Origin of the sequence: Parasutterella muris (assembly GCF_943193095.1) — a bacterium.
Lineage (GTDB): Bacteria > Pseudomonadota > Gammaproteobacteria > Burkholderiales > Burkholderiaceae_F > Parasutterella > Parasutterella muris.
In genome coordinates, this window is record NZ_CALPCV010000001.1 from 1 (window position 1) to 113,132 (window position 113,132).

Below are 113,132 nucleotides of genomic sequence, written 5' to 3' on the forward strand. Positions count from 1 at the left end.
TGAAACGCCTCCACGCCGATGATAGTGAGTTGTATTTCTTGCGAAAGTAGGTAGTCTCCGGGCTCTCCATTCTTAAAACCTCTTACTGCGAACGCGGTGAGAGGTTTTATTTTGTCCGTGCAGAGGGGTGATAAATTTATTCGCTTTCAGAAGGCATTCTTTGGCGAACGTGAATATGACTAGCCGCCCAAAATCTTCGCAGGTGAGTTATTTCGCCTGCGCCAATGGGTGTTCATCGATCTGCTATGAGCAAGCAAAAGGCCTCTTAACGAGGCCTATAGGATTTATTTGCTTCGCTTAACGTTCCTAATTTTTCTTTTGATGTTTGGGGCAAGCCGCTCAAGGGCGTCTATTGTGTTGAACACCGTCACGCGCCCCTTCAAAGATAGTGTCCTAAATTTTTGAAGCAGCACATCTTCCTCCCTTCCAGGGACATGACGTTCGTTCGTAATAATGTACAAAACGTCAAAACCAATACTGGAAAGTCTCGGCATTCTGAAAATGCCAGGATCGCTGTCGCCTTCCTCAAAACGGATGTAGGCATCGATTGGAATGCCGAGAAGCTGTGAAATTTGCTGCTCTGAATATCCCAGCCTTTCACGTTCCTCGCGCAGCCTCTCCCCAATTTCCTGTCTTTGTCGGGTACTTGTCAGTGCCATCTTTATACGTTGAATAAGAAGTTCATGATGTCGCCATCCTGAACAACATAGTCTTTACCTTCAACTCTCAGCTTACCAGCTTCTTTAGCGCCCTGCTCGCCGTTGTATTGAACATAATCGTCATAGCTGATTGTCTGGGCTCTAATGAAACCGCGCTCAAAGTCTGTGTGAATAACGCCGGCTGCCTGAGGAGCAAGATCTCCCTTATGGATGGTCCATGCGCGTACTTCTTTAACACCGGCAGTGAAGTATGTTTCCAGGCCTAGCAGCTGGTAGGCGGCTCGAATAACGCGATTCAGACCCGGTTCGTGCATGCCGATATCTTCAAGGAATATCTGTTTTTCTTCGTCAGGAAGATCTGAGATTTCAGCTTCGATCTTTGCACATACGGCAACAACAGGCGCTTTTTCAGCTGCAGCATGTTCCTTGACCTTGTCCAGAAGAGGATTATTTTCAAAACCGTCTTCTTCTACGTTTGCAACGTACATAACCGGTTTCAGCGTCAGCAGGAACAGGGGTCTGATAATAGCCAGTTCGTCTTTATTTAAGTCAACCATGCGGGCAGGTTTGCCTTCATTAAGGACCGGCTGAAGTTTCTCCAGCACTTTGACCAGTTTCAACGCTTCCTTATCGCCGCCGGCACGAGCCTGCTTAGAGTACTTGTTCAGCTGTTTTTCAACTGAGGCTAAGTCGGCCAGGGCTAATTCAGTATTGATAACGGAGATATCATCCAGCGGATCAACTTTTCCGGATACATGAACGATATTCTCATCATCAAAACATCTGACGATATGAGCGATCGCATCGCATTCACGAATATTTGCTAAGAATTGATTGCCTAATCCTTCACCCGCACTGGCTCCGGCCACTAGCCCGGCAATATCGACAAACTCAACTGTTGCAGGAACAATGCGCTGAGGAGAGACAATTTCTGCAAGCTTCGCTAAACGCGGATCCGGAACTTCAACAATACCGACGTTCGGCTCAATCGTGCAGAACGGATAGTTTTCTGCCGCAATTCCGGCTTTAGTTAGTGCATTAAATAACGTAGATTTACCAACATTAGGAAGTCCTACGATGCCGCATTTCAAACCCATTTATTTTCCTCTTATCTTTTCAATTGCTTGGCTAACTTCAGATTCATTGAAAATTTTAATTCCGTTTTCGGACAGGAGCCTTGAAGTAATACCTTCACCTTTAGTTAACTGACCGGTGAAGGAGCCGTCATATATAAAACCTTTTCCGCAAGAAGGGCTCTTCGATTTGAGAACTGCTACTCGAATTCCATAATTTTTACAGATATTCAGTGTCTCGTGCGCACCTAATCTGAAAAAAACTGAAATATCTCGGCCGTCTGAAGCAATGACCTTGCCGGTGTGTGACTGCTGCTCGGATGCAAGCCGCGGACAGGGAAGACCGCCAAGCATCTCAGGACAAGCGGAGATCACCTCGGCTGAGTTTTTTAATCGATCAATAAGCTCGTCTGATATTTTCTTATCCGATCCGTCATACCTGATTGGATAGCCGAGAAGACAAGCACTAACGAGTACTCGTTCTTTTTTCATTAAGTTTATTTGCCGCTTCCTTCAGATTTCCGCTGGCGATTAAAGCAGTATTTTCAATTCCTCTTTCGACTGCGTCTTCAATTAATTGACGGTCGTCAGGAGAAGGACGTGTCAGAACATAGTCAGCCACAGGTATGCTGAGCTGCTTGTTTCTCGGATGACCGATCCCGACTCTAAGCCGAACAAAATTAGGAGTACCGAGCTTTTCGGTGATGCTCTTTAATCCATTGTGACCAGCTGTTCCGCCGCCTTCTTTGAGCTTGATACTTCCAGGAGGAAGGTCAAGCTCATCATGGACGACGAGAATTTCCTCAGGCAGAATTTTATAAAAAGAGGCGAGGGCGGCCACTGCAATCCCGGATAAATTCATAAAGGTTGACGGTTTAAGGATGAAAACTTCCCGACCGTCTATCTTTACTCTGCAGACATCTCCTGAAAATTTCTTTTCAGGAGAAAAAAATCCGCCGAACTTCCGAGCTGCTTCATCGGCAAAAAGAAAACCTGCATTGTGCCGGGTGCCTTCATAGGAGGCACCCACATTTCCTAATCCAACAATTAAACGTATTGCCTTGCTCATTTAAACGCTTTCTTCGGAGCTTTGTTTTTCCGTTTCTCTTTCCCGCCTGACTTTTTGTAATGATAGGGAACGCGTTCGCTGTCTCTAGGCGCCCCTTCACGGTCATAGCGGACGATGCACTGACGTCCTTTAATAAAGGCGTCGCGCAATGCGTATATTACATCCTGAGCAACGTTTTCATCGACTTCAACGAGGGAGAATCTGTCAGCGATATCAATGGCTCCGATAAGTTTTGACGGAATTCCGGCTTCATTGGCGATCGCGCCGACAAGGTCCTGAGGACGAATGCCTGCATCTCTTCCGGTACCGATAAACAAACGGACCATTCCGGGAGAGAGGACTCTCTGTTTTGCTCTTCTATCCTCTCTGAAGCTTTCTCGACGATCGACACTGCTGTGTTCCTTTTTCCAAGAAAGATCTTCGGGAAGATCGACGTCAGAAACATCTTTCCAGTTAGCTTCGTTAGCAAGTTTGATGGCGGCAGCGGCAACGTCAATAATGTCGAATTCGTCACCAAGAATTTCAACGATTGAACGATAGCGTCCAAGATCAGAATCTCCAACGAGCAGCTCATGCAGCGAAGCACGGGTGAGGTCAAGACGTTTAGCATGTACGTCGGTCGCGGTCGGTACGGACAGGACGCTGATTTTGCGTTTAGTGATTCGTTCAATATTCTTTAGTAAGCGGCTTTCGCGCGGTTCAAGAATGGTAATGGCTGTGCCTTCTCGTCCTGCACGGCCAGTTCTTCCGATACGGTGAATGTATGTTTCTGCAGAAGACGGGATACCGAAATTGATGACATGACTCAGGTGATCAATATCAATGCCGCGCGCAGCAACGTCTGTTGCCACGATCACGTCAACCTGTTCTGCTCTGGCGCGTTTCATCACTCGGTCGCGCTGCGCTTGATCCAATCCGCCGTGAAGCGGCTCAACGCTGTAGCCTCTGCCTCTTAGAGATTCTGCCAGCTCGTCAACTTCATTGCGGGTTCTTGCAAACACAATAGCGAGTTTCGGACTTTCAATGTCAAGAATGCGTCCAAGCGCCGCGGTTTTATGATTTTTTCCGACGATATAAGCAGTCTGTTTAACTTTGGGCTGCTCTCCTTCGGGAACTTTTTCTTTAGGAATGAGAATGTGGCATGCATCGTGCAGATGATTTTCTGCAATTTTAGAAATTCTCGCAGGCAAGGTGGCTGAAAACAGGGCGGTTTGACGTTTTGCAGGAAGAGCCTCGAAAATCGCATCCAGTTCATCCGCAAAACCCATGTCCAGCATTTCGTCAGCTTCATCAAGTACTACAGCTTGGATGTCTGAGAGGTCAAGCGTTCCTCTCTTTATGTGATCCAAAGCTCTTCCCGGGGTTGCGACAACAATATGGACCCTGCGGTTGAGGGCTCGGATCTGCCGGCTGTACTCCTGACCGCCGTATACAGGCAGAACAACAATATTGGAATCTTTTCCGAAACTGTTGACTGCTTCTGAAACCTGAATACACAGTTCGCGGGTCGGTGTAAGGATAAGAATTTTTGGTTTTCCGGGTTTCTGATCCAGACAGTAGCGCTGAATCAGAGGTAAAGAAAAGGCTGCCGTTTTTCCTGTTCCGGTGGCAGCCTGACCGAGGACATCTCGGCCTTGAATAAGTTCGGGAATAGCCTTTGTTTGAATAGGTGTCGGTTCTTCGAAGCCAAGTTTGGCCAGGGAACTGACCAGTGTGTCACACAGCCCTAAATCGGCAAATGGATTAGATGACATTTAAGCTCCCATCATTAGTTAATCTTTTAATTATGAATAAAAAAAGCCGCGGCTTAGCCGCGGCAAAGCATTTTGAGTACTCAGATGATTACTGAGCCGGTGCTTCCTCAGACTTCTCTGCTGTAGCAGGAACGGCGTCAGCTGGAACTTCCTCAGCAGGAGCTTCGTCAACTTCCTCAGCCATGATGACAGCAGAAGCAACAGTCGGATCCTCGTTCGGTTTGAGGATGGCTGTAACGCCTTCAGGAAGAGTAATGTCGGAAACGTGGATCGGTTTTTCAACTGTAAGACCGGAGAGGTCAACAGTGATGTGTTCAGGCAGCTGATCCGGCAGGCAGGAAACGAGAAGCTCGGAGATAGCGTGGTTGATGTTGGCTTTTTCAGCAACAACGGCCGGGCTGGTTTCTTCGCCGACAAAGTGCAGAGGCACGTTCATGCGGATCGGTTCATCAGCAGCGACTCTCTGGAAGTCGATGTGGAGAACCTGAGGCTTGTAAGGATGCATCTGGAAAGAACGGAGCAGAACACGTTCGCTCTTTCCGTCAAGAACCATCTCAAGAATAGATGCATGGAATTTTTCCTTGCGAAGAGCATGGAAAATTTCGTTGTGATCTAACTCGATGGGAGTCGCAGCGACTTTACCACCATAGACGATTCCGGGAAGCTTATCCGCACGGCGAAGGCGGCGGCTCGCACCCGTACCTTGCGCTTTACGTGTGACAGCAGTGAATTTCATTTAAAAATCTCCAAAAATAATACTGCCGGCCGCGACCAGCCGGCAGAGGGGACATAACTACTCAGCAAACAGACTGCTTACTGAGGACTCGCAAGCAATGCGAGAGATCGTCTCGCCCAGAAGAGAAGAGCAGCTCAGCTGTCTAATCTTCTGACAGGCAAGAGCGTCTTGACGAAGCGGGATTGTATCAGTAACAACGACCTCATCAAGAGCAGAATTTGTAATTTTTTCTACGGCGTTGCCGGAGAAAACCGGATGTGTTGCATAGGCGAGAACTTTCTTGGCGCCGCGCTCTTTCAGAGCATCGGCGGCATGACAAAGAGTTCCGGCGGTATCAACAATGTCATCAACAATGACGCAGGTTCTTCCTTCAATTTCTCCGATGATATTCATTACTTCGGAGACGTTCGCTCTGGGACGACGCTTATCGATAATGGCAAGATCGCATTCCATGCGTTTTGCCACAGCTCTTGCGCGAACCACTCCGCCAACGTCCGGAGAAACGACAACAAGATCGGAATAGTTGTGCTTCCAGAGGTCACCTAAAAGGATCGGGCTGGCGTAAATGTTATCGACAGGAACATCGAAAAAGCCCTGGATCTGGTCAGCGTGAAGATCCATTGTCAGAACGCGGTCGATTCCGGCTGCCTGAAGCATATTGGCAACCACTTTCGCGCTGATGGCAACACGAGTGGAGCGCGGTCTGCGGTCCTGACGTGCATAACCGTAGTAAGGAATAACAGCAGTGATTCGGGCAGCAGAAGCTCTTCTGAGAGCGTCAACCATAATGACAAGTTCCATCAAATTGTCATTGGTGGGAACACAAGTCGGCTGAACGATAAATACGTCTCTGCCGCGGACATTCTCATTCAGTTCTACCTGAACTTCGCCGTCTGAGAAGCGACTTACAGTGGCTCTTCCCAGAGGAATGTTGAGATGCTGAACAACAGCTTGCGCTAATTTCGGATTAGCATTGCCTGAGAAGACCATCAGGCTGTCTGGAACCATTTGGACCATGATGTTTGCTCTATCGGGAAAGATAACAGCGTTAAAAGAACTCACAGACGTCGGTATGGCAGGGGAGGAAGGATTCGAACCTTCGTATGCCGGGATCAAAACCCGGTGCCTTAACCACTTGGCGACTCCCCTGTGTTTCCAACGTACTACGACTCAATCCACCCACTGAGCGGATGAATCTTTAAACTCTTGACTATCCACTGCTTCCAGCCCGAAGGCAGAGGAGCAAGCGGACAGACTTCCGAACCTAATTCTACAGCGGAAAAAACTGCCGATCCTGATCCTGTCATTCGAGGACGGCTTATCGGCTTCATTAGTCTGAAAGCGTCCTCTACGGCAGGACATAAACTGCGCGTTACGGGCTCTAAATCGTTGCGCCCGATGAGCGCAAGCGGAAAGGCGGAGACCAGTCCTGGAAAGTGCAACATTCTGATAGATTTAGTATTTCTTGTCAAATCAGGGCTTCCGAACACCTTGGCAGTAGGCACAGAAACATTCGGGAAAACGACTAGGGCCTTAAAGTCAGGGATCGGACAGGGGGTCAGTACTTCACCGACTCCCTCCGCAAATGCATCTTGGCCAAATATGAAAAAGGGGACATCTGCACCAAGTTCCAATCCCAAACGCATGAGCTCGGTTCTGCTTAAATTCAGTCCCCAAAGGCGATTTAGACCGATCAGACAGGTCGCGGCGTCGGAAGATCCTCCACCCATGCCGGCACCGTGAGGAATTTGTTTACGAACTGTAATTCGACAGCCTTTTTGAGGAGCAAGTCTTTGAAGAAGTTTTGCTGCACGCCAGCAGAGATCTTTCTCCACGTCCCACTCGATATCTCCGACGCGTTCAATTGCGCCCGAGGGAAGCTCCTCAAGGTCGATCTGATCGCGTAAGTCAATTAGAACGAAAATCGATTCCAGCAGATGCATGCCGTCAGACTTTCTTCCGGTGACGTGCAGGAACAGGTTCAGTTTAGCCGGGGCGGGAAGGTTTAAGTAAGTGTTCACTTTTCTTTTTTAGGCAGAAGCGTAATCGTGATATTCATGTCAGAAGCGGGTGCTTTTCCTTTGCCGAAAATTCTTTGAACATCGCCGTTCGGAGCTCGCGAAATTTCAACTTTCCATCCCTGCGCAGCTGCGGAGGCTTTCGAAGAGCCTTCTAACCAGCTCTGAAGCTCTTCAAAATTGACCGGAACGCCTACCGCTTGGTTCAGAAGTTCAGAGGTGCTGCGCGCACGACGGATTCCCTCTCTTGTTTCCATCGTTGAAACGGTGCTGTTTTCTTCTATCTTGGCGACGGATGCTCCAAGCGGTCCGGTGATCAAAAGCGTCTTTTTTTCAGGACTGACCGTAAAACGGAAATTTCCGCTGTGTCGTTCCGCGGATGAGGCAGATTGGCTGAGGACGGAAAATCGCCCTGTCCATACTTCTGTATTTTCAGGGACAGACAGGGTGCTGCATGCACTCAGAAGTGCAGTCAGGAAAAGAAAAAAGATTTTACTTAGCTGCCGCATCTTTTATTTTCAGTCTTGACTTGAGAAGTTTGGTTTCAATGTTGTCCGGCCACTCTTTTTCAGCCTTCTTCAGTAATTCCAAAGCCCGACTCTTTTTCCCGGTTGTCCAATAAAGTTCTGTTAAATGGAGGTACACATCGAGTTCAGGTAATTTATCGAGTGCTTCGTTCAGATATTTTTCAGCTTCGGCATACTTCTTCTGTTTAAAAGCCAGCCAGCCCTTTGAATCAAGAATAAACGGATCCGTCGGGTCTAACTCATAGGCTCGATTGATATAGCGCTCAGCCTCCTTAATTCTTCTCGGAGCAGATTCAAGCAGTGAATAGCCAAGCGAGTTATATGCACCCGAGAAATCAGGGTCGATTTCAATCGCTTTCTTCAGGTGTTTTTCTGCAGTCTTCAGATCGCCGTCCTGCTCGGCAAGCATTGCGGCTTCGTAGTACATGCTTTTTGAGTAAGCGAGCTTTTTCAGTCCTTCATTCAGCGCCGCTTTAGCCTTTGCGCGATTATTCATCTCCAGATAGATTCGTGCCTCCAGGAGATACCTCTCCTCTGAAATTGCGTCATTCTCCGTACCGATTTGAGACAGGCTTTTTAGGGCTGCAGGGAAATCATTTTGGCGAGCATAGATATTTGCCATTTGGAGAAAAGCTGCGGAGGCCAGCTTTCCTGTTACTTTGGAGCAGTATTGGACAGCTTTAGGAAAATCTTTATCCTGAATCGCTGCATCGCTGAGCATTAGATAGGCTCTGGAGAGATTCTCATTCTGATCCGACTTGTTCTGATTTTGCTTCACAAAACCTTCCAGCAGCTCCTTTGCGGACTCAAAGCGTCTTAGTTCAAGCAGACTGGCGCTTGCAGAGAGAACGAATTCCGGGTCATTGGTGTATTGCGAAACCAGTTTGTCAAAGGATTTGTAATCTCCTTTTTTAAGCAGAAGCTGCGTGTAAGCGTTTCTGGCAGCCTTGCTGCCAGGCTTTTTCTGAAGAAAATTAGTGAGAAGCTTCATCGCTTCTTCGGGCTGTACTCCGGCAAGCATTCCCGCAAGGACCGAAACGGTCTCCTCGTTGGCATTGATCGAGTACGCTTTTTTCGCGTATTCGAGGGCAGTATTCATGTTGCCGTTCAGCAGCTCGAGACGCGCAAGTCCCAGCTGGGTTTCATAGAGATCCCGGTATTTGACGGTAGCCGACTGGAAAAACTGCAGGGCTTGTTTGCGGTCTTTCGCCAGGGCGAGCTGAGCCTGAAGTTCGAGGATGTTTTTTCCTCTTTCCGGAGAATTCTCCAGGTAGGCGGACTCAATCGGCAACGCGACAGCGTAGTTGCCGGAGAGAATGTTTGCAGACAAATAATGACGCTGGGCATCCCGGTTGGAAGGTGCGAGCTTGAGCCAAGTTGCTGTTGCCTGTCGGAATTCTTTCAGCGCGTTAGCCGCGACTGCAATTTGAACGGCTCGTTCGGCTAATCTGGGGTCTTTGGTTTCGTCAGCTATCGCGAGATAAGTGCGGAAAGCAGCGCCCGCCTGTCCGCGCTGAAGGGCGACTTCACTGGCTATGATTTGAAAAAGCAGTCGGCTGTTGAGGTGAACTTTTGGTATTTCACTATCACTGCTGAGTTGTTTTTCAGCCTTATTAGCCTCTTTTACTCCGGTTTCCTGAGCATAACCGGTCTGAATCCCGAGGCCGATCAGCGCGAGCATAGCCGCCGCAATCTTTATTTTTATTAACACGCCCTTCATCCGAATGGAATTAAATAGAACTAGACGGAGAAAGTTTAGCCCAATTAGTTCGGCCCAAGCATGAAGGGCGTATTAAGTTACCCGTTTAGATTACTTTCTTTTTGGTAAAAGAGGCAGAGTTTCAGCCTCGAGACCGACAAGAGCAAGTGCGCTCAGGAATGTGAGCTGAGGGCCGAGGTAGGAATCTGTCGGGTCATACCATTCTTTTAGGGAGTGGTTATAGCCCTCTTTTCCACCGCCTCCAAGCGTAGTAGCTGGAATACCAAGGCTCAATGCAACGTTTTGGTCGGTACTTGCACAGCCGTATGTGGTGAGAGCAATTCCGAGATGGTTCATAGAGGCACGAGCCGCAAGGAGGATCGGGCTGTCGTTTTGCTGATCTCCGGCAGGACGGTGTCCGATAGGTTCAATGCTCAGTTTTATTTTCGTCTCTTCTGTCGCGTTCCAGCGCTTGTTTTCGGCTTCGCAAGCTTCTTCGAAGATCGGGAGAATACGTTCAACAAGTTTGTTCAGCTCATCGTTGTTGATTGAGCGGGTATCGAGTTCCAGCTGAGCCTTTGCGGGGATCGCATTGATTGAACTTCCGCCCTGAACAGTACCGACGGAGAAGGTCGTTTTTGGCGACTCGGAAACCTGAAGGTCAGCGATTTTCGCGATTGCGCGGCCGAGCGCATGGTTGGCATTCGGAATACCGAAATTGCTCCAGCTGTGTCCTCCGGGGCCGCTGAATGTGACGCGGAATCGGCGGGAGCCGGTGGAGCCGTGAAGCAGTACGCCGACATCGGCACCGTCAACGGAAATAAAACCGTCGATATGTTCTTCTCCGGCAGCAAAAAGGTGTTTGGAGCCGCGTAAGTCGCCGTTTCCCTCTTCACCGACGGTGGCAATAAAAAGAAGGTCGCCTTCGGTTTTAATGTCAAAAGCGTTAAGTGTTCGCAGAACTTCTAAAAGAACCGCAAGACCTCTGGCATCGTCGGAAATACCGGGGGCATAGAGAATGCCGTTTTCCCGACGGACTTTAACGTTTGTGCCCTTTGGAAAAACGGTGTCAAGGTGCGCACCCAGCACCAGGCGGGGGCCGTTTCCGTTTCCGGGACGAACGCCGATAACATTACCGATGCCGTCAATTCGGACATTCTTAAGGCCAAGTTCCTTCAATTGACGCGCAAAGTATTCAGCGCGAGCTTCTTCATGGAATGGGGGCGCTTCAACTTCAGTCAGACTGATCTGATCCTCAATCGTCAGAGTTTCATCTTTTTTAATTTGTTCCAGAGCGCTTTTAATGATCGGTATCAGGGAGAGCCGATCAAGTGTATCAGTGACAATGGAAGGGACCGGCGCGAGCGCGGCAGCCTGAGGTGATGCAGATGCAGTCATTGGTGGGTAACTCCTCTAAAAGCGCCTATCTTATGAAGATTTGTTCGAATAAGCAAGAAATATGGAGTTACAAAGAAAAAATTGAAATAAATGATATTTAACTTATTGAATATAAATAGAATATATAAGTTGTTATTAAAAGAAACCCCATAATGGCCAGTAAGGGGTTTGATTTGCCGGAAGTTGTCCGATATTGTTGTCGCACTTTTATTAAAGGAGAAATGAATGTCCCTTATCGGAACACAGCTTCAGCCGTTCACAGCTGAGGCTTTTGAAAAATTCGAATTCAAGACCATCACTGACGCCGATCTGAAAGGTAAGTGGTCTGTTGTTTTCTTCTACCCGGCTGACTTCACATTTGTCTGCCCGACAGAGCTTGAAGATCTCGCTGACAACTATGCTGAATTCCAGAAGATCGGCTGCGAAATTTACTCTGTTTCCACAGATACGCATTTTGCTCACAAAGCTTGGCACGACTCTTCTGAAGCCATTAAAAAGGTTCAGTTCCCGATGCTTGGCGATCCGACAGGTCAGCTCTCTCGCAATTTCGGCGTGATGATTGAGTCTGCCGGTCTTGCTCAGCGCGGCACTTTCGTGATCAATCCGAACGGCCGTATCGTTGCCTGCGAAATCCATGACGAAGGCATCGGTCGTGACGCTAAGGAACTTCTGCGCAAGGTTCAGGCTGCTCAGTTCATTGAAGCCAACCCCGGCATGGTCTGCCCGGCCAAATGGAAACCCGGTAAAGACACTCTGAAGCCGTCTATCGACCTCGTCGGTGCGATCTAAGACAGAGTCTCGCTTATACAAAGCGATTTTGTCTGATTCATAGTTTCCAAACCCTCCGTCGGAATCTCCTTCGGAGGGTTTCTTGTTTGCTTCAGACGGTCTGCGCAGGCGGCCTTAGCGCAGTTACTTTACATTCCCTTTCAGTAGCAGTCCGAGTACCCCTGCGGTCAGCTCTTCATCTTTTAATTTCCACGCGTTATGGATGAGCCCCTGTATTTCGCGCGGGTGTTCCAATTTTCTTTCTGCCTTTTCCTTTAAATCTTCTTTATACGTGAAGTGCAGCGCGTACTGACCGTTGTCATTGCGCACGATTCTGATTTCGAGTGTGGATCTCGGATTATGCGCAGCCGAGTCAATTGTCGTAAGAACGCGATCCTCAGGGAAAAATTCGAGCACTTCTTCAATGCAGTGGCCGCTGTGCATCTGCACGCGCAGTTTCTGGGTTATTTTCCCAGGTTCTTCTTTGCGTTCGATCGCCTCGATTTCGGTAAAGAGGTCACTGAATTTATGTCGATTCAGTAAGACGTAAGTCAGCGCCTGCCATACCTGCTCACGCTCGAAGCGGTTTTCTTCACTTCCGATTTTTACTTCATGTTCCAACACGATCTGCATCGTCATTTTTTTGTCCTTCCTGAGCCGCCATTTGTTTCTTTTTTAGAATTCGCTGTTCCAGCCAAACACTGTAGCGGGACATAATAAAGCTGAATACAAAGTAGATTATGGCGATGAACAAATACCCTTCAAGGAAGAAGTTGCGCCAATTGGGATCACCCAAAGCGAGACGAAGGCTTCCGGTGAGGTCATACATGGAGACGATCGTGACAAGGGAAGTGTCCATGAAGGTTGAAAGCAGATTATTGACAAAAGCCGGGATAATCGCGGCGAGCGCCTGCGGCAGGATCGCTGAAACATAAGTCTGAAACTTATTCAGTCCGAGTGCGGCCGCGGCCTCAAACTGCCCCTTCGGTATGGTCTGCAGACCGCCTCGGACGGTTTCAGCCATATAAGCGGCCTGAAACAGCACGATACCGATGACGATTCGCCAGAACGCATCGATTCTCCAGCCCGGCGGGAGAATGAGCGGGAAGATGAAAGAGGCCACGAAGAGAACTGTAATCAGCGGCACGCCGCGGACCAATTCGATATAACCGATGCAGATATTACGGATGACGGTTAGTTTGGAAGTGCGACCGATCGCAAGAAGAATGCCGATCGGAGCTGAAGCCGTCATGCCGAAAAGCGTCAGAATGATTGTCAGAGGCAGGCCGCCCCAATAGTCCGGGTCGATGGAGCTCAGGCCGAAAATACCTCCTCTCATGAAGATGAAAAACGCTGCCAGAGCGGCGAGCCAGAGTGCACCGAGGATCTTTATACCGGTCTTGGTCCAGGTTTGAGGGAATGCGGAGACAAACAGCATAAGAAGGACTGCGCTGGTGCCGACGGCGGACCGCCATTGTTCATCGTAGGGGAAGCGGCCGAAAATGATCAGACGCCACTTTTCCGCGACAAATCCCCAGCAGGCTCCGTCATGATTTTTCAGACAGGCCTGAAAGTCAGCTCTGAAAATAGCGTCGGAAACACCCCATTTCCAAGCGTACCAGCCTGCGGCACCCACGAATAGAAATAGCCCGAGCGTGATTACGGAAGCGATTGGAGAATAAAAGAGCGAAGAGCGCAGAGAGTATGCCAGTCCGCGGTTTTGATGATGTTTCATCGCGCCCCCCTGGTCACCAAAGCATTAACTTTATTCATCAGGACGGAAATAATGAGGTTCAGGACCAGATATACCGACATGATGATGACGATGACTTCCAGTGCCTGTCCGTTTAAGTTGATCGTTGAATTGCCGATCGACACAAGATCCGGATAGCCGACCACCACCGCCAAGGAAGAGTTCTTTGTCAGATTCATATACTGACTGGCAAGCGGAGGTACAGCGAGTTTGAGGGCCTGAGGAAAGATAACGTAGCTGACGGTTTCCATCTGCGTCATGCCGAGTGAAAGAGCCGCGTTCCATTGTCCCTTAGGGACTGCGAGTACGCCGGCACGAATAATCTCTGCAATTGCTGAGGAGGTGAACAGTGTCAGACCGATCCAAAGAGCAAGGAATTCCGGAGAAAGGGAGCTGCCGCCTTCGATCGCAAAACCCTGAAGTTCAGGTTTGGACCAGCCGAAAATAATGCCCGCGGCGAACCAGACCGCGCCGCCCGCCAATAAGGCGCAGCCGAGCGCTAATGTACTGGAGATCAGGCCGGTATAAGTTTTAATAAAAGTTCTTCTGCAGAAAATAAAACACAGGATCGCTGAAACGGCTGAGGCTGCGGCGGCTGCATGAAAATCTGTCGGGACTGCGTACTGCAGTCCGGCTTTGGAAAGCAGGGCCCAAGAGCCGAAATGCAGCGCTTCCGTTGAATCGGGAAGCAGTTCCGTGATCAGCAGATAGATCAGCAGCAACTGAACGATAAGAGGGATGTTTCGATAGAACTCGACATGCGCCGCCCCCAGAAACTTCAGCAGCGGATGTTTGGACAGTCTCATTAAGCCGACGATGATGCCGAGGACTGTGGCGGTAATAATGGAAACTGCCGCAACACGAATGGTATTGAGCAGGCCGGCCAAAAACGCTCGTCCGTACGATTCTGTCGAGCTGAAGCTGATGAGCGATTCTCCCAGTTCAAAACCCGCGCTCTCGCTTAGGAAACCGAAGCCGGAATGAATATTTCTTGCTACGAGGTTGGATGAGATGTTAAATGCGAAGCTTCCGAAAATTACTAAAAGCGCAGCAAGCAGAATGAACTGCCAGATAAACGCTTTCTTTTTTCTTGATTTCTCCCGCCTGTGGAAAGCCTCGTCGCCGTGCCGATTCATAGTTTTAATAATAATGATGAGACAGGTCGGACAGACCTGCCTCAGTGATAGCTGTTATTAGTCGAAACTAGATTTTAGCGGACAGGAGGCGCATACAGGATGCCGCCGTTAGTCCACTGGTTGTTGATACCGCGGGGCAGAGCAAGCGGAGTCTTCGGTCCGAGATTTTTTTCGAAGCTCTCACCGTAATTGCCGACCTGTTTGACGATGCGATAGGACCAATCCTTGTCCAGACCGAGAAGTTTGCCGGTATCGTCGCCTGCACCAGTCAGACGCTTCACATTGGGGTCGGTGCTGGTTTTACGTAGCTCGTCGACATTAGCGGATGTAATGCCTTTTTCTTCGGCCTCAATCATGGCGTTCAGCACCCAGCGGGCGATCTGGAACCATTCATTATCACCGCGGCGAACGGCAGGTCCGAGCGGTTCTTTGGAGATGACTTCAGGAAGAATAATGTAGTCATCAGGGTTGGCGGCCTTTGTTCTGGCGCCGGCGAGGTCGCTCATGTCAGTGGTGTAAACCTGGCAGCGTCCGGAGAGGAAAGCGCCCTGAGTTGCTTCAGTGGTATCAAAGACTACAGCCTTGTATTTCATGTTGTTGGACTTGAAATAGTCGGCGACGCTCGGTTCGCTGCTGGTTCCGGACTGTACGCAGATAGTGGCGCCGTTAAGCTGTTTGGCAGACTTGACGTTCAGTTTCTTCGGAACCAGGAAGCCCTGTCCGTCATAGTAGTTAGTGCCGACGAAGACTGCGCCTAAGGAGGCGTCACGAGTCAGGTTCCAGGTAGTGTTGCGGGCGAGCACGTCGATTTCTCCGGCCTGAAGCGCAGAGAAGCGCTGTGGAGAGTTGAGGGGAACGAACTTAACTTTGGTTGCATCGCCCAGGACCGCGGCGGCCAGAGCGCGGCAGTAATCAACATCCAGACCGGTCCAGTTTCCCTGGCTGTCAGCGTTTGAGAAGCCGGGCGCAGCAGTGTTCACGCCGCAGACGACGACTCCGCTGGATTTAACTTTGTCCAGAACGGTGCCCGCGGAGGCGGCTGCGGCAAAGGCGAACGAAGCCGCGACAAGGCCCGCGGCAGTCAGTGTTTTTTTCATTTTGATTTCTCCAAATGGAATTAACAACGTAATTATTTTTTACCATAAGCAGCACGCCGGAAAATGTTTTTCAGGGACTAAATTCAATGTCCGCATCTGCCCATTTTTAGTCTGGGCTTCAACATATTCGGGACAAACAGTAGAGACTAATCAAATCTCTAAAGAGGACTTGTTATGGAATACAAGGATTACTACAAAATTTTAGGAGTGGAACGCGGAGCTTCTGAGACAGATATCAAGAAAGCCTTCCGAAAGCTTGCGCACAAATACCATCCCGACGTTTCTAAAGAGAAGGACGCGGAGGCGAAATTCAAGGACGTCAATGAGGCCTATCAGACGCTGTCGGATCCTGAAAAACGCGCCGCATATGACCAGCTCGGTCAGCGCCGCGACGGAAGCAATTTTGAGCCGCCTCCGGGATGGGGCGGTTTCGGCGGAGCCGGTGCTTCCGGCTTTGGCGGATTTGATTTCGGCGACAGCGGGTTTGATTTTTCCGATCTGTTCTCGCATATGGGCGCCTCTCGCGCTCGTCAGCCAGAGGCGGGCGAGGATCTGAATGCGGAAGTTCAGATTACGCCGGAACAGGCCTTTAACGGCACCACAGTCAGTCTCTCGCTTCGTGAACCAGAGGCCGGAGCCGACGGCAGGGTGCGTCACGTCACCAAGACTCTGGAGGTCAAGGTTCCCGCAGGAACGATCAGCGGCCAGAGAATGCGTTTGGCAGGCAAGGGCGGCCCGGGCTATAACGGCGGTCCGAACGGCAATCTCTACATTACGATCAACATCAGTGAAGGCGGACGTTTCCGTGTTGACGGGCGCGATGTTTATCTGACCGTTCCGCTTGCACCGTATGAGGCGGTGCTTGGCACAGAAGCTGTGATACCGACGCTTTCAGGCGGCAAGATTTCCGTTAAGGTGCCGGCCGGTGCTAAAGCCGGTCAAAAGATCCGTATCGCGGGAAAGGGGTTCCCGAACAAGAAGGGTGCTGCCGGAGACATGTATCTCGTGATTTCTATTGTTGTTCCTCCCGCTCCCACCGAAGAGGAGAAAGAGCTTTATAAGAGGCTCTCAGAGGTTTCAACGTTTAACCCTAGAGAGAATTTGTAGGAGGAACGGCTATGAGCACTGCGATTGTGACTGAGATTCGTACGACGCTGAGCCCCGAGGAGTTCCGAGAAATGAGCGGTTTTCCGCTGAAGGTTTTTGACGAACTGCAGGAGCTGGGTGCCTTTGATGAATTTTTAAGCAACGGACGATTCCGCTCCGCGACGTTTCGTATAACGCATCGGGCGGAAAACCTGCGCCGGGTGTTTGAGCTGGACGCCAACTCTCTGGCACTGATTCTTCATTTTATGGGCGAAGCCGAAACCTTAAGAGATGATTTAAGGAAGGCTCGTCTGTGCAATATTAACCCCTATCTATAGTCTGGTATCCGCCGCAGGTCCTTTCTATTTGGTAGGCTTGTACCTATGTGTATCAATTTGAGGGGACTTTATGGATTTAACACTGAAAATTTTTGCTATTTTTCTGCTGATTCTTGCGGCGGCGTACTTTGCTATCTCTGAAATTTCACTGGCCGGCTCGCGTCGTGTTCGTTTGACGCAAATGGCGGAAGCCGGAGACAGCCGAGCGCAGGAAGTGCTGAATCTGCAGGAAAAGCCGGGTCCCTTCTTTTCCGTGATTCAAATCGGCATTAATGCGGTCGCCATTCTCGGCGGTATCGTAGGTGAGCCTGCGTTTAAGGGAATTTTCAACACACTTCTTGAGCCGATTCTTCCTCAGCAGTATCTGGACACGACGTCGTTTGTCTGTTCATTTGTTGTAGTGACGATTCTTTTCATTATTTTTGCCGACCTCATCCCAAAACGCATCGGGATGTCAAAGCCTGAGGAGATATCCGTCCGCCTCATCGGTTCCATGCAGGTGCTGATTCGCCTGCTCAAGCCTTTTGTGTGGGTTCTCACAATTATTTCCAATTCCATTATGAAGATGCTCGGGCTGCCGACTCAGAATAAAACCCGTCTGACGAGTGAGGATATTGTTGCGACGGTAGATGCAGGGGCGGCAGCGGGGCTTATCGCTCCGACGGAGCAGGCAGCAATTGAAAACGTGATGGATTTGGAAAGCAGGCTTGTTCCGAGTGCGATGACGGCGCGTGAATATGTGGTTTACTTCACGCTTGACGAGAGCTACGAAAGCATCACAAAGAAGATTGCGGAAAGCCCGCACAATAAATTCCCGGTCTGCGACCGCGACATTGACCATGTTATCGGCTATGTCGACGCAAAAGACCTGCTTCGCCGCGTCATTGAAGGCAAGACCTTCTCTCTTAAAGATCAGAACTGCATTTCTTCAATCCCTGCGGTTCCCGATTCGCTCACTCTTTCAGAGGTTCTGGAATTGTTCAAAAATCAGCGCTCCGACTTTGCGGTGGTGCTGAATGAATATGCGCTGACTGTTGGTGTGATTACGCTCAATGACATCATGAGTACTGTGATGGGCGAATTTGTTCTGACGCCGGATGAGGCGCAGATTGTGCAGCGTGATGACGGCTCTTGGCTGATTGACGGCGCGACTCCGATTGACGATTTAGAGCGTGTGTTCGATTTTGGTCCCCTGCCGGAGGATGAAACCTACGAAACGGTTGCGGGTTTTATGATGTATATGCTGAGAAAAATTCCGAAGCTGACGGACCGATTTGTCTACGAAGGTTATCGTTTTGAAGTGATCGACGTTGAGCGGCACAGAATCGATCAGATACTTGTCACGAAGGTTGATGATAAGAAAGAGCAGACCTCTGCATCGGAGGACTCTGAACAGGAAGAGCAGAAGTAATAAACGGCGGGCTTTAAGCCCGCCGTTTTTACGCATTACTCGGCTGTTTTTTTCGTGGTGCGCCGTCCGGCGATTTTCTTTTGTTCTCCTGCGGGCTTTTCTTCAAATTTGAAGCCGATTTTTCCGCCCTTTTCCAGAACCAGGAAAGCGGAGAATTTCCGTTTGGTTCGGTTGGAGACAAAGTTGGTCAGCAGATCTGTGGAGCCGGTTTTCAGAAGTTTTTCCATTTGTTCACGCGCAATCGGCTGCTGCAGAATAACCTTGGAACTTCTGAAAGCGCATTTCTTCTTAGCCTTCGGGTCGACATGATTTTCGCAGACGTAAGCGTTTTCCGTTTCATACACGTTTGCGCCGCAGACCGGACAGACGCCGACGGGTTCCTGCTTGCGCAGTTCATCGACGCTGACGGTGACTTGTGAAGTGTTTTCTCCGAAGTCAAAATCAATCTTGTAATCGGGCGCAGGACCAAGTTTCAGTTCGGCGGAGAAGGGGCGTCCGAGTTTGCTGATAAATCCGTCGAGCGGTCCGATTTTGCCCTTAGTCAGCAGCTCGTCAACTTCATCGGGAGCGAAGGTGCGTCCTCCCGGATGTTTCGGAATGCTGTAGCCGCATTTTGTGCACGCGAATCTGCGGTAGTTTTCTACGATAGGACCGCCGCATTTCGGACAGGGCGTTTTAAGCATAGCGGGGTTATCTAAGGGGACCGTGTCGGCGCCGTAGCTTTTTGCGGCGTCGACAATCTCCTTAGTGAGGCCGCCGATTTCAGTCATAAAGTCCTTGCGTGAGAGCTTGCCTTTTTCGATTTGCGAGAGCTTGTATTCCCACTCACCGGTCAGTTCGGCCTCCGAGAGTGTTTGAATTTTCAGCCCCTTGAGCAGGGTCAGGAGCTGAGTCGCTTTTGCGGTTGGGACCAATTCTCGGTTTTCCCGGATCATGTAGTTCTGCTGAATGAGTCCTTCGATGATTGCGGCTCGTGTCGCCGGCGTTCCGATGCCTTTTTCAGACATCGCATCCCGCAGTTCAGCTTCTTCGAGTGTTTTGCCCGCGCCTTCCATCGCGCTCAGCAGCGAGGCTTCTGTGTAGCGAGCAGGCGGCTTGGTTGCAAGAGCAGTAGGTTCAGCTTTCAGCGTGAGGGCTGATTCTTTCGGTTTAATCGGCACCAGCTCAGCACCGTCTTCACCGGCGGAGCGGCCGTAAACTTCAAGCCAGCCGGGGCTGACAAGAACTTTGCCTTCGGTAATAAAGCTGTAGTTTTCGACTTCGGTGACGCGTGTCGTGTTATTGAACTGGGCGGGCGGATAAAAGATTGCGATAAAACGCTTGACTACCAGTTCATAGACCTTCTGTTCAGCTTCGGACAAGGTGGTCTTAGGCTCCTGAGTGGTCGGAATAATCGCGAAGTGGTCACTGATTTTGGCGTTGTTAAAGACTTTTTTGCTGAACACAACATAGTCATTTTTGAGCGCCTTAGCCGCGTATTTGCCCAGAGGACTGTGTTCTGCGAGCAGCTGCAGCGTACTCTTCACCGTCGGAAGATAGTCCTCCGGAAGCGCTCGCGCGTCGGTTCTCGGGTAGGTCAGCAGTTTGTGTTTCTCGTAGAGTGCCTGAGCGATTGCCAAGGTGGTCTTCGCTGAGAATCCGAATCTGGAGTTCGCATCCCTCTGCAGTGTTGTCAAATCGTACAGAGCGGGGCAGTTAGAAGTTGACGGTTTAGAGGTATCGACCGCGGTGCCGGTTTTTCCGCGGCAGGCGTCTGCGATTTTAGCGGCCTCTTCGGCGCTGAATAATCGTTCGGCCTTTTTGACCGGATCGCTGCTCTTTTTAAATTTAGGGTCGAAGAATTTTCCGCTGTAGTTTCCCTCGGCCACCTTGAATTCGGCGTGTACCTCCCAATACGGGGTCGGCACAAAGGCGCGAATCTGTTCTTCGCGCTTAACGACCAGTGCAAGTGTAGGCGTCTGCACGCGGCCGACGGTCGTCAGAAAGAAGCCGCCGTCCTTGCTGTTGAAGGCTGTAAGCGCTCTTGTGCCGTTAATTCCGACAAGCCAGTCCGCCTCCGATCTGCTTCGCGCCGCATCGGCAAGAGACTGCATTTCTTCGTCGCTTCTCAGGTGTTTGAACGCTTCAACAATGGCGTGTTTCGTCATTGACTGCAGCCACAGCCGCTCGATCGGTTTTTTGGATTTAACCGCTTCGACGATATAGCGGAAAATCAGCTCGCCCTCTCGTCCCGCATCGCATGCGTTGATGAGTTTGTCTACTTCCCGGCTCTTGATCAGTTTCTTAAGTGAGTTGAGTTTTGCTTCGGATTTTTTAATCGGCGAGAGATCGAAGTGCGAGGGAATGACCGGCAGATGCGCAAAGCTCCATTTGCCTCTTTTGACTTCATATTCCGGCGGCTCTTTCAGCTCGAGCAGGTGGCCGACGGCGGACGCCACGATATAGTGTTCGCCCACATAATGATCGCCTTCTTTTTTAAGCCCGCCGATAGCTCTGGCAATGTCTGCGGCGACTGAAGGTTTTTCAGCAATAACTAACGATTTACCCATGATGAAAACTCAAAACATTCTTTTTTTAAATTAGCACTTTTTGGGATGACTGCAACCAATTGACTTTTGGGAGATTTACAATCTTCTGTAAGCGTTCGAGACGCAGCTCGTTTAAAATGCTGCGGCTCTGAGAGAGCGCTGATGATTAAGATTTAGTTGAGAGGATTACTTTGGCCATTCTTCCTATTTTGAAATATCCGGATCCGCGGTTGAAGACGAAAGCCGCAAAAGTGACAGAGTTTAACGAAGAGCTTGAAAAGCTGGCTTCCGATATGGCTGAGACGATGTATAAAGCGCCTGGCGTGGGACTTGCCGCGACGCAGGTTGATCGTCACATCCGCCTAATTGTGATTGACGTCACGGAAGAAAAGAATGATTTAAAGATTCTCATTAATCCGGAGATTGTTTCTTCAAGCGAAGAGACCAAGCCTTGGGAAGAAGGCTGTCTTTCCGTACCCGGTATTTACGATAAGGTGACGCGTCCGGCCAATGTCCGAGTGCGCGCTCAGGATCTTAAAGGCAACAGTTATGAAATGGACTGTGACGGCTTGCTCGCGGTTTGTGTTCAGCATGAAATGGACCATCTTGACGGAGTTGTTTTTGTTGATCATCTGAGCATGCTGAAAAAGCAGCGTATTCGTCACAAGATTCAAAAGCAGCGTCTTGAAGAGGCGAAAGCGGCCAAGCAGGCCGCCCGCGCCTAACAGTCCGAAGACCAGACAAGGTCGGCGATTGCGTCAGCGATCGTCTCCAAATGTATCGGCGTAAGGTCGTGTCCCATTTTCGGAAGGGACATAAATCTTGCGCCGTTAATTAATTCTGCGACTTCCTTGCCCGCGGAAAGCGGCAGCAGAGGGTCGTCCTCTCCATGGATGACTAAAGTCGGTACGGTAATCCGCGAGAGCTGCTGCGAGCGGTCGCCGCTCGCCAGAATTGCAAGCAGCTGTCTTTCTCCGGCCGCAGGATCGAGCGGGTGAGCTGCGACGTCTGCAAGCTGTCGCTCCAGATCTTCTTCCTGATACTGATAATGCGGACTTTTCAATGTCATGAAGACCTGAGTCAAACGTTTTTTCCTCTCTTGTTCGGAGTCATCTCCCAAGCTTTGGCTCAGGATAGAGTAGATCGCCTTGAGTTTGCCAAAACCCGTACGGGGATTCCCCGAAGCGGACATGATTGACGTCAGAGAGCAGACGCGGGAGGGACGGATGCCTGCAAGTATCTGTGCGATCATTCCGCCCATAGAGGCGCCCACCGCGTGAACGCGCGGCACATTTAAGTAATCCAGAAGAGCTGCCAGGTCAAGCGCCATATCTTCCAAACGATAGGGCGCGGGTACAGGCATTCTCAGCAGAGCGCGGCCGATCGCGATCGGCACCGAGGTTTGAATTTTTCTGTTGCTGAATTTCTCCGACAGACCCGCGTCTCGGTTATCCACGGTAATGACGCGCAGGCCTCTGACAAGCAGCTGCTCAATGAATTTATCCGGCCATGCTGATGCCGGCATGCTCAGTCCCATGATCAGCAGCACGGTAGGAAGCGCAGGATCACCGAGAATTTCGTAGTTCAGCTTGACGGTTTTCAGATCAACGATTGGCATATCTATGCTCGGAAAGTAACTGATTGGATTATGAAACATCCGCACGTGTCATACAATCAGACTTTGTCATATTCGGATATAGCCGGAGAAAGAGAAGATGAGAATTGTTTTTGCCGGAACGCCGGACTTTGCAGCCGAGGCTCTCAGAAAACTGATCGAAAGCGAGCATGAGGTCGTGCTGGTGCTGAGTCAGCCGGATCGGCCCTCAGGGCGAGGCCGAAAGCTCAAGGCAAGCGAAGTCAAGCAGACCGCTCTGAGCGCCGGAATTAAGGTGCTGACGCCGCTGACGCTTCGCCGCTCCAAGGGGCTGGAGGAAACCGCTGAAGCGATTGAAGCAATGAAAGCTGCTGACGCTGATGTTCTTGTGGTTGCGGCTTACGGACTCATTATTCCTCAGGAAGTGCTGGATATACCGAGAGGCGTTTCGCCGGAGCATCCGGAAATCAAGGCCGTTAACATTCACGGCAGTCTCCTGCCGGCATGGAGAGGCGCCGCTCCGATTGCACGCGCGATCGAGAAGGGAGACGCCGAGACCGGCATTACGCTCATGCAGATGGATGCGGGACTGGATACCGGGCCGATGCTGATGGAAGAGTCGGTTCCGATCACTGAGAAAGATACGGCTGAGAATCTGACGCGTGAGCTCTCTGAGCTTGGCGCCGAGATGCTGCTCCGGTATTTAGATGATCCGAACGCATATCCGCCGAGAGCGCAGCCGCAAGGCGCGACATATGCCAATAAATTGTCTAAGGAAGAAGGTCGGATTGACTGGGGACAGTCGGCTCAGGAGATCGCATGCAGAATTCGGGCATTCAATCCGGCGCCCGGCTGTTTCTTTAGTTTAAATGATGAAGTATTGAAGGCCTGGATGGCTGCTGCCGACTCGGGTAAAACGAGCTTGGCGCCGGGAACTGTTATTAGCAGCGACGCAAAAGGAATCTGTGTGGCCTGCGGCGGCGGAACGGTGCTGCGTCTGACACGTCTGCAGAGGCCCGGCGGAAAGAAACTGGACGTGCGGGACTTTCTTTCCGGTCATTCGATTAAAGCGGGAGAGATTTTCAAATGAAAAGCGGCAGTTTGGCTGAGGCGCTGGTTCGATCCGCGGCGCCCTGGATCAGTATCAAAGGCGGAGTTTCTCTTGATAAGGCGCTTAGTGAAATTCCCCGAGACGCTGCTTATCGGGGCGCCTGTCAAAACCTGCTTTACTGCGTCAGTCGGCGCAGGGCTTTTGCTGAAGCCGCTGTCGCAAAATTGGTCAGCAGGGCGCCCGATGCGAAGACCGCGGCGCTGCTGGAGCTTTCGATTAGTCTTCTAAAGGAAGGCAAGGAGCAGGAATTTACCGTCTGCAACCAAGCGGTTATCGCGGCGAAGTCGGATCCGCAGACCATGAGAGCGGCCAACTTCGTTAATGCGATTCTGCGGCGCTATCTTCGTGAAAAACGCCGGCTGACCGATGAGCTTGAGCGCAGTCCGGTGGTCCGCTACAACGCGCCCATGTGGTGGATTCGCCGCTATGAGGCCGTTTTCGGAAAATCCTCGCGAGAGATTTTTTCGCTGCAAAGAAGGCATCCTCCCCTGACGCTGCGCGTCAACAAGAGAAAAGCCGCTCTTGAAGATGTGCTCGCGGACTACCGTGCTAAGGAAATCGTGTGTGTTCCTGAAGGTATGTACGGACTTCGCTTGGAGGAGCCGCGTCCGGTTCGGGATATTCCCGGTTTTGCCGACGGATTGGTGTCGGTCCAGGATGCGGGCAGTCAGCTTGCCGCACCGATTCTCGGCGCAAAAGACGGGATGCGCGTACTGGACGCCTGTGCTGCGCCCGGCGGGAAAACCGCGCATATTTTGGAGCTGGCCGATGTGGACTTAACCGCATTGGAAATTGATCCTCTGCGGGCCGTCCGCATTACTGAAAATTTGGATCGGCTGGGTTTGAAGGCGAACGTCCGAGTTGCGGATGCGTCGGATATTCAGTCCTGGTGGGACGGCAAACCGTTTGACAGAATTCTTTTGGATGCTCCGTGCACGGCTTCCGGAATTGTTCGCAGACACCCGGACATTCCGTGGTCCCGCAAGCCTGAAGATATTGCTCAGCTGGCTCGTACTCAGGCAAAGCTTTTGGAGAATTTATGGCCTCTTCTGGTAAAAGGGGGAAGAATTCTTTATGCTGTATGTTCAGTGTTTTCTGAGGAAGGTCCTGCACAGATAGAGTCGTTTTGTTCCAAGCATCCGGACGCCAAACTGATTCCTATCGGTCCTGACAAGGAGATTCTCCTGAGTCTGCCGCCTGCTGAAGGCGTTCAGGATAAGCCGGAATTCTTCCCGAAGACGCATGATGGATTTTTCTACGCGCTTATAGAGAAGATTTAATGTTATTGAAGAAGGTTGTTCTGGCTGCCGCGCTTGTGCTGAGCGCGGTCGGTCAGGCGTATTCAGCGTCGGTTGAGCCGGTGACGGCGGAGATTTCTGCGCAGCGGACTCCGTCGAGCGGGCTGTTCTTCAATGGCGAGTTTAATTTTGAGCTGACCGACGAGCTTATGGATGTTCTTCTGCGCGGGATTACGCTCAGCTTTGTTCTGGAAGTTGAAGTTGAAAAAAAGCGCTGGTATTGGTTTGATCGTGACATTGCCGGCGCATCTGAGCACATTCGCCTGAGCTTCAATCCGCTCACACGCAAATACAAGCTCAGCATCGGCGGCATGACGCAAAGTTTTGAGTCGCCCGCGGCCGCGCTCGCCATGATGAAAAATGTCTCCAACCTCTATTTAGGATCGTATCGGGAATTAAATCCGGAGGGCTACAGCGCAAAAGCACGATTTTACCTTGACACAAGCAAGCTGCCTAAGCCCTTCCAGGTTACGCTCCGTCGCGAAGACGGCTGGAATGTAGACAGCGGTTGGTTCCCTGTCAAAATAACCCGTTCGGAGGGCTGAGTTGTCAAAGTATCTCAGATTGGCTCTGTTGGCTTTAATAGGGCTTAGCTGTGTGCTTTTATTTCTTCTGGTGAGTGCAAGCCAGAACACGGTATTTTTTGAAAAGTACTATACCGTTCTCCTGTATATCAACACCTTTGTGATGCTCGTGTTCATGGGCATGGTCGGCGCGCTTCTTTACCAGCTTTACCGCAATGCGAAGCGAAAAAAATACGGTGTCAAAATTCTTTCGAAATTTGCGCTTGCGCTCGGGCTGACCGGTGTGCTTCCCGGAATCTTGATTTTTGCTGTTTCTGTTCAGTTTCTTCACCATTCCGTGGATTCCTGGTTCGACGTCAGAGTGGAACGCGCTCTGGATTCAGGTCTTACGCTCGGCCGCGAAGTGCTTGAGAATTTCCAATCCAATGTGCTGGTGAAGGCTCGTAAAATTTCAGCAGAAATCGCAGAAACTCCGCCCTCCGGCTGGCTCGCCGTGCTGGATGCCGCACGGGAGCGCGAGGGGGTGCAGGAAGCAGTGCTGATCACCTCAAGCGGCAATCTCTTAGCCGTTTCCGGCAGCTCCTTTGGCAAACTGGTTCCGACCGTTCCTTCGAATCGAGTGCTGCAGGCGGCGCGTACGCATGGTTTTTGGCAGACGATTGATGACAATAATCCGGGACTTCAGAGAGCTCAGGTCGTGATTCCTATCCCGACGGCTGACGGTTCGATTTCGCTCGCGCTGCGTTCGCAGAAGGATATTTTTATGCTGGATGCTCCTTCTTCCGGCAGAGAGTCTGTTTTTCTCGAACTGATTGACAATGTCCCGCCCTCGCTTGCAAGCAATGCCGAGACGCTGATGAACGGTTATCGGGATTATCAGGAAATGGTTCTCGCCCGCAGCGGCCTTCGCAACATTTACTCCATCTCACTGACGCTGGTGCTTCTGCTTTCCATGTTTGGCGCGATAGCGATTTCGGTGATTATGGCCAACCGCATCAGCAAACCGCTGATGCTGCTTCTGGAAGGCATTCGGCGAGTCGGCGCCGGCCAGTATGAGCAGCTTCCCGAGGTGAGGACAAACGATGAAGTCGGGGAGCTTGCCCGTTCGTTCAACACAATGACCGGGCAGCTTGCACAGGCGCGGGAAGATCTGGAAAGCCGCAGTGAAGAACTGGGTCAGGCCAAAGAATACCTGGAACGAATTCTGGCAAAGATGTCCTCCGGTGTGATTGTGCTCAGCAGCCACAGCCAGCTGATTTCCGCCAACTCAGCGGCTTCCAGAATTCTCGGCATCAATCTCACCGAGTGCTTAGGCGCTCTGCTGAAGGACATCATGCCGGCCTTCGCGTCGGTGGTGAGTGAAAAGCTTGCGCTCTGCACAGAAGAGAACTCTGACATTTCGATTCAGTGTGAATATCAGCGGCCGGACAAACTTCAGGAAAAGCTCAATATTTTTGCGAGAGCGACTCGGCTGACGCTTGGCGAAGACAAAGGATATCTGCTGGTTTTTGACGACGTCACCGCGCTTGCGGCCGCTCAGAGAACGGAGGCATGGGGCGAGGTGGCCCGTCGTCTTGCCCACGAGATTAAGAATCCGCTGACGCCTATCCAGCTTGCCGCCGAGCGACTGGAGATGAAGCTTAAGGATAAGGTTCAGGGACGGGATCAGGAAATTTTGGAAAGGGCGACCAAAACCATTGTCAGCCAGGTCACGGCAATGAAGCAGATGGTTAATGATTTTCGCCTGTATGCAAAGATCGGAGCGCCGCATTATGACCGTCTGGACCTCACTGTTTTTATTGAGGAAGTGGCTCATTTCTATCAGGCGGCCGGGATTCGCGTTCAGCTGGCTCTACAGGAGCCGATGCCCGCGATTGAGGGGGATGCAAATCAGCTTCGTCAGGTATTTCATAATTTGTTCTCCAATGCGATGGAGGCGCTTCCTTCCAAGGAGCAGCTAGTGGTTTCGATCCGCACCTCGGTGATAAGGAACGAGACAAGCGGAGAGGCCGAGGGCGTCAGCCTGGAAGTAAGCGATAATGGTCCGGGGTTCACCAAACAGATTCTGGAACACGCGTTTGAGCCCTATGTGACGACAAAGTCTTCCGGCACAGGTCTGGGCCTTGCCATGATCAAGAAGATCGTTGATGAGCACGGAGCGTCGGTTACCGCGGTGAATTTAACGGATGAAAAGGGAGAGGTTCGCGGAGCCGCTCTGTTTTTTGTTTTTAGAAGGCTTTGGACCGTTTAGGAAGAATTCGGACTTGATAGAATAGAAGTCCATAGAGAAGTAAGAATTATTCAGAAAGTAAAGATTTTATGGCAGTTGTTTTAGTTGTAGACGACGAAATCGGCATTCGCGAACTTTTGTCAGAAATTCTCTCTGATGAGGGTTACGGAGTTCTTCTGGCGGAAAACGCCAGTGCGGCACGAGCTGCGATGAACCAGCATCCGGATTTGGTCCTTTTGGATATCTGGATGCCGGATAACGATGGGATTTCTCTGCTGAAGGAGTGGAGTTCGAGCGGACAGCTGACAGCGCCTGTGATCATGATGAGCGGTCATGCCACTCTGGATACAGCCGTTGAAGCGACCAAATTCGGCGCTGTGGATTTTCTGGAAAAGCCGATTGCGCTTTCTCGTCTGATCAGCGCCGTGAAGGAAGCTCTGCAGAAGAGTTCTAAGGAGCCCAGAATCGGAGACTCTCAGGCCTCCGCGCGTATTGATGCGCTGCGGGATACGACGGTTTATGCGCATCCGTTCCTGGCTTCCGGAAGCTCTTACCGATCTTCCGGTTCTCATTCCGCGGATGCCCGAGTGACGGCAATTTCGGATCAGCCTCCGCGCACCAGCGCAGAGGACACCAAAGCGCTGCTGGGTCAGGTGGACTTTTCCGCTCCGCTCAGAGAAGCCAGAGATCAATTTGAGCGGCTTTACTTCTTGAATCTGCTGAAAAGAGAAAACAATAGTATTTCGCGTGTTGCCGCATTTGCCGGATTAGAGCGCACGCATCTGTATCGAAAGCTTAAGCAGCTGGGAATTGAGATTGGAAAGACGGTGAGAGCCCGCGAGTAGCCTCCCGAAGACCTGATCTCCGGCAATGGAGCAATAAATGAGGATTCTCATAGTTGGAGCGGGGAAAGTCGGTTCTTCCGTTGCAGGGAATTTAGTGTCTGAGTCCAACGACATTACGATTGTTGATACAGACAAGGACCGCATAACAGACATTCAGAATAATTACGACCTTCAGGGCATCGTAGGCGACGCGACGTCTCCCTCTGTTCTTGCCGAGGCCGGAGCGGTGGACGCGGACATGATTATTGCCGTGACCGCTAATGACGAAACCAATCTCGCCGTAACTCTGATTGCCGAGCAGCTTTTTAATGTTCCGTCGCGCATCGCGCGTGTGCGCAATGATGAGCTTCGTGAATATCCGGCGCTTCTGTCGACTGCGGGGTTTCGTGCGACTTCCGTTATATGGCCGGAAGAGGCGATCACGAATTATATTGTTCAGCTGATTACCTATCCGGAAGCGCTGCAGGTCATTGAGTTTTCCGAGGCGGACGTCATTTTGATGTCCGTTAAAGTCGTGAGCGGGGCCAAGATGTGCGGCCAAACGGTTGACACTATTCATAGTCTGCTGCCGCGCGTAAAAGTTCAGATTGTTTCCATCTACCGACAAAAATACCGTCTGGATGATATCCGCGGCAACACTGTGATTGAGGCGGGAGACGAGATTTTCTTCCTCACAACCAAGGACAGCGCGATGGACGTTGTCAAAGTACTTCGTCAGCGGGTACGTCGTTCCGATCGCGTCATGATTGTCGGCGGTGACAGCTTAGGGCTGCAGCTTGCCAAAGCGCTCGACGATGTGGAGACAGCCTCCGGAGATGTCTACAACGTCAAAATCATTGAGCCGGACTTGGAGCGCTGTCAGTTCCTGTCGCAGAACCTTTCAAGTTCCGTTCTGGTGCTTCACGGAGATATGACGGACGAAGGTCTTTTTGTGAATGAAGGCATTGCGAATACCGATTTATTTATTGCCGTCAGCAGTGATGACGAAGACAACATCATGTCGTGTCTGCTTGCGAAGAAATTGGGTGCGCATCGTGCCATTACGCTGATCAACCGTGCTGACTACATTGATTTGGTTGAGGGCACCAGTATTGATATCGCGTTTTCTCCAACGGAAGCGACGCTTTCGGATTTGCTGCGTCACATTCGTCAGGGCGATGTTTTGTCTGCGCACACGCTGCGCAGAGGCGGAGCCGAAGTGATGGAAATCGTCGCACACGGCAATGAGAAGAATTCAAAGATCATAGGACGGCATGCCGCTCAGATTTCCATGCCAGACGGCACTTCGATCGGATGTGTGCTTCGTAAAGTGAACGGCATCTTTGAAGTGTTTATGGCCGATAAGGACCTCGTTATTCAGGACGGGGACCAGGTGATTGTGTTTATGGGCAGCAAGCGGCAGATTTCTGATGTTGAGAAACTATTTGCTCCATCAGTAGGTTTCTTTTAATCATGACGATGCTGCCGCCCGTACTCAGACTCATGCTTCTGCCCGTGCTCAACGTGCTTGGGCCGATTTTGGTGGGATTTTCTCTATCGATGCTGATCCCGCTTGCATTATCTTTATGGAAAAACGACGGAGCTGAGGCCGGTTTTGAGATCGCGTTCTGCATTACTTTCTTTACCGGGCTATTTTTGTGGCTGAGCACGCGCCGGTTTAAGCGTGAGCTGATTCCAAGAGACGGTTTTCTGCTGGTCACGATGGCATGGGTGCTTCTTGCGCTCGCCGCGACGATCCCGCTCTATGTCAATATTGAAAATATTTCCTTCATACATGCGTTTTTTGAAGCGACATCCGGGATTACGACGACTTGCGCGACGATTCTCTCGGGGCTGGATCGTCTTCCGATCAGTGTCAATTTCTGGCGCTGTTTCCTCGCATGGATGGGCGGTATTGGAATCCTGGTGACGGCCGTGGCGGTTTTACCGCTCTTGGGCGTGGGCGGCGCTCAGATCTTTCGCGCCGAGTCTACAGGGCCGCTCAAAGAAGGGCGCCTAACGCCGAGGATCGCCGATACTGCCAAAGCGTTCTACAACATTTACTTTGCGATTTCCGTCGTTTGCGCAGTTTGCTATCACTTTGCCGGCATGGACTGGGATGATGCGATCATGCATACCTTTACGACGGTTTCTTTAGGCGGGTATTCCTCGCATGACGCGAGTTTCGCCTATTGGTCGAGCCGGACGGTGGACTGGGTCTGCGTGATCTTTCTGATTATCGGCGGCATTAACTTCTCCATGCACTTTACCGCCTGGAGGAAGCTCTCGTTCAGAACCTATCTGAAGGACGCGGAGACATGCGGATGGATCCTGACGATTGTTCTGCTCTCTGCGTTTATTTCGTTCCTTCTGGTTTATGACAAAACGTACGCCACAGTTTCAGACGCGATTTATTACGGCGTGACCAATACAGTTTTTGTGATTAGTACTGGCGGCTTTGCGAACACGAACTACGGTGAATGGTCGCTTGTGGCGCAGCTGCTGATTTTGCTGGCAAGCTGTTTTGCGACGTGCGCCGGGTCAACCGGCGGCGGCATCAAGATGATCCGAGCGATTGCTTTGGTGAAGCAGGGCAATCTGGAGTTCAAGAGAATTCTGCATCCGAAGATGGTTCGCCCGCTCAAGATTGGGTCTCAGACCATTGACAAGCAGGTAGTCTTCTTGGTTTTGGCCTTCCTGATGCTGTACACGATCATTGCGCTTTTCAGCACAATCACATTCATGCTTTCAGGGCTGGACGGTCTGACGGCTTTTTCGGCGGCTCTGGCGTGCCTGAACAATCTCGGACCGGCCCTTGGAAGTCTTGGGCCGGCCTATAACTTTGCGTCCCTCAACGATTTTCAGATTGCTTTCTGCTGCTTCCTGATGGTGATCGGACGCTTGGAGCTCTTTACTGTGCTCGTACTCTTCACGCGCGGTTTCTGGCGGGCTTAAACACCCCAGACGACAGGCGTATCTTCTTTGAGGCTTCTTTCGAGCATTTCAAGAAGCGGATAAGCGCGCTGAGTGAAGTAGACCGGCGCTTCGATAGCGGGTTTCTTTTCCTCATCCAGGTCTTTGCCCTCGCGGAAGCGTTTGTCTTCACGCTCGCGCAGGCCTTTGAGAAATTCTTTTTCCTTTTCCATTGCATCTTTCAGTGCGGCGATGGCGTCAGGGATCTCTTCGGGTGTGAGTACGCCTCTCAGGCCTAAAGGTTTGCCGATGACTTTAAAGATTTTTTCTGCGGTTTCGCGGAACATAAAAATTTCACCGGCGGCTTTGCTTTTAAAGGTAACAATTGCCATAAGCGTCTCCTCTGTTGGTTTTTGATATTTTATTGTTTTCTGCGCCTGTGTTGGTACGGAGTCTGTGCAAAGAAGGTTCTCTGTCTGCGAATATGGCGTACGGCAAATCTGCCGGATGAAATATATACTTTCAAGGAGTTAAACATGTTGGAAGGACAGTTATGAGCGTGAGTTTGATAATCGCGGCGCATAAGCCGATAGCGAGCGCTTTTAGGGAAGCGACTCTTCAGATTATGAAAGAGGTCCCGGATTTCATAGCTGTTGATATTGATTCGGACGCTTCGGCTGAGGCGCTTCAGAAACAGCTTTCTGAGGCATGGAATTCCATCGAGGCTGAAGAACGTGTTGTGATTCTTGATATTGAAGGTGCGACGCCCTGCAATGTGATGCGCGGATTTTGCGAAACACATCCCTGCTTATTTCTTGTGCCGCTCTCTCTGCCGCTTCTCTTTAAGATGATTTGCTATCGCTCTCTTTCTTTGAAAGAGCTTGAACAGAAGGCAAAAGAAATTGGCGTCACCGCGTATCTCATTGAAGGAAAAAAATGAAATCCATTCAGGTAACGGTATTGAATCGTCTTGGTCTGCATGCTCGTCCGGCTGCTAAGCTCACTCAGAAGGGCAATGAATTTTTAAGTGATATTCGCATTGAGAAAGGCGGCCGAAAGGTCAACGGTAAGTCGATCATGGGCGTCATGCTGCTTGCGGCTTCCAAAGGTACGGAGCTTACCGTCACAGCGGACGGAACAGACGAGGATGCGGCCTTAGCGGCGGTAAAAGAATTATTTGACAGCAAATTCGGAGAGCAGGAATAGCCATGACTGACGAAGCGGTTCGTCCCAGGCAGGAATTAAGAGGAGTCGGCGTCTCCAGCGGGATCGGCTTTGGCCAGGCCAGAGTCATGAATTCCGGCTCTCTGCAGCTTCCTCAGTATCAGATTGAGGCTTCTCAGTCTCAGCAGGAAGTGGCGCGTCTTGCCTCCGCGATTACGGCGGTGAACAAGGAGCTTGATCTGATGATCCGGCGCTCGCCCAAGAAAGCGCCCAAAGAGGTGAAAGCCTTCCTTGAAGTTTTCCGAATGCTTGTGAATGACGAGACATTGTTTACGGAAACTTCGCGTCTGATTGAGCAGAAGCTGATTAATGCCGAGTGGGCGCTCGAGCAGCATCTCGAAGAGGTCCGCAAGGTATTTGAGAATCTGTCCGACTCTTATTTGGCTGAACGCGGCGATGACATTGAGCATGTCGTCACACGGCTTCAGGAAGAGCTGACCGGCGGGCGCAGACTTGGGGAACAGGTTCGGGATGCGGCGGATGAATCTGTCATTTTAGTGACGCATGACCTTTCGTTTGCGGACGTGATCTGGCTGACCGAGTATGAGGAGCTCGATCTTGTCGGCATCGTAACGGAGAAGGGCGGCCCCACTTCGCATACCGCGGTACTTTCTCAAACTCTGTTTATCCCGGCCATTGTCGGCGTAGGCGGTGCTGTCGGGCTGATCCAGAGCGGTGATCGAGTATTTGTTGACTCGCACAGCGGAACGATTATCTGCAATCCGGATGCGAAGGAAACCAAAGAGATCGCTTCACGCGTCAAGGATCAGGAAAGAAATTATTCTCAGCGATTCAGGGCAAGAAGACGGGCGGCGCAGACCAAAGACGGTTTTCGCATGACGCTCAAGGCTAATGTCGCAATGGTTTCCGGACTTGACGATATTCTGCATCTCGGCGCGCAGGGAATAGGGCTTTTTAGGAGCGAATACCTTTTTATGGGGCGGCAGGTTCTTCCCACAGAGCAGGAGCAGTACGAAAGCTACCGCACGCTTATCGAGGGGATGGGAAAGCGTCCGGTCACGATTCGAACGATTGACGTCGGCGGCGATAAGATTTTGACTCCTGAAGCGCTTCATCAGAATGTTTCGTCCGGGGCGGAGAAGGAAGATAATCCGGCTTTAGGGCTCAGGGCAATTCGTTTTTCGCTGGTGAATCCGAATCTCTTTTTAATTCAGCTTCGTGCGATTTTGAGAGCGGCACACGGTTTTGATGTTCGGATACTTTTGCCTCTGGTGTCGAACCTTCATGAGATTGAAGAAGCAAAGCGCTATATTGCGCTGGCCAAGGCGCAACTTAGTGAAGAGCAGGTACCGTTTAATCCCGATGTGAAAGTCGGCATTATGGTAGAGCTTCCGGCGGCGGTGCTCTGTATTGAGGAATTTTTGGAAGCGTCTGATTTTATCTGCATCGGCACCAATGATCTGATTCAGTATTGTCTCGGTGTGGACCGCGGCAATGCTGCGGTGGCCCCGCTTTATGACGAACTGCATCCGGCGGTTTTGAAGCTTTTGAAGATGAGTGCGAAGGCCGCCGCCAAAGCAGAGAAACCGATTTCGATTTGCGGAGAGGCAGGCGGAAAAAGCAGACTGGTACCGATTTTTATCGGTCTGGGCATCAAGGAGCTGTCGATGGCGCCGATGAATATTCCCGAAGTGAAGGAAGCGGTTCTCGGGCTTAAGCACTCTGCCTGCGTACGTTTGGTACAGCAGCTGTCAAAAGCGCATGACGGTCCTCACGCGGCCGAGATTTTGGATCAGTTTTGGGAAAAAGAGGAGAACAGGAATGTCTGAAAAGAGTAACGCAATGACGGTTGATGAGCTTAGTGAACTCGATGAGCTGCTTGCTTCGGTGGATGAAAGTGCGGAACCGATGGACGCGTCGGAAGCAGACGGTTTTATGACCGCGATACAGCTGCTGCCGACTCTTCCCGATACCAGAAGCTGGCTTGGGCGGATTCTTTCCACGAACGGCAAAGCCTCGGCTTCTACAGGCAGTGCCTCAGAAGACAAGCGTTTGAGGGAGTTGCTCATAAAACGTTTTCGTGAAATTGGAGAAACGCTTGCCAATTCGCAGCCCCTTGATCCGATCTACTTTGATGCCGAAGACGAGCGAGGCAGAGTTTTGGAAGGAAAGGAAGCGATTAAGGCTCTGGAGCCGTTTGCCATGGGCTTTTTAGAAGCCGGTCAGATTTGGCCCGATTTCCTGGAGAAATCCGATTCTCCCAAGATTGCCCTGGCGCTGCACGGAATTCTGCGTCATCTGCCGCAGGAGAGCTTGGGGGATTTCGCAGAAACGAAACAAATCCTCGATAAGGAAGCGCCGCTTGAGGACTTGCCCGCGGCGCTCTCCGATTTAGCCAGCTGTGTCGCGGAGATCGCCAATGTGACAAAGGGCTACGCATTTCCGGAGCTTAATGAGCCGATGGAGGAAGAGAGCAAAAATTAATGCTTTGATTTCTCCAGCATCCCGATTACCGGGATGAGGATCAAGACGGGTATGCCAAGCGCCGCAGTGATGATAAAGAAATTGGCATATCCGACGCTTTCGACCATAACGCCGGAGAAACCTGCGAGAAACTTAGGCAGAATCAGCATGATGGAGGAGAAGACCGCGTACTGAGTCGCCGAATACCGGACGTTGGTGAGCCCTGAGAGGTATGCGATAAAGGCGGCGCTCGCGAGACCTCCGGAGAGGTTGTCCGCGCTTACGGTAAAGACGAGGAATGCGAGGTCATGGCCGAGGCCTGCGAGGCAGGAGAAAAGCAGGTTGGTCGCGGAGGCAAGCAGCGCTCCGATAAAAAGCGTTTTAAGCACGCCCAAGCGCAGGACGACAACTCCCCCGACGAATGTACCGACCAAAGTCATGACGACGCCGAAAATTTTCGATACAGCGGCGACTTCTTCCTTACTGAATCCGAGATCTCGATAGAAAGGATTGCTCATAACGCCCATGACAACGTCGCTGATTCGATAGGTGGCAATGAGCAGCAGAATGGCGGCCGCATGCCACTTGTAGCGATCAAAGAAGTCGGCGATCGGACTCCAGCAGATAACTTTGAGCCAGCCGATAACTTTCGCAGCGGGCTGAGGCAGAGCGTCGTGCGTTCTGACGAATTCTTTGACCTTGCTTTTGACCTCCCGCAGCTCCCTGAGTTTGTCTGCCTCATCGATTTTATTAGGGGCGGGCGAGAGAATCGAGGTAAGAAGTCCGACACCGATGGAGGCGGCCATAATCAGATAAGCGACGGTCCAGCCCTTTTGATCGTAGACGCTGTCCGGAGTCGTTTGGAAGAGCGCCGCGAGCGCGAAGGCGCCGGCTCCGGCCCAAATCATAGCGATTCGATATCCGGTTTGATAAGTCGCTGCAAGCGCTCCCTGCAGATCGGTATCCGCGCTTTCAATACGGTAGGCGTCCAGAGAAATATCCTGTGTCGCAGACGCAAAGGCGGTCAGAAACGCAAAGAACGTCAGCAGCGGCAGATGGAAGCGAGGGTCGGAAAAAGCCATGCCCGAGAGAGAGAGCATCAGCATGAGCTGCGAGAGGATCAGCCACGTGCGCCGCTGTCCCAATTTCGCGGAGAAGTAGGGAATTTTGAGATTATCGACGAGGGGCGCCCACAGCCATTTGCATCCGTAGACCAATCCGATCCAGGACATGAAGCCGATGGTTTTAAGGTCGATTCCCGCCTCGCGCAGCCAGAATCCAAGAGTACCGAGGACAAGCAGCAGAGGAAGTCCTGCGGAGAATCCGAGGAAAAACATTCTCAGACATACCGGCTGCAGATAAATGCGGAACGCGCCGAACCAATTCTGAAGTTTTGAGCCGAGGGTGCTCATCCCGTGATCTCCGAGGCTGACGCGACCCAGCGCCATTGGCCGGCCGCCAGATCTGCCGGGAGTTTAAGGCGTCCGAACTGTACGCGTTCAAGTGCCGTGACTCGGTTTGAGACCGCAGCCAGCATGCGTTTTACCTGATGATATTTGCCCTGCGCGAGCGTGAGCTCGATAACATTGTCTGTGATCTTTACGCAGGAGCCGGCTTTGACTTCCGCTTTTTCATCCTTGAGCAGCACGCCTTTGAGCAGCGTACTGATCTGGTTGTCCGTAATCGGATGCTTGAGTGTGACTCGGTAGACCTTGTCAACATGTTTTTTAGGGTGTGTCAGGCGATGAATGAGTTTGCCGTCGTCGGTAAAAAGGAGCAGTCCGGTTGTGTCTTCGTCAAGTCGTCCCACCGGCTGCAGTTTTCGGGTTCTAAGCGGCGGCGGGAGCAGGCTGATCACGGAAGGATGGTGCAGCGGCTTGAGTGAGCATTCGTAGTGCTCAGGCTTGTTCATCATCACGATGGCTTTCTCGTAGTAAGGCCAAGCGGTGCCGTCAACGGTAAAGACGAGATCCTTCGTGTCAATATCTTCATCAGGGTCTTCGACAGGCATGCCTGCGGCGGTGAACTTGCCAAGCAGTATCAGGCCCCGACATTCATGACGTGTGCCGAAGCCTTGAGAGAAGAGAATCTGTTCTGCTTTCATTTGATATCGAAATCGTAGACAACGGTGAGAGGCGCGTGATCCGAAAAGCGTTCATCGCGGTACACGTCGGTTTTGGAGGCTTTTGCTGCAATCAGCGGTGTCGCAATCTGATAATCGATACGCCAGCCGACGTTGTTTTGACGCGCTCTGCCGCGATTGCTCCACCAGGTGTATTGGTTAGGCCGGGGATCAAGCTTACGGAAGACGTCTGTCCAGCCGTTGGCAAAGAGATCAGTGAGCCATTGACGCTCTTGCGGAAGGAACCCGGAGTTTTTGAGATTTCCTTTCCAGTTTTTGATATCGATTTCCTTGTGCGCGATATTGACGTCGCCGCAGAGGACAACTTCCCGTCCGTCGGCTTTTAGTGTGTTTAAGCGGTCCAAAATGACATCGAGGAAGCGGAATTTTGCCTGCTGACGTTCCTCTGAAGAACTTCCTGAAGGGAAATAGATGGAGACGACGATCAGGTTCTTAAAGCGTACTTCAACATACCTTCCTTCACGATCGAACTCTTCGCTGCCGAATCCGATAATGACTTCATCCGGTTCTTTTTTGGTCAGTACCGCGCACCCCGAATAGCCTTTTTTTTCCGCACAGTGGAAGTATCGAAAGGAGGAGGGTCCGAGAGTAAGTTCTTCGGGGACCTCGTGATCCTGAGACTTGAGCTCCTGAATACAAACGATGTCAGCGTCCTGCGCAGAGAGCCAGGATTGAAAGCCTTTTTGGACAGCACTTCTGATGCCGTTTGTGTTGGCGGTAATGATTTTCAGCACGTTGGTACCCGTTGATAAAGATGCTGTCTATATTACAACGGCCGTGAGAGCTGAAAGAGCTCGTCTTTGTAACGGGAAAATAACTTCGGAGCCGCTAAAATTAAGCTTTCTTTCCTCAGCAAGTTCCTGACAACATTATGTCCAAACTTCAACATAAATTTATTGAGTTTTGTATTGATTCGGACGTTCTCCGCTTTGGAGAGTTCAAAACCAAGGCAGGGCGTCTCTCGCCTTATTTTTTCAATGCCGGTTTGTTCTACACCGGCGCTTCGCTGCGTACGCTTGCGGATTTCTACGCCAGAACGCTTATTGAAGCGATTGAACAGGGACGCATTCAGTGCGACATGCTCTTCGGACCTGCTTATAAAGGCATTACGCTTGCCGCGGCGACAGCAATCCGCATGTCCGAGCTCGGTCATGACATTCCCTTCGCATACAACCGCAAAGAAGCCAAAGATCACGGAGAAGGCGGCAAGGTTGTCGGCGCTCCTTTAAAAGGGCACGTGGTGATCATTGATGACGTTATTTCCGCTGGAACTTCCGTCAATGAGTCGGTCAGAATTATTGAAGCGAGCGGGGCTTGCCCGTCCGGAGTTTTGCTGGCGCTTGACAGGATGGAGTGCTCGGGCACCGCTGAAGACGTCGGAGAGCGTTCGGCAGTTGAAGAAGTCGAACACAAATACGGGATGTCGGTCGTTGCGATCGCCAATCTTGCGGACCTGATGGAATATCTGAAGGAATCCGATGTAAAAGAGCTGTCGGCTTATAGTTCGGCTATTTCCGACTACCGCGCGCGTTACGGCGTTAAGTAAACAAAAGACACAAAAAAGCCGGCGTTAAAACCGGCTTTTTGTGAGCTTGTTTACTGAGCGAGCTTTGCTCTCAGAATTTCATTGACCTGAGCCGGATTGGCCTTGCCTTTTGTCGCTCTCATGGTCTGACCGACCAGAGCGTTGAAAGCCTTTTCCTTGCCCGATTTGAATTCTTCGACCATCTTCGGGTTGGCGGCAAGCACTGCGTCAATAGCCGCCTCGATGGCGCCGGTATCCGAGATTTGCTTCAGGCCCAGCGTTTCGATCAGTTCATCAACTTTGTCGCCCTTCTTTTCCCAAATCGCGGAGAAGACGGTACGCGCACCTTTCTGATTGATTGTGCCGTCGCTGTAGCGAACAAGAATATCGCCGAGCTGTTCGGCTGAGACCGGGCTTTCTTCGATCGAAAGCTCAGCGGCGTTGAGCTGAGCCATAACTTCGCCCTTGACCCAGTTGGCCGCGATCTTCTTGTCTTTGAGCTTAGCGGCTGCTTTCTCAAAGTACTCGGTGAGCGGACGGTGAGAGATCAGCTGCAGGGCGTCGGCTTCGCTGATGCCGTATTCGTTGATGAGACGCGCAAGCGTCTTTTCAGGAAGTTCAGGCATAGAGGCGCGAACCTCTTCGATCCATTCGTCGGAAATTTCAAGCGGGAGAAGATCCGGATCCGGGAAGTACCGGTAGTCCATCGAGTCTTCCTTCGTTCTCATTTCGCGTGTTTCGTCATTGTCCGGGTCATAGAGGCGTGTGGCCTGTACCACTTTTCCGCCTTCACTGATCAGTCCAATCTGGCGGCGAACTTCGTAGTCGATAGCGGCCTGAAGGAATTTAAAGCTGTTCAGGTTTTTAATTTCGCAGCGGGTTCCGAATTCTTTCTGGCCCTTGGGTCGGACAGAGACGTTGGCGTCGCAGCGGAAATTACCTTTCTGCATATCGCCGTCGCTGACGCCGATCCACATAACGAGTTCATGCAGCGCTTTTGCGTATGCAACGGCTTCTGCGGAGCTTCTCAGTTCCGGTTCCGTAACGATTTCCAAAAGCGGCGTTCCGGCACGGTTCAAATCGATACCGGTTTTTCCATGCACAATGCCGTGAACGCTTTTGCCCGCGTCTTCTTCAAGGTGCGCGCGGGTCAGATTAATAGTTTTTTGGTAGGTGCTTCCATCGGGGTTTTCGACCTGGAAGCTGACTCGTCCGCCGATGACAACGGGCAGTTCGAACTGGCTGATTTGATAGGCCTTCGGTAAATCCGGGTAGAAATAATGCTTACGGTCGAAGACGGAGCGGTTTGCGACTTTTGCGTCGATTGCAAGGCCGAAACGAATCGCCTTTTCCACAGCGCTCTTATTGAGGACCGGCAGGCAGCCGGGGAGCGCCAGATCGATCGGGCAGGCATGTGTGTTCGGTTCTGCGCCGAAAGAGGCGGAAGCGCCGGAGAAAATCTTAGATTTTGTTGAGAGCTGGACATGTGTTTCCAGCCCGATAACTACTTCCCATTCCATGTTTGTATTCCTTCCTAGTATCCGGCGGGGACAAGTTTATGCCAGTCAGTCGCCTGCTGATAGGCATGCGCGGTACCGAGCAGGCGGCCTTCTTCGCACTTGGGCGCGATCAGCTGCAGACCGTAAGGCAGTTTGCCTTCGCTCATACCGCAGGGCAGGCTGAGGCCGGGCAGTCCTGCAAGAGATCCCGGGACGGTGTACAAGTCGCTCAGGTATAAAGAGAGCGGATCGGCTTTAGCATCGAAGCGGAAAGCGGCATCTGTGGAGACCGGTGCGGCGATGACATCGCATTCGTTCTTAAAGATCGCATCAAACTCTTGAGCGATCAGGCGGCGTACCTGCTGAGCCTTGATGTAGTAGGCGTCGTAATAGCCGTGCGAAAGAACGTAAGTGCCGATCAGAATACGGCGTTTCGGTTCAGGGCCGAAGCCTTCATCACGGCTCTTTTTGATCATGTCGAGAAGATCGTTATAGTCTTTCGCACGATGTCCGTAGCGGACGCCGTCAAAGCGGCCGAGGTTGGAGCTTGCTTCCGCGGGCGCGATGATGTAGTAGACAGGAACGCCGAGGTTGGCTTTGTCGAGTTTGATATCGACGAGAACAGCGCCGAGACTTTCGTAAACGGAAAGTGCCTTGTAAATGGCGTCGCGCAGGCCCGGTTCGGCCTTATCGATCCAGGCGCGGGGAACGCCGATGCGCAGACCCTTGACGCCGGCATTCAGACCGACTGTCAGGTCTTCGGGCGGCAGTTCAATGCTGGTAGAGTCGCGCTTGTCAAAACCGATCATTTCAGAAAGAACAATAGCGCAGTCTTCAGCGCTTTGAGCGATGATGCCGGCGGTATCCAGACTGGAGGCAAATGCGATCATGCCCCAGCGGCTCGGTCTGCCGTAAGTCGGTTTAATACCGGTGACGCCGCAGAAAGCCGCGGGCTGACGGATTGAACCGCCCGTGTCGGTGGCTGTTGCAGCAGGCGCGATGCGCGCGGCGACGCAGGAGGCAGAACCGCCTGATGAGCCGCCGGGGACCGCGTTGGCGTCCCAGGGATTGTAGGTTTTGCCGTAAGCGCTGTTGGCGGTTGTTGAACCCATAGCGAATTCATCGCAGTTGGTTTTGCCCAGACAGACAAAGCCGGCGTTCTGAAGTCGTTCGACGACGGTCGCGTCAAACGGGCTCATGTAGTTTTCCAGCATTTTGCTGGCAGCGGTGCTCGCCCACTTGAGCGTCACAAAAATATCCTTGTGCGCAATCGGGATGCCGGTGAGCGGGGATGCCTCGCCTGAGCGGATTTTCTTGTCTGCTTCTTCGGCTTCCTTCAGTGTGACCTCAGGGCGCACGTCAAGAAACGCGTTGAGAGAGCTTGTTTTTTCGATTTTATCGAGGTACGCCTGAGCGACTTCCTTAGCAGAGACTTCTTTTGCAGTCAGGAGCTTTTTCAGCTCGGCGACAGTGGAATGTGTGAGATCAGTCATTTTATTCAATCACCTTTGGAACCAGGAATAAGCCGTCCATGACGTCCGGAGCATTCTGCATATTTTCTTCTCTGCGGTTATGTTCCGTGACTTCGTCTTCACGAAGTCTCTGAGCGCCCCCGAACGGGTGCGGCATGGGCTCTACGCCTGTGGTGTCGATGGACTGAATCTGTTCGACCATGGACAGAATGTCATTAAGCTCGACCATAAGTTTTTCGGCGTTTGCGTCCGAAAGGTCGATGCGCGCCAGATCAGAAATTCTGCGCACGTCATTGATGGTTAAAGACATGAACTTCCTAAAAAATGAATGAGTTTTTGCAATAACTGTTGTTTCTGCAAGTAACAGCCGGCCTCCGTCAGGGGCCTAAAATACCTTTTTTAGTCTATCATTTACGTTTGCCCTTCGTTCGAATTGGGCGGTTACTAAATATGTGCCAAGGTGGAGTGGCAGGGGGACTACATGTTCGGTGGTTTAAGGAACTTTTTTTCTAATGATTTAGCGATTGACTTAGGAACAGCCAATACGCTTATTTATTGTCGCGGCAAAGGAATGGTTCTTGATGAACCGAGTGTTGTGGCCGTGCGAACAGACAAAGGAAATTCAGGAAAGCTCGACGTCAGAGCGGTTGGTAAAGAAGCAAAGAACATGCTTGGCCGCGTTCCGGGCAACATTGACGCAATTCGTCCGATGAAGGACGGCGTTATCGCGAATTTCACGGTTACTGAGCAGATGCTCAAGAGTTTTATCAAGAAAGTGCATACCCCCAGCATTTTCACGCCTCGTCCCAGAATTGTCATTTGCGTCCCCTACGGATCTACCCAGGTTGAGCGCCGCGCGATCAAAGAGAGTGCTGAAGCAGCCGGTGCCAAGCAGGTTTTTCTGATTGAAGAACCGATGGCGGCCGCGCTCGGCGCAGGTCTTCCGGTTAGTGAAGCGGCCGGTTCCATGGTGATTGATATCGGCGGCGGCACAACTGAGGTCGGAGTGATTTCTCTGGGCGGCATTGTTTACGCCTGCAGCGTACGCGTGGGCGGCGATAAGTTTGATCAGGCGATCATTGATTACATCCGCCGCAACTACGGCATGCAGATTGGCGAGCCGACGGCTGAACGAATCAAAAAAGAAATCGGTTCGGCATTCGTTTCCAGTGAAGTGCGCGAGTTTGAGGTCAAAGGCCGCAATCTTGCGGAAGGTGTGCCTCGTTCATTTACGATTTCCAGCAACGAAGTGCTTGAAGCGCTTACCGAACCGCTGAATCAGGTTGTCGGAGCGGTCAAAAAGGCGCTTGAGCAGACGCCTCCAGAGCTTGGCGCGGACATTGCCGTACGCGGTCTGATGCTGACCGGCGGCGGAGCTCTGCTGAAGGACCTGGATCGTCTTCTGATGGAAGAAACCGGTCTTCCTGTCGTTGTCGCTGATGATCCTCTGACCTGCGTTGTCCGCGGCTGCGGTGTTGCGCTCGAAGGTATCGGTAAGATCGAAGATTCAATCTTCTGTTTCGGCTAGAAATAGGACAAGATGCTCGGGCCTTCAAAGCACCTGAAGTTTAATGCTCCCAGAGCTTCTTCCTTTACAAGCTTTGGTTTCTTCGCGTTTGCTGCCATTCTGATGATGGTTGTTGATCATCAAATGCAGGTGATGGAGCCTGTCCGAAGCGGTTTTGCGTGGGTTGCGGATGCCCTGCATACGGGTGTTACCGCTCCGTCCCGCGGTATTGAAGAAGCGGCGGAGTATTTTCAGTCGAAATCTAAGCTGGTTAATGAAAATGAGGTGCTGAAGAAGCGTCTGGCCGAGAGCGAAATGGAAAGGTTTCGCCTCGGGACTCTGAGCGATGAAAATCGCGTTCTGAAGGAGATGCTTCAGCAAAAGGCACTTTACCCGGTGCATTCAGTGATGTTTGAAGTTCGTCGGGCGCTCTCCGACGGCTTCACTCAGCGTTATCAGATCAACGGCGGAAGCGACGACGGAGTTGAGGTCGGGATGCCGGTTGTCACGGAAACCGGGCTCGCCGGTCAGATCATTCATGTTTCCAAGCGTTCAAGTCAGGTGCAGCTGATTCAGGATAAGAATCAGGAAGTTCCCGTTTTGTTTACAGAATCGCATGTTCGAGGCATTGTCCGCGGTACCGGAGACGGTGATACGCTGCAGAGCCGCGATTTACCGTTCAGCGACAAAATCAGGGTTGGTGAAAAGGTTGTGACTTCCGGTCTTGACGGTATTTATCCCAAAGGGATTCCAGTAGGGACCGTGACTTCCGTTCGCCCCGGCGAGGCCGGTTCTTATGTTGACGTGAGCATTGCCGCACCAAAGTCCATCGGTACGAGTGAATACGTACTGGTGATGTTTGTTGATACCGAATCCAAGCTTCCTCAGGTTGAAGAGGAGGAGCCGGCGGATCCGCAGCAGAGAAGAAAGGCCAAGCGATGAGTAATTTTTCCAAAGGCTTTAACTATCAGCGTCCGGATAAGTCAATTCATGATCCGACTTTGGCCGGACCGCTTTGGGTCTACGGTTCGCTTCTGTTGTCCTGGCTACTTGATCTGCTGCCAAGTTCGCACTGGCCGTTTTTTCCGAGTTTTCTCGTGATGACGCTGATTTTCTGGGCGATTCATCAGCCCAACAGAATTTTCTACTGGCTCGCATTCTGCTTAGGTCTTCTCACGGATGCTGATACCGGGGCCGTTTTCGGTCAGCACGCGCTGACTTACTGCGTCGTGGTATTTTGTGCTGAACTGATGAGTGTTCGGCTGCTTTGGCTCTCTCCGATCAGTCAGGCAATATCTCTGCTGCCGGTTTTTCTTCTTCCCGCGGTTTTGAAAACCGTGGAAAGCTTTCTTTTGTCTCAGCAAAGCTTTGATGCGGCATGGTTCCTCCAGGTTTTGCTGTTTATTGTCTTCTGGCCGCTGTGGGTTTGGTTTTTATCCAGACGTTTTTATCTCGGCTGAGGCCGCCTGACGCATTATGAAACGAAGGGTCCAGGAGCTCGAATCCAAACACCGGCAGCAGTTCATTAATCGCTGCTGGTTCTTTCTGTTTGTTACGCTTCTGTGTTTTGGAATACTGACGCTTCGTTTTGTGTGGCTGCAGATTATTCAGTACGACGAACTTGTCGTTAAGGCGGAAGCCAACCGGAAAACAGAAACCGCGCATCCTCCGAGGCGCGGGACTATTGTTGATAAAAACGGCGAAATTCTCGCGACGAATGATCCGATCTACACACTCGAAATTACGCCGGCAGAGACGCCGAATTTTAGAAAAACCATAGATGAACTCGGAAAAATCATCAGTATTTCCAAAGGCGATCTACGTCGTTTTAATCGTCTGAAGGATGAGCTTCCTCGTTTGAGCCCGGTGCCGATTAAGAGTGGTCTGACAGACGAAGAAGTTGCTCGGTTTACCGCTCAGTCCTGGCGATTCCCCGGCGTTGAAGTTCGTTCCCGCATGCATCGCAGGTATCCGCAGGCGGAAGCCGCGGCGCATGTCGTCGGCTATATCGGAAGAATTTCACAGAAAGATCAGACGCGCCTTGAAGAAAGCGGACGCGGTCGTGATTACTCCGGTACGCTCAATATTGGCAAGACCGGCATTGAACTCTCTTACGAGGACGAACTTCACGGCAAACCCGGTTTTGAAGAAATTGAGGTCCGCGCCTCAGGCCGTCCCATTCGTTCGCTGTCAATGACTCAGCCCAAGACCGGGAATCATTTGGTTCTGACGCTTGATATGGGCCTGCAGCGCATGATCATGAAAGAGCTAGGAGACAGAAGAGGCACGGTCATTGCCATTGAGCCGAAGACCGGAGATGTGCTCGCCTTTGTTTCCAATCCCAGTTTTGATCCGAACCTATTTGTTGACGGTATTGATCAGGAGACCTGGGACAAGCTGAACCAGGACGAAGACAAGCCGCTCATGAATCGAGCTTTGAGAGGAACTTATCCTATCGGGTCCACGTTTAAGCCCTTTATGGCGCTTGGCGCGCTGGAGATGAAAGTTCGCGATCCGAAGCGTGTCATTCAGGACAACGGCCATTTTCAGCTTGGCAATCATGTGTTTCGCGATTCCACCAAAGGGCGCGGATACGGACCCGTAGATATGCATCGTTCGATTGTTGTTTCTTCAGATGTGTATTACTACTCGCTTGCTCAGGACATGGGTATTGATCGAATTCATGATTTCATGAAACCCTTTGGTTTTGGGCAGATTACCGGGATCGATCTTGTCGGCGAAGCACGCGGTATTCTTCCTTCGAAGGAATGGAAGCAGAAGCGCTTTAAACAGCGCTGGGCGGTTGGCGATACGATTTCCATCGGTATCGGTCAGGGCTACAACTCTTTTACGATGTTGCAGCTGGCGCACGCGGTGGCAACCCTTGCCAATGACGGCATTGTGATGAAGCCGCACCTGGTGAAGAAGATTATCAACGCGGAGACCGGGGAAGAAGAGGTTATTGCCAAGGATCCGGTGGATGTGATTCCGCTCAAAAAAGAGAATGTGGATTTTATTAAGAACGCGATGCACGATGTGACGCTCAAAGGAACCGGGCGCGCGCTGTTTGCCAACGCGCCCTACACCGTCGGCGGAAAAACCGGAACCGCTCAGGTTTTAGGCATCAAGCAGGGCGCGACGTATGACAAGAACAAGATTAAGGAGTGTCATCGCGACCACTCCCTGTTTATAGCGTTTGCTCCTGTGGACAAGCCGCAGATTGCGCTTGCCATTATGGTGGAAAACGGCGGCTTCGGCGCTGCCGCGGCAGCGCCGCTTGCTCGGAAAATTTTGGATTATTACTTGGTGCAGAGCCGTATTCCCGAAGATAAGCGGGAAGGGGCCTCATCTAAAGAGGCTGGCGCAAAGCCAGCTTCAGGGAAAGCGCCCGCAAAAACTGCTGTGAAGAAGCCCGCGGCGAGGACGGACGGGAAAAACGGACAGAAGGGAGATAAACGTTGAACTCGTTGATTACTGTGCACAAAGAACCCTTCTATGTGAAGGTGCTGAAAACGTTTCTCAGTGTGTTTTTTTCGATTGACTGGACACTGCTGGCGATTGTGACGCTGCTGAGCGCCTGGGGTTTTGTGACGCTTTATTCTGCAGGCTACAGTTTCCCCTGGCGTATTGACGGACAGATTCGAAATTTAGCGGCCGCCGGAGCGGCGATGCTGGTTTTCGCCAATATTCCCATGAAATGGATGAAGGGACTCGCGATTCCTCTTTACGCGGTCGGTCTTCTTCTGTTGGTCGCAACGCTGCTTTTCGGCGTGAATACCAAGGGCGCGACGCGCTGGCTCGACATTGGCGTAGTCCGCATTCAGCCCTCGGAGATCATGAAGCTGGCGACGCCGCTTTTGATCGCCTGGTATTTCCAGATTCGCTATACCGCTCAGGAAGGCGTTCTGCGCTGGTGGGACTATGCGGTTGCGTTTGTTCTGCTTGCTCTGCCGGTTGCGCTGATTTTGAAGCAGCCTGACCTTGGCACATCTCTCTTGGTCTGCGCCTCCGGCTTTGCCGTGATCTTCTTTGCCGGACTCAGCTGGAAATTTTTACTGTTGATGATTTCGTGTGCGGCGGCTGCGCTTCCCGTTGTCTGGAGCATGATGTATGACTATCAGCGACAGCGGGTTTTGACTCTGCTGGATCCGAGTTCGGATCCTTTGGGTGCGGGTTTTCATACGCTGCAGTCAATTATTGCGATCGGTTCGGGCGGAATGACCGGAAAGGGCTGGATGAACGGAACCCAGGCGCATTTGGATTTTATTCCTGAGCGAACCAGTGACTTTCTTTTTGCGGTATTTTCCGAGGAGTTCGGTTTTTTCGGAGATGTCGGACTGCTGCTCCTTTACACGCTGCTGATTATGCGTACGCTTTATATCGCCTCGGTCGCTTCAACCATGTTTGAGCGTCTGACAGCCGGAGCCATTGCAGCGATCTTTTTGATGTATTCCTTTGTTAATATGGGAATGGTCAGCGGGATCCTGCCCGTTGTCGGCGTGCCCCTTCCCTTTATGAGTTACGGCGGTACTGCGCTTCTGATTTTAGGCATCTGCTGCGGACTGCTGATGAAAATTTCCGCCGGACGCCGCATAAAAGAATCTTTGTACGGAGATTCTTACCGAAGTTAGCTGAATAAGAAAAAACATGAAACGACGTTATTGGCAGATACTGATTTTTTCGGCCGCGGCCTCGATTCTCGCCGGCTGCGGAACCTCACAAAAAGACGGCAAGTACTACGATAACGACGGACCGCCTTCTGCCTTAGGTACGATCGGTATGGAAACGAAGAATGCGGTGCCGAAGGTAGAGAAGCCGATTGCCGCGACGAACCGTCCTTACAAGGTCATGGGCAAAACATATGTTCCGATGACAGGAGACAAGCCTCTGGTACAGACCGGTTACGGCTCCTGGTACGGCAAACAGTTCCACGGGAAGAAAACCTCCACCGGTGAAATTTACGATATGTACGCGATGACAGCGGCGCATACCACGATGGAGCTTCCGAGCTATGCCAAAGTGACGAATCTGGAAAACGGCAGAAGCATTATTGTTCGTGTCAATGACCGCGGACCGTTTCTGCACAGTCGTGTGATTGATCTCTCTTATGCGGCCGCCTCGCGTCTCGGCTATGTCAATAAAGGAACGGCCAAAGTGAAGGTCGAACGCATTACACGAGCGCAGATCGCGGCAGGGAATATTCCTTCGACCACAAACGGCAGTGTTCTTGCTTCGATTGCCGCGCCCGTGGCGAAGAAAGTATTGTCTTCAAGCGAGAGCGGCTCAACCAAAGAGTCGGATTTTATTGCTCAGGTCGCTACTTTAGCTGCCGAAGGGGAGTCCCTTGCCTCTTCGAGTTCACCGAGTATTACCGCCGATCGCGTCATCATAGAAAAGGATCAGCCGCCGCTGAATCAGAATCCGGTTGAGCGTGTACTGGAAGCCGGGGCGCAGATCGCTTTGGAAAAAGCCGGAAATGCTGATCAAACCACCTTGAACACGTTTGAGACAGAGGCAAAAGCCGAAGTCATCAGCGCACTGAAAAAACACGCGTCTGAATCTCAGCTGGGCCAAGCAGTAAACGCGGCTTCTGCGGTTAAGCAATACGCCGTGCAGCTCGGCGTGTTCCGTTCCGAGCAGAACGCCTTAAAACTCAAGCAGCAGTTCACGGAAGTTCTTGGGGATAAAATGGGTGCGCAGGTGCGCATTGAGCTCGTTAACGGGCTTCATAAAGTGGTGGTCGGCAGCGGCATGACGGAGGCGCAGGCGAAAGCCGCGACAGCCATTGTTCGAGATGCGCTGAATATCAAGGCTTTCGTTTTAAAGGAGTAAAAGGTGCATCAGAAGATTTATGAAAGCGTAGAATGTTTTTGGCAAACATCGATGCTTGCCGCGCTGGAGGATTTCATTCGTATTCCTGCTCTTTCACCGGACTTTGACAACAGCTGGGAAAAGACCGGTCATTTGGCATTCGCGGTAGAGCAGGCGAAGGCTTGGGCGCAGAAACAGGGGATTCGAGGGCTCAAGTGCGAAATCGTGAAAGACGAGGGCTGCACGCCGTGTCTTCTTGTTGAGATAGAGCCGAGTTCTGTTGATAAATTTGAGCGTTCGGTATTCTTTTACGGGCATTTGGACAAACAGCCGGAAAACGAGGGCTGGGACGCCGACAAATCTCCGTGGGTTCCGGTGCTGCAGAACGGCCGTCTTTACGGCCGCGGTTCTGTTGATGACGGCTACGCCTTCTACTCACTGCTTGGCGCGGTTAAAGTGATGCAGGAGCTCGGTTTTGCGCATCCGAGATGCGTCGGGCTTTTTGAAACCTGTGAAGAGTCGAGCTCGCGTCACTATGAAGCGTATCTGGACAAATGCAGACAGCGCCTTGGCGACATCGGGCTGGTCATTGCGCTTGACAGCACTTGCGGTGACTACGATCGACTTTGGATCGTTCGCTCTTTGCGCGGAATGCTCGGCGGAGTTCTGAAGGTTCAGACACTGACGGAAGGCGTGCATTCCGGGGAAGCAAGCGGAATTGCGCCGAGCTCCTTTATGGTTCTGCGCAATCTTCTGGACCGACTGGAGAATTCTGCTACCGGAGAGATGCTTCCGCAAGCCTTTAAAACAGAAATTTCCGACGAAACGGTGGAAGAAAACCGGCAGGTCGCGGCGCTTTTAGGTGACGAAGTCTGGTCCCATTTCCCATTTGCGGGGGCCACTCAGCCTTTGAGCAGGGATGCTCTGACCTGTCTGCTTAACAGAGGCTGGCGTCCGGAAATGACAGTGACGGGCATTGACGGTGTGCCGAAGGTCGAAAACGCAGGCAATGTTATGCGTGTCTTTACCGCCGCAAAGATCGGCATTCGCCTTCCGCCGGGCGTAGATGCGGTTAAAGCGTCCCGCGCACTTTCTCAAATTGTGACGGAGAATCCGCCTTTTCAGGCAAAGGTCAGCTACAGCTCCACGGTAGAGAGCGACGGCTGGACAGCGCCTCAAACCGCGCCGTGGCTTCAGAAGGCATTCGAGGAGAGTTCTCAGGCCTTTTGGGGCAATGCGCCCTGTTACTTTGGAATGGGCGCCTCTATCCCGCTGCTGAATGTGTTTTCGAAGACGTGGCCTAAGGCGCAGTTTATGGTGGCCGGCGGCTTAGGTCCCAATTCGAACGCGCACGGTCCGAACGAGTCGCTGCACATTGAGTATGCTCTGAAGTTAATAGCTTCGATCGTTTGGATCGTAGCCAACTATAAGGAGTGACGTTTTGAGACGGGATGTAGTGGTTGAAGTGATCGTTCAGTATCCGAACGGATGCGAAAATTTTGCAACGAAGATGGAAGCCGAGAGATATATCAACGCCAATCTCGAAGAAGAGGTGCCGACAGCGGCTTGGGTTGAAGAGATCAACGGCAAAAAGAAATGCGATCTTCAGCTGATTGAAGAAAACGGAGAGATTCGCATCGCCGACTAAGTCGGAAGTTGAGAAAAGCCCGGCGTCGGGCTTTTTTCAATTAATCCTCACGGTTCCAATTGCTGACAAACTTTCGCAGTGATCCGACGAGGTATCCGGCTTGATATGAGCGCTCCTGAATAGCTTTGACCGCACCCTCTAAATCGATAGCGGGCAGACGTCCCGCGATGTAATTGCGAATTTCGTCACGCAGCACGTCTTCGGGCGGCCGCTTCTGCATTTCGGCCATGACATTAAGGGCGGTACGCGCCTGAGGCGGCAGACCCTGCATGACTTTGTCAACCGATTCTTTGCTGGTCAGACTCATTGGATTTTCCTCAAGGAGGGCGGCCGCGATCGGACCGCCGTGCCGATATTATCCCAGGAACTGCTGATAAGCAGGATTATCGGTTTCCTCTACGTAGGCGTAGCCGAGATTCTGCAGGAATGCGCCGAATTTTTCGCTGTCTTCCTGAGGGACCTGAAGACCGACCAGAATACGGCCGTAATCGGCGCCTTGGTTCCGATAATGGAACAGGGAGATGTTCCAGTCGGGCGCGCTCGAGGAGAGGAATTTGAAGAGGGCGCCGGGTCTTTCAGGGAATTCAAAGCGGAAGACTCGTTCGTTGACTGCCAGTTTGGAGTGGCCGCCGACCATATAACGGAGGTGTGTTTTTGCCAGTTCGTTGTCGGTCAGGTCAACTGCCGGGAAGCCGTTTTCTTCTAAGAGCTTTTTAATGCCTTGAGCTTCGCTGCGGTGTTCTGTCTGCAGGCCGACATAAATCTGAGCCTTGTCCGCATCCGAGATACGGTAATTGAATTCCGTAACGCTGCGGCTGCCAAGCAGCGAGATCAGCTGCTTGAACGCGCCTCGGCGTTCGGGAATTGTCACGGAGAAAAGCACCTCACGATGTTCGCCGAGTTCGGCGCGTTCAGCGACGAAGCGAAGACGGTCGAAGTTCATGTTGGCGCCGGAAAGAACGCCCACAAAGTTCTGGTCTTTGATGTTGTTCAGTTTGACGTATTTCTTGATGCCTGCGACGGACAGAGCGCCTGCCGGTTCGAGAATGCTGCGTGTGTCTTGGAACACATCCTTGATTGCCGCGCAAACTTCGTCCGTGTCAACGAGAATGATGCCGTCAACAAAGTTTTCGCACAGACGATAGGTTTCTTCACCGACAAGTTTAACGGCGGTACCGTCGGAGAAAAGTCCGACATCGGCAAGGAAGGTCGGTTTGCCGTTTTTGAGGGACTGATTCATAGAATCGGAGTCAACCGTCTGCACGCCGAACACTTTGATTTCCGGATACAGCGCTTTGACGTAGACGGCAACGCCGGCGAGAAGGCCGCCGCCTCCGACGGGTACAAAGACCGCGTCGATGGCGCCGTTTGCGTTCTGGGCCTGACGAATGATCTCCATGGCGACGGTACCCTGACCGGCGATGATGTCCGGATCATCGAACGGCGGAACCGGAGTCAGGCCTTCTTTGGCCTGAAGTTCAGCCGCATAGGCAGCGGCGTCGGAAAAAGAGTCGCCGTAAAGAACGACTTCACCGCCGAGTCGGCGAACCGTGTTGATTTTCAGCGCCGGTGCGGTAATCGGCATCACAATGACCGCGCGGCACTTGAGTTTGCTTGCGGCGAGTGCAACGCCCTGGGCGTGGTTGCCTGCGCTTGCGGCGATTACGCCTTTAGCGCGTTCTTCCGGCGTCAGGTTGGCCATTTTGTTGTAGGCGCCTCTCAGCTTGAAGCTGAACACGCTCTGTAAATCTTCTCGTTTGAGCATGACGTTGTTTCCAATTCGCTCGGAAAGCAGTTTGGCTTTTTGGAGCGGAGTTTCTTTTGCAACGTCATAGACATGAGCCTTGAGGATGCGACGCAGATATTCTTGTTCAAGCATTTTTTGTGATTTGTGATTGGTAAAGTTAAAAAATAGCACTAAGGCGGCCAAAAAATAAAAAAGAGCGTTTTAGTTTCTGACTCTTACTCGAGAATATTGCACAATGATGGCATGAACAGAGAATTTCCAGATGATTAAAGAGATGTCGAAAGAAAAATTGAACAACCTTAGACTGCGTGAAATTCCATATAACTACACGTCTTTTTCGGACCGGGACATTGTTGTGAGACTGCTCGGAGAAGATGCATGGAATGTTTTGGAAGAGCTTCGCGGAGACGGCCGTCCCGGAAGGTCTGCCCGGATGCTTTACGAAGTGCTGGGCGACATATGGGTTATTCAGCGCAACCCCTATCTTCAGGAGGATATGCTCTTTAACCAGAAGCGCAGAGGACTTTTGGTGGGCGCGCTTTATCATCGCATCCGTTCGATGCAGCAGCAGATCACTAAACTTGATCCGCAGTCAGCCGAAAAGGTTGAGTTTTTGGTTCAGAAGGCGCTGATTGTTATAGAGAAATTCAAGAGTTCTTTTGAGCGGTCCTGGGACTTAAGAAGGCTTGTGCTGAAGCGCCTGAAGAAGTACACGAAGAGTCAGAATATTCGCTTTGACAGTTTTTCCAGAGCGAGCCATGTGACGGATGCGACCGACTGGCGCGTGGAGTATCCGTTCGCCGTTGTTTATCCCGACCGAGAGGAAGAGGTCTCAGGTATTGTGCAGGCCTGTATCGAGATGAACTTCACCATCATCGCGCGAGGCGGCGGCACCGGATATACCGGCGGGGCTGTCCCGCTCCATCCGCGCACAATCATCATCAATACGGAGAAGCTAAACCGCATTTCCGATGTTGAATTCCGTGCGCTCGACGGCCTTGAAGGAAAGCATGCGACGATTTTTGCCGGAGCAGGCGCCGTCAATAAACAGGTTGCCGAAAAAGCAGCCTCCGAGGGCTGGGTGTTTTCTGTTGATCCCAACTCCAACTACGCCTGCACGATCGGAGGCAATATCGCCGAAAACGCCGGCGGCAAGAAGGCGGTTCTGTGGGGAACAACCGCCGACAACGTGTATTGGTACCGAATGGTTGATCCCAACGGTGACTGGATTGAGGTGACGCGCGTCAACCACAATCTCGGCAAAATCCACTTACAGGAAGATGTGGTTTTCGAGGCTGTTTGGAAAAAAGGCGGAAGCGCGCCGGAGAAAGCCGCCGAGATTCGCCGCAGGACTTATCGGATCAAAGGCAGCACAATCCGTAAGCCGGGCTTGGGCAAGGACGTGACGAATAAATTCTTTGGCGGAGTTCCCGGACTGCAGAAAGAAGGCTGCGACGGCATTATCACATCCGCCCGATTTATCGTGCACAAGATGCCCGCGTTCACTCAGACCGTATGCTTGGAGTTCTACGGAGCGGCAAGCAACGCGGGTCCGGCTATTTATCAGATTTCTCAGCTCTTTGAGCCCCAGCCCGAGGGCGTGATGCTTGCCGGTCTTGAGCATCTCGATGATCGTTATCTTCATGCGATTAACTATGCACCAAAGAGCGGAAGAGGGATCTACCCTAAGATGGTCATCGTCGGAGACATTATCGGCAGCAGCGAGGAGAGCATCTCCAAGTATGTGGAGGAAGTCCGCAAGATAGCGCTGTCCGGAAACGGTGACACGTACGTGGCGAAGACCCCGGAAGCACGCCATCAGTTCTGGGCTGAACGCTCAAAGACCTCCGCTATTTCAAAGCATACCAACGCCTTTAAGCTGAACGAAGACGTTGTGATTCCTCTGGATAAGATCGGCGACTATACAAACGCGGTGGAACGCTTCAATATTTGCTGCTCGATTGAGAATAAGCTCGATATGATTCGGGAGACCAAGTGCTATCTCGATGGGCCGCTCAGCCTTGGAAAACTCGCAGTGAGTTCCGGCGGCTACACCGAGAAGGAGCTTCTCAGTCAGAAAGTTCCGCTCGGACTTGTTCTTTTGGACAAGGTTGAGGCCGAGTGGACTTATATTCTTCATCATCTGGATGAGGACGCGAAGCAGGCGGTTGAGCGGCTGGAAGAGCTTGGCAGAAAGCGTTCTGAGCGTCTTCCAAAGGATCTTGGCGGCCTGACGCTTCTCGATCTTGTTCAGAATCATTTGATTCGCGTCTCGTGGAAACAGGAGGTTCTGAAAGAGCTCAATGACATTTTTGCCGGCGACTCCTTTGAAAATGTCAGAAATGAGATTTTCCGAATTCATGCGAGAGTGCTCCGCGAAAGAGTATTCATTGCGCTTCATATGCATGCGGGGGACGGCAATGTTCACACAAATATTCCGGTCAACTCCGACAATGTGAAAATGCTCCGTAAAGCCAACGAAGGCGTCGCGTATGTCATGGATGTCGCAAAGAAGCTTGGCGGAGCGATCTCCGGAGAGCACGGCATCGGCATGACAAAGATCGATTTTGTGAGCAAAGGAGAATTTGACGAGTTTTACGACTACCTTGACAAGACCGATCCGCACGGAAGGTTCAACAAAGGCAAGCTGAGACCGCAGGCCAATCTTTCGATTGCCTATACGCCGAGTTTTAATTTGCTCGGACATGAGTCTCTGATTATGCAGAAAAGCGAGGCTCGTCTGATTTCCGAGGAGATTAAGACCTGTCTGCGCTGCGGCAAGTGCAAACCGGTCTGTTCGACTCATGTTCCCAATGCCAATCTGCTCTACTCTCCTCGAAATAAGGTGATTGCGACCTCGCTGCTTTTGGAGGCGTTTCTTTACGAAGAGCAGACCCGCCGAGGTGTTTCTCTTAAGCACTACGCCGACTTTGAGGATGTGTCAGATCACTGCACGATCTGTCAGAAATGCCAGAAGCCGTGTCCGGTTAAGATTGACTTCGGCCGCGTCACTATGCTGATGCGCGATATGCTGCACGCCAAGCATAAGGAGCGCTTCCATCCGGCCAAGGCTGCCGGACTTAAATTCCTTGAGCTTGAGAACCCGCTTGCGGTCAGAGCGGCCCGCAAGGGACTGATTGAATATGGGTTCCAGGCAGAAAGGGCGGCTTCGGACATGCTGAAAATTGCCTCTGCCCGCAGTGCGCGTCATCCGGGATTCAGCACGGGGCGTCCGAGTGTTCGGGAAGAGGTGATTCATCTCGTTAACCGCAAGCTCCCGAAGGATTATGTCGGGACGACGGCGCGCAAGCTGCTTGATATTGAGGATGCGAAATTTATTCCGGTGATAAAAAACAAGGAGCTTGCCGCTTCGGATCAGCCGAGAGAGTCCGTGTTCTACTTCCCGGGCTGCGGCAATGAGAAACTTTTCAGTCAGGTTTCTATCGCCGTTTTAGGCATGCTCTATGACCTGGGCGTGCAGGTTATCCTTCCGCCCGGATACCGCTGCTGCGGACACCCGCAGAAAGGGAACGGTCTGAAGGATAAGGGCGATGAAATCATCACGCGCAATCGGGTTCTTTTCCATCGTGTTGCCAACACGATGAACTATGCCTCGATCAGCACGGTGCTTGTCAGCTGCGGAACCTGTCTGCATCAGCTACGCGAGTACAACTTTGAGTCCATTTTCCCGGGCTGCCGCGTCATGGATATCCATGACTATCTGCTCAGTAAGGGCGTGTCCGTTAAGGGCGCCTACAACACGCGCTACATCTATCACGATCCGTGTCATACACCGCTTAAGGAAGGCGTGCCAATTGAGACGGTAAACGCGCTGATTCATCCCAAGGACGGCTCTTCGGTGGTGCTCTCTGAGCGCTGCTGCGGCGAAAGCGGAACGTTTGCGATTGCCCGACCGGACATCGCCAGTCAGGTTCGTTTTGCGAAAGAACAAAGCCTGAGAGGCGCGGCCGCGAAGCTCAAGGCGGGCGACTTCAGCGGAACCACCAAGGTTCTGACGACATGTCCCGGCTGTCTGCAGGGCATGAGCCGGTATTCGGACGCGATCAAATCACAGGCGGAGTTTCTGATTGTGGAGATGATGCGCTCAAGATACGGAGACGGCTGGCTGCATGAAACGTTAAATAAGCTCCGTGACGGAGCGATTGAAAAGGTACTGCTGTAATGGTCAAAGATTGTCCTTTATGCGCCCCTCAGGGCGAGCTTGAGGTCGTAAGGACCGATAAATTCCGTGTGATCCGGGTCGATGACCCGGATTTCCCGGGATACTTTCGCTTAATTTGGAACGAGCACGTGAAAGAGAACAGTGATCTGTCTGAAGAGGATCGTCTGATTCTTTGGCGCGCGCTCTGCGAGATTGAGCGGATCATGAATGAAGAGCTTTCTCCGGACAAAATTAACTTGGCCGAGTTCGGAACGATGGTGCCGCATCTGCATTGGCATCTGATTGCACGCTATCGTGACGACGCCTCCTACCCGGACTCCTACTGGAGTCCGAAGGTACGCAGTACGGACGAAGAAAAGCTCGTCGAGCGGCGGGAAAAAACTCTGCGGTGCGCAGAGCGCATTAATCGCTGCTTTGCTTAAATGCGACGAACTTGTTTCTGAGGTGCGAAGCGACGTCATCGGTGACAAAGCCGCTTACGTCGCCGCCCATGGAAGCGATTTCGCGCACGAATGAGCCGCTGACGAACTGGTACTGTTCGGCAGGCGTCAGAAATAGGGTGTCCACTTCCGGCATCAAAATCTGGTTCATACCGGCCATTTGGAACTCGTATTCAAAGTCGCTGACAGCGCGCGCGCCCCGGATGATGCACTGAGAGTGATGTTCCCGAACGAAAGTCGCTAAAAGCCCCGTAAAACCGTACACCTCGACATTGGACATCTCTGCGGTGGCGTTTTGGATCATTTCCAGGCGTTCCTCAAGCGTAAAAAGCGTGTGTTTGCGTTTACTTTCTGCGCAGGCGACGATAAGTTTAGGGAAGAGTTTCGCCGCACGGCGGATTAAATCGAGATGTCCGCGCGTAAGCGGATCAAACGTACCCGGGTATGTTGCGATAACCATGTTTACTGCTCCGTCTGACGCGCCAGAAGCAATGAGCTGGCGCCGGACTTAAGTCGTCTGACGGCCTGAAGTCCGATTTCTGAAAGAGATGCGTCTGAGATTTCTTCGGGCGATTCGACATAAATCAGCCCGTCGGGTTTAATAAGCCCGGATGCGGTTTTAAGCGCATGCATCTGTAGTTTTAGAGCAAAGGGCGGATCGATAAAGATCACGTCATATTGTTTTCCTGCGGATTTTATCGTCAGGCTGTCGGCGCAGTGCACGTGTAAAGGCGCGCCGAGTTTTTCAGCGTTCTTCTTAATTTGCGCACAGGCGGAGCGGTTGACTTCATAAACATCCGCGCTTTTTCCGCCTCGGCTGAGGAATTCGAAGGAAAGGGCGCCGCTTCCGCCAAACATATCGAGGCTTGTCCGTTCTTCAAAAGTTTCGAACAGGTGTCCGAGCCAGTTAAAGAGTGTTTCCCTCTGGCGATCCCCGGTGGGCCTTAGTCCTTTTGCGTCCAAAACGGGCAACGGGGTTCGTTTCCATTTTCCCCCAATGATCCTTACTTTGCCGCTACAGTTTCCAGGCATTGGTAAACTCTCAGATTAATTGATTACCTGAACTTTAAATGAAAAATACTCAACATGAGTGACACGAAAGAAAAAACGGGTTGGTTTGCCAGACTGAAGAAAGGTCTTAAAAAAACTCAAGTTAACCTTGTCGGCATCTTTACCGGCGGCGTTGTTGACGAAGCATTTCTTGAAGAGCTGGAGTTTCAGCTGATTGCTTCAGACGTCGGGGTGGAAGCAAGCGCGAAGATTCTGGATAGTCTGCGCGACAGAATCAAACTCAAAGGTCTTAAAACACAGGACGAAGTGAAGGTCGCGCTGAAAGAGATCATTGCGGAACTTTTGAAACCCTGCGAAGCGTCTTTAGATTTTGACGCGCACAATCCATTGGTGATAATGATGTGCGGTGTTAACGGCGCCGGCAAGACAACCACGATCGGTAAACTTGCCAAGCATTTCAGTCTCATGAACAAGCGAGTGCTTTTGGCGGCGGCGGATACTTTCCGCGCAGCGGCGCGGGAGCAGCTGGCAGTTTGGGGCGAGAGAAACCAAATTGAAGTCATCTCTCAGGACAAGGGGGATCCGGCATCCGTTGCTTACGAGTCGATCGTCAGCGGCAAAAAGAAAGGAATGGATATTGTGATGGTGGACACCGCAGGGCGTCTTCCTACTCAGACCAACCTGATGAACGAGCTCTCGCGCATTCAGCGCGTTCAGGGCAAAGCGATGGAAGGGGCACCGCACGCTTCAATTCTGGTTTTGGACGGAACAAACGGACAGAATGCGCTGGCTCAGGTGAAAGCTTTTGACGAAGCGGCCAAACTGACCGGGCTGATCATTACAAAACTTGACGGTACGGCAAAGGGCGGAGTGCTGGTCGCGCTGGCCTATTCCAGAGAAAATCCGATTCCGATTTACTACATTGGCGTCGGAGAAACGATTGATGATCTGCAGACATTTAACGCAGATGAATTCGCAGCCGCTTTGGTCGGATTGGACAAGTAACGCAAGATGAGATTAGCCGCGATAGATTTAGGGTCCAACAGCTTCAGGCTGGAGATCGCCCGAGTAGAAGACGGAAATATTTTCAGCGAGTGCAGATGGAAAGAGACGGTCCGTTTGGCTGCAGGGCTTGATGAGAACGGGTATCTTTCTGAAGCTGCGCAGAAAAGAGCGCTGACGGCGCTTTCCAGAATTGCCGAGAAAGTGCAGGGTTTTCCGCCCGCCCAAGTACGAGCAGTCGGAACTCAGACGCTTCGAGCCGCGGAAAACTCGGCAGAGTTTTTAGTGAAGGCCGAGAAAGTTCTGGGCTATAAGATTGAAATTCTCAGGGGCAAAGAAGAGGCGCGCCTTGTTTACATGGGCTGCAGCTTTGCGCTGCCGGCTTCGGACGAGATCAGGCTTATTGTTGATATCGGCGGCGCGTCAACTGAGTGCGTGGTTGGACGCGGCCATGAAGTTTTAGACGGAGAGTCGTTCCATATCGGCTGCGTTAACACTTCCGTCTCGTTCTTTAAGGACGGCAATATCAGCGCCAAGAGTTTTAGGCATGCGATATTGGCGGCGGAATTTGTGCTGGACGGCAATGTGTCGGCCTTTACGAAGGGACATTGGTCGGAAGCTTACGGTTCATCAGGGACGGTTTCTGCGGTTTCTTCGATTCTGCGCTCGAACGGCCTGACGGACGGCACGATTACGCTTGACGCGCTTGAGGTGCTGAAAGAGAAGATTATTTCCTCCGGGCGCATTGATAATCTTCATTTCGACGGGCTGCGCGAGGACCGCAGAGAGGTACTGGCGGGCGGCGTGGCGGTTCTGCTTGCGGTGTTTAAGAAGCTGCGGATTGACAAAATGAAGGTTTCGGGCGGAGCGCTCCGTTACGGGCTACTTTATAACCTTGCCGGCCGTCAGCTGAATTCTGATCCGCGTACCGGTTCAGTCAGTGCGCTCTTAAAGCGCACGCACTCCGATGAAAAGCAGTCCGAGCGCATGGCATCCTTTTCGCTGCAGCTGCTGGGCCTTTTAAAGCCGCATGCTTCGGCGGAACAAAAACAAGCCTTGGAATGGGCGTCTCGGCTTTATGAAGTCGGCCTCTTTCTCTCTAGGAGCGACTATCATAAGCACAGTGAATACGTTATTCGCAACAGCGATTTGGCGGGCTTTTCCCGCTCCGAGCAGGAGAGAATTGCCGCTCTGGTGCTTTCGCACCGCGGGCAGCTGAGAAAGGTTGAAGCGCAGATCGAAGAAAAAAGTTTCCGTGAATTGGTCTTTGTTATTCGTTTGGCGGCGATTTTTGTGCATGCGCGGCACGACATAGCGCTGCCGAAGATGTCGCTCAGTGAAGCGGGGAAAGTTTTTGAAATTCATCTTCCCGAGCATTGGTGCAGGGAGCATCCGCTGACGAAGTACATGATTGAGCAGGAAGCTTTGGCGTGGGAAAAGGTTGGTTATCAGGTTAAGCTGAGTATGAAATGAAAGCACTCGTCAGAATGGTGAAGGTTCCGCTTCAGGGATGGAACCGTGACGGAGCTCCTCTTGTGACCATGGAGATCCGAGAGGGAGAATTTGTCCTGCTTCTTGGAAATAACGGCTCCGGAAAATCCAGTCTGCTTAATCTTATTTCAGGTCTTTCTCTGCCCGAATCCGGAGAGGTTTTTATCAAAGGGAATGCGATATCAAGGATGAGCGAGCATCAGCTTCGGCAGTGGCGCTCCCGTATCGGCATGATTCCGTCCGATCCCGTCATACTCGAAGACTATACGATTGAAGAAAACCTTCAGCTGACTGCGCTGCTTCTGGGGAAGAGCGTTCAGGAGGCTGCGAGCAACGCGAGGGAGTGCGCAGCTTTATGCGGTTTAGAGCCGGAGCTTAAAAGAAAAGGCTCAGAGCTTTCAGTCGGCTTGAAGAAGCGTTTGGTTATCGCCCGCTCGCTGGTGAATCAGCCGGAACTCATACTGGCGGATTCTCCGATGGAAGCGCTTGACAATGACGCTCAGGAAGAATTTCTGTATATCTGCACAAAACTTGCACAGATCGGTTATCCGATCGTAATGACCTCAAGCTATCCTCTTCCATTTGAGATTCGAGCGCTTCGCGTGTTTAACCTTAACGAGGTGCAGAAATGATCTCCACTGCGGAAAGGGCCAAGCGCTCTTTAAAAACCGGGAAAAGAACCTTCTTCTTAGTTGTCGCGATTCTTTCTTTGGCGTTCTGTCTTCTCGGTCAGATGGTACTGAGTTTTTATTCTTTTTATCAGGCGCACCGCGGAGTGATGGGTGATGAGGCAACGATTTTCATCGATCCTACCCTGAATGATAAGGAGACGGAAAAACTTGTACAGAAGATTCAGAGTCTCACCCCGGCCTCTTCGATGAGAGAGATTCAGCCGGCTGACGTGTTGGAAAAAGATATTTTGAAACTGGTTGAGGCTCGCAAGAAAGTGCCGCTGATCCTTGCGCTTCAGTTTCCGGCTGATGTTTCAGTTTCAGAGATGCGCGAGCACGCCGCCGATATTAAGAAGATGAAGGGTGTAGAGGCAGTTACGGCGAATTTTGAGTGGATCGAGAAGCGTCATACGCTCAGAGAGGCGATTGCGCTGGGTATTATTGCGCTTGCGGTTCCGACTGTGCTTTTAGTGGCCATGCTGATCGTTCAGAGCAGCCTGAGACTGCGGAGCTTTATGAGCGATGAACAACGGCTTTTCGGCATGCTTGGCGCTTCGCGGTTTTCGATTTGTGCGCCTCAGATGCTGGTTGCCTTCTGGGCTTCGCTGCTTTCGTGTTTATTTGGCTCGATGCTTTTGGCCCTGTCGCTCTGGGGCAGTATCCCCCTTTTGGAAGAAGCCTTTGAAGTGAAGCTTCTTGCAGACGTACAAACCTGCGCCGCTGTGATTGCGCTGATTGCGCTGATGACTATTTTCGCGACAGTTTTTTCTTCAATGGTCGCGGCTTCCCTGACTAAGCCCCTGAAGTTCTAGTTATTAACCTTTAGCTTAGAATTGAAGGCAATGACTGCTGATAACAAAGAACCCAAGAAAAAGCCCTGCACTGCGCTGGCTCCTTATAAGCCGACGCCGTTGGCGATTCCTGACACAGGATCAGGAACGCTGGCGGATTTTATTCGGGCCGCGAACCGTGCCCCGATCCTGACGCCTGAACGTGAACACGAATTAGCGGTTAGGCTGCACGACAAAGGGGACATGGAAGCCGCAGGCGAACTGATCATGTCGCATTTGCGGCTGGTGATTTCTATTGCCCGTCAGTATCAAGGCTACGGGCTTCCGTTCTCAGATCTGATTCAGGAAGGCAATATCGGTCTGATGAAGGCGGTTAAGCGTTTCAATCCGCATAATGGCGCCCGCTTAGTGACGTTTGCCATGACATGGATCCGTTCTGAAATTCAGGACTACGTTCTGAAGAACTGGCGGCTGGTGAAAGTGGCGACGACTAAATCTCAGCGCAAGCTCTTCTTTAACCTTAGAAAGATGAAGGACGATACCAAGCTGTTGGGTTTGGACGACGCAAATCGCATTGCCGAACAGCTGGAAGTGAAGCCCTCTGAAGTTTTTGAGATGGAGCAGCGCATGACCGGCGCGGACATTGTGATTGATGAACCGAGCGGCGGGGAAAAAGACAGTGCGCCGGAGGACTGGCTCTTTGATGAAGGGGACGACCCGGACAGCAGGCTAAAGCAGGCTCGGTACGAAGAAGTGCTTAGCACAGAGCTTCCTGAAGCGGTAAAGAAGCTTGATCCTCGTTCGCGGCGTATTATTGAGGCGCGCTGGCTTTTTGACGAAAGCAAAGACAAAAAAGGCGCAACTTTGGCTGATCTGGCAGCAGAGCTGGGTGTCAGTCAGGAAAGGGTTCGTCAGCTTGAAAAAAAGGCGTTTGCCGTATTGAAGTCAGAACTGAAGGATGATGCGGCTGAGTGAAGGCGCATTTATGCGAAAGGTTTAGTTTGTCATGTTCAACATAGTGCTTGTCCATCCGGAGATTCCGCCGAATACCGGAAACATTATTCGTCTGTCGGCCAATACCGGCTGTCGGGTTTTTCTTATCGAGCCGCTGGGGTTTGCGCTTGAAGACAAGCATCTGAAGCGTGCCGGGCTTGATTACTGGGAATATGCCGACATCAAGGTCTATCCCTCTTTTGAGGCCTTTTTGGCAGCCGAAGAGCCCGACAGAGCCCGCATGTTCGCAATGACGACCAAAGCGAAGCAGTTAGTCCAGAGCGTCTCTTTCGAGCCCGGGGACTGGTTTGTCTTCGGCTCTGAGGGGAGCGGCCTGCCGCAGGAGATCAGAGATTTATTTGATGCGGCGCATATGATACGGCTGCTGATGCGGCCGAAGAACCGTTCCCTCAATCTCTCCAACTCTGTCGCCGTTACGGTTTACGAAGCTTGGCGGCAGAATAATTTCGAAGGCGGAGTTTAGTCCGGCAGAGCGCCTATCAGTTTCTCAAAAAGCGCTTTGATGTTGCTGTCAAAAAAGCAGAGATCGTTGACTGTATCGCTGATAAGGCCGCAATCGATAGCGGTTTCGAAAAATTCATGAATTTTCTGATAGTACCCATCGACATCAAAAAATCCGATCGGTTTACGGAAAAGTCCGAGCTGATTATTGGTAATGACTTCGAAAGCCTCATCGAGCGTGCCGACGCCTCCCGGAAGAACGAGGAACATATCGGACTCTAGGAACATACGCTCTTTACGTTCAGCCATTGTATCGACATAGATAAGTTCTGTGAGGTTGTCCGCGGGCTTCTCTACCGAGCTTAGGAATTTCGGAATAATTCCTACAACAGGGGCGTAAAAGTCAACAGCGCTCTGGGAGACAGCACTCATCAGACCGGTATTGCCGCCCCCGAATACCAGACGGTACCCATAGCCTGCGATCAACTCTCCAACCTCTTCCGCAGAAGCGGTTAAGTCATACTCCTCTACTTCTCGAGAGCCGCAAAAAACGCCAACTGAAATTTGTTCTCTTCTATCTTTTCTTCTCATAGCAGTAAAAAATAAAAAACCGCTTCCGATTGTATCGGAAGCGGTCTTTGCAGATTAGCGTTTACTGTGCAGTATGAGCTTGCTCAGCAGCCTGCTGTTCCTGCATTCTCTGAGCGAAATAGGCTTCAAAGTTAATTTCGCCGAGGTAAACAGGGGGCATACCTGCGCGTGTCAGCAGGTCGCAGACATTGCTGCGGAGGTACGGATAGATGGTTGTCGGGCAGGTGATGCCGAGAACCATTGTCTTGTGTTCTTCTTCAAATCCTTTCATGAGGAAGATACCTGCCTGCTTGCATTCGACAAGGAAAACCGTTCGGTCTTCGTTATTGATTTTGGTTGTCGCGGTCACTGTAGCGCGAACAACGACTTCATACAGATCCGGCTGGCTCAGAGCGGACTGGGCAACTTCGAGCTGGATATCGACGTGCGGCGCTTCAGGAGCAAGGAAGATCTCCGGAGCGTTGGGCATTTCAAGGGAAGCGTCCTTCAGATAAATACGCTGGATAGCGAACTGAGGGCCCTGATCCTGAGCAGCTGCTTCAGGAGCTGCGTTTGTTTCGTTTTCTGCCATTTTTGTTTCCTTTTCAAGGGTTAAATGATGGTTAATTATTTCTTGCCTTTACGGCCGCGTTTGGAAATTTCAAGGCCGGTGAGCGGAAGCTTGGCGGCCTGCCAGGCGACAATGCCGCCGTCAAGTGTATAGACCTCAGAGAAGCCTTTTCCCTTGAACTGTTTCAGTGCCTGCTGTGCTCTTCTGCCATTTTGGCAAACGAGAATGACCGGACGATTCTTATCAAGAGAATCGAGTTTGGCGATCAAGTCAGCAGCCGGAATGTTTACTGAGCCTGCCAAAGTTCCTTTGGAGAACTCACTCGGAGTTCTGACATCGACAAGCTGAGCGTTTTTATCGTTCACCTTGATTACGACGTCTGCGGGATTAAGGCCGGCGTTTCTGGACTTGGATAAGGAAGGGAACGCGAGAAGGATTGCTGAACCGATAAACGTGATGATCAGCAGAATATTTTCAGTAATAAAATCCATTTTGTTGGTAAATAAAATTAGCCCGATCGGTATCGCGGATTCCCGCCTTACGGAGCCGGCAATCAAACAAATAAGGCATTCTATCAAAACGATTCTTTTGATTCCATAGGAAATTGCGGACTGACCGTAAAAAGGCGCCTGCCAAGGACGATTTATTCTCGCTGCGGCGGTCGAGTCTTTATCTCTATTGCCTCCCCGACTGATACAATCAAGGTTTACGATCGATTTCCGGAAAGATTATGTACAAAATTGTTTTGATGAGACACGGCGAAAGCCAGTGGAATTTAGAGAATCGATTCACGGGTTGGGTTGATGTCGATTTGACGGAAAAAGGCCGTCAGGAAGCGGCAAGGGCCGGAGAGATTCTTAAAGCCGAAGGTTTTGAATTTGATCTTTGCTATACATCGGTTTTAAAACGCGCCGTACGCACCCTCTGGATTGCGCTGGACAAGCTTGACGCGATGTATCTGCCGGTTATTAATGACTGGCGCCTGAACGAACGTCATTACGGAGCGCTTCAGGGACTGAACAAAAAAGAGACAGCGGCAAACTTTGGAGACGAACAGGTTCTGATCTGGCGCCGCTCTTATGACGTTCCGCCGCCCGCACTGACCAAGGATAATCCGATGTGGCCGGGTTTTGACCGTCGTTACAGCGCTGTTAATCCCGATACGCTTCCGCTCACAGAATGTCTGGCCGATACGGTGGCCCGTGTGGTGCCCTATTGGGAAAACGAAATCGTCCCCAACATTAAAGCCGGAAGAAAGATTCTGATTACTGCGCACGGCAATTCACTGCGTTCCCTGATCAAACATTTGGACAATGTTTCCGACAAAGATATTGTTGGCGTCAATGTTCCGACCGCAACGCCTCTTGTCTACGAACTGGATGGAAATATGCGTCCGATCCGCAGCTACTATCTTGGCGATCAGGAAGCGATTAAGCAGAAGATGGCTGCTGTTGCTGCTCAGGGCAAGTCTCAAAAATAACTCTTGATGCACGCACGCTCTTTGCTGGTCATTGCGCTCGTGAGTGCCGCCGCTTTGTGTGCGGCGGCTCCGAGCGCTTTTGCCGTTCAGTCTTCATCAGCGAAGGCTGCTGTGCAGAAGACTCCGGTCAAAAAGAAGAATGCTATCAAGCCGGCTGTGAAGAAAAAGGCGGCATCATCGAAGTCTTCTAAAAGCGCTCCAAAACGCCGCACTGCCGCGAAGAAGGTCGGAGCTGTACCGGACAGCATTGACGCGGCTCGCGCCCAGCAGCAGGAAACTCAGGGCAATATTGAGAAGATTCGTTCTTCGATTGAATCGACCTCTCAGGATCGGGAAAAGATTCGGTCAGAGCTGAAAAAATCCGAAACAGAGATTCGTGCCGTTCGGCAGAAGCTCAGAACGATTCGTACGCAGCGAAGCAAAGCCGAGCGCGAACTCGGCGCACAGAAGCGGCGTGTTGTCAGTCTGGAAAGTGAATTGGCGCTTGAGCAAAGAGCGCTGGAGAGCATCAATCGGCAGAGAGTTGAGCTGCAGACGCAGACGAAGAGTCCAGGTTGGGCTTCTTCCGATCCGAATCAGGCGATGAGACGGGAAACAATGCTGCAGATTCTGGCTAAGCGTTCTCAGGAATCCATCAAGCGTCTTGAAAAATCACAAAAGGCGTTGAACAAGGCACTGGCGGATTCGAAGCGCACTGGCGACAAGCTCAATAAAATGCTTTCAGCCGAAAGGGAAGAGCAGACGCGTCTGAATAAGGAACGGAGGGAGCGGCAGAGAACCGCAGCCAAGCTCGATCGTGAACTTATTATTCTATCAGGCAGTCTGCAGAAGCTGAAGAAGGATGAGGCCAGATTGGGGAACCTCATAACTAATATTCAGAAGCGTGAAGCGGCGAAGCAGTCCAAAGCGCTCGCATCTGCTGCGCATCGCAAAGCCTCAGATTCTTCAGGAACCGCTGCAGCGAAGGTGCAGCCGACAGCAGCGGCCGGTTTGATCTCGCCCGTTCAGGGCGACGTTGCGGCTCGTTACGGCCAGAAACGCGGCAGCGACGACAAGATGGGAACCTGGAAGGGAACGCTCTTCAGTGTAACCGGGGACAAGCCGGTGTATGCGGTTCGCGGCGGAAAGGTCGTGTTCGCTGATTATTTGAAGGGCTATGGAAACCTGCTGATCATTGATCACGGAAAGGGTTACTTCTCTGTTTACGGCAATAATGCGGAGCTTGAAAAGGACATTGGAGATTCCGTCAGGAGCGGCGAAGTGATTTCTCGGGTCGGCAAAGGTTCCGGGTCAGTCTCGGTTCTTTATTTTGAAATGCGTCACAATGGGAAACCAATCGATCCGACAGGATGGATAAATCTTTGATAATCTTTTTAAACTCTTACTAAAAGAACAACTGATTTCTTAAATTATTTTATGAAAAACATGTTTCGAGGATTGCTTCTTGTTTCCGGCGGAATGGTCGCGGGTGCTTTGATCAGCGCCTCTCTGGCCGGTCCAGCCAAGCAGGGAGCCTCAATACTCCCTCTGGATGAAATCCGTCAGTTCACGGATGTTTACGGGGCTGTAAAGCAGTTTTACGTTGAACCGGTAGAAGATAAAAAGCTGATGAAGGAAGCGATTTCCGGCATGCTGTCCGGACTTGATCCGCATTCGGCTTTCTTAGACGAAGAAGCCTACAAAGATCTTCAGGAAGGGACCGCCGGAGAATTTGGCGGCCTGGGTATCGAAGTCAGCGCAGATCCGTCCGGCGTGAAGGTGATTTCGCCAATCGACGATACGCCTGCGGCGAGAGCGCATATCCGAGCAGGCGATATTATTTTCAAGATTGACGGCAAACTGATTAAAGACCAATCGCTGAATGATTCCGTCAAGATGATGCGCGGCAAGCCGGATACCAATATCGAGCTTTCGATCTTGAGAAAAGGTTCTGCTGGCCCGATTAACATCAAGCTGACCCGAGCGATTATCAAAGTTCAGTCGGTTAAATCCAAACCTCTGCCCGACGGTATGGGATACGTCAGAATTTCTCAGTTCCAGGAAAGAACGAGCAGTGATTTAGCTAACGCTCTGGAGTCTCTGAATAAGAGCGGCAATCTGAAGAACGGTTTGGTGCTTGATCTGCGCAACGACCCGGGCGGACTGCTCAATGCTGCGATCGGAGTCTCTGCGGCTTTCCTGCCGAAAGGTTCATTGGTTGTATCGACCAAGGGGCAGATTGAAGACGCAAAGAAGGAATACATAACTTCTCCGAAAGACTATCAGGTTGTTCGCGAAGACGCCGCGGTGGAGAAGCTTCCTGAAGTCACCAAGACGATGCCGATTGTTGTGCTGGTGAACGGCGCGAGCGCGAGCGCCAGTGAAATTGTTGCCGGAGCGCTTCAGGATCACAAGCGCGCAACGATCATGGGCACTCAGTCCTTCGGTAAGGGATCCGTTCAAACCGTGATTCCGATGCGCAGTGAAGGGAAGAAGACAGCGATTAAGCTGACGACAGCTCGTTACTTTACGCCGAGCGGCCGCTCTATCCAGGCCAAAGGCATTTCTCCGGATGTTGAAGTAAAAGATACGGCCGAAGGCAATTTCCTTGACTTCGATATTCGCGAAGCGGACCTCTCCAACCATCTGGAAGTTCCGGAGGATAAGGCCGCCAAAGATGCCAAGAAGGCTTCTGAAAAACCGAAGAAGGCCGAGGCACCGCTTCCTGTGAAGACAGATGCATCCGGCATTACCGAAAAGGTAGAACCGGTGAAGGCGAAGTCTGAAACGGTGAAGAAGCGTCCGAAGTTCTATCGTTACGGCGACGCTGATGATTATCAGCTGAATCAGGCGATCGATTATCTCAAGAAGGTTGACAAGGAGCAGGTATCGAAAAATGCCAAAGCTTCTGTGATTGAGCTTGAGAGCGGTATTAAGATGAAAGTGGAGCCTGTTAAGAAATAACAGTTCTCTAAGCGGAAAGCCTGGGTTTAGCCCGGGCTTTCGTTATCTGATTGCCGCAGAAGCGTTCTATCCGGCAAGGACGAGCGCGAGTTCCGAGTCGGTATAGGCATCTTTTTCAGAAGGATCCTGCTTGATGAATCTCAGCCAATGGCCAAGCAGCAGGGAGAGCAGAAATGAAGCGCGCTCGGCCGCATCAGCCGAAGCGGAAATTTCTCCCTGGGCGGCCGCTAGTTTGAGCGACTGTTTAAACGCGATCTGAATGTAGCCGTAGATCTTATTGATGTTTTGCTGCAGTGATTTATCTTCGAGCGCGAGCGCCTCTCCGCACAGGAGAGAGATCAGACCCGGTTCGGCGCTGCGCAGGGATAAAAGCAGCTTATAGAGCGTTTTCACCTGATCCGAGCCGGAAGCGTTTTCAGACACAATCTTATTGATCCACGAAACAATAAAATTTTCCGCGTATTTAATGACTTCTCGATACATCTCGGCTTTTCCGGGGAAATGCCGATAAAGGGCGGCCTCAGAAATGCCGAGACGATGTGCGAGCGTTTTGGTTGTGATGTGTTTGGATTCGGACTCGCTGATCAGGCTGACGAGCGCTCTGAGAATTTCCAGTTTGCGCTCGGCGCCGGTTTTTCTTTTACTTTTCTTTTCTTCCATCTCTGTTTGATGCTAATTTGCTCTGATCATGGTTCCGACACCCTGAGGCGTCAGGATTTCCAAGAGGAGGCAGTGGTCAACCCGTCCGTCGATAATGTGGACAGCCTTGACTCCGTTTCTGGCCGCCTGAAGAGCGGATGAGATTTTCGGATACATTCCGCCTGAGATTGTTCCGTCGGCAAACAGAGCGTCAATTTCTCCGGAAGAAAGACCGGTAATGAGGTTTCCTTCCTTGTCGAGGACGCCCGGGGTGTTAGTCAGCATGACTAACTTTTCTGCGTGAAGAACTTCTGCGATTTTTCCGGCGACTACGTCTGCGTTGATATTGTAGGAAAGTTCATCCTCGCCGACTCCGATCGGAGAAATAATCGGGATGAAAGCGTCATCCTGCAGAGCTTTAACGACGGACGGATTAACGGATTCGATTTCACCGACTCGGCCCACGTCGTAAAACTTTGTGGGATCCTGAATATCCTGCAGTTTAAGTTTTCTGGCTTTAATGAGCCCTCCGTCCTTACCGGAAAGACCGACAGCCTGACCTCCGAAGCTGTTGATGAGTGTTACGAGATCGCCCTGTACCTGTCCGGAGAGCACCCATTCCACGACTTTCATTGTTTCGTCGTCAGTGACGCGCATACCCTGTATGAATTCGCTTTTTTTGCCGACCCGGTTTAAAGCCTCGCCGATCTGCGGGCCGCCGCCGTGGACGACGACAGGGTTCATGCCGACTAATTTCAGCAGAACGACATCGCGGGCGAAGGCTCTTTGAAGGCGTTCGTCGGTCATTGCATTGCCGCCGTATTTAATGACGATTGTTTTGCCGTGAAATTTTTGGATAAACGGGAGGGCTTCCGACAGTATCTCTGCTTTCAGCTGAGCCGGAACGGATTTTGTGCTGAGGTTTGTCATTGATTTCTTCCAACAAATCGGGCTGTAAGTTATTGGCGGTTCTGAATAGTATCACTTCGGAGCGCTAGAATCGCAACACGAATAATCCATTATTGGAGGTCTAAAACGATGGAACAAAGTTTTGAGTTAAGCGGTGTCCACTGCATGCATTGTGTTGCCCGTGTCAAGAAAGCACTTGAACCTCTTGCGGAAAAAGTTGAAGTTACGCTTTCCCCCGCGATCGCAGTTCTGACAGTTAAAGAACCCGTATCAACGGAAAAAGTCAACGAGGCCCTTTCAAAGGCCGGAGATTACTCTGCTCAGCCTCTGAACTGATTTTCGTACTTTTGGACAAAAAGAAAACCGGATGTCTTTTGGGCACCCGGTTTTTTTATTAGTTGCCGTAGAGCTTCTGACGAAGTTCTCTTCTCTGCTGAGCCTCAAGCGAGAGCGTTGCGGTCGGGCGGGCGAGAAGACGAGGAATACCGATCGGATCGCCGGTTTCTTCACACCAGCCGTATTCGCCGTTTTCGAGTCGGCGCAGCGCCTCCTGAACTTTTTTAAGGAGCTTGCGTTCTCTGTCACGGGTTCTCAGCTCAAGTGCATGTTCTTCTTCGATCGTGGCACGGTCTGCCGGATCGGGAACAATGCTGTTCTCGCGCAGATGTTCGGCTGTCTCGCCGGCGTTGCTGCGAAGCTGAGCTTCTCTTTCTTTGAGCAGGTGCTTAAAGAAAGCCTGCTGAGCCTCGTTCATGTAGTCGGATTCAGGCATGTTCAGAAGTTCTGCCTGAGTCGGAATAGTAATTCCGTCGACGACAATCTTTTCTCCGGTCTGGGAGCCCATTGTCTTTAACAGATACTCAGCAGCCTTCTGCGCAGCCTTTTCGCTGGTTTTTGCGTCCGTTCCGTTCTGATCGGCCTGTACAAGAGGAGCGAGCTCAGCGGCTTCTTTGAGCGCTTTTTGAGCAGCAGATTTACGTTTAGTCGCCATGTTTCTTCTCCCTAGCGGTTTTTAGATGAGTTAATTAAACCAAGCAGGTTTCGAGTCCCTGCAGAATCGCCTTTTTAGGCAGGCGGCGGCCGATGAATACAATTTTGTTTGTCGGTTTCTGATCACCCCAGGGCTTGTCCAGATCAGCAGCCATCAGCATATGCACACCCTGGAAAATCATGCGTCTGTCGGTTCCGGTCATATACAGCACACCCTTGTAGCGGAGCATGTCCGGACCGTATACCTGTGTCAGAGTCCGCATATAGCTGTCAAGCCGAGCCGGATCGAACGGCTTGTCGGATTCAAATACGAACGCTGCGATTTCGTCATCATGACGCGGATGATGATGGTGATGACCGCAGCTGCATGTCTCTCCCTCCTCGTGATGATGTCCGCAGCTGCACTCTCCGTCGTGGTCGTGATGATCATGATTGTGGTCGTGATCGTGGCCGCAGCAGCAATGATCGCCATGATGGTGGTGTTCGCCTTCTTCCTGAGCCTCTTTGAGGAAGTCCGGGTCGAGCTCGAGTGCAGCGTCAAGGTTGAAACCGTGAATGTCGAGCACTTCGCGGATGTCAACATTGCCCATGTTGCATTCGATAATCGGAGCGCGCGGGTTCATGCGGTGCAGACGCGCGCACAGATCATCAACAATTTCCGAGTCGACCAGATCGACCTTGGAAAGAAGGATGCGGTCGGCAAATCCAACCTGAGCCTGTGCGGGCTCCTGCTCATCAAGAGTACGTCCTCCGTTCAGAGCGTCCACGACGGTGATGATTCCATCGACCATATAGAATTGGCTGACTTCTTCATCCATGAAAAACGTCTGTGCGACAGGGCCCGGATCAGCCAATCCGGTCGTCTCAATAATGACGCGTTCGAACTGTGCTGAGCCTTCTTTTTTCTTTTCCATTAAACGAATAAGGTTTTCAGCCAAATCACCGCGAATCGTGCAGCAGATACAGCCGTTATTCATCGTGATGATTTCTTCGTCCTCATTGCGAACCAGAAGATCGTTGTCGATGCTTTCTTCGCCGAATTCATTTTCGATGACGGCGATTTTCTGTCCGTGTTCCTCAGTAAGGATTCTGTTGAGAAGCGTCGTTTTTCCGGCGCCAAGAAAGCCGGTGATGATTGTTACCGGAATCAACTTGTCCATAGCTCCCCCTTAATCGTTTGAACAAAATAGAAAAATCTTTGAGGCCATTTAATTTGAACAGTGGGTTATACAGCAACATTCTTATTAATGCAAGAGTTAAAAAACCAAGCTGAGAAAACCAAATTTAAAACAAGTCCCAATCCTTAAGAAAACCGATTCAGCCGCTTTAGTTTTCAGGGCTTAAGGAAAGAGAAAACTTAAATTGAGCCGGTGTTTTAAACGAATTAGGTATTTTCCATGTCACTGAGCTTTACAAAAAAACAGGCTCGAAATTTTGTTTATCAAGCCTGAAAAAAGCGTTTGTCAGAATTAAGCCGGACCTCTGGAGAGCAGATGAAGACCTTTCAGGTATTCTCCTTCCGGGTGAGTCATCAAAAGCGGGTGATCCATACCTGCGCCAAGACGCTGAATCATCCATGCGTCCACTTTGGAGTCAATGACGGCGCCGGCGATAATTTTCTGGAAGAGGTCCACGTCAATGGCGCCGGAGCATGAGAAAGTCAGCAGATGGCCGTCATCGCCAAGGATGCGCAGCCCGTTAAGGTTAATGTCTTTGTACGCTCTGGCGGCTTTCTCAACATGGTGGTGGCTGGAGGCGAATTTCGGAGGATCAAGAATGACCAGATCGAACTTCTCTCCCTCATCGCGGAATTTCCGTAGCGCTTCGAAAACATTCGCTTCGATCCATTTCATACTGCCGTCGTCAAAGCCGTTTCGCTTGGCATTTTCTTTAGCCATGGTCAGCGCATCTGCTGAGGAGTCAATCGAGACAACTTCGTCGGCGCCGCCCGCTTTCAGCGCCAGAGAAAAGCCGCCGGTATAGCAGAAGCAGTTCAAAGCCCTCAGGCCCCTGCCGTGTTTACGGCGGAACGCCTCGGCAAGTTTACGGGCGAGCAGACGGTTGTCGCGCTGATCCACATAAAAGCCGGTTTTATGTCCTTTGCGTACATCCACGCCGTATTTGATCCCGTCTTCAACGATTTCGACTTCTTCGGGCGGTTCGTTCCCTTCGAGTACTTCCTTGCGCTCTGGCAGGCCTTCTCTGGCGCGTGTTGCCGCGTCAGAGCGGTCATAGACCTCGGAAATACCGGTGTGCCTGACGATCGATTTGCCGATTTCAGCTCTCCAGTATTCGACCCCGGCAGACTGGAACTGCGTCACGATCTGGTTGTTGTACTGATCGACGATGAGTCCGGGCAGAAAATCAGCTTCGCCAAAGATCAGACGAATCGCGTTTGTTCTGCTGCGCAGAGGTTCTCTTGCGGCGATCGCCAGACGGATTTTTTCATCAATCCAGTTTTCGTCGATAACGTCGGTTTCGTTAAAGGACCAGCAGCGGGCGCGCAGCGCGGACTCCGGAGAGAATGCCGCCCATGCTAGGAAGTTCTTTTTGCTGTCCTGGACGCGAACGGTCTGACCGCTCTTGGGACGTCCGGATGCAGACGCGACTCCGGTCGCATACACCCAAGGATGACGGCGCAGCAGGGCGCGTTCTTTACCGGGTTTCAATGTAATAGTAGCAATAGACTGTGTCATTTGAGTTTCATTCGGTAAGTGGAGCGAGGGCGGCCTCGCAGACTCGGGAAGCGCCTCTGAGGAACGGCTCCCGCTGAGCTGCGGAGAATTTCTTTTCGTCGGGATCGCAAAGACAGATAAGCCCGAAGGCTTTGCCGTCCTGTTTCTTCAGCGGAAGAAGAAGAACTCCGCGCGTCTCTGACGGATCTACCTTGAGCCATGCGGCGATCTCATCTCCAAAATTTTTCCCGGCAAAGGGGCCTTCCATTTGCGCAATGGACTCCTCAATCTCCGGTCCGAGACGCTCCGCATAGGGGAAGAAGGCAAAATTTGGACGTGCCGGCCAAAGTCGAATTAATCCGTACGAAGCGTCGAAGGCATTCTTGAAGAACTCGAGTGCCGTATCCGGAAGTCCGATATTGTCTTCGCAGGCAAGCAGTGAAATTGCCAGATCCAAAACGGATTCGGTGTCTTTTGCTTCTGAAAGCGCCTTTTCCCGAAGCTTATTTTCCTCTTCCCGAACTTCCATGGTCGTGAGCGTTGCCCGAAGAACTTCGTTCTGGCACTCGATAATAGAGCGTGTACCCTCCCGATTTTGTCTCGGGAAGCTCATATGAGAGAAGACGTCGGGGTGGCGTCGAAAGAAATCCGGGTTGTCCGTCAGGTAATCGATGACAAATCGGACAGCTTTCTGATTATCTTCAAGTGAGTAGTTCATTAAAGTTCGATCTCGCTGTCAAATAGGTAAACGGCAGGGCCGATAAGTTCAACGTTTTCACCTTCTCCTTCCCACTGAAGCGTCAGATCGCCGCCTCGGTTGTGAAGCGTTACGGGTGATTCCATGAACTGAGCGTGAATGCTGGTGACTGCGGCCGCGCAGTTCCCGGTTCCGCAGGCGAGTGTTTCTCCGGCACCTCGTTCCCAGACCCGAACTTTGCCTTCATGGGGATTCATGATTTCCAAAAAGCCGACATTGACGCGACGGGGGAAGGCCGGATGTTTTTCGATAAACGCGCCGAGCTCAGCAACCGGCGCGCCGGCAGCGTCGTCGACAATGATCGTGACATGCGGATTGCCCATTGAGCTGACGGAGAACCACCAGAGTTCGCCCTTGAAGCGGATTGCCCACTGAGGCTCACCATTTACTTCTCTTGTCGGCAGTCCGGCGGGATTAAACGGAAGGTCTGCCGGGGTAAAAGACGGCATTCCCATATTGACTTTGACCGTTCCGTTATCGAGCAGTTCGGGCTCAATGACGGATTTCATCGTTTGGACGCGGATTTTTTTCTTGTCCGTCAGTTTTCTTTGGCTGACATATTTAACGAAGCAGCGCGCGCCGTTGCCGCACTGTTCGACCTCTCCGCCGTCTTGGTTAAAGATTCGGTATTTGAAGTCGACAGAGTTATCATCGGGTTTTTCAACAACCAGAATCTGATCGGCACCGACGCCAAAATGGCGGTCAGCCAAATGTCTCAGCTGCTTTTCTGTGAGGGAAAACGGTTTTTCAGTGCAGTCAAGCACCACGAAGTCGTTTCCTGCTCCGTGCATTTTCGTGAATTTAATTTTCACAGCGTCCTCAACGGATAGTTAATCTCATCATTCTACTAATGCGTAAGCGCAATCCGCGTATTTTTCGCAATAGCAGCCTAATAAACAGGCGGTTCTCCCTGCGGCCGCGTTTTAAAGCGGCGATGTGTCCACAGATATTGGTCCGGATGTCTGAGGATAAATTGTTCGAGTTCCCGATTGAGGCGTTCGGTGTCCGCGACGGGATCATCCGTCGGAAAATTCTCAAGCGGGTCCGACAGATGCATGATGTAGCCCTCGTCGGTTGTTTCAGCGATGCCCCAGATCACTTTTGCCTTAGTCAGCTTTGCCAATTTAGAGACCATGGGCAGTGTCGCGGCCTGAACTCCGAAAAACGGGACAAAGACGGAATTTCGTTCTCCGTGGTCCATATCGGGAAGGTAATAAAAAGGCAGGGGCTCACGAATGACACGGATGACTTGTTTCATCGCGGAGTTGGATTTTGGAATCAGGACCGGATCGGAGAATCGCTTGCGGGCGTCATAAGCCCATTTATCCCAAATGGGGTTGGACTGAGTCTGATAAAGCGAAGCGCCGCGTCTGAAGGTATTGATTGCGATACCGCCCGCATCCAGACCGACAAAGTGCGGGGCGACAACGATAAGCGGACCCTCATCACACAGTTCCAGGAATTTCTCTTTTCCGGTGAATTTGACCATTGCCTGTACCTGCTCGGCGCTTCCCTTGGCCAGTACGCTGTGGTCAAGCGCGGCACGCACGAGGTTCCTGAAGACTTGTTTCGCTGTGGCTGTGCGTTTTTCTTCGGTCCAATCCGGGAAACACAGCCTGAGGTTTGTAAGGGCGATATGGCGTCGGCGCGCAAGCACGTACCAGGTGACCGTGCCGAGGAAATCGGCCAGAGCGGTCCGCGAGGACTGCTTCCAGCTGACCATCGAGTTCACAATCCCGACACAGGTGCGGGAAATGATTTGATTAAGTGCAGATTTCTTCGCCACGTCAGTCTTTAAGATAAAAAAATGTTAATTTGCTAAATTTTCTTTCCAAGCTAGGGTATTGGACTTGAAAAGCCGATGCTCGAAGATTATAGTGCTGAGTTCGCCGAGTTAAAGGACAACTTGCGGGGCGATATCGAAATTCCGCTAAAGCGTCCGGAAGCGTGCTTCCGCGACGCTGTCTCCTTTGGTTAAATTTTTATTGGAGTACAGCAAGACATGAAACAATCCGCCAAAGAATATCTTTTTACCTCCGAGTCTGTGTCGGAGGGACATCCCGATAAAGTAGCCGATCAGATTTCCGATGCGATCCTTGACGCCATTTTGGAACAGGATCCGACGGCACGCGTTGCGGCTGAAACACTGTGTACGACCGGCACTGTGATGCTGGCAGGCGAAATTTCCACGACAGCCAATGTGGATTTTCCCTCAGTGGTTCGCAACACGCTGAAGAGAATCGGCTATGACGACAGCAGCTACGGCATTGATCATAAAGGCTGTGCTGTTCTCGTCGCCTTTGACAAGCAGTCTCCCGACATCGCGCAGGGTGTTGATTCCGCGCAGGACGATCCTTTGGAAAAAGGCGCCGGCGACCAAGGTCTGATGTTCGGCTACGCCTGTGACGAAACTGACGCGCTGATGCCTGCTCCGATTTATTACGCTCATCGCTTAGTTGAACAGCAGTCTTTGATGCGCAGAACCGGCGAAATGCCTTACCTGCGTCCGGATGCCAAGAGCCAGGTCACGATGCGTTATGTTGACGGTCGTCCCGTCTCGGTAGAAACCGTGGTTCTTTCTACTCAGCATGCGCCTGAGATGAGCGACGGAGACAAGATGAAGCCCGAATTCATCGAAGCCGTGATTGAGAAGATTGTGAAGCCGGTATTTCCTCCGGAAATGCTTCGCGACACCAAGTATCTGATCAATCCGACAGGCCGCTTTGTAATCGGTGGCCCTCAGGGCGACTGCGGTTTAACCGGCCGTAAGATCATTGTGGACACCTACGGCGGTGCCTGCCCGCACGGCGGCGGTGCCTTCTCCGGCAAGGATCCGACCAAGGTTGACCGCTCAGCTGCCTACGCATGCAGATACGTGGCTAAGAACATCGTTGCCGCAGGACTTGCCAAGCAGTGCCAGATTCAGGTCGCTTATGCCATCGGCGTTGCCAACCCTGTGAATATCACTGTTTATACCGAAGGTACCGGCGTCATCCCTGATGAAAAGATTGCCGAACTCGTCCGTGAACATTTTGATCTGAGACCTGCAGGCATCATCAAGATGCTTGATCTGCAGCGTCCGATCTACTCTAAGACTGCCGCATACGGTCATTTCGGCAGAGAAGAGCCAGAATTCACTTGGGAAAGAACGGACAAAGCAGAAGCGCTGCGCAAAGCTGCCGGCTTGGCAGACTAAAATTTCGCGATAAGCGTTCAGTGGGAGGCGGACGAAATCCGCCTCTTTCTGTTTTAGCGAACAACTAATTAAAATCCAACTATTCAGTGAAACAGATCGAAGTAAGGAAAGATCGATGACAGTACGAGTTTTAACAGGTGTTACGCCAAGTGGTACTCTTCATTTGGGCAACTATGTGGGCTGTATTCGTCCCGCGATTCAAAAGAGTCTTGCAGCCGGTACGGAGAGTTTTTATTTTCTTTCTGATTACCACGCCCTGATCAAGACGATCGAGGATCCGGATCGAATTGAAAAGAGCCGTATTCAGATTGCCGCTACATGGCTTGCCTGCGGTCTTGATCCGAATCGCGTTCACTTTTATCGACAGAGCGATCTGCCGGAAACTTTGGAATTGGACTGGATTCTTAACTGTCTGACTTCCAAAGGGCTGATGAATCGTGCGCATGCATATAAGGCCAAGGTTGAAGCGAATGAACGCGACGGAGAAGATCCCGACAATAATGTCACAATGGGTCTTTTCTGCTATCCGATTCTGATGGCGGCCGACATTCTGATTTTCAAAGCAAATTTGATTCCGGTCGGAAGAGATCAGATTCAGCACATTGAAATGTGCCGTGATATTGCCGCTCGCTTTAACATGCTTTACGGCAATGGCAAAGAAATCCTTCCGCTGCCCGAGGCGCTGATTGACGAGGAGGTCGCGGTTCTTCCTGGTCTTGACGGGCGCAAGATGAGCAAGAGTTATGACAATGTCATTCCTTTGTTTGAGGGCGGAGAGAAGGCGCTGAAAGAAGCGATTATGAAAGTGGTCACGGATTCCAAACTTCCGGGCGAGCCGAAGGATCCGGATTCCACATCGCTGACTCAGCTCTATGAGGCGTTCGCGACGCATGAAGAGCGTGAGGCGTTCCGCAAGGCGCTTCGTGAAGGGTTGAGCTGGGGAGAGGCCAAAGAGATCGTTTTTAGCACAATTAACGGTGAAATCGGTCCTATGCGCGAAAAATATGAAATGTATATGCGGGAGCCGGAAGTCGTAGAGAAGATTCTTATCGAAGGCGTGGAGAGGATTCGTCCGATGGCCAGAGAACTCGTCGCTCAGGTGCGTGAGGCGGTCGGCCTGAGAGCATTCCGAGCTCTTGAAAATAAAGCGAAAAAAGTTAAGACGCGCAAGGGCAAGTGTGTGGTGAAGCAGTATCGGGAGAAAGACGGACTCTTTTACTTCAAGCTGGTTGATGCCAGCGGAAATCTTCTGGTGACAGCGGGAGGCCTTGCTTCCGGCAAGGAGACCGGAGCGCTGGTTAAGCAGTTTAAGGCTCAGGGAATGGCGGCGCTGACTGGCGTCTTTAATGAACTTGCCGAGTCGGTTTCCGAGCAGCAGGTGCAGGAAGCGCTTAGAGAGCTTGCGGAGGAATAGTGTGAAGAGGTGCTGCTTTGACGGCACCTTTTTCCGTAATGATCCAGTCCATTGCGGCATCGAACGGTTCCGTCTGAAACTGCGCGGCGGCAAACTGTGAAAAGCAGATCCCGACGGTTAACGGGCGCGGATCGGCCTTTTGGAGATAGCGGTCATAGAAACCGCCTCCGTAGCCGAGGCGGTGCCCGAGAGGATCGACGCCGACGCATGGGACCAGCAGAAGATCCGGAGCGGCGCACTCCGTGTTTTGCGGCTCGGGAATTCCAAATTTCCCCTGAATCAGCTTCTGCTGCGGCAGCCATTGGCGGAAAATCATTTCTTTGCCGACCGTGACAGGAAGGTAAAGTTTTAGCCCGCTTTTCTCAGCGCTCAGTCGAAGGGCAGCCGGCCGAATATCGGGTTCGCTTCCGATAGGATAGAAGAGTCCGATGGTTTGAGTCGTCGCCCGGCTCAGCCAATCTGCTGCGGACTGACAAAGTTCGGCATTAAGTTCGGCCCACCGGTTTGATTTTTTAAGTGTGTTTCTCTGTTCGAGCAGTGCGGCGCGGACAGTTTTCTTATTTGACAGCATAGGATTCGACAGAGTTCGGAATGAAAAAATATATTGTAGGCGGCTGGGTACGGGATAAGCTTCTTCAGGAAAGAGGCTTTGCGGTTCGGCCCTCCGATCGTGACTGGGTTGTCATCGGAGCGACGCCCGAGGAAATGATCTGTCAGGGCTATACGCCCGTGGGCAAAGACTTTCCCGTTTTTTTGCATCCGAAAACTCATGAAGAATACGCCTTGGCGAGAACAGAACGCAAGAGCGGCAATGGTTATAAGGGCTTTGTGTTTTATACGGCGCCGAACGTCACTTTGGAGCAGGACTTGTATCGGCGCGATCTTACTGTCAATGCTATCGCGATGGATGAGAACGGGCATGTGACCGATCCTTACGGCGGCTGCCGGGATTTGGAGGCAAAAGTGCTTCGAAACGTCAGCGACGCGTTCAAAGAGGATCCGGTTCGAGTTCTGCGCGCGGCGCGCTTTGCTGCGAAGCTGCCGGATTTCACGATCGCCGACGAGACGAAGCGCCTGCTCAGATCCATCGTTGAAAGCGGAGAGACGGACTATCTCGTGGCCGAGCGTGTCGGGCGGGAACTCATGAAAGCGCTGCATGAGGCAAAGCCTTCACGATTCTTTGAGGTTTTGAAAGACTGCGGTTATCTCTCAAGCTCCTTTCCCAAGTGGCGTCTGACATCTAAGACGATGGATCTGACTGATGCGGCAGATGACTCCTATACAGAGTCGGAGCGCTTCGCGCTGCTTTTTCTCGACACAGATCCGAGCGCTCTTGGAGAGATCTTTAAGCTTTTACGCGTCTCTTCAGAAAATGAGGACTTGGCGTTGCAGTTTAGTCGAACGCTTCATGGCGCCGAGCTTCGAAGCGGTTCTGCAGAGGAGGTGCTCGAGTCGTTAAAGCGAAAGGACGCACTGCGCCGTCCCAAGCGTTTTGCTTCTCTGATGAAGCTCTTGGAGAGCGCTTCGGCCATAAAGGATCAGGCGTTTTGGCTGGGCGCCGCTGAGGCGCTTATGAGTGTGGATATGAAGGCCGCGGCAGAGGTGGCAGAGGATAGAAAGGAAATCCCGCAGGCGATTCGTGCGGCTTCTTTGAAGGCAATTGAAGCTTACTTAAAGGAATTTGCCGATCAGCATTAAGACAACTGCGATCAGCATGGTACTGGCAATAGGAATCTGAATCTTTCTGCCGAAAACAGAAAGATTCAAGTCGCCCGGCAGTTTTCCAATGCCGAGTTTTTGAAGCCAGGGGATTGCTGAGGTCAGAACGCAGAGCCCGATAAAAATAGTTAATATCCATCGCATAGTTAGATTTTACACATCCGTGCAGTGAGGACATCCTGTGGTTTTCGACAATTTAATGTTCAGCGGACAGCTGAGAAAAGTCATCATAAAGAATTACATTGCTCAGGCCCAAATCGGTGTTTATGAACATGAGAAAAACAAAGTCCAGAAAGTAAGATTCAATGTTGATCTTTATGTGCGAAAGGCGCCGGGGATTCCTCGTGAATTCAGCGAGGTATACAACTATGACTTAGTTCCCCAGGTGATTGAAAAGACAATAGCGCGTGGGCATTTTGATCTTCAGGAAACGCTGATCGGGGAGATTGCCCGAGAGTTGCTGAAGGATCAGGAAGTTGCTGCGCTGCGCATCCGAAGTGAAAAACTTGAGGTATATCCGAATGCGGAGTCGGCGGGGATAGAGGAGTTTTTTGTGCAGGATGATTCGCAGAGACCGAAGGAGTGCTGATGGGAGCCGAAGAATTTCAGAAAGTAGAGTTTAAAGAGTCCGAGGGCGGACAGGAAGATAAACCGGCGCGTCTCTCGTTTGAGAACCGAAAGCTCGAGAAGCGTCTGGTGCGTCTTTGCGCCAAGGCCATTACCGACTTCAACCTGATTGAGGACGGTGACAAAGTTATGGTGTGCATCTCAGGCGGCAAGGACAGCTATGCGCTGCTTGACGCTCTGATTCGTCTTCGCGGCAGAGCGCCGATACACTTTGATCTGCTTGCGTTCAGTCTGAATCAGCATCTTCCGGATTTTCCGCTGGATCGGCTGAAAGCCCATTTGGAAAAGAGCGGTGTTCCTTATCACATTGAGGATCAGGATACTTTTTCGATTGTGAAGTCGAAATATCCGGGCAGTAGGAATCTGTGTTCTTTGTGTTCCCGTCTGAGACGCGGCATTATCTACCGGGTAGCGCGTGAGCAGAAGTGTACAAAGATTGCGCTTGGTCATCATATGGACGATGTGGTCAGCACGCTGATGCTGAATATGTTTTACGGCGGGCGGCTGAAAGCGATGCCGCCGAAGCTTTTAAGCGACGCGAAGGAGCATATTGTCATTCGTCCGCTGATTTATTTAAGAGAAAAGGATTTAGCCCGCTGGTGCCGTGTCAATGGTTATGACGTTATTCCGAAGATGTGCGGCGCTGATGACGTCTGCCGTCGTGAAATGAAGGCGATTATCGAGCGAATGGATCGGCAGACGCCGGGTCGGGTGGAAAACATCTTTAGAAGTCTTACCCATGTCGCTCCGTCGCATCTGGTAGATGAAAACCTGTTTGACTTTAAGGATCTCAAAGCGTCTCCTTTTGAGGACGAACAATAGAGAAACCAAGTCGATGAGAAGCCTTTTGCTGTCGGGTTGCTGACTGTCGCTACTTGCGTGAGAGGCGCTGTCTCTTTGCTAAACTAAAAATGAGACATAGAGTTTATTTGAGAAGCCGGGTTCTAAACCGGTTGATTTGATTAGAGGTACAAATGAGAGCTCGCTCATTAAAGATTATTGACTTGGCGGTGCATCATGTCGCAACGATTGCTGCCGGAACTCCGCTTTTAAATGCGGCAAAGGAAATGCGTTCGCAGCATGTCGGCAGTTTAGTCGTTGTTGATAAAGACTATCATCCCCTTGGCATGCTGACTGACCGCGACATTACTCTGGAAGTCGTTGCGCTGGAAAAAGATGTTCAGGCCCTTAGTGTGGATGACGTGATGAGTTCTCCGGTCTGCACCGCCAACTCCAATGAAACAGTGGTTGACGCGCTTGCCCGCATGAGAGAGCAGGGCATTCGCCGCCTTCCGGTGGTTGACGACAACGGACGTCTCTGCGGGATTGTGACGGCCAACAATATTGTGGAAGAAATCTCCGAACAGCTTGACAGCGTGGTTCGTGCGGTTAAGTCTTCCAAGACAAGAGAACAGGCTCAGCGCCCGTAAGAAGGACGATATGCTGATCAGCAGTCCCAACTTCAGCAACGGCGGGATGATCCCTCGAAAATTCACTCAGCAGGGAGAAGATATTTCTCCTGCGATTGAGATTACGGATTTGCCTGAGGGAGCCAAATCGATCGTTCTGGTCTGCATGGATCCGGATGCGCCGGATCCGCAGGCGCCGAAGCGGACATTTATCCATTGGATTGTCTACAACCTGCCGGCGGTTCCGCTGTATCTTCCTGAAGGAGCCGACCCAAAGGTGCTTTATCCCAATTGTTTTCAGGGACTGAACGACCGTGGGAAAGTGGGCTATATAGGGCCTAAGCCGCCGATTGGAATACACCGCTATTATTTCAAAGCGTTTGCGGCGGACTGCTGGCTGAAGTTTGAAAAGACGCCCTCGCTCAAAGAGATCTACTACAGTCTGGACGGTCGTGTCGTGGCCATGGCGGAATACATGGGACGCTACAAGCTGCTGTAAAGCAGATCTGTTTATGATCAAGCCGCGTACTGCGGCTTTTGCTGTTTTTAGACAATAAAAAAGACCGCAGTGCAGTGACGGTGCGGTCTTTTATTTTTAGAGACAAAGAGGCTTATTTGCCTTTCTTCTTTGAATCTCTCTGCACGCCGACGAGGCTGTTGCTAAGCTGAAGAAGGATATCGCTGTGCTCACCCTTTTCGTAGATGGTGTTGGCTCGGCCGAGGATTAACGGATCGATGGCGCCGATCGCGTCAAGATCCTTGTCGGTGTAGGGCAGTGAGTGCAGAACATAGCGCATCGCGTTCAGGCGTGCGCGTTTTTTATCGTCACTCTTAATGACGGTCCAGGGAGCGGCGACCGTGTCGGTGTTCAGGAACATCGCTTCTTTGGCTTTTGTGTAGTCGTCCCATTTATCGAGGGAGGCCATATCGATCGGAGAGAGCTTCCAGCGCTTGAGCGGATGAACCTGGCGCTCTTTGAAGCGTCTTCTCTGTTCTTTACGGCTGACGGAGAACCAGAACTTAATCAGATAAATACCGCTTCTTGTAAGAAAACGCTCAAATTCCGGGCATTCTCTCATGAACTCGAGGTATTGTTCATCGGTGCAGAAGCCCATAACGCGTTCTACGCCGGCGCGGTTATACCAGGAACGGTCAAAAAGGACGATTTCGCCGGCGGTCGGCAGATGCGGAACGTAGCGCTGGAAGTACCACTGACCAAGTTCTCTCTCAGTCGGTTTTTCCAGAGCGATCACGCGTGCGCCGCGGGGATTCAGGTGCTCCATGAAGCGGCGGATTGTGCCGCCTTTGCCTGCAGCATCGCGTCCTTCAAAGAGGATTACAACGCGCTGTCCGGTTTCCTTAACCCAAGTCTGCAGCTTGAGAAGTTCGACCTGAAGAAGATACTTTTCTTTTTCGTAGAGCTTGCGGCTCATGCGGTTTTTGTACGGATAGCCGCCGTTTTTCCAGTCTTCGTTCAGTTCGTTCTCGCTAACGACAGGTTCAGGCTTGGAAGAGGCGTCTTTAACTTTCTCACGCTGCACCAGAGCCTTGAGAATCGCTTTGCGGTCGGCAGGAGCTTCTCCGTCGAGAATCGAGATCAGAGCCGCCATTTCATGCTCATTGGCGGCGGCCGTCATTTGTTTGGTGACGTAAGTTTCGGCTTCGGCCTCTGAGGTGATCGGAGAAGACGTGATTCCTTCGATCTCTGTCTGGAAAGGATCTTTCTCGTCAGCTTCCGGCTGAACGGCAGCCTGCTGGTTCGGTTCGGGTGTCTCGACCTTGTTCTTCTTACTGGACATTTAACATCTCCTTCTGCAGAAATTCCGTCCTGACCGCTCGCGACGGTTAAGAGGAATTTTTCTTGCTCAATATATAGTTATAGATAATTTTTTTGGATAAACCGGAAATCTTACTGGCAACTGCCGCAAGCTGTCCAGTTGGAAGCAGCGGAATAAGGTTATCCAACCATTCTCTAAGCTCCTGGCTTAACTCCTCTTCGGTATTTTTCTCTTCCGCATTTACTAAAACTACATACTCTCCTCTAGGCTCATGATGCTTTGACCAGTCAGTCAATTCGGAAGCGGTTAATGATTCGATATTTTCGAATTTTTTTGTCAGTTCTCTTGCGATGGCGATTTTTCTCTGCGCGGGAACATTTTCGGCGAGTTCTTCCGCGAGTTTAAGGATACGGTGCGGCGCTTCGTAGAGGATGAATGTGCGTCCGCCGGAAACGAGTTTGGCGATTTCGTCCCGACGTTCCTTTTTACCGCCGTGAAGGAAGCCGTGGAAAACGAAGCCCTCAGGCGCCATACCGGCAGCGGACATGGCCGTGACAACGGCACTTGCGCCCGGAACCGGAATGACGCGATAGCCGTGCTCACGAACAATTGCGACGCTTTTTGAGCCGGGGTCCGAGACTGCGGGCGTGCCCGCGTCCGTCACCAGTGCGACTCTCAGTCCCTGAGAGAGGTACTCGAGGATTTTTTCCGTTCCTTCATGCTCGTTGTGCTGGTGCACTGGGAAGAGCCGTCCCTGTATATTAAACTTCTCAAGTAATTTCTTAGTTTCTCGGGTGTCTTCAGCCGCGATGAAATCTGCCTGAGAGAGCGTCCAAAGCGCTCTCAGCGTGATGTCGCCGAGATTGCCGATTGGCAGTCCTACGATATAAAGGGCCGGAGCGGGAAGATCCTGAGATGCAAGAGAAATGCTGTCGAGTATTTTTTCAATTTCGAAGCAAGGTTTCGAGGAGTCCATTTTGACCTCATTGGTTAGATGCCGTTTAATTAGCTTAACTGCTGTCCTGGCGGTTTCCTTATCGATGAATGCCGTCGCTCAGGAAAGTTCAGGCTCTGCGCACACGGATGAAGCGGTGCAGAGACAGAAAGTGGCATTGATTGTATCGCCGAAGGGCAGCCCTTTGTGGCAGGCTACGAACCCTTTGCGGGCAGGTATCCGGGCAGCCTACGAGCGAGTAAAGGATAAGTATGAGCTGGTGGAGTTCACTTTGAGTGAACCGTCGGCCGTACGTGATGTTTTAAACTCCGCTGCGGACGCAGGCGCGATGCTTGCGATCGGTCCGGTTTCAAAGCCGGCGGTGCAGGCGGTTTCAGAGCTTAGTTATCTTCCTCTCCCGGTGGTCGCGATTAATCGAGCGCACACGGAGCGCGTCCCCGAGCTGATGCTCACGCTGGACATGTCGGTTGAAAGCGAAGCCGAGCAGCTGGTTAAGATCGCGCTTGAGAACACTGCTTCGGAGCAGAACGCGGCAAAGAGTTTTGTGATTTTCACGACTGGCAGCGATTATGACGACAAGCTTGCCCGAACAATTGAGCGAGAGCTTGCAAAGTCCGGCGTGTCCGCTGAACGCCGAAGTATTTCCCCTGAGCAGCTGAGTTATCTTCGTCAGGAAATGCGCGGAAAGAGCTTCCGAGGCGTTTTCTTTGCGATGAGCGCACAGCAGGCAAGTCTTTTAAGGCCCTATATTCCGCCGGAACTTCCCGTATTCGGAACAACGTACACAAGTCCTCTGCATCTGCAGGATCGTATGCAGGCAAAGACCCAAGCCAATGATCTTGTCGGCATGGTTACGCTTGAACTTCCCGCAGAAACAAAACTTCCGCTCTCGTCCTACTCCGGTTATATGAAGGTGTACGACAAGATGAGTCAGGAAGAGCGGCAGATGTTTGCCGTGGGCATTGATGCCTGGCAGGTTGGAGAGCAATGGCTGAAGTGGGCCAAAGATTTTTCATTCTCGGAAAGCATGAGCGGCAGACTGACCTATTCCGGTGAAGACGGACAGCGTGTTATTCGTCAGCTTGACAAGGCGGTGGTGAATCCTTCGAAGACCGGTTCCGCGGAAGAAGATTTAGTGCAGTTCACCGAAGATGCCGGAGATGCAGGATTATGAGTCTGATCTCGATATTGCAGGCTCACCTGGCCTGGGGGGACAAGCCTCTTCTTGATTCTGTCGATCTGACGGTTGAAGAAGGGCAGAGAATCGGATTGATCGGACGAAACGGGACAGGAAAAAGCTCCCTGATGAAAGTGCTTGCCGGGCTGGAGAAACTTGACGACGGAACGCTTCACATACAAAACGGTTTAAACGCGGTTTATGTGGAACAGGAACCCTTTTTTCCTGAGGCTCCGACGCTGATGGAGTCGCTTGTTCTTCGCGGCCGCTTTGATGACATTGCCGACAGTAAATACCGTTGGCAGCTGCAGAGCAGATTATCGGAATATCTGCATCGCTTCGGTCTGGATGAAAATGCGGATCTGTCCAAGGCATCAGGCGGAGAGAAGAAAAAAGCGGCGCTTGCGCTGGCGTTTTCCCTTGAGCCGGATCTTCTTCTGCTGGATGAACCAACCAACCATTTGGATATTGACGCGATCGAGCTGCTTGAAGAGATTATTCTTTCCGAGTTTAAAAAATCCCGCTCACTGGTAACGGTTACGCATGACCGAGCCTTTTTGAACCGTATCGTTGACTCTATATGGGAGCTTGATCGAGGCGTTGTGCGCCGCTATCCCGGAAATTTCGAAGAATACCAGACGCGCAAAGCGGCCGAGCTTGCGGACGAAGAGAAGGCGCGTCAGAACTTTGACAAAGTGTGGTCGCAGGAAGAGGCTTGGATTCGCCGAGGCATTGAAGCGCGGCGCACGCGCAATGAAGGCCGCGTCAGACGGCTTGAAAAGATGCGTGTTGAACGAGAAAACCGCAGAGACCGTTTGGGTGTGGTTGATCTGAACATCGACGCAGGTGAGCGAAGCGGCAAAATCGTTGCCGAATTGACTGACGTTTATAAGAGTTACGGCGGCCGCTGCCTGATTAATGATCTGACCATGCGCGTGATGCGCGGCGATAAGCTCGGACTGCTCGGACCCAATGGGGTTGGAAAGAGTACGCTGATTAAAATTATTCTCGGGCAGGTTGCTCCGGATGAGGGCACGGTCAAACTCGGAACCAATCTCCAAGTCGCCTATTTTGATCAGCTTCGAACGGAACTGGATCCGGATAAAACGCTTCAGGAGACGGTTTCTCCGGGCTCCGACTGGGTTGAAGTCGGCGGAGTGAAAAAGCACATTGTCGGCTACCTCGGGGATTTTCTCTTCCCACCGCATCGAATGAACGTCAAAGTCGGCAGTCTCTCAGGCGGTGAACGCAACAGACTGCTGCTTGCGAAACTGTTTGCCAAGCCGGCAAATCTTCTTGTGATGGACGAACCGACCAATGACTTGGATATTGAATCCGTCGAGATGCTTGAGGATACGCTGAGCAGTTATCCCGGTACCGTACTGATTGTGTCTCACGATCGGCAGTTCATGGATAACGTCGCTACGTTTGCGATTGCGCCGGACAAGAACGGCAAGTGGACCTCGTATGCGGGCGGCTATGAAGAATGGCTGCGCTGGCGGGCAAAAGAGGGGAAAGAAGAGAAGAAGACGGAAGCGGCAAAAGAGGCTCCGAAAGAAAAGTCTGTTAAGCCGAAACGGCAGCCCAAGGGCGGATTGACCTATAAGGAGAGACAGGCTTTGGAGGCGCTGCCCGCGGAAATTGAAGCGCTTGAGACACGGCAGAACGAGCTGATTGAACAAATGCAGTCCCCCGACTATGCCGCAAAGAGTGCGGAAGACAAACTGAAGCTTGGGGACGAACTTACGGATGTCGGCAGCTGTCTTGAGCAGAAGTATCAGCTCTGGGAGCAGTTGGAAGAAAAACAATCTCTTGCAAAATAATTTGAGATTTTCGGGCTGATAAAGTCCAAACTATTCGTATAGAACAGAAGCAAAAGAGGAGGTCTCTATGAAATCTAAATTATTAAAAGGGGTCTTTACCGCTTCCATCATGTGTCTTGTATTGAGCGGATCGCTTGCTGATGCTCGTCCCGGCGGCCCCGGCCACGGCGGTCTGGGCTTCCGTCCCGGTCCTCCTCCCGGAGGTCCCGGTTTTCGACCGGCCCCTCCGCCTCGCTATCACCACGGCGGACCCTGGCGCCACTTCGGCAGAGATGTCTTGGGCGGAGCTTTGACATTAGGGCTCGGACTCGGTGTGGCCGGAGCCATTAGCAATGCTTTGTCGCCCACGTATGTTGCGCCAAGCTATGTTCCTCCGGCTTATCCGGTCACTGCGGCCGTACCGACTTACACAGCACCAGTGGTGGCGCCTGTCGTGACCGCGCCGACGGTTATTCCGGCTCCGGTTGTGACTGCGCCTGTTGCAGCCCCGGCACCTGTTGTTGTTTCACCTGCGCCGTCGGGAAATACGATGTATTGGTGCCAGGCCAGCAAGAATTTTTATCCTTTCGTGACGGAGTGCAGCTCCGGCTGGGAGGTTAGGATTATGCCGGCCAATTAGCCGAAACATTCCTCTCTTGGAGAGCCGCGTTCAGCGGCTTTTTTATTGACCTTTGCCGGCAGACATCAAGCCGCACCCGCTTGATTGCGCATTTTTCGAAAAAAGAAGAAATTTTTTCGCTGCGGATTTGTTAGGGTAAACACGGATTTTTTACGTCGTTAAATACTTATTTTTATGTTTAGCCTAGCAGGTATTATGGGAGATAGTATCGTGACAGATAGCAAGGAAGAGCGAGCTAGGGCTCTTGACGGGTTAACAACACTGTGTGAATTTTTCCAGAATCGGGTCTGCAAAGGGCCTTCGGACGAGGCTTTACGGGAATTCAACAAATCGACAAAGGAATGGGTTTCCGTTACCTACAGCGAGCTTGGAGAAAAAGTTTTGAGCTGGCGCAAAGCTTTTGCCGCTCTCAACCTGAAGCGAGGCGATCGTGTCGCGATGCTTTTGCCCAACGGCGTCAATGCTGTTTGTTTTGACCAGGCGGCGATGGCCAATACTCTTGTCCCGGTCCCGCTGCACGCAATTGATACTCCCGCATCGAGCGCATATATTCTCCAGGACAGCGGCGCATCCGTTCTTGTCACCGACAAAGTTTCCAAGTGGGAAAAAATTAAAGAAGCCGGATTTGACCTTTCGGCGCTGAAGAAGGTCATCATTACCGATGATGAAGCGCCGTCAGGCGGTATGGTCAGCGCGCTTGCGGCCTGGCTTGCGTCGGCCTCTCAGAATGCCGATCTTCCGGACTCTCCGACCGAGCAGGATTTAGCCTGCATTGTGTACACCTCCGGAACGACCGGCAGACCCAAAGGCGTCATGCTGACACACAAAAACATTACGAGCAATGTTCGCTCTACGCTTGCTCACGTGAAGCCGGAAGTCGGTGATATCTTCCTCTCTTTTCTTCCTCTTTCCCATATGTTTGAGAGGACGGCGGGCTACTATCTCGCGCTGGCAACCGGCTCTACGATTGTTTTCAATCGATCGCTTCAGTACTTGGCGGAGGACTTCAGGATTGCCAAACCCAATGTTCTGATTTCCGTTCCCCGCGTATATGAGCGTATCTACGGAAAGCTCAATAAAGTGCTTTTGGATAAAGGTCCTGTCGCCAAGAAGGTTTTCGAAACGGCAGTGAACGCCGGCTGGAGAGTGTTCTGCAGAAAGAATCGAATTCGGGTGGCGTCGTCAGTGCCCCCGCTGATTGATTCAGTGACGAACAAACTGATCGGCGGGAAAATTTCCAGGACGCTTAAATCCCAGTTCGGCGGCCGTCTTCGTGTTGCGATCAGCGGCGGGGCATCTTTGAATCCGGAAGCGGCAAAAGTGTTTTGCGGACTCGGTCTTCCCGTCATTCAAGGTTACGGCATGACGGAGACTTCTCCGATTATCAGCGGAAATAACGTAACGGATAACGATCCGGCCACGGTTGGAAGAGCGCTGAAGGATGTCGGAATTCGTTTAGGCGACAAGGACGAGATTCAAATTAAGGGCGACTTGGTGATGCGCGGATACTGGAATCGCGAAAAAGAGACCAAGGAAGCCTTTACGGAGGACGGCTGGCTGCACACAGGAGATCAGGGCCGTTTTGATGAGGACAGGCGTCTGAAAATTGTCGGCAGAATCAAAGAGATTATTGTGACGTCGACCGGTGAAAAGATTTCTCCGGTGGATATCGAGAGTGCGGTGGAAACGCTTCCTTTGGTGAACCAGTGCTATGCCGTAGGAGACGGGAAGCCCTATATTGGAGTATTGGTTTCCTTGGATTGCGAGCGGTGGAGCGCTCTTGCTTCTTCGCTGCATTTGGATCCGAAGGATCAGGTTTCGCTCACCGCAAGCAGCGCCAAGAGCGCGGTGCTTCAGCAGGTAAAAAAGGCCTGCAGGACCTTTCCGGCATACGCTGTGCCGCGAAATGTCACGCTTACGCTGGACGAGTGGACGATTGACAACGGTCTGCTGACACCGACGCTGAAGCTGAAGAGAAAGCCCATGAACGAAAAATACGGATCGCTGATTGATGACATGTATATGGGGGCCAAAAAAAGTTCACATGCCGCGAATAACCTATAATTCTCGGTCGAACTAACGTAGTAAGAGTCATCATGGAAAAATCAACGGAAACGATCCGCACTGCGTACAAAGGAAACGCAAAGCACGAGAAATCAGAAGCAATTGCACCGGGCTGGATGCTGAGGGCGACCGAAGCGGTCATGCAGTACTACCTGGACAAAAATCTGACTCTGGATCCCTGCATTCTTCAGGAGTTTCCCAAACCGCAGGAAGGTCATCAGTACATGATGTACGCGCACATTCCTTTCTGCAAGACGCTTTGCTCTTACTGCACATTCCATCGTTTTCTGTTTAAAGAATACAAAGCCCGTGAATACTTTGTGAACCTGCGCAAAGAGATACAGTCGGTTCATGACATGGGGTACAACTTTACTTCGCTTTATATTGGCGGCGGTACGACAACTGTTCTGATGGATGAGCTTGTTAAGACGATCGAGCTCACCCGTACGCTCTTTCCCGGCATCAAGGAGGTTTCCTGCGAGACGGATCCTCAGGTAATGGGCGATCCGTCCATTTCGATGCTTAAAGGATTAGTAGACCGCATGTCGATCGGTGTACAGAGCTTTGACGACGGAATTCTGAAGATGACCGAGCGTGATAAGTTCGGTACCGGCAAGCAGGTTTTCGACTACATCCAAAAGGCTCAGGAGCTTTTCCCGATCTGCAACGTTGACATGATCTTCGGTTTTCACGGACAGACCAACGAAGTTCTTCGTTCGGATTTAGCCAAACTGCTTGAGCTGTCGCCGCGTCAGATTACTACTTATCCTCTGATGGTGACGAGCCAGACAAAACGCAGCGTCAAGGACAAGATCGCAGCGCCCCCGGAAATTATGGCTGAGCAGTATCGAATTATTCTTGATACGCTCTGCCATGACTACACGCAGCTTTCAAGCTGGGCGTTCGGCAAGTCCAACAACGAGGGATTTGACGAATACGTTATCGATAACGACGAATATCTCGGCGTAGGCTCCGGAGCGTTTAGTTTTCTTGGTGACACGCTTTATGTGAATACATTCTCACTGAGACGCTATAACGAGCGCATCGGATCGGGAAGAAACGGTGTTGAAAGAAAGCGGACGTTTGATAAGTTCAATGTACTTCAGTATCGTCTTCTTTTAGGTCTTTTCGCAGGGCGTCTGAACCGCCGCTATTTCAAAGAAGTGCACGGCGTCAATCTGGATAGAGCTTTGTTTAAAGAAGTTCTGGGACTGAAGCTGGCAGGTGCCATTAAAGAGAATCCGGACGATCCCAACCAGTTTATTGTGACTGACAGAGGCAAACTGCTGGGACTGGTCATGATGAAAGATTTTTACTCGGCGATGGATAATATTCGCGCAGAACTGAGAAAACCTCTCAAAGAATCAGATATGTAAGACGAAATGTCCGATTAAGAGATATGTCTTATCGGATAAACCCTTATTTTTCCCATTTTCCAAGGGTAACTACCTAGACTTTACGTATTAGACCAATTGAGTCGATGTAACTCAGCCCGTAAACTGATGTATAAGGTTTTTATATTGGTCCGGCTGTCACTTTTGTGTACAGCGTAAACAAGAATTTTTCGGATCAAATTTTTATTTCCCATTTCAAGCTCTGGAGTTGAAAGATGGCTACTATGAACGTAGTGACTTTCCGTCCGCCGCAAGGCTGCCGCGGTGAAGACGGACCGGAATATCAGGGTAATTTCCGCAAAGGCGAACTGCGCGGGATTATTAAGATTAACAAAGACAACTGTGTCGGCTGCGATACATGCCGCAAATTCTGCCCGGTTGATGCGATTACCGGCGGTCTCGGCAGCATTCATAAGATTCGTGATGACGCATGCGTTAGCTGCGGACAGTGTCTGAGCGCATGTCCCTTCGGCGCGATTGAACAGATGTCCTTCGTCGAGGACGTTCTCAAGGTTTTGGACGATCCGAAGAAATTCGTGGTTGCTCACCCGTCTCCCGCGGTTCGCGTGGCGCTTGCTGAAGAATTCGGCGGCCAGCCCGGCGATCTCTGCACCGAGCAGATGCTTAACGCTTTCGAAAAAGCAGGTTTCACTGTTTACGACGTGAACCAGACCGCTGACCAGACTATTCTGGAAGAAGGTACGGAATTCATTAAGAAAGTCAGATACTGGTGCTTAGGCGAAAGAAGCCCTGAAGTGAACCAGATGGCTCATCATCCGCTGCCGCATTTCACCAGCTGTTGCCCCGGCTGGGTCAGAAACATGGAAATTAACTTCGCTTCTGCGATTCCTCATGTTTCCACAACTAAGAGCCCGGTTCAGATGGGCGGCGCGCTCGCCAAGAGCTGGGCTGCCAAGCACATTTGGAACAAGGATCCCCGCGATGTCGTGATGGTTGCTGTTACTCCCTGTACAGCCAAGATTTACGAAGCGAGCCGTCCTGAGTTTGTCGACGCATGGAAGTGGAACGTGGAACACGGCTATCTGCCCAAAGACACTCCCGCCTTCCCCGATATCGACTACAGTCTGACCACTCGTGATATCGCCGAACTTCTGCGCCGCAAAGGTATCAATCCGCTCACAATGCCCAAGACTCATGAAGTCAAGACAATGGAAAAATACACCGGTGCCGGGACGATTTTCGGCTGCTCCGGCGGTGTTATGGAAGCGGCTCTGCGTACAGCTTACGCAATTCTCTCTGGAGAAGAGCTCAAAGATCCGGACATCATCACAGTTCGCGGTATGAACAACTCCCTCGTTGAAGCCACTATTCCGATTCCTCTGAAAGCTCAGGGCGGAAAGATCTTCGAACTTCGCGTTGCGGTTGTAAACGGCGCGCTGCAGGATCTGCACAAAGTTATGAAGATTATCAACGAAGACAAGGATCGCTGGCACTTCATTGAAGTTATGAACTGCCCCGGCGGCTGTGTCAACGGCGGCGGTCAGCCGCTCCAGGGCGCCGGTTCCGCTTGGCTCGCTCCGACAACTCCGCTGCCTGTCAAACTCTAACTAGGGTGAATATCAAATGAGCAAATATCAATATACCGAACGTGATGTACCTGCCCTGTTAGGTCGTCGTGGATTCCTCAAGGTTATCGGTCTTTGTGCGGTCGCAGTTGTCGCTGCCGGCGCAGCGATCACGAAGCTGATCACTTCCAGAAATAAGGTGATTCTTGACCGTCAGGCCGGTTTGTATGCCGATGACAAGCGTCTTCAGAAGATGAAGCTGACTTCTTCTCATGAAAACGATGTTTGCTGGCAGGTTTATAAGGATATGAACGGTAAACCTGTTGAAGGCGAAATGTACAAACTCAACCATACGCACTACACACCGCGCTCTCAACTCGCTATGACGGAGGCCGAACATCATGTCTAACGCTGAAATGCAAGGCGCACGTATTCTGCGCTTCCACACTTCCGACAAAGTATTCCACTCTATCAACGCGATCTGCTGGTACGCTTTGTTCTTCACAGGCGCCATCGTTTACTTCGGTAACATGATGGGCAAGATCTCCGATGAAACAGCCAATCTTCTGATGGTTTGGCACATTTGGCTCGGCGGTCTGTTCACGCTGAACTTCATCGGCTATGTTCTGTTCGCTCCGGAACGCTTCGCAGTGACGATGAAGAACCTGCTCGAGTGGGACAAGAACACCATTCTTTGGTTCAGAAACTTCGGCGGCTATCCGCGTCGTTTCTTCAAGATCCCCTTCGGACCGGTTGAAGTTCCGCCCCAGGGCCGTTACAACGGCGGCCAGAAGATGAGCTATCTCATTTTCATCGCTGCGGTTGTTTACCTCATCGTCACCGGCTGGCTGCTTTGGATGGGTGCACCTCTTCTCGGTAAAACTGTCTTCTACTGGCTCTTCATGACCCACGTTTGGGGCAGCTTCATCGTGACAGCAATGGTCACCTGCGCTCATATTCCTCTGGCGCTCCTTTCCATGGAACACTTCAAAGGCATTTGGCGCATCGGTTCCGGCGACATCTCCTACGAGGCCGCCGAACACCACGCTCCCACATGGGTTCAGCGTGACGTTATCAAGGTCGTTGAGAAATAATTTCTCGTCGGATTGATTTCAAGAAAGGGGCTTCGGCCCCTTTTTTTATGGCTTTAATCTTTATACTGAAAGTTCTTCAAGCAAGGTGCTTATCATGGCAGAAATGAATCAGAGTCCCAGAGGGACACGAATTCACATCGGTTTGTTCGGCAGACGAAACGCCGGAAAGTCGAGTGTGATCAATGCGCTTACGAAACAGAAAATTGCGCTGGTCAGCGACATTGCTGGTACAACGACCGATCCTGTCTACAAAGCGATGGAACTACTGCCGCTTGGGCCGATCATGCTTATTGATACTGCGGGTATCGATGATGTCGGCGATTTAGGAAAGCTGCGCATCGGCAAGACGCGGGAAGTCATGACTAAGACAGATGTCGCGCTCATTGTGATGGATGCGGCAAACCCTTTTTCCGAATTCGAAGAAAAACTCATTGAAGAGTTCAAAAGACTGGGAACGCCTTATTTACTGGTTCTTAATAAGTGCGATACCGTGCCGTCTGCAGACGAGATTGCTGAGAAACTTCAGGCGGAGGTTAAAGAAGAATTCATAGTCGTCAGCGCGCTGAACAAAAGCGGCTTTGACCGACTTCGCTCGGCAATTCTCTCTGCGGCGCCGCGCGCTTTTGAAGACAGGCCGCTCATTCGGGACCTTTTGAACCCGGGCGATACCGTTGTGTTTTGCGTGCCGATCGACACAGCGGCGCCCAAGGGCAGACTTATTCTGCCTCAGGTTCAGGCGCTTAGAGACACTCTGGATGCCAACGCGAACGCGATTGTCGCAAAAGAAAACCTTATTGCCGCTCAGCTGGATAATCTGAAAACTCCGCCTGCCCTTGTCGTTACCGACAGTCAGGTGTTTGGCAAGGCTGCGAAAATCGTTCCTAAGGAAATTCCTCTAACATCTTTCTCGATCTTGATGGCAAGAAATAAGGGCGATCTGACAGGGCTTGTCGAAGGTGCCAAAGCGATTGAATCACTTAAACCGGGAGACAAAGTTCTGATCGCGGAAGCCTGTACGCATCAGTGTCAGGCTGAAGATATCGGACGTGTCAAAATTCCCGCCTGGCTGCAGGAGCATGTCGGCGGAGAGCTGTCTTTTGAATGGTATACCGGAGACTCATTTCCGGAAGATGTCAGCGACTATAAACTTGTGATTCACTGCGGCGCCTGCATGATCAACCGCAGAGCGATGCTTTCCAGACAGCGGCAGTGCAGAGAGGCAGGTGTGCCGATCGTGAACTACGGAGTTCTGATTGCGTATATAAAGGGAATACTGAAGCGCGTGCTTTCTCCCTTCCCGGAAGCACGGGAAGCGCTTTCGTAAAGGCTTCCCGGCAGATCGGATTAAATCGCAATATCCGTGTCGGTGTGTTTGAGCTTCTGACCGTGTTCTCGGGTGACGTGGAAAGTCACCTGAGGCCAGTGTTTCTGTGTGGTCTGAAGGTTGTATACGCTTGTCGCAAGGTACACCGGATTGCCTTCCGCGTCTTTTGCAAGGCGCAGAGCCTGTTCCCGCTCAAAATCTTTTTTCGTCTGTTCATCCGGGTATGTCAGCCAGCGGGCGGTTGAGATCGGAGTGTTTTCGTAGATAGCGTCGACGTTGTATTCGGTCGCCAGACGCTGAGCAACGATTTCAAACTGAAGTGCGCCGACCGCGCCGAGAAGAAGGTTGCCGAGTTCATCTTCGAACACCTGAATCGCGCCTTCTTCGCCGAGTTCTTTCAAGCCTTTATGAAGCTGTTTTGCTTTGAAAGGGTCTCTGGCGCGTGCGCTTCTGAACAATTCCGGAGCAAAGTAAGGAATACCGGTAAAGCCGAGTATTTCGCCTTGCGTTAGGGTGTCGCCGATGTGAAGCTGTCCGTGGTTATAGATACCGATAATATCTCCGGCAACAGCGTCGGTCATAAGGACACGGTCGTTGGCCATAAAGGTCAGAGCGTTAGGAATCTTCATATCCTTCTGTTCACGAACGTGGTAGACCTTCATGCCGGGTTTGTACTCGCCGGAGCAGACGCGGAAGAACGCGATGCGGTCACGATGTTTCGGATCCATATTGGCCTGAATCTTGAAGACGAAGCCGCTGAATTTGGCTTCATCCGGTTCAACCATGCGTTTGCCGGCATCACGAGGCTGCGGAGTCGGAGCCCAGCGAATGAGCGCGTCCAGGACGTCCTGCACACCGAAGTTATTGACACCGGAGCCGAAGAAGACAGGCGTTTGGTCACCGGCAAGGAAACGTTCCAAGGAGAAAGGTTCACTAGCGCCCTGAATGAGCTCGATGCTTTCTCTGACGTTCCCGATTTCCAGCGGGAACAGCTGATCGAGCCTCGGGTTATCCAGTCCCTCAATAACTTCGACATCGTCGCTAAGTTTCTCGCCGCCCGGAGTGAAACGGACAAGCTTATTGTCCAGAAGAGAGAACACACCTCGGAAAGTTTTTCCCATTCCAATCGGCCATGTAATCGGGGCACACTCGATTTTGAGGACGTTTTCAATTTCTCCGAGCAGATCGATCGGGTCCTGGACCTCGCGGTCCAGTTTATTGATGAACGTAATAATCGGAGTTTTACGCAGACGGCAAACTTCCAAAAGTTTAATTGTCTGCGCCTCCACGCCCTTGGCGGCATCGATAACCATGACTGCGCAGTCAACGGCGGTCAGTACTCGATAGGTATCTTCCGAGAAGTCCTCATGTCCCGGGGTATCGAGAAGATTGATTACGTGATCGTCGTACTCAAACTGCATAACGGAGCTGGTGACGGAAATACCGCGTTGTTTTTCAACTTCCATCCAGTCGCTCGTTGCATGACGGCCGGCTTTACGTCCCTTGACCGCGCCTGCGAGCTGAATTGCTCCGCCGAAAAGAAGCAGCTTTTCGGTAAGAGTTGTTTTACCAGCGTCAGGGTGAGAAATAATCGCGAAGGTTCTTCTGTGTTTAATTTGTTTTTGCGTTTGAGAGCTCAGCTCCGGCATTTTGTTGTCCTGTTTATCGATAAGTCACGAATTTTACGTCAATTTTCGAAGAGCTCTATTATCGCACCGACGGAATTATTTATCTTCGTAACAGGAAAAGAAGAAAAGAACGTATTAAATGTGATTGTTAAGACTTTATTAATTAGAATGTACGGAGCATCCATCTAGTTAAATCAAATGAAAAATTCATACTTTCCAAAATGGTCCGTGAAGACGGCAGGCGTTATTGCGCCTGATGAAACACTGCCCTTAGGCCAAACGCTTGCCATGGGCATTCAGCATGTTGTGATTATGTTCGGCTCAACGGTTCTAGCGCCATTAATTATGGGCTTGGACCCGAATGTTGCGATTTTCATGAGCGGTATCGGAACGCTGCTGTTCTTCCTGGTGGTTGGCGGTCACGTCCCGAGTTATCTGGGTTCAAGTTTCGCGTTTATCGGGGTCGTTATTGCGGCTACCGGTTATGCCGGCAGCGGACCGAATCCGAATATTCCGGTTGCGATGGGCGGTGTTATCGCCTGCGGTGTCGTGTATGCCTTGGTCGGTCTCATTGTTATGTTTACCGGAATCAAATGGATTGAGCGGCTGATGCCTCCGGTTGTCACGGGTTCCATCGTTATGACGATCGGCCTTAATTTGGCGCCTGTGGCGGTAAAAGGGATGGGTACAACGACTTTTGAACAGTGGTATGCCTCTGCAGCGGTTCTGATCATGGGGTTTGTCGCTGTTTATCTTCGCGGTTTCCTGCAAAAGCTCCTGATTCTTGTCGGTATTGTGATCGCGTATATCTTCTACTGGATCCTTACGAACTTAATGGGTCTGGGCAAGCCGATTGATTTTCAGCCGCTTTATGACGCCAGCTGGTTTGGCTTTCCGCATTTCTCCGCTCCAGTTTTCCAGCCTGAAGCGATGATCCTCATTGTTCCGGTGGTTGTTATTTTGATCGCAGAGAACTTAGGACACATCAAAGCGGTCAATGTCATGACGCATAGAAATCTGGATCCCTATATCGGACGATCATTCTTCGGTGACGGGTTAGCGACTATCATCGCTGGTTTCGGCGGCGGCCCCGGCGTGACCACATACGGAGAAAACATTGGCGTGATGGCGGCTACCCGCGTCTACTCTACCTTGATTTTCCCCGTAGCCGGTCTGTTTGCGATTCTGCTGAGCTTCTCGCCGAAGTTTGGTGCGGTCATTCAAACTATCCCAGGTCCGCTTCTCGGAGCGGTTTCTGTGGTGGTATTCGGATTTATTGCCGCTGCCGGTGTGCGCATCATGATTGAAAACAAAATTGATCTTGCCAGCAGCAAGAACTTAATCGTGACTGCGGTTACACTGATTATCGGCGCAGGCGATTTCTCTCTGAAGATTGGCGGTTTTGAACTTGGAGGCATCGGTACAGCGACCCTTGCCGCAATTCTGCTCAACCTCATTATGGAAGACAGAAAGCAGTCGGCCTAATCATTTTTTAATTTTATTCAGCCGCCCGATGTTTCATTGAGGCGGCTAATTTTTTTTGATTTGAATGAAAAAGAGCGATCCCGCACGAGCGATTATTGAGTGGCAGAAGCAATTCGGCCGACATGATTTGCCCTGGCAGCAAACCACTGAACCTTATCCGCGCTGGGTTGCTGAAATCATGCTTCAGCAGACTCAGGTAAAGACTGTTATTCCTTACTATTTGAAATTTATGTCGCGGTTCCCGACAGTTAAAGCGCTTGCTAAAGCCGACCGGGAGGAAGTATTTCAGCTTTGGGCAGGGCTCGGTTATTACAGTCGGGCGGAGAATCTGCATCGCTGCGCACAGGAGGTCGCAGAGCGATACAACGGAGTTTTCCCGACAGAGATATCGGATCTTGTGACACTTTCAGGTATCGGCCGTTCAACAGCGGGAGCGATACGCAGCGCATGTACGGACATTCCGTCTCCGATATTAGACGGTAATGTCAAACGGGTTTTATCCCGTCTGCTGCTTATTGGTGACGGGCTCAGTGCATCAGCACTCGATAAGAAGCTGTGGCTTGCAGCCGAAGAGATCCAGCCTAAGGAAGAGGGAAGAGCCTATGCACAGGCAATGATGGATTTGGGCGCGACTGTTTGCGTCAGAAACAGACCGCGCTGTGAAGTTTGTCCTCTTCAGAAAATGTGCCGAGCATGTGCCGAAGGACTTCAGGAAAGCTATCCGCCCAAAAAGAAACGCGCTCCTGTGCCGGAAGAACCGATCCATATGCTGATCTACGTCAGGGACGGAAAAGTTCTTCTAATCAAGAGAGAAAGTCGGTACTGGAAAAATCTTTGGGTCCTTCCTGAGGCGCAGGTTTTGCCTTCAGACGCCCGCGAATGCGGATTCATCACGCATCGGCTGACGCACCTGAAACTGATGATTTCGCTCAGTACGGTTCCGCTCTCGTCTCCCCCCGAAGGTCGATGGTTCACATTGGAAGAGCTGACAAACGCAGCTGTTGCGACGCCTTTAAAGACGTTCTTACTGGAATTTCTTGCTTAGGCAGGAAAAATTATTTTGCGGCGTCGAGCGTGCGGTGGCGCGTAATGACGCCCTCACAGCGCTCGGAGAAATATTTTCCGAGCTGCTCGCAAATATAGACGGAGCGGTGCTGTCCGCCCGTACAGCCGATTGAGACCGTAAGGTAGTGCCGATTCTGTGCTTCGTAGTGGGGAAGCCACTTTTCCACAAAACCACGGATGTCTTCGAACATGCTTCGAACGAGAGGTTCCTTGCTGAGGAAATCGATAACCGGCTGATCTTTTCCGTTTAGCGGCCGAAGCTCTTCAACCCAATAGGGGTTAGGAAGGCAGCGAACGTCGAAGACCAAGTCACTGGCGATCGGCAGTCCTTTTTTGAACCCGAATGATTCGAAAGTGAGGAGGATGGCGCCTTTTTTGGCGTTGACGAAGCTGCGCACCCAATGCTTCAGTGTGTTGGGGAGCATTCCTGTGGTGTCAATGATATGCGCGTCATCCATGATCGGCTCGAGCAGTTTCCTTTCTCTTTCAATCGCTTCAACCAGCGTTTCGGGAGAATCTGAGTCGGCTTGGCTTAGAGGGTGCTGACGCCTGGTCTCGGAATATCTTTGGACAAGCGCATCTGTTGAAGCTGTCAGGCACAGTATCCTTAAATGCACACCGGAAGCGACCAGATCTTCAAGATCGCGGCTGAGCTCGGAGAGTGAAACATCGCTGCGTGCATCCAGTGAAACGGCAAGATGCTCTCTTCGGACGGAATGAAGATGCTTTGTGACAGGCACGACATATTTACCGGGCAGATTGTCGATACAGTAGTAGCCCAGATCTTCAAGCTGCTTCAGCGCGATTGATTTACCGCTTCCGGACAGGCCGGTCACCAAGATTAACTGCATTTCAAGTCCCCGTTTTTACAAGCCGTCCTCGGCCATCATAAGTTTGCGCTGCCGCTGGAAGAATTCCTCAATTGTGTTGATTCCCCGCAGCTGAAGGATCGCGCTTCGAACGGCGGCTTCGACCAGCACGGCAAGGTTTCGTCCGCCGCCGACTGGAATGATCATTTTTCTGATCGGCTGTCCGAGCACTTCGGTGAACAGTTCTGTCTCGGGCAGTCTTTCCATGAGTTCGCCCTGATCAAACTGCTTGAGTTCAGCCACAAGGTTAAGCCGCATTTTGCGGCGTACCGCAGTTTCTCCGAAGATTGTTTTAATGTCGAGCAGACCGATTCCACGGACCTCCAGGAGGTTCGCAAGTAACGCGGGCGCCGATCCCTCGACCCAATCAGGCGCTCTTTGAATGAAATCGACCACATCGTCTGCGACCAGACCGTGTCCTCGTGTGACTAATTCCAAGCCAAGCTCGCTTTTGCCGATGCCGCTTTGACCGGAGAGGAGAATGCCCATGCCGAATACATCCATAAAAACGCCGTGCATTGAACAGCTTGGCGCAAGCAGGCGAACAATGTATTGTCTTACGAGTGTCAGGACCCGCTCCGGCGTTTCCGAAGTGCTGAAAACAACCAGATCGTGTTCTATCAGCGCCTGCACCATATCCGGCTGCAGGCTAAGGTTAGCGCAGAGGACAAAGCCGAGAGATTTGTCTGAGGCAAGTTTCGCGATCAAGCTCTTTCGGGATTCTGAGCCGATTTGATCAAAGAATGCGATTTCAGCCGGTCCGAGAATGTGTAGTCGATCTGGGTGAATAATGTTTAGGAATCCGACTGCGAGTGTCGGATAGTTAACAGCGTTGGGCGAGAGCTCAATCGAATCTCCCGCATGAGACTGGCCGTAGAGCCAGTTGAAATCAAACTTGCGCTTGCAGAGGGTGAAGAGCTGCTGATAAGTTGCCATAAAAATCTAACTCTCACGTTTATCCGATTCGTACTTCTCAGCGCACCATTTATTCAGAGCTTCGCAAAATTTTTCCGAAGTGTTGGCCTGAGATAATTTTGTTCGGATGGATTCGTCGGAAAAAATTTCCGCGGCGCCGGCCAGAAGTTCAAGATGTTCGCTGCAGGCTTCTTCCGGAGCCAAGAGAAAGAACAGACTGTGCGTCGGTTCTTCTCCGGCGCGGGCGGGTTCGAGCTGCCCGTGCAGCCGGATGAAAAGGGCGCATGGCTGACTTAGGTTTGGAAGGCGGCAGTGCGGCAGAGAAATTCCGTAGCCGAGATAAGTAGAGCCAAGCTTTTCCCGCGCGATGAGTGCGTCGAACACCTCCTTGCGATCCAGTCGGTAAATCAGCGACAGAGCTTGAGCGGCTTGTTCGAATACACGTTTCTTACTGCTCGGTGAAATACCAAGCAGAATATTTTCGGGCTTTAGAAGCAGGCACAGTGCATTCATAATGCGTCACTCGATTTGATCAATCAGTTATTGTAAACGTGAATCAGCGAATTTTTTTACGCTGAGAAGCCGGTGCGATTCCAAGTGCATCGCGATATTTAGCGACCGTTCTCCGTGCGGCGGAGAACCCTCGCTCAGAGAGAAGCTCGGTGATTTTCGCGTCTGAGAGTGGTTTAGAAGGATTTTCAGAGGCGATAAGTCTTGCAATTTCGTTTTTGACTGCGATTGATGAAACCGCTTCATTGGAGTCACCGATTTGCGAAGAGAAGAAATATTTCAGCTCAAAGACGCCTCTTGCGCACTGCAGGTATTTTCCTGAAACGACTCTGGAGACGGTTGACTCGTGCAGCTCAAGTTCGTCTGCAATTTGGCGAAGGACCAAAGGGCGCATGCAGAGCGGTCCGGATTCAAAAAAATCGGATTGCCGCCGCACGAGCGCCTGAGTGACGCGAAGCAGTGTGATACGCCTATGTTCGATGTTTTTGATCAGCTCGGATGCTTCATGGAGTCTGTCTTTCCACAGCTGGTCATGACAGCTGTCGGTGACGGCCTCAGCATAAATTCGGTTAAGCCTGACTTTCGGCAGCGAAGCCTCGATCAGTTCGGCGCACCAGCCTTCGCCTGTCTTGCGAACAAGAATTTCCGGAGTGACATAGTTAATAGAATCCGTTGAAAATTCTGAGGCAGGATGCGGTGTTAGAGCGGCAATCAGGCGAACAGCCTCTTCCAGCTCCTTGGATGCGCATCCGAGGAGCGGGCGAATTTTATCGAAACTTCGTTTCGCGAGCAGCTCCAAATGCTCTTGGACGATTTGAGAGGCCAGCGCGCAGATTACCGGATCAGACTGCATTGACAATCTGCGATGATTCAGCTGGATTAGCAGAGATTCTTTGTAGTCGCGGGCACCAATTCCGGAGGGCTCGAAACTCTGCAGCAGTTTCAAAGCGGCCTTCCAATCGGAGAGCCTGATTTCGGCCGGCATCTTTGCCTCCTCTGCGAGCCGTTCAATAGGCGCGGAAAGGAAACCGTTGTCGTCCAATGAGCCGATAAGCCAGGCAAGAAGACTTTTTTCTTTATCCGAGAGAGAAAGACAGCCGACTTGCCGCAGTAAATGCTCAGCCAGACTTTCCGGATGTTCTTTTCGCTCCCAGGGTTCCTGATCGGAGGCGGTGCCTTCCCAGCGCAGCTGCTGATCCGAGTCGAAACTGTCGGCAGCCTCTTCACTCGTATCGGAGACTTCAAGCAGGGGGTTTTGATCAATTGCTTCGTTAATGAGCTGTGTCAGCTCAGCAGTTGAAAGCTGAAGGATGGATATGGCATGTCTCAGTTCCGGCGTAAGCGCCATGCGCTGAGACTGCTGCAGTGAAAGCGTCTGAGCCATAGCTCCTACATAGAGAAATTATCGCCGAGGTATGCGTTGCGCACGAGCGGATTTTCCACGATTGCCTCAGGTTTTCCGCTGGCTAGTACGCTTCCGTCGCTGATGATATAGGCGTGGTCGCAGATGCCGAGTGTTTCGCGTACGTTATGGTCGGTAATGAGGACGCCGATGCCGCGTTCTTTTAAGTAGTGAACGATGCGCTGGATTTCGATAACTGCGATCGGGTCTACGCCGGCGAACGGCTCATCGAGAAGAATAAATCTCGGTCTTGCGGCGAGCGCTCGGGCAATTTCCGTACGGCGTCTTTCTCCGCCAGAGACGGTCGGAGCCAGATTGTTTCGGATATGCGTGATCTGAAGCTCGTTGAGCAGGTTGTCCAGTTCTTCCTTAATTTGTTTCTTTGAGAGCGCAGAGCCGTCCGGATTAGTTTGAAGCTCCAGGATCGCCTGAATATTTTCTTCGACCGTGAGCGTACGAAATACACTGTTTTCCTGCGGCAGATACGTAATGCCGATACGCGCGCGTTTATAAATCGGAAGGTGCTGAATCGACTCGCCGTTCAGAAGGATTTGGCCGCCGTTGGATGCGACCAGTCCGACAATCATATAGAACGTAGTTGTTTTGCCGGCTCCGTTCGGTCCGAGCAGTCCCACGACTTCGCCGCTGTGCAGCCGCAGAGAGACGTCTTTGACAACCGTTCGCTGTCCGTAGATTTTCTTTAGGTTGAGCGCTTCAAGGACATTTGCTCCGTCCAGACTGTGTTTCTCGCTCATCTCTTAATTCCTTTGCTCGGCTGAAGTTCGATCGGTTTAGACGCGTCGAAATTGCTGTCGCGCGGCGCAATCACAGTGGATACTCTGCCGGCTGAGCCGCGATTCTTACTGCCGACAACGTCAGCGGTGGATGTAGTCATGTTGTAGGTAATGACAGTTCCTCTGCTTTCGTCTTTCATGACGCCGTTTTCCGAGCGCGAGACCTGAGCATTGTTGGTCAGAGTGAGTTCATTGGTTTTTTCGTTGTACGTCAGTTTGTCGCCCTTGCCGTGCATCCATTCTTCGACGCCGGGTGTTTTTTCATCTTTACGCTGTTTGAATGTGACGAGCTTTCCCTTTTGAGGCGTCATAACCGCGTGGCGATAGCCCTGAGGATCGATTGTCAAAACAAGTTTCGCACCGCGGATTTCCAAGGTCCCTTGATGGACGGCCACGTCGCCGGTGTAGACCGCGACCTGTTTCACATCGTCGCCATCGAACTTGTCAGAGAAAATTTGGATCGGCTGAGACGAGTCGGCGCTTTCGGCTGAAGCGATTCCCGGCAGAACTGAGCATAAGGCAAGAAGGATGGAGAGGGGCAGTTTTTTCATTTTATTCAGAAAGAAAGTCACTTCAAAGTTAACTTAGTATCCTACTACAAGTCTTAGAAAGAATAACGAAAAGACAGGCGCAGAAGAAGCGTTTTTCTATCGCTGAACGTTCTTGACTGTGTTCGGCTGGAGGGTTGTCTGAACTCTGGAGCGAAGTTTAAATGTTCGGTCCACGTTGTCATAGTCAAATCCGACGCCGTTGGAGGTGTCTTCGCCCCGATAAAGCGTTGCAGGTTTGTCTGACGAATAGATATTGTCATCCGGGTAGGCGTCGAGCTGAGAAGTGGTAAGTCTGCATGCCGGAGAGCCGTTCTTTGCGGCCTGGCGGATGTCCACATTGTCATAGAAGTGAATCACGGCGCCGCTTTCCACCATCTTGGCAGTATCGCTTCTGGCTGTGACCTGAGCCTCGTTCGGATTAAGGGAGGCGTATTCCGGAAGAACGGCATCGGCATGTCCGTCCGAATAATGTTTCACTTCTTTGGCGAAAACTCTCGCGCTGGCTTTGCCGTCCTTGTCAAACTTGGTAATCGTAATGTCGCGGGCGATAAAGTCCGGAGACTCCAAGTCTGACAGATGCGTGATGTTTTCAAGTTCGGCTTTGACGGAGTACCAGTAGCTTAATCCGCAAAGCAGGACCAAGAGTCCAAGAGCGATGCAAGAGATAAAGCGGTCTTTCATTTAGATTTCCGTGTTGAATCTTTTGCGGACGACATATTCCATTTTGTCCTGAGCCTCGAGGATGAATTCTGCGAGTTCGCGGACGGCGCCTCTGCCGCCGGGCTGAGCGGATATCCAGTCAGCTTCTCTCAGGATCATAGGAACAGCATCTGAAGGCGCGGCTGAAAGGGCAACGAGCGGGAAAAGGCAGAGATCAGGGATATCGTCTCCCATGTATGCGGTTTCAGAAAGCTTGACGCCTGCGCGAGCGCATATGTCTGCCAAGCCGTCACGCTTATCTTTCTGGCCCTGCATCAGAAGTGTTATTCCGAGTTCTTTAGCGCGCTCCGTCACAATTGTGGAGGTGCGGCCCGTACAGATTGCGACCTGGATTCCCGCATCCTGCAGGAATTTAATGCCGAGTCCGTCACGGACGTAGAACTCTTTGAACAGTTCTCCCTCTCCGGAAATCACAATGGAGCCGTTTGTGAGGACTCCGTCCACATCTAGGCAGACCAGTTTGATATTTTTCGCGATATCTGTCAGTTTCATTAGATCACCTTTGCCGTCATCAGATCGTGCACATGGAGAGCGCCGATGAGGTGGTCGGCTTCATCCACGACCAAAAGCTGGTTGCGAAGCGTGGATGTAAGTATTTTGGCCGCCTCTGCCGCCAGAGCGGAAGGGGCAACGGTTGTCGGGTTTGCGGTCATGACTTCAGCGATCGGTACGGAACGGATGTCTCCGACCTTCTCGATCAGGCGTCTGAGGTCCCCCTCAGTGAAGATTCCTTTGACCTTGTTGTCCGAATCGACAATCGCGGTCATGCCGATGCGTTTTTTGGTGATTTCCTTAACCGCATCCATTACGGAAGCGTTTTCCAAGACGACAGGCATCTGATCGCCCTGGCGCATGAGATCGGATACGTGGATAAGAAGTCTTCGGCCGAGTGCGCCGCCCGGGTGAGAGCGCGCGAAATCTTCCGGACCGAATCCTTTAGCGTCCAAGCAGGCGATGGCGAGTGCGTCGCCCATGGCAAGCGTCGCGGTAGTCGATGACGTAGGCGCCAAGTTGAGCGGGCAGGCCTCACGTGTGACATGAATGTTCAAATTGACGTTTGCTTCACGGGCAAGTGTATTGTCGTCCGAGCCGGTGATGGAAATAACCGGGGCGCCTTCGCGAATTACCGTCGGGATAATCGCCAGCAGTTCAGAGGAGGTGCCGGAGTAGGAAATCGCAATGACAACGTCTTCTTTGGTAATCATTCCCAGGTCGCCGTGCGCGGCTTCTGCGGCATGCACAAAGAAAGCGGGGGTTCCGGTAGAAGCCAGGGTCGCGGCGATTTTACGTGCGATATGGCCGCTTTTTCCGATGCCGCTGACGACAACTCTTCCTTTGCAAGAAAGAAGCAGTTTCACTGCTTTGACAAAGGGCTCTCCGAGTCTGTCGGCCAGAGCTCGTACTTCATCAGCCTCTTCGATCAGCACCTGCCGGCCTAAGTTCAGAATTCCTTCTTCAGAAACCACGTTCATTGATCGTTCCTTATCTAAGCCCGCCCATCTCACATCAGCGCAGGCAGTAATTTATTGGAATAGATCATTATAGAAGGTTGTGCAGGTTCTCGGACTGCAAAATTGTGCTGTGTATGTCTCAGTGCTGCAGAATTTTTGCGAGGAATTTCTGGGCACGATCGCTTCGTGGTTTCGTGAAGAACTCTTCAGCGGGGGCCTGTTCGACAATTTCTCCCGCATCCATAAACAGAACCCGATTTGCGACTTTCCGTGCGAATCCCATTTCGTGCGTGACGACCATCATGGTCATTCCTTCCTTAGCGAGGCCGATCATTACGTCCAGCACCTCGTTGATCATTTCCGGGTCAAGCGCGGAAGTCGGTTCATCAAACAGCATGCAGACAGGATCCATTGCCAGAGAGCGGGCGATGGCGACGCGCTGCTGCTGACCGCCCGAGAGCTGTGCGGGGAATTTCGACGCCTGTTTTTCCAGGCCGACGCGGGCAAGCAGCTCCAGACCTCGCTTTTCAGCTTCTGCGCGGCTTCTTTTCAGCACTTTCATCTGAGCGAGCGTCAGGTTGTCGCTGACAGTGAGGTGCGGGAAGAGTTCGAAATGCTGGAACACCATACCGACTTTTGCTCTAAGACGCGTGAGGTTGGTTCCCGGGGCGCCGATGTCGATATCGTCAACAATGACTCGGCCTTCCTGATAATCTTCAAGTCCGTTGACAGTGCGCAGCAGAGTCGATTTTCCAGATCCGGAGGGCCCGCAGATGACGACAACTTCTCCTTTTTCTACTTTTGCGGAGCAATTTTTCAGTACTTGAAAGTCGCCGTACCATTTACTCACGTTATCTATTTGAATCATTGGCATTTGAATCTCTCTTTTCTCTTTTAGAAAAGTATACCGTTGAGAAAGCCGTGTAATCCTAGGCGGCGTATCGAATACTTTCTTCGAATTAATTTTGATGCGTTTTCGGTTTTACAATCTCGAGCAAATTTCAAACAAAAGGAGAAAAAATGCCCAATCAGGTCGATGCGCTTCCCGATAAACAGCCTGCAATCCGAGTCATTGCGATGCCGCCCGACACAAATCAGTATGGGGATATTTTCGGCGGATGGATTATGAGTCAGGTGGATTTGGCCGGCTCTTCCATCGCTTCGCGCACAGCAGGATGCAGAACCGCGACTGTGGCGGTAACAAGTTTCACATTCAAAGAGCCGGTTTGGGTCGGTGATGTTGTTTCTTTTTATGCGACGGTGATAAAAGTAGGCAACACCTCCATCACGGTTGACGTAGAAGTCTATGCGGAGCGTCTGCACAAGGACAATCACCGCATCGTAAAGGTGACGGAGGCCAAGCTTGTTTTTGTTGCGCTCGATAAAAACGGGCGTCCTCAGCCGGTTTATCGTCCTGATAATCCGAATCCGGATTCTAATCCTAATCCGGAAGAGGGCACGTTTTGGTTTTAGTCTTCGAACTTAGGGCTGCGTTTTTCCAGGAAAGCGTTAAACGCTTCGATCGTTTCAGCATTTCCTTCGAGCTGATCGGCAATTTCCGTTTCAAGCTTGCGCTGCTCGCTCAATCCGCTGAGATAAGCCGCTTTGAGCAGACGCTTTGTCGCCTTCAGAGCGGTTGGCGGAAGCGAAGCGAGGCGGGCAGCTGCCGCGTCGGCCGCAGCGGTGACTTTCTCGTCGCTGACAATGTGGTTAACAATGCCCATAGCAACGGCTTCTGCTGCGCTGATCGGTTCTGAGAGAAGCAGCTTCTGCGCGGCGAGTTTGTAGCCGGCGCTTTTTACCGCAAGCAGGCTGATGCCGTATTCCGGAGTCTTACCCAGAGCTAGCGAGGGAAGAGAGAACATTGCGTGTTCTCCGCAGAAAATCAGATCGCAGTGGTAGAGCAGAGCTGCCCCCTCGGCCACAGCCGGTCCGCAAACAGCGGTTACTATTGGTTTGGTGCAGGCATCCAATGCGTCGATGACTCTGCGGAAGGACTCAAAGAGCTCCTTGTCGCCTTTGACCTGAGCCTCGATGTCCAGTCCGGCGCAGAACACGTTGTTCTGTCCGGTGAGCATGATCACCCGAACGCGATTGTCTTCGCTGAGGTCGATTAACTGTCTGCTGAGTTCCCGGCACATTTCTGTGTCAAGTGTGTTTCTCTTTTCCGGACGATCGATGGAGATCTTCGCGATGCTTCCTTCGATTGTTGTGACGATAGCCATAATCAATTATCTCCAATAACGTTAAGGCCGCCTTCGCAAAGTTCTGCGGCGCGGCCGATTTTTCTTTATTCTGAGTTAAAACTGTCTGAAAGACTCCGTTTTCTGACTAATTCGAGTCAGCAGACGTATCCAGAACAAACAGATCCACATGCGGATCGTTCTCGTCAGTTTCTCTGCGATAGCCGCGCTTGCCCATCATATAGGCCATGCTGTCGTTGCCTTTGAGCACATATCCGATGAGTGAACGAACGCCCCGAGCCCTTGCTTCAGCCTCAAGTTCTGACATCAGAGCAGAGGCGATGCCTTGCCCCTGTTTATCTTCTCGGACAGAGATTCCGAATTCTGCATCCTCTCCGTTCGGAAGCAAAGAGAAGCGCGCCTCAGCGACGACTTCGTCTCTGTCCTGTTTGTTTTCCAGTGCAAGAATTGAGAACGTTCTGTCCGGGTCGTAACTGAGCGAGGATGCGGCAGCGATTTCCAGGGAAGTGTTCGCGCTGTGGAATCGAAGTCGGCGGCTGTTGTCCGAAAGCGAGGTCAGGTAGCTTAAGAAAGCCTCTTTATTTGCCAAGGAGGCGGAGCAGAACTTCAGGAGTCCGAATCTGCCGGTTTCTTTTTTCTCAGTCGGGCGCCGGTAAGGCAGAATGAGATGAGAAGCCTTTTCGTCAGAGCGAAGCTCGTCGGAGCCGATGACACAAAGAGCATCGAGCACGATGGCATCGCTTTGTCCGCACAGCAGAGGGTCAATTTCTATGGACCGGAGTGCGGGAATTTCCACTGCCAGTTCAGAAAGTCTGATCAGGATACGAATAATCGCTTCGGTATCACAGCTGCCTAAGCCCTTATATGCGCCGAGCAAGGTTTTGAAAGGTTCCTGCGCGATCATCCGCTTCGCATCATTCAGCGACAGCGGAACAAAACTGAAGACACTTGCGCCGCAGATCGGTCCGTAGAGGCCTCCGACCTGCAGGTAAACGATCGGGCCGAAGTGCCGAGTGATCTTCAAGCCGACTTTAAGTTCTCGCTTATTGTTTGTGTCTAATGTTTTTTGGAGGAAGACGCCGAAGCGCTCCTCCGCGCTGAACATTGAGGCCACTCGTTCTTTAAGGCTTTTCCAAGCGTTTTTGAGCTCTCGTTCGCTGCGCACGCCGAGTATGACGCCGCCCGCTTCGCTCTTTGACACGAGGCCGTCCATTCGAAGTTTCACTGCAAGCGGAAAGCCCAAGGCTTTGGACGCTTCAATGGCTTCTCCAAGGGAGCCGGCGGAAATGCCGGCCGTCGTTTCAATTCCGATACTCGCGAGCAGTTTTTTCGCTTCTTCCTCGTAGAGAAGGCGATGGTTCTGAGAGACCGCTGTGCGCACGATTTTCCTCGCGCCTTCGAAGTCCTCACTTTTAATCGGCTTGACGGAGAAGGTGCCGAAAAGGCTGTCCTGCTTTGACTGTCGGTACTCGCTAAGGAGTCTCAGGGCGATGCAGGCGCCTCTCATATCGGAGACGGCAGGAATTCCCGCCGCACGAAGTTTTTGGATCGCGGGCATATTAATTTCCGCGCCGATCCAGGTCATGATGAACGGCTTGCGGGATTTTTCGACAGTCGAGATGATGAGATCCGTAAACTCCTCAGGGTTGAAAGCCGGTGTAATCACAATACCTGCGATCATGCCGCCGCACTGAGGCAGCGATAGGAGCAGCCGGATGATTTCCGCGGTTTCGGAAGCCGAAGCGCCGAGACCGACATTGATCGGATTCGCAAACGGGAAAGAAACATGGAAATCGTCACGGAGCTTTTGGGCGGTATCGCTGTCGATGGACGCAGATTTAAGTCCGTTTCGATAGGCGTGATCCGCCAAAAGCGAGTCCAGGCCCTTGCTGTTGACGAGGCCGAATAAGGTGTCCTGAGTTAGCTCACGTCCGGCCGTGAAGACTTGAATTGCGTAATTGAGTTCCCGTAATGAATTGACCAGCAATACGCCGGAGCGGCGCAGTGCCTCTTCCATCACTCCGTCTTCATCTTCTCTGGCACCGCTGTTGTTGATCACAATATCGGCCGATCCCGCAGTTTGACCTCCCTTGAGCAGGATGACCGGTTTTTTCTGCGATGCGGCTCGTATAGCGGACAGCAGTTTTCTCGGTTCGGAGAACGATTCCAGGTAAAGGGCGATGCATTTGGTCGCATTGTCGTGCGCCAGCATATCGATGTAATCAGCCGCGCTTAAAGTGCGCTCTAAACCGGGGTCTATTACGAAAGAGAAGCCGTCTGTGATGTTCATCATGCAG

At 51.6% G+C, this 113,132-nt stretch carries 112 protein-coding genes and 1 tRNA gene (1 of these 113 running past the window's edge); 56 read left to right on the top strand and 57 right to left on the bottom strand.

Annotated features, from left to right (window positions below; genetic code table 11):
* Nucleotides 1–284 precede the first annotated feature (284 nt).
* From NFR90_RS00005 to NFR90_RS00060, 12 genes are all read right to left on the bottom strand, one after another.
* Nucleotides 285–659 (bottom strand): helix-turn-helix domain-containing protein, encoded by a 375-nt coding sequence (locus NFR90_RS00005; RefSeq protein WP_160334263.1) that lies wholly within the window; start codon nt 657–659, stop codon nt 285–287.
* Nucleotides 660–661: 2 nt separating this feature from the next.
* On the bottom strand, nt 662–1,756 hold the full coding sequence (gene ychF / locus NFR90_RS00010) for a redox-regulated ATPase YchF (RefSeq protein WP_160334262.1): 1,095 nt from the start codon (nt 1,754–1,756) through the stop codon (nt 662–664).
* Complete coding sequence (locus NFR90_RS00015; RefSeq protein ID WP_160334261.1) at nt 1,757–2,224, bottom strand: 2-thiouracil desulfurase family protein; 468 nt, start codon at nt 2,222–2,224, stop codon at nt 1,757–1,759.
* Entirely contained in the window at nt 2,199–2,801 is a 603-nt protein-coding gene (gene pth / locus NFR90_RS00020) for an aminoacyl-tRNA hydrolase (protein WP_160334260.1), read from the bottom strand. The genes NFR90_RS00015 and pth overlap by 26 nt, the downstream gene beginning before the upstream one ends.
* Entirely contained in the window at nt 2,798–4,555 is a 1,758-nt protein-coding gene (locus tag NFR90_RS00025) for a DEAD/DEAH box helicase (RefSeq protein WP_251449746.1), read from the bottom strand. The genes pth and NFR90_RS00025 overlap by 4 nt, the downstream gene beginning before the upstream one ends.
* 88 nt (nt 4,556–4,643) lie before the next feature.
* Nucleotides 4,644–5,291: a 50S ribosomal protein L25/general stress protein Ctc gene (locus NFR90_RS00030; RefSeq protein ID WP_160334258.1), complete on the bottom strand. Its 648-nt coding sequence runs from the start codon at nt 5,289–5,291 to the stop codon at nt 4,644–4,646.
* 57 nt (nt 5,292–5,348) lie between these two features.
* Complete coding sequence (locus NFR90_RS00035) at nt 5,349–6,299, bottom strand: ribose-phosphate pyrophosphokinase (protein WP_202074516.1); 951 nt, start codon at nt 6,297–6,299, stop codon at nt 5,349–5,351.
* 65 nt (nt 6,300–6,364) lie between these two features.
* Nucleotides 6,365–6,440 (bottom strand) — tRNA-Gln (locus tag NFR90_RS00040).
* Between the two features lie 14 nt (nt 6,441–6,454).
* A complete protein-coding gene (ispE, locus tag NFR90_RS00045; RefSeq protein WP_160334256.1) occupies nt 6,455–7,312 on the bottom strand; it encodes a 4-(cytidine 5'-diphospho)-2-C-methyl-D-erythritol kinase in 858 nt (285 codons plus the stop codon).
* Entirely contained in the window at nt 7,309–7,818 is a 510-nt protein-coding gene (locus tag NFR90_RS00050; RefSeq protein ID WP_160334255.1) for a lipoprotein insertase outer membrane protein LolB, read from the bottom strand. The genes ispE and NFR90_RS00050 overlap by 4 nt, the downstream gene beginning before the upstream one ends.
* Entirely contained in the window at nt 7,802–9,547 is a 1,746-nt protein-coding gene (locus NFR90_RS00055) for a tetratricopeptide repeat protein (protein ID WP_251449748.1), read from the bottom strand. The genes NFR90_RS00050 and NFR90_RS00055 overlap by 17 nt, the downstream gene beginning before the upstream one ends.
* 99 nt (nt 9,548–9,646) lie before the next feature.
* On the bottom strand, nt 9,647–10,933 hold the full coding sequence (locus tag NFR90_RS00060) for a M20/M25/M40 family metallo-hydrolase (RefSeq protein WP_160334253.1): 1,287 nt from the start codon (nt 10,931–10,933) through the stop codon (nt 9,647–9,649).
* A gap of 225 nt (nt 10,934–11,158) precedes the next feature.
* On the opposite strand from NFR90_RS00060, the gene ahpC reads away from it, so the two are divergent.
* Nucleotides 11,159–11,722, top strand: coding sequence for an alkyl hydroperoxide reductase subunit C (gene ahpC, locus NFR90_RS00065; RefSeq protein WP_160334252.1), 564 nt, complete (start codon nt 11,159–11,161; stop codon nt 11,720–11,722).
* A gap of 123 nt (nt 11,723–11,845) precedes the next feature.
* Here the strand turns inward: ahpC and NFR90_RS00070 are convergent, their stop codons facing one another.
* The 4 genes from NFR90_RS00070 to NFR90_RS00085 all read right to left on the bottom strand — a co-directional run bounded on the left by NFR90_RS00070 (nt 11,846) and on the right by NFR90_RS00085 (nt 15,687).
* Nucleotides 11,846–12,340 carry an AtaL-like protein gene (locus tag NFR90_RS00070; RefSeq protein ID WP_251449750.1) on the bottom strand — a complete coding sequence of 165 codons (495 nt, stop codon included), beginning with the start codon at nt 12,338–12,340 and terminating at the stop codon, nt 11,846–11,848.
* Complete coding sequence (locus NFR90_RS00075) at nt 12,312–13,436, bottom strand: amino acid ABC transporter permease (protein WP_251449752.1); 1,125 nt, start codon at nt 13,434–13,436, stop codon at nt 12,312–12,314. Before NFR90_RS00075 ends, NFR90_RS00070 begins: the two co-directional genes overlap by 29 nt.
* Nucleotides 13,433–14,590, bottom strand: a complete 1,158-nt coding sequence (locus tag NFR90_RS00080) for an amino acid ABC transporter permease (RefSeq protein WP_251449754.1) — start codon at nt 14,588–14,590, stop codon at nt 13,433–13,435. Before NFR90_RS00080 ends, NFR90_RS00075 begins: the two co-directional genes overlap by 4 nt.
* A 74-nt stretch (nt 14,591–14,664) precedes the next feature.
* Entirely contained in the window at nt 14,665–15,687 is a 1,023-nt protein-coding gene (locus NFR90_RS00085) for an amino acid ABC transporter substrate-binding protein (RefSeq protein WP_160334248.1), read from the bottom strand.
* 174 nt (nt 15,688–15,861) lie between these two features.
* Between NFR90_RS00085 and NFR90_RS00090 the strand changes: the two genes are divergently transcribed.
* The 3 genes from NFR90_RS00090 (at nt 15,862) to paeA (ending at nt 18,522) form a co-directional block, all read left to right on the top strand.
* Nucleotides 15,862–16,794 (top strand): DnaJ C-terminal domain-containing protein, encoded by a 933-nt coding sequence (locus NFR90_RS00090; RefSeq protein WP_251449756.1) that lies wholly within the window; start codon nt 15,862–15,864, stop codon nt 16,792–16,794.
* An 11-nt stretch (nt 16,795–16,805) separates the two neighbouring features.
* Complete coding sequence (locus NFR90_RS00095) at nt 16,806–17,111, top strand: hypothetical protein (RefSeq protein WP_160334246.1); 306 nt, start codon at nt 16,806–16,808, stop codon at nt 17,109–17,111.
* Nucleotides 17,112–17,181: 70 nt separating this feature from the next.
* Nucleotides 17,182–18,522: a polyamine export protein PaeA gene (gene paeA, locus NFR90_RS00100; protein ID WP_160334245.1), complete on the top strand. Its 1,341-nt coding sequence runs from the start codon at nt 17,182–17,184 to the stop codon at nt 18,520–18,522.
* Between the two features lie 35 nt (nt 18,523–18,557).
* Here the strand turns inward: paeA and NFR90_RS00105 are convergent, their stop codons facing one another.
* A complete protein-coding gene (locus tag NFR90_RS00105; RefSeq protein ID WP_251449758.1) occupies nt 18,558–21,071 on the bottom strand; it encodes a DNA topoisomerase III in 2,514 nt (837 codons plus the stop codon).
* A 170-nt stretch (nt 21,072–21,241) separates the two neighbouring features.
* Here NFR90_RS00105 and def point away from each other — a divergent pair, with 170 nt between their 5' ends.
* A complete protein-coding gene (gene def / locus NFR90_RS00110; RefSeq protein WP_202074508.1) occupies nt 21,242–21,775 on the top strand; it encodes a peptide deformylase in 534 nt (177 codons plus the stop codon).
* Here def and NFR90_RS00115 read toward each other — a convergent pair.
* Nucleotides 21,772–22,668 (bottom strand): alpha/beta fold hydrolase, encoded by an 897-nt coding sequence (locus NFR90_RS00115; protein ID WP_251449760.1) that lies wholly within the window; start codon nt 22,666–22,668, stop codon nt 21,772–21,774. The genes def and NFR90_RS00115 overlap by 4 nt on opposite strands.
* Nucleotides 22,669–22,765: 97 nt before the next feature.
* Here NFR90_RS00115 and fmt point away from each other — a divergent pair, with 97 nt between their 5' ends.
* The 7 genes from fmt (at nt 22,766) to NFR90_RS00150 (ending at nt 31,586) form a co-directional block, all read left to right on the top strand.
* Nucleotides 22,766–23,734 carry a methionyl-tRNA formyltransferase gene (gene fmt / locus NFR90_RS00120; RefSeq protein ID WP_251449762.1) on the top strand — a complete coding sequence of 323 codons (969 nt, stop codon included), beginning with the start codon at nt 22,766–22,768 and terminating at the stop codon, nt 23,732–23,734.
* Nucleotides 23,731–25,035 carry a 16S rRNA (cytosine(967)-C(5))-methyltransferase RsmB gene (gene rsmB, locus NFR90_RS00125; protein ID WP_251449764.1) on the top strand — a complete coding sequence of 435 codons (1,305 nt, stop codon included), beginning with the start codon at nt 23,731–23,733 and terminating at the stop codon, nt 25,033–25,035. Before fmt ends, rsmB begins: the two co-directional genes overlap by 4 nt.
* Nucleotides 25,035–25,598, top strand: coding sequence for a DUF4390 domain-containing protein (locus NFR90_RS00130; RefSeq protein ID WP_160334240.1), 564 nt, complete (start codon nt 25,035–25,037; stop codon nt 25,596–25,598). The genes rsmB and NFR90_RS00130 overlap by 1 nt, the downstream gene beginning before the upstream one ends.
* 1 nt (nt 25,599) lies before the next feature.
* On the top strand, nt 25,600–27,828 hold the full coding sequence (locus tag NFR90_RS00135; protein WP_160334239.1) for a sensor histidine kinase: 2,229 nt from the start codon (nt 25,600–25,602) through the stop codon (nt 27,826–27,828).
* Nucleotides 27,829–27,896: 68 nt separating this feature from the next.
* On the top strand, nt 27,897–28,652 hold the full coding sequence (locus NFR90_RS00140; RefSeq protein WP_251449766.1) for a response regulator: 756 nt from the start codon (nt 27,897–27,899) through the stop codon (nt 28,650–28,652).
* Between the two features lie 37 nt (nt 28,653–28,689).
* Complete coding sequence (trkA, locus tag NFR90_RS00145) at nt 28,690–30,102, top strand: Trk system potassium transporter TrkA (RefSeq protein WP_251449767.1); 1,413 nt, start codon at nt 28,690–28,692, stop codon at nt 30,100–30,102.
* A gap of 2 nt (nt 30,103–30,104) precedes the next feature.
* Nucleotides 30,105–31,586 (top strand): TrkH family potassium uptake protein, encoded by a 1,482-nt coding sequence (locus tag NFR90_RS00150; protein WP_160334236.1) that lies wholly within the window; start codon nt 30,105–30,107, stop codon nt 31,584–31,586.
* Here the strand turns inward: NFR90_RS00150 and NFR90_RS00155 are convergent.
* Nucleotides 31,583–31,936, bottom strand: a complete 354-nt coding sequence (locus NFR90_RS00155; RefSeq protein WP_160334235.1) for a DUF1840 domain-containing protein — start codon at nt 31,934–31,936, stop codon at nt 31,583–31,585. The genes NFR90_RS00150 and NFR90_RS00155 overlap by 4 nt on opposite strands.
* A gap of 161 nt (nt 31,937–32,097) precedes the next feature.
* Between NFR90_RS00155 and NFR90_RS00160 the strand changes: the two genes are divergently transcribed.
* Genes NFR90_RS00160 through NFR90_RS00175 form a run of 4 tightly spaced genes read left to right on the top strand, consistent with a single transcriptional unit; the run spans nt 32,098 to nt 35,213 of the window.
* Nucleotides 32,098–32,484, top strand: a complete 387-nt coding sequence (locus tag NFR90_RS00160) for a PTS sugar transporter subunit IIA (protein WP_160334234.1) — start codon at nt 32,098–32,100, stop codon at nt 32,482–32,484.
* Nucleotides 32,481–32,750, top strand: a complete 270-nt coding sequence (locus tag NFR90_RS00165; RefSeq protein WP_160334233.1) for an HPr family phosphocarrier protein — start codon at nt 32,481–32,483, stop codon at nt 32,748–32,750. The genes NFR90_RS00160 and NFR90_RS00165 overlap by 4 nt, the downstream gene beginning before the upstream one ends.
* Before the next feature lie 2 nt (nt 32,751–32,752).
* The gene (gene ptsP, locus NFR90_RS00170) at nt 32,753–34,558 is read left to right on the top strand and encodes a phosphoenolpyruvate--protein phosphotransferase (RefSeq protein ID WP_160334232.1); all 1,806 of its coding nucleotides are present in this window, start codon (nt 32,753–32,755) and stop codon (nt 34,556–34,558) included.
* The gene (locus tag NFR90_RS00175) at nt 34,551–35,213 is read left to right on the top strand and encodes a YecA/YgfB family protein (protein ID WP_160334231.1); all 663 of its coding nucleotides are present in this window, start codon (nt 34,551–34,553) and stop codon (nt 35,211–35,213) included. Before ptsP ends, NFR90_RS00175 begins: the two co-directional genes overlap by 8 nt.
* Here NFR90_RS00175 and NFR90_RS00180 read toward each other — a convergent pair.
* The 3 genes from NFR90_RS00180 to NFR90_RS00190 are packed head-to-tail and all read right to left on the bottom strand — an operon-like array spanning nt 35,210 to nt 38,069.
* Nucleotides 35,210–36,604 carry an AmpG family muropeptide MFS transporter gene (locus NFR90_RS00180; RefSeq protein WP_237178674.1) on the bottom strand — a complete coding sequence of 465 codons (1,395 nt, stop codon included), beginning with the start codon at nt 36,602–36,604 and terminating at the stop codon, nt 35,210–35,212. The two genes, NFR90_RS00175 and NFR90_RS00180, sit on opposite strands and share 4 nt — an antisense overlap.
* Nucleotides 36,601–37,296: a pseudouridine synthase gene (locus NFR90_RS00185; RefSeq protein WP_160334229.1), complete on the bottom strand. Its 696-nt coding sequence runs from the start codon at nt 37,294–37,296 to the stop codon at nt 36,601–36,603. Before NFR90_RS00185 ends, NFR90_RS00180 begins: the two co-directional genes overlap by 4 nt.
* Nucleotides 37,293–38,069, bottom strand: a complete 777-nt coding sequence (locus tag NFR90_RS00190) for an exodeoxyribonuclease III (protein WP_251449769.1) — start codon at nt 38,067–38,069, stop codon at nt 37,293–37,295. Before NFR90_RS00190 ends, NFR90_RS00185 begins: the two co-directional genes overlap by 4 nt.
* Before the next feature lie 137 nt (nt 38,070–38,206).
* Between NFR90_RS00190 and pyrE the strand changes: the two genes are divergently transcribed.
* Nucleotides 38,207–38,881, top strand: a complete 675-nt coding sequence (gene pyrE / locus NFR90_RS00195; protein ID WP_160334227.1) for an orotate phosphoribosyltransferase — start codon at nt 38,207–38,209, stop codon at nt 38,879–38,881.
* A gap of 50 nt (nt 38,882–38,931) precedes the next feature.
* Here the strand turns inward: pyrE and gatB are convergent, their stop codons facing one another.
* From gatB to gatC, 3 genes are read right to left on the bottom strand one after another with little or no spacing between them, the layout of a single operon-like run.
* Nucleotides 38,932–40,380 (bottom strand): Asp-tRNA(Asn)/Glu-tRNA(Gln) amidotransferase subunit GatB, encoded by a 1,449-nt coding sequence (gene gatB / locus NFR90_RS00200; RefSeq protein WP_160334226.1) that lies wholly within the window; start codon nt 40,378–40,380, stop codon nt 38,932–38,934.
* Between the two features lie 14 nt (nt 40,381–40,394).
* Nucleotides 40,395–41,852: an Asp-tRNA(Asn)/Glu-tRNA(Gln) amidotransferase subunit GatA gene (gatA, locus tag NFR90_RS00205; RefSeq protein ID WP_251449771.1), complete on the bottom strand. Its 1,458-nt coding sequence runs from the start codon at nt 41,850–41,852 to the stop codon at nt 40,395–40,397.
* 1 nt (nt 41,853) lies between these two features.
* Nucleotides 41,854–42,141 (bottom strand): Asp-tRNA(Asn)/Glu-tRNA(Gln) amidotransferase subunit GatC, encoded by a 288-nt coding sequence (gatC, locus tag NFR90_RS00210; protein WP_160334224.1) that lies wholly within the window; start codon nt 42,139–42,141, stop codon nt 41,854–41,856.
* A 171-nt stretch (nt 42,142–42,312) separates the two neighbouring features.
* Here gatC and NFR90_RS00215 point away from each other — a divergent pair, with 171 nt between their 5' ends.
* The 8 genes from NFR90_RS00215 to NFR90_RS00255 are packed head-to-tail and all read left to right on the top strand — an operon-like array spanning nt 42,313 to nt 50,797.
* Entirely contained in the window at nt 42,313–43,359 is a 1,047-nt protein-coding gene (locus tag NFR90_RS00215; RefSeq protein WP_160334223.1) for a rod shape-determining protein, read from the top strand.
* 12 nt (nt 43,360–43,371) lie between these two features.
* Nucleotides 43,372–44,280 carry a rod shape-determining protein MreC gene (gene mreC, locus NFR90_RS00220; protein WP_160334222.1) on the top strand — a complete coding sequence of 303 codons (909 nt, stop codon included), beginning with the start codon at nt 43,372–43,374 and terminating at the stop codon, nt 44,278–44,280.
* Nucleotides 44,277–44,798, top strand: a complete 522-nt coding sequence (mreD, locus tag NFR90_RS00225; protein ID WP_160334221.1) for a rod shape-determining protein MreD — start codon at nt 44,277–44,279, stop codon at nt 44,796–44,798. The genes mreC and mreD overlap by 4 nt, the downstream gene beginning before the upstream one ends.
* A gap of 16 nt (nt 44,799–44,814) precedes the next feature.
* Nucleotides 44,815–46,800 carry a penicillin-binding protein 2 gene (gene mrdA / locus NFR90_RS00230; protein ID WP_251449773.1) on the top strand — a complete coding sequence of 662 codons (1,986 nt, stop codon included), beginning with the start codon at nt 44,815–44,817 and terminating at the stop codon, nt 46,798–46,800.
* Nucleotides 46,801–46,808: 8 nt separating this feature from the next.
* A complete protein-coding gene (rodA, locus tag NFR90_RS00235) occupies nt 46,809–47,969 on the top strand; it encodes a rod shape-determining protein RodA (RefSeq protein ID WP_160334269.1) in 1,161 nt (386 codons plus the stop codon).
* 16 nt (nt 47,970–47,985) lie between these two features.
* The gene (locus NFR90_RS11585) at nt 47,986–49,170 is read left to right on the top strand and encodes a septal ring lytic transglycosylase RlpA family protein (RefSeq protein WP_160334219.1); all 1,185 of its coding nucleotides are present in this window, start codon (nt 47,986–47,988) and stop codon (nt 49,168–49,170) included.
* A gap of 3 nt (nt 49,171–49,173) precedes the next feature.
* Nucleotides 49,174–50,586, top strand: a complete 1,413-nt coding sequence (locus NFR90_RS00250) for a M20/M25/M40 family metallo-hydrolase (protein ID WP_251449775.1) — start codon at nt 49,174–49,176, stop codon at nt 50,584–50,586.
* Between the two features lie 4 nt (nt 50,587–50,590).
* Entirely contained in the window at nt 50,591–50,797 is a 207-nt protein-coding gene (locus NFR90_RS00255; RefSeq protein WP_251449777.1) for a hypothetical protein, read from the top strand.
* Nucleotides 50,798–50,837: 40 nt separating this feature from the next.
* Here NFR90_RS00255 and NFR90_RS00260 read toward each other — a convergent pair whose 3' ends face one another.
* Nucleotides 50,838–51,104 (bottom strand): hypothetical protein, encoded by a 267-nt coding sequence (locus NFR90_RS00260; RefSeq protein WP_251449779.1) that lies wholly within the window; start codon nt 51,102–51,104, stop codon nt 50,838–50,840.
* A gap of 48 nt (nt 51,105–51,152) precedes the next feature.
* A complete protein-coding gene (gene ilvA, locus NFR90_RS00265; RefSeq protein WP_277612782.1) occupies nt 51,153–52,715 on the bottom strand; it encodes a threonine ammonia-lyase, biosynthetic in 1,563 nt (520 codons plus the stop codon).
* Between the two features lie 91 nt (nt 52,716–52,806).
* Between ilvA and NFR90_RS00270 the strand changes: the two genes are divergently transcribed.
* Together NFR90_RS00270 and NFR90_RS00275 are read left to right on the top strand one after the other, a co-directional pair.
* Nucleotides 52,807–56,727, top strand: coding sequence for a DUF3683 domain-containing protein (locus NFR90_RS00270; protein WP_251449783.1), 3,921 nt, complete (start codon nt 52,807–52,809; stop codon nt 56,725–56,727).
* Nucleotides 56,727–57,149 carry an HIT family protein gene (locus tag NFR90_RS00275; protein WP_160334215.1) on the top strand — a complete coding sequence of 141 codons (423 nt, stop codon included), beginning with the start codon at nt 56,727–56,729 and terminating at the stop codon, nt 57,147–57,149. The genes NFR90_RS00270 and NFR90_RS00275 overlap by 1 nt, the downstream gene beginning before the upstream one ends.
* Here the strand turns inward: NFR90_RS00275 and coaD are convergent.
* Together coaD and rsmD are read right to left on the bottom strand one after the other, a co-directional pair.
* The gene (gene coaD, locus NFR90_RS00280) at nt 57,130–57,627 is read right to left on the bottom strand and encodes a pantetheine-phosphate adenylyltransferase (RefSeq protein WP_160334214.1); all 498 of its coding nucleotides are present in this window, start codon (nt 57,625–57,627) and stop codon (nt 57,130–57,132) included. The genes NFR90_RS00275 and coaD overlap by 20 nt on opposite strands.
* A 2-nt stretch (nt 57,628–57,629) precedes the next feature.
* On the bottom strand, nt 57,630–58,199 hold the full coding sequence (gene rsmD, locus NFR90_RS00285) for a 16S rRNA (guanine(966)-N(2))-methyltransferase RsmD (RefSeq protein ID WP_160334213.1): 570 nt from the start codon (nt 58,197–58,199) through the stop codon (nt 57,630–57,632).
* Between the two features lie 54 nt (nt 58,200–58,253).
* On the opposite strand from rsmD, the gene ftsY reads away from it, so the two are divergent.
* The 6 genes from ftsY to NFR90_RS00315 are packed head-to-tail and all read left to right on the top strand — an operon-like array spanning nt 58,254 to nt 63,610.
* Nucleotides 58,254–59,183 carry a signal recognition particle-docking protein FtsY gene (gene ftsY / locus NFR90_RS00290; RefSeq protein WP_251449786.1) on the top strand — a complete coding sequence of 310 codons (930 nt, stop codon included), beginning with the start codon at nt 58,254–58,256 and terminating at the stop codon, nt 59,181–59,183.
* Nucleotides 59,184–59,189: 6 nt separating this feature from the next.
* Nucleotides 59,190–60,653: a Ppx/GppA phosphatase family protein gene (locus NFR90_RS00295; RefSeq protein WP_160334211.1), complete on the top strand. Its 1,464-nt coding sequence runs from the start codon at nt 59,190–59,192 to the stop codon at nt 60,651–60,653.
* On the top strand, nt 60,650–61,303 hold the full coding sequence (locus tag NFR90_RS00300; RefSeq protein ID WP_251449787.1) for an ATP-binding cassette domain-containing protein: 654 nt from the start codon (nt 60,650–60,652) through the stop codon (nt 61,301–61,303). Before NFR90_RS00295 ends, NFR90_RS00300 begins: the two co-directional genes overlap by 4 nt.
* A complete protein-coding gene (locus NFR90_RS00305) occupies nt 61,300–62,154 on the top strand; it encodes a cell division protein FtsX (RefSeq protein ID WP_160334209.1) in 855 nt (284 codons plus the stop codon). Before NFR90_RS00300 ends, NFR90_RS00305 begins: the two co-directional genes overlap by 4 nt.
* A gap of 30 nt (nt 62,155–62,184) precedes the next feature.
* On the top strand, nt 62,185–63,108 hold the full coding sequence (gene rpoH, locus NFR90_RS00310; protein ID WP_251449789.1) for an RNA polymerase sigma factor RpoH: 924 nt from the start codon (nt 62,185–62,187) through the stop codon (nt 63,106–63,108).
* 31 nt (nt 63,109–63,139) lie between these two features.
* A complete protein-coding gene (locus tag NFR90_RS00315) occupies nt 63,140–63,610 on the top strand; it encodes a tRNA (cytidine(34)-2'-O)-methyltransferase (RefSeq protein ID WP_251449791.1) in 471 nt (156 codons plus the stop codon).
* On the opposite strand, the gene NFR90_RS00320 is transcribed toward NFR90_RS00315, so the two are convergent.
* The 3 genes from NFR90_RS00320 to NFR90_RS00330 all read right to left on the bottom strand — a co-directional run bounded on the left by NFR90_RS00320 (nt 63,607) and on the right by NFR90_RS00330 (nt 65,220).
* Nucleotides 63,607–64,179 (bottom strand): LOG family protein, encoded by a 573-nt coding sequence (locus NFR90_RS00320; protein ID WP_251449793.1) that lies wholly within the window; start codon nt 64,177–64,179, stop codon nt 63,607–63,609. The genes NFR90_RS00315 and NFR90_RS00320 overlap by 4 nt on opposite strands.
* A 61-nt stretch (nt 64,180–64,240) precedes the next feature.
* Complete coding sequence (gene secB / locus NFR90_RS00325; RefSeq protein WP_160334205.1) at nt 64,241–64,750, bottom strand: protein-export chaperone SecB; 510 nt, start codon at nt 64,748–64,750, stop codon at nt 64,241–64,243.
* Between the two features lie 35 nt (nt 64,751–64,785).
* Complete coding sequence (locus tag NFR90_RS00330; protein ID WP_160334204.1) at nt 64,786–65,220, bottom strand: rhodanese-like domain-containing protein; 435 nt, start codon at nt 65,218–65,220, stop codon at nt 64,786–64,788.
* Nucleotides 65,221–65,459: 239 nt separating this feature from the next.
* Between NFR90_RS00330 and gpmA the strand changes: the two genes are divergently transcribed.
* The 3 genes from gpmA to NFR90_RS00345 are packed head-to-tail and all read left to right on the top strand — an operon-like array spanning nt 65,460 to nt 69,152.
* A complete protein-coding gene (gene gpmA / locus NFR90_RS00335) occupies nt 65,460–66,209 on the top strand; it encodes a 2,3-diphosphoglycerate-dependent phosphoglycerate mutase (RefSeq protein ID WP_251449795.1) in 750 nt (249 codons plus the stop codon).
* Between the two features lie 6 nt (nt 66,210–66,215).
* Nucleotides 66,216–67,574, top strand: coding sequence for a murein hydrolase activator EnvC family protein (locus NFR90_RS00340; RefSeq protein WP_251449886.1), 1,359 nt, complete (start codon nt 66,216–66,218; stop codon nt 67,572–67,574).
* 60 nt (nt 67,575–67,634) lie between these two features.
* On the top strand, nt 67,635–69,152 hold the full coding sequence (locus NFR90_RS00345; protein WP_251449797.1) for a S41 family peptidase: 1,518 nt from the start codon (nt 67,635–67,637) through the stop codon (nt 69,150–69,152).
* A gap of 66 nt (nt 69,153–69,218) precedes the next feature.
* Here NFR90_RS00345 and slmA read toward each other — a convergent pair whose 3' ends face one another.
* Nucleotides 69,219–69,812 (bottom strand): nucleoid occlusion factor SlmA, encoded by a 594-nt coding sequence (slmA, locus tag NFR90_RS00350; protein ID WP_160334200.1) that lies wholly within the window; start codon nt 69,810–69,812, stop codon nt 69,219–69,221.
* A 12-nt stretch (nt 69,813–69,824) separates the two neighbouring features.
* Nucleotides 69,825–70,721, bottom strand: coding sequence for an acetylglutamate kinase (gene argB, locus NFR90_RS00355; protein ID WP_160334199.1), 897 nt, complete (start codon nt 70,719–70,721; stop codon nt 69,825–69,827).
* 108 nt (nt 70,722–70,829) lie between these two features.
* Between argB and NFR90_RS00360 the strand changes: the two genes are divergently transcribed.
* Nucleotides 70,830–71,036: a heavy-metal-associated domain-containing protein gene (locus NFR90_RS00360; RefSeq protein WP_160334198.1), complete on the top strand. Its 207-nt coding sequence runs from the start codon at nt 70,830–70,832 to the stop codon at nt 71,034–71,036.
* Between the two features lie 58 nt (nt 71,037–71,094).
* Here NFR90_RS00360 and dksA read toward each other — a convergent pair whose 3' ends face one another.
* The 6 genes from dksA to NFR90_RS00390 all read right to left on the bottom strand — a co-directional run bounded on the left by dksA (nt 71,095) and on the right by NFR90_RS00390 (nt 76,908).
* The gene (gene dksA, locus NFR90_RS00365) at nt 71,095–71,544 is read right to left on the bottom strand and encodes an RNA polymerase-binding protein DksA (protein WP_160334266.1); all 450 of its coding nucleotides are present in this window, start codon (nt 71,542–71,544) and stop codon (nt 71,095–71,097) included.
* A gap of 181 nt (nt 71,545–71,725) precedes the next feature.
* Nucleotides 71,726–72,850, bottom strand: a complete 1,125-nt coding sequence (locus tag NFR90_RS00370) for a CobW family GTP-binding protein (RefSeq protein WP_160334197.1) — start codon at nt 72,848–72,850, stop codon at nt 71,726–71,728.
* 309 nt (nt 72,851–73,159) lie between these two features.
* Nucleotides 73,160–74,386 carry a class I SAM-dependent rRNA methyltransferase gene (locus tag NFR90_RS00375; RefSeq protein ID WP_160334196.1) on the bottom strand — a complete coding sequence of 409 codons (1,227 nt, stop codon included), beginning with the start codon at nt 74,384–74,386 and terminating at the stop codon, nt 73,160–73,162.
* A gap of 7 nt (nt 74,387–74,393) precedes the next feature.
* Complete coding sequence (locus NFR90_RS00380; RefSeq protein WP_160334195.1) at nt 74,394–75,083, bottom strand: DUF484 family protein; 690 nt, start codon at nt 75,081–75,083, stop codon at nt 74,394–74,396.
* On the bottom strand, nt 75,083–75,934 hold the full coding sequence (gene dapF, locus NFR90_RS00385) for a diaminopimelate epimerase (RefSeq protein ID WP_160334194.1): 852 nt from the start codon (nt 75,932–75,934) through the stop codon (nt 75,083–75,085). The genes NFR90_RS00380 and dapF overlap by 1 nt, the downstream gene beginning before the upstream one ends.
* Before the next feature lie 77 nt (nt 75,935–76,011).
* Nucleotides 76,012–76,908, bottom strand: coding sequence for a lysophospholipid acyltransferase family protein (locus NFR90_RS00390; protein WP_160334193.1), 897 nt, complete (start codon nt 76,906–76,908; stop codon nt 76,012–76,014).
* 216 nt (nt 76,909–77,124) lie between these two features.
* Between NFR90_RS00390 and metK the strand changes: the two genes are divergently transcribed.
* A complete protein-coding gene (metK, locus tag NFR90_RS00395) occupies nt 77,125–78,318 on the top strand; it encodes a methionine adenosyltransferase (protein WP_251449799.1) in 1,194 nt (397 codons plus the stop codon).
* Between the two features lie 115 nt (nt 78,319–78,433).
* A complete protein-coding gene (locus NFR90_RS00400) occupies nt 78,434–79,732 on the top strand; it encodes a tryptophan--tRNA ligase (RefSeq protein ID WP_251449801.1) in 1,299 nt (432 codons plus the stop codon).
* Here NFR90_RS00400 and NFR90_RS00405 read toward each other — a convergent pair.
* Nucleotides 79,710–80,303: a 5-formyltetrahydrofolate cyclo-ligase gene (locus NFR90_RS00405; protein WP_160334190.1), complete on the bottom strand. Its 594-nt coding sequence runs from the start codon at nt 80,301–80,303 to the stop codon at nt 79,710–79,712. The two genes, NFR90_RS00400 and NFR90_RS00405, sit on opposite strands and share 23 nt — an antisense overlap.
* A 20-nt stretch (nt 80,304–80,323) precedes the next feature.
* Here NFR90_RS00405 and NFR90_RS11590 point away from each other — a divergent pair, with 20 nt between their 5' ends.
* Entirely contained in the window at nt 80,324–81,430 is a 1,107-nt protein-coding gene (locus tag NFR90_RS11590) for a tRNA nucleotidyltransferase/poly(A) polymerase-related protein (RefSeq protein ID WP_160334189.1), read from the top strand.
* Here the strand turns inward: NFR90_RS11590 and NFR90_RS00415 are convergent.
* A complete protein-coding gene (locus tag NFR90_RS00415) occupies nt 81,404–81,595 on the bottom strand; it encodes a DUF2905 domain-containing protein (protein WP_160334188.1) in 192 nt (63 codons plus the stop codon). The two genes, NFR90_RS11590 and NFR90_RS00415, sit on opposite strands and share 27 nt — an antisense overlap.
* Before the next feature lie 55 nt (nt 81,596–81,650).
* Here NFR90_RS00415 and NFR90_RS00420 point away from each other — a divergent pair, with 55 nt between their 5' ends.
* The 4 genes from NFR90_RS00420 (at nt 81,651) to NFR90_RS00435 (ending at nt 83,986) form a co-directional block, all read left to right on the top strand.
* Complete coding sequence (locus NFR90_RS00420) at nt 81,651–82,040, top strand: dihydroneopterin aldolase (RefSeq protein ID WP_160334187.1); 390 nt, start codon at nt 81,651–81,653, stop codon at nt 82,038–82,040.
* Nucleotides 82,040–82,900, top strand: coding sequence for a tRNA 2-thiocytidine(32) synthetase TtcA (gene ttcA / locus NFR90_RS00425; RefSeq protein WP_251449803.1), 861 nt, complete (start codon nt 82,040–82,042; stop codon nt 82,898–82,900). Before NFR90_RS00420 ends, ttcA begins: the two co-directional genes overlap by 1 nt.
* A 152-nt stretch (nt 82,901–83,052) precedes the next feature.
* A complete protein-coding gene (locus NFR90_RS00430; protein WP_160334186.1) occupies nt 83,053–83,508 on the top strand; it encodes a CBS domain-containing protein in 456 nt (151 codons plus the stop codon).
* Between the two features lie 10 nt (nt 83,509–83,518).
* Nucleotides 83,519–83,986, top strand: coding sequence for a YbhB/YbcL family Raf kinase inhibitor-like protein (locus tag NFR90_RS00435; RefSeq protein ID WP_160334185.1), 468 nt, complete (start codon nt 83,519–83,521; stop codon nt 83,984–83,986).
* Between the two features lie 112 nt (nt 83,987–84,098).
* Here the strand turns inward: NFR90_RS00435 and ppk2 are convergent, their stop codons facing one another.
* Both ppk2 and rsmI read right to left on the bottom strand, forming a co-directional pair.
* Nucleotides 84,099–85,286, bottom strand: coding sequence for a polyphosphate kinase 2 (gene ppk2, locus NFR90_RS00440; protein ID WP_160334184.1), 1,188 nt, complete (start codon nt 85,284–85,286; stop codon nt 84,099–84,101).
* Nucleotides 85,287–85,332: 46 nt separating this feature from the next.
* Complete coding sequence (gene rsmI / locus NFR90_RS00445) at nt 85,333–86,241, bottom strand: 16S rRNA (cytidine(1402)-2'-O)-methyltransferase (RefSeq protein WP_160334183.1); 909 nt, start codon at nt 86,239–86,241, stop codon at nt 85,333–85,335.
* A 1-nt stretch (nt 86,242) separates the two neighbouring features.
* Here rsmI and NFR90_RS00450 point away from each other — a divergent pair, with 1 nt between their 5' ends.
* The 9 genes from NFR90_RS00450 (at nt 86,243) to hydF (ending at nt 97,241) form a co-directional block, all read left to right on the top strand.
* Nucleotides 86,243–87,394 carry a type 1 periplasmic-binding domain-containing protein gene (locus NFR90_RS00450; RefSeq protein WP_251449805.1) on the top strand — a complete coding sequence of 384 codons (1,152 nt, stop codon included), beginning with the start codon at nt 86,243–86,245 and terminating at the stop codon, nt 87,392–87,394.
* Nucleotides 87,391–89,220 carry an ATP-binding cassette domain-containing protein gene (locus NFR90_RS00455; protein WP_251449807.1) on the top strand — a complete coding sequence of 610 codons (1,830 nt, stop codon included), beginning with the start codon at nt 87,391–87,393 and terminating at the stop codon, nt 89,218–89,220. The genes NFR90_RS00450 and NFR90_RS00455 overlap by 4 nt, the downstream gene beginning before the upstream one ends.
* Before the next feature lie 67 nt (nt 89,221–89,287).
* Nucleotides 89,288–89,839 (top strand): hypothetical protein, encoded by a 552-nt coding sequence (locus NFR90_RS00460; protein ID WP_251449809.1) that lies wholly within the window; start codon nt 89,288–89,290, stop codon nt 89,837–89,839.
* Between the two features lie 195 nt (nt 89,840–90,034).
* Nucleotides 90,035–91,903: an AMP-dependent synthetase/ligase gene (locus tag NFR90_RS00465; RefSeq protein ID WP_160334179.1), complete on the top strand. Its 1,869-nt coding sequence runs from the start codon at nt 90,035–90,037 to the stop codon at nt 91,901–91,903.
* Between the two features lie 32 nt (nt 91,904–91,935).
* Nucleotides 91,936–93,279, top strand: coding sequence for a coproporphyrinogen III oxidase family protein (locus NFR90_RS00470; RefSeq protein ID WP_202074505.1), 1,344 nt, complete (start codon nt 91,936–91,938; stop codon nt 93,277–93,279).
* A gap of 233 nt (nt 93,280–93,512) precedes the next feature.
* On the top strand, nt 93,513–94,865 hold the full coding sequence (locus tag NFR90_RS00475) for a [Fe-Fe] hydrogenase large subunit C-terminal domain-containing protein (RefSeq protein WP_160334178.1): 1,353 nt from the start codon (nt 93,513–93,515) through the stop codon (nt 94,863–94,865).
* Between the two features lie 16 nt (nt 94,866–94,881).
* Nucleotides 94,882–95,232: an iron hydrogenase small subunit gene (locus NFR90_RS00480; protein ID WP_160334177.1), complete on the top strand. Its 351-nt coding sequence runs from the start codon at nt 94,882–94,884 to the stop codon at nt 95,230–95,232.
* Nucleotides 95,225–95,917, top strand: coding sequence for a cytochrome b/b6 domain-containing protein (locus NFR90_RS00485; RefSeq protein ID WP_160334176.1), 693 nt, complete (start codon nt 95,225–95,227; stop codon nt 95,915–95,917). Before NFR90_RS00480 ends, NFR90_RS00485 begins: the two co-directional genes overlap by 8 nt.
* A 94-nt stretch (nt 95,918–96,011) precedes the next feature.
* Entirely contained in the window at nt 96,012–97,241 is a 1,230-nt protein-coding gene (gene hydF, locus NFR90_RS00490; protein WP_160334175.1) for a [FeFe] hydrogenase H-cluster maturation GTPase HydF, read from the top strand.
* A 20-nt stretch (nt 97,242–97,261) separates the two neighbouring features.
* Here hydF and NFR90_RS00495 read toward each other — a convergent pair whose 3' ends face one another.
* A complete protein-coding gene (locus NFR90_RS00495) occupies nt 97,262–98,890 on the bottom strand; it encodes a peptide chain release factor 3 (protein ID WP_251449813.1) in 1,629 nt (542 codons plus the stop codon).
* A 177-nt stretch (nt 98,891–99,067) separates the two neighbouring features.
* Between NFR90_RS00495 and NFR90_RS00500 the strand changes: the two genes are divergently transcribed.
* Both NFR90_RS00500 and mutY read left to right on the top strand, forming a co-directional pair.
* Nucleotides 99,068–100,354, top strand: a complete 1,287-nt coding sequence (locus NFR90_RS00500) for a solute carrier family 23 protein (protein WP_160334173.1) — start codon at nt 99,068–99,070, stop codon at nt 100,352–100,354.
* Between the two features lie 64 nt (nt 100,355–100,418).
* Nucleotides 100,419–101,399 (top strand): A/G-specific adenine glycosylase, encoded by a 981-nt coding sequence (gene mutY / locus NFR90_RS00505; protein WP_160334172.1) that lies wholly within the window; start codon nt 100,419–100,421, stop codon nt 101,397–101,399.
* Between the two features lie 10 nt (nt 101,400–101,409).
* Here the strand turns inward: mutY and rapZ are convergent, their stop codons facing one another.
* The 10 genes from rapZ to NFR90_RS00555 form a co-directional block, all read right to left on the bottom strand.
* Entirely contained in the window at nt 101,410–102,270 is an 861-nt protein-coding gene (gene rapZ, locus NFR90_RS00510) for an RNase adapter RapZ (RefSeq protein ID WP_160334171.1), read from the bottom strand.
* A gap of 15 nt (nt 102,271–102,285) precedes the next feature.
* Nucleotides 102,286–103,224, bottom strand: a complete 939-nt coding sequence (gene hprK / locus NFR90_RS00515) for an HPr(Ser) kinase/phosphatase (RefSeq protein WP_160334170.1) — start codon at nt 103,222–103,224, stop codon at nt 102,286–102,288.
* A 6-nt stretch (nt 103,225–103,230) separates the two neighbouring features.
* Nucleotides 103,231–103,716 (bottom strand): PTS sugar transporter subunit IIA, encoded by a 486-nt coding sequence (locus NFR90_RS00520; RefSeq protein WP_160334169.1) that lies wholly within the window; start codon nt 103,714–103,716, stop codon nt 103,231–103,233.
* Nucleotides 103,717–103,759: 43 nt separating this feature from the next.
* Nucleotides 103,760–105,097 carry an RNA polymerase factor sigma-54 gene (rpoN, locus tag NFR90_RS00525; protein WP_160334168.1) on the bottom strand — a complete coding sequence of 446 codons (1,338 nt, stop codon included), beginning with the start codon at nt 105,095–105,097 and terminating at the stop codon, nt 103,760–103,762.
* Nucleotides 105,098–105,102: 5 nt separating this feature from the next.
* Nucleotides 105,103–105,870 (bottom strand): LPS export ABC transporter ATP-binding protein, encoded by a 768-nt coding sequence (lptB, locus tag NFR90_RS00530; RefSeq protein ID WP_160334167.1) that lies wholly within the window; start codon nt 105,868–105,870, stop codon nt 105,103–105,105.
* Nucleotides 105,867–106,460: a lipopolysaccharide transport periplasmic protein LptA gene (gene lptA / locus NFR90_RS00535; protein ID WP_160334166.1), complete on the bottom strand. Its 594-nt coding sequence runs from the start codon at nt 106,458–106,460 to the stop codon at nt 105,867–105,869. Before lptA ends, lptB begins: the two co-directional genes overlap by 4 nt.
* A 96-nt stretch (nt 106,461–106,556) precedes the next feature.
* Complete coding sequence (lptC, locus tag NFR90_RS00540) at nt 106,557–107,141, bottom strand: LPS export ABC transporter periplasmic protein LptC (protein WP_251449816.1); 585 nt, start codon at nt 107,139–107,141, stop codon at nt 106,557–106,559.
* On the bottom strand, nt 107,142–107,672 hold the full coding sequence (locus NFR90_RS00545) for a KdsC family phosphatase (protein WP_251449818.1): 531 nt from the start codon (nt 107,670–107,672) through the stop codon (nt 107,142–107,144).
* A complete protein-coding gene (locus tag NFR90_RS00550; RefSeq protein WP_160334163.1) occupies nt 107,672–108,652 on the bottom strand; it encodes a KpsF/GutQ family sugar-phosphate isomerase in 981 nt (326 codons plus the stop codon). Before NFR90_RS00550 ends, NFR90_RS00545 begins: the two co-directional genes overlap by 1 nt.
* A 118-nt stretch (nt 108,653–108,770) precedes the next feature.
* Nucleotides 108,771–109,499: an amino acid ABC transporter ATP-binding protein gene (locus tag NFR90_RS00555; protein WP_202074509.1), complete on the bottom strand. Its 729-nt coding sequence runs from the start codon at nt 109,497–109,499 to the stop codon at nt 108,771–108,773.
* 152 nt (nt 109,500–109,651) lie between these two features.
* Between NFR90_RS00555 and NFR90_RS00560 the strand changes: the two genes are divergently transcribed.
* Complete coding sequence (locus tag NFR90_RS00560) at nt 109,652–110,104, top strand: acyl-CoA thioesterase (protein WP_160334161.1); 453 nt, start codon at nt 109,652–109,654, stop codon at nt 110,102–110,104.
* Here NFR90_RS00560 and NFR90_RS00565 read toward each other — a convergent pair.
* A complete protein-coding gene (locus NFR90_RS00565; RefSeq protein WP_251449820.1) occupies nt 110,101–110,856 on the bottom strand; it encodes an enoyl-CoA hydratase-related protein in 756 nt (251 codons plus the stop codon). The genes NFR90_RS00560 and NFR90_RS00565 overlap by 4 nt on opposite strands.
* Nucleotides 110,857–110,962: 106 nt before the next feature.
* Nucleotides 110,963–113,132, bottom strand: the 3' portion of a protein-coding gene (locus tag NFR90_RS00570) for a bifunctional acetate--CoA ligase family protein/GNAT family N-acetyltransferase (protein ID WP_160334159.1). 500 nt of this gene lie beyond the right edge of the window; the window shows 2,170 of its 2,670 coding nt (coding positions 501–2,670); its start codon lies off the right edge, out of view; it ends in the stop codon at nt 110,963–110,965.

Coding starts and splice junctions, on each gene's coding strand:
- NFR90_RS00005 (WP_160334263.1), bottom strand. CDS start 659: ATGGCACTGACAAGTACCCGACAAAGACAGGAAATTGGGGAGAGGCTG.
- ychF (WP_160334262.1), bottom strand. CDS start 1,756: ATGGGTTTGAAATGCGGCATCGTAGGACTTCCTAATGTTGGTAAATCT.
- NFR90_RS00015 (WP_160334261.1), bottom strand. CDS start 2,224: ATGAAAAAAGAACGAGTACTCGTTAGTGCTTGTCTTCTCGGCTATCCA.
- pth (WP_160334260.1), bottom strand. CDS start 2,801: ATGAGCAAGGCAATACGTTTAATTGTTGGATTAGGAAATGTGGGTGCC.
- NFR90_RS00025 (WP_251449746.1), bottom strand. CDS start 4,555: ATGTCATCTAATCCATTTGCCGATTTAGGGCTGTGTGACACACTGGTC.
- NFR90_RS00030 (WP_160334258.1), bottom strand. CDS start 5,291: ATGAAATTCACTGCTGTCACACGTAAAGCGCAAGGTACGGGTGCGAGC.
- NFR90_RS00035 (WP_202074516.1), bottom strand. CDS start 6,299: ATGGTTCCAGACAGCCTGATGGTCTTCTCAGGCAATGCTAATCCGAAA.
- NFR90_RS00050 (WP_160334255.1), bottom strand. CDS start 7,818: ATGCGGCAGCTAAGTAAAATCTTTTTTCTTTTCCTGACTGCACTTCTG.
- NFR90_RS00060 (WP_160334253.1), bottom strand. CDS start 10,933: ATGACTGCATCTGCATCACCTCAGGCTGCCGCGCTCGCGCCGGTCCCT.
- ahpC (WP_160334252.1), top strand. CDS start 11,159: ATGTCCCTTATCGGAACACAGCTTCAGCCGTTCACAGCTGAGGCTTTT.
- NFR90_RS00070 (WP_251449750.1), bottom strand. CDS start 12,340: ATGACGATGCAGATCGTGTTGGAACATGAAGTAAAAATCGGAAGTGAA.
- NFR90_RS00075 (WP_251449752.1), bottom strand. CDS start 13,436: ATGAAACATCATCAAAACCGCGGACTGGCATACTCTCTGCGCTCTTCG.
- NFR90_RS00080 (WP_251449754.1), bottom strand. CDS start 14,590: ATGAATCGGCACGGCGACGAGGCTTTCCACAGGCGGGAGAAATCAAGA.
- NFR90_RS00085 (WP_160334248.1), bottom strand. CDS start 15,687: ATGAAAAAAACACTGACTGCCGCGGGCCTTGTCGCGGCTTCGTTCGCC.
- NFR90_RS00090 (WP_251449756.1), top strand. CDS start 15,862: ATGGAATACAAGGATTACTACAAAATTTTAGGAGTGGAACGCGGAGCT.
- NFR90_RS00095 (WP_160334246.1), top strand. CDS start 16,806: ATGAGCACTGCGATTGTGACTGAGATTCGTACGACGCTGAGCCCCGAG.
- paeA (WP_160334245.1), top strand. CDS start 17,182: ATGGATTTAACACTGAAAATTTTTGCTATTTTTCTGCTGATTCTTGCG.
- NFR90_RS00105 (WP_251449758.1), bottom strand. CDS start 21,071: ATGGGTAAATCGTTAGTTATTGCTGAAAAACCTTCAGTCGCCGCAGAC.
- NFR90_RS00115 (WP_251449760.1), bottom strand. CDS start 22,668: ATGCCAATCGTTGATCTGAAAACCGTCAAGCTGAACTACGAAATTCTC.
- fmt (WP_251449762.1), top strand. CDS start 22,766: ATGAGAATTGTTTTTGCCGGAACGCCGGACTTTGCAGCCGAGGCTCTC.
- rsmB (WP_251449764.1), top strand. CDS start 23,731: ATGAAAAGCGGCAGTTTGGCTGAGGCGCTGGTTCGATCCGCGGCGCCC.
- NFR90_RS00130 (WP_160334240.1), top strand. CDS start 25,035: ATGTTATTGAAGAAGGTTGTTCTGGCTGCCGCGCTTGTGCTGAGCGCG.
- NFR90_RS00140 (WP_251449766.1), top strand. CDS start 27,897: ATGGCAGTTGTTTTAGTTGTAGACGACGAAATCGGCATTCGCGAACTT.
- trkA (WP_251449767.1), top strand. CDS start 28,690: ATGAGGATTCTCATAGTTGGAGCGGGGAAAGTCGGTTCTTCCGTTGCA.
- NFR90_RS00150 (WP_160334236.1), top strand. CDS start 30,105: ATGACGATGCTGCCGCCCGTACTCAGACTCATGCTTCTGCCCGTGCTC.
- NFR90_RS00155 (WP_160334235.1), bottom strand. CDS start 31,936: ATGGCAATTGTTACCTTTAAAAGCAAAGCCGCCGGTGAAATTTTTATG.
- NFR90_RS00160 (WP_160334234.1), top strand. CDS start 32,098: ATGAGCGTGAGTTTGATAATCGCGGCGCATAAGCCGATAGCGAGCGCT.
- NFR90_RS00165 (WP_160334233.1), top strand. CDS start 32,481: ATGAAATCCATTCAGGTAACGGTATTGAATCGTCTTGGTCTGCATGCT.
- ptsP (WP_160334232.1), top strand. CDS start 32,753: ATGACTGACGAAGCGGTTCGTCCCAGGCAGGAATTAAGAGGAGTCGGC.
- NFR90_RS00175 (WP_160334231.1), top strand. CDS start 34,551: ATGTCTGAAAAGAGTAACGCAATGACGGTTGATGAGCTTAGTGAACTC.
- NFR90_RS00180 (WP_237178674.1), bottom strand. CDS start 36,604: ATGAGCACCCTCGGCTCAAAACTTCAGAATTGGTTCGGCGCGTTCCGC.
- NFR90_RS00185 (WP_160334229.1), bottom strand. CDS start 37,296: ATGAAAGCAGAACAGATTCTCTTCTCTCAAGGCTTCGGCACACGTCAT.
- pyrE (WP_160334227.1), top strand. CDS start 38,207: ATGTCCAAACTTCAACATAAATTTATTGAGTTTTGTATTGATTCGGAC.
- gatB (WP_160334226.1), bottom strand. CDS start 40,380: ATGGAATGGGAAGTAGTTATCGGGCTGGAAACACATGTCCAGCTCTCA.
- gatA (WP_251449771.1), bottom strand. CDS start 41,852: ATGACTGATCTCACACATTCCACTGTCGCCGAGCTGAAAAAGCTCCTG.
- gatC (WP_160334224.1), bottom strand. CDS start 42,141: ATGTCTTTAACCATCAATGACGTGCGCAGAATTTCTGATCTGGCGCGC.
- NFR90_RS00215 (WP_160334223.1), top strand. CDS start 42,313: ATGTTCGGTGGTTTAAGGAACTTTTTTTCTAATGATTTAGCGATTGAC.
- mreC (WP_160334222.1), top strand. CDS start 43,372: ATGCTCGGGCCTTCAAAGCACCTGAAGTTTAATGCTCCCAGAGCTTCT.
- mreD (WP_160334221.1), top strand. CDS start 44,277: ATGAGTAATTTTTCCAAAGGCTTTAACTATCAGCGTCCGGATAAGTCA.
- mrdA (WP_251449773.1), top strand. CDS start 44,815: ATGAAACGAAGGGTCCAGGAGCTCGAATCCAAACACCGGCAGCAGTTC.
- NFR90_RS11585 (WP_160334219.1), top strand. CDS start 47,986: ATGAAACGACGTTATTGGCAGATACTGATTTTTTCGGCCGCGGCCTCG.
- NFR90_RS00260 (WP_251449779.1), bottom strand. CDS start 51,104: ATGAGTCTGACCAGCAAAGAATCGGTTGACAAAGTCATGCAGGGTCTG.
- NFR90_RS00270 (WP_251449783.1), top strand. CDS start 52,807: ATGATTAAAGAGATGTCGAAAGAAAAATTGAACAACCTTAGACTGCGT.
- NFR90_RS00275 (WP_160334215.1), top strand. CDS start 56,727: ATGGTCAAAGATTGTCCTTTATGCGCCCCTCAGGGCGAGCTTGAGGTC.
- coaD (WP_160334214.1), bottom strand. CDS start 57,627: ATGGTTATCGCAACATACCCGGGTACGTTTGATCCGCTTACGCGCGGA.
- rsmD (WP_160334213.1), bottom strand. CDS start 58,199: ATGCCTGGAAACTGTAGCGGCAAAGTAAGGATCATTGGGGGAAAATGG.
- ftsY (WP_251449786.1), top strand. CDS start 58,254: ATGAGTGACACGAAAGAAAAAACGGGTTGGTTTGCCAGACTGAAGAAA.
- NFR90_RS00295 (WP_160334211.1), top strand. CDS start 59,190: ATGAGATTAGCCGCGATAGATTTAGGGTCCAACAGCTTCAGGCTGGAG.
- NFR90_RS00300 (WP_251449787.1), top strand. CDS start 60,650: ATGAAAGCACTCGTCAGAATGGTGAAGGTTCCGCTTCAGGGATGGAAC.
- NFR90_RS00305 (WP_160334209.1), top strand. CDS start 61,300: ATGATCTCCACTGCGGAAAGGGCCAAGCGCTCTTTAAAAACCGGGAAA.
- rpoH (WP_251449789.1), top strand. CDS start 62,185: ATGACTGCTGATAACAAAGAACCCAAGAAAAAGCCCTGCACTGCGCTG.
- NFR90_RS00315 (WP_251449791.1), top strand. CDS start 63,140: ATGTTCAACATAGTGCTTGTCCATCCGGAGATTCCGCCGAATACCGGA.
- NFR90_RS00320 (WP_251449793.1), bottom strand. CDS start 64,179: ATGAGAAGAAAAGATAGAAGAGAACAAATTTCAGTTGGCGTTTTTTGC.
- secB (WP_160334205.1), bottom strand. CDS start 64,750: ATGGCAGAAAACGAAACAAACGCAGCTCCTGAAGCAGCTGCTCAGGAT.
- NFR90_RS00330 (WP_160334204.1), bottom strand. CDS start 65,220: ATGGATTTTATTACTGAAAATATTCTGCTGATCATCACGTTTATCGGT.
- gpmA (WP_251449795.1), top strand. CDS start 65,460: ATGTACAAAATTGTTTTGATGAGACACGGCGAAAGCCAGTGGAATTTA.
- NFR90_RS00340 (WP_251449886.1), top strand. CDS start 66,216: ATGCACGCACGCTCTTTGCTGGTCATTGCGCTCGTGAGTGCCGCCGCT.
- NFR90_RS00345 (WP_251449797.1), top strand. CDS start 67,635: ATGTTTCGAGGATTGCTTCTTGTTTCCGGCGGAATGGTCGCGGGTGCT.
- slmA (WP_160334200.1), bottom strand. CDS start 69,812: ATGGAAGAAAAGAAAAGTAAAAGAAAAACCGGCGCCGAGCGCAAACTG.
- argB (WP_160334199.1), bottom strand. CDS start 70,721: ATGACAAACCTCAGCACAAAATCCGTTCCGGCTCAGCTGAAAGCAGAG.
- NFR90_RS00360 (WP_160334198.1), top strand. CDS start 70,830: ATGGAACAAAGTTTTGAGTTAAGCGGTGTCCACTGCATGCATTGTGTT.
- dksA (WP_160334266.1), bottom strand. CDS start 71,544: ATGGGCTCCCAGACCGGAGAAAAGATTGTCGTCGACGGAATTACTATT.
- NFR90_RS00370 (WP_160334197.1), bottom strand. CDS start 72,850: ATGGACAAGTTGATTCCGGTAACAATCATCACCGGCTTTCTTGGCGCC.
- NFR90_RS00375 (WP_160334196.1), bottom strand. CDS start 74,386: ATGACACAGTCTATTGCTACTATTACATTGAAACCCGGTAAAGAACGC.
- NFR90_RS00380 (WP_160334195.1), bottom strand. CDS start 75,083: ATGAACTACTCACTTGAAGATAATCAGAAAGCTGTCCGATTTGTCATC.
- metK (WP_251449799.1), top strand. CDS start 77,125: ATGAAACAATCCGCCAAAGAATATCTTTTTACCTCCGAGTCTGTGTCG.
- NFR90_RS00400 (WP_251449801.1), top strand. CDS start 78,434: ATGACAGTACGAGTTTTAACAGGTGTTACGCCAAGTGGTACTCTTCAT.
- NFR90_RS00405 (WP_160334190.1), bottom strand. CDS start 80,303: ATGCTGTCAAATAAGAAAACTGTCCGCGCCGCACTGCTCGAACAGAGA.
- NFR90_RS11590 (WP_160334189.1), top strand. CDS start 80,324: ATGAAAAAATATATTGTAGGCGGCTGGGTACGGGATAAGCTTCTTCAG.
- NFR90_RS00415 (WP_160334188.1), bottom strand. CDS start 81,595: ATGCGATGGATATTAACTATTTTTATCGGGCTCTGCGTTCTGACCTCA.
- NFR90_RS00420 (WP_160334187.1), top strand. CDS start 81,651: ATGTTCAGCGGACAGCTGAGAAAAGTCATCATAAAGAATTACATTGCT.
- ttcA (WP_251449803.1), top strand. CDS start 82,040: ATGGGAGCCGAAGAATTTCAGAAAGTAGAGTTTAAAGAGTCCGAGGGC.
- NFR90_RS00430 (WP_160334186.1), top strand. CDS start 83,053: ATGAGAGCTCGCTCATTAAAGATTATTGACTTGGCGGTGCATCATGTC.
- NFR90_RS00435 (WP_160334185.1), top strand. CDS start 83,519: ATGCTGATCAGCAGTCCCAACTTCAGCAACGGCGGGATGATCCCTCGA.
- ppk2 (WP_160334184.1), bottom strand. CDS start 85,286: ATGTCCAGTAAGAAGAACAAGGTCGAGACACCCGAACCGAACCAGCAG.
- rsmI (WP_160334183.1), bottom strand. CDS start 86,241: ATGGACTCCTCGAAACCTTGCTTCGAAATTGAAAAAATACTCGACAGC.
- NFR90_RS00455 (WP_251449807.1), top strand. CDS start 87,391: ATGAGTCTGATCTCGATATTGCAGGCTCACCTGGCCTGGGGGGACAAG.
- NFR90_RS00460 (WP_251449809.1), top strand. CDS start 89,288: ATGAAATCTAAATTATTAAAAGGGGTCTTTACCGCTTCCATCATGTGT.
- NFR90_RS00465 (WP_160334179.1), top strand. CDS start 90,035: ATGGGAGATAGTATCGTGACAGATAGCAAGGAAGAGCGAGCTAGGGCT.
- NFR90_RS00470 (WP_202074505.1), top strand. CDS start 91,936: ATGGAAAAATCAACGGAAACGATCCGCACTGCGTACAAAGGAAACGCA.
- NFR90_RS00475 (WP_160334178.1), top strand. CDS start 93,513: ATGGCTACTATGAACGTAGTGACTTTCCGTCCGCCGCAAGGCTGCCGC.
- NFR90_RS00480 (WP_160334177.1), top strand. CDS start 94,882: ATGAGCAAATATCAATATACCGAACGTGATGTACCTGCCCTGTTAGGT.
- NFR90_RS00485 (WP_160334176.1), top strand. CDS start 95,225: ATGTCTAACGCTGAAATGCAAGGCGCACGTATTCTGCGCTTCCACACT.
- hydF (WP_160334175.1), top strand. CDS start 96,012: ATGGCAGAAATGAATCAGAGTCCCAGAGGGACACGAATTCACATCGGT.
- NFR90_RS00495 (WP_251449813.1), bottom strand. CDS start 98,890: ATGCCGGAGCTGAGCTCTCAAACGCAAAAACAAATTAAACACAGAAGA.
- NFR90_RS00500 (WP_160334173.1), top strand. CDS start 99,068: ATGAAAAATTCATACTTTCCAAAATGGTCCGTGAAGACGGCAGGCGTT.
- mutY (WP_160334172.1), top strand. CDS start 100,419: ATGAAAAAGAGCGATCCCGCACGAGCGATTATTGAGTGGCAGAAGCAA.
- rapZ (WP_160334171.1), bottom strand. CDS start 102,270: ATGCAGTTAATCTTGGTGACCGGCCTGTCCGGAAGCGGTAAATCAATC.
- hprK (WP_160334170.1), bottom strand. CDS start 103,224: ATGGCAACTTATCAGCAGCTCTTCACCCTCTGCAAGCGCAAGTTTGAT.
- NFR90_RS00520 (WP_160334169.1), bottom strand. CDS start 103,716: ATGAATGCACTGTGCCTGCTTCTAAAGCCCGAAAATATTCTGCTTGGT.
- rpoN (WP_160334168.1), bottom strand. CDS start 105,097: ATGGCTCAGACGCTTTCACTGCAGCAGTCTCAGCGCATGGCGCTTACG.
- lptB (WP_160334167.1), bottom strand. CDS start 105,870: ATGAGCGAGAAACACAGTCTGGACGGAGCAAATGTCCTTGAAGCGCTC.
- lptA (WP_160334166.1), bottom strand. CDS start 106,460: ATGAAAAAACTGCCCCTCTCCATCCTTCTTGCCTTATGCTCAGTTCTG.
- lptC (WP_251449816.1), bottom strand. CDS start 107,141: ATGAAAGACCGCTTTATCTCTTGCATCGCTCTTGGACTCTTGGTCCTG.
- NFR90_RS00545 (WP_251449818.1), bottom strand. CDS start 107,672: ATGAAACTGACAGATATCGCGAAAAATATCAAACTGGTCTGCCTAGAT.
- NFR90_RS00550 (WP_160334163.1), bottom strand. CDS start 108,652: ATGAACGTGGTTTCTGAAGAAGGAATTCTGAACTTAGGCCGGCAGGTG.
- NFR90_RS00555 (WP_202074509.1), bottom strand. CDS start 109,499: ATGATTCAAATAGATAACGTGAGTAAATGGTACGGCGACTTTCAAGTA.
- NFR90_RS00560 (WP_160334161.1), top strand. CDS start 109,652: ATGCCCAATCAGGTCGATGCGCTTCCCGATAAACAGCCTGCAATCCGA.
- NFR90_RS00565 (WP_251449820.1), bottom strand. CDS start 110,856: ATGGCTATCGTCACAACAATCGAAGGAAGCATCGCGAAGATCTCCATC.